At 33.3% G+C, this 87,178-nt stretch carries 74 protein-coding genes and 1 riboswitch (1 of these 75 only partly in view); of the genes, 40 read left to right on the forward strand and 34 right to left on the reverse strand.

Going from position 1 to position 87,178, the window contains the following annotated elements; genetic code table 11:
- The 3 genes from UMM65_RS07685 to UMM65_RS07695 all read left to right on the forward strand — a co-directional run.
- On the forward strand, positions 1–551 hold the 3' portion of the coding sequence (locus tag UMM65_RS07685; RefSeq protein WP_321975914.1) for a purine-nucleoside phosphorylase. 262 nt of this gene lie to the left of the window's left edge; 551 of the gene's 813 nt are visible here — the last part of the coding sequence; its start codon lies off the left edge, out of view; the stop codon is at positions 549–551.
- Complete coding sequence (gene arsM, locus UMM65_RS07690) at positions 551–1,519, forward strand: arsenosugar biosynthesis arsenite methyltransferase ArsM (RefSeq protein WP_321975915.1); 969 nt, start codon at positions 551–553, stop codon at positions 1,517–1,519. Before UMM65_RS07685 ends, arsM begins: the two co-directional genes overlap by 1 nt.
- 158 nt (positions 1,520–1,677) lie before the next feature.
- The gene (locus UMM65_RS07695; RefSeq protein ID WP_321975916.1) at positions 1,678–2,490 is read left to right on the forward strand and encodes a hypothetical protein; all 813 of its coding nucleotides are present in this window, start codon (positions 1,678–1,680) and stop codon (positions 2,488–2,490) included.
- A 40-nt stretch (positions 2,491–2,530) separates the two neighbouring features.
- On the opposite strand, the gene UMM65_RS07700 is transcribed toward UMM65_RS07695, so the two are convergent.
- Genes UMM65_RS07700 through UMM65_RS07720 form a run of 5 tightly spaced genes read right to left on the reverse strand, consistent with a single transcriptional unit; the run spans position 2,531 to position 7,279 of the window.
- Positions 2,531–3,796 (reverse strand): POTRA domain-containing protein, encoded by a 1,266-nt coding sequence (locus tag UMM65_RS07700; protein ID WP_321975917.1) that lies wholly within the window; start codon positions 3,794–3,796, stop codon positions 2,531–2,533.
- Positions 3,793–4,542 carry a hypothetical protein gene (locus tag UMM65_RS07705; protein ID WP_321975918.1) on the reverse strand — a complete coding sequence of 250 codons (750 nt, stop codon included), beginning with the start codon at positions 4,540–4,542 and terminating at the stop codon, positions 3,793–3,795. The genes UMM65_RS07700 and UMM65_RS07705 overlap by 4 nt, the downstream gene beginning before the upstream one ends.
- A complete protein-coding gene (locus UMM65_RS07710) occupies positions 4,532–5,554 on the reverse strand; it encodes a glycoside hydrolase family 113 (protein WP_321975919.1) in 1,023 nt (340 codons plus the stop codon). The genes UMM65_RS07705 and UMM65_RS07710 overlap by 11 nt, the downstream gene beginning before the upstream one ends.
- 50 nt (positions 5,555–5,604) lie before the next feature.
- Positions 5,605–6,537 (reverse strand): hypothetical protein, encoded by a 933-nt coding sequence (locus UMM65_RS07715; RefSeq protein WP_321975920.1) that lies wholly within the window; start codon positions 6,535–6,537, stop codon positions 5,605–5,607.
- A 28-nt stretch (positions 6,538–6,565) separates the two neighbouring features.
- Entirely contained in the window at positions 6,566–7,279 is a 714-nt protein-coding gene (locus tag UMM65_RS07720; protein ID WP_321975921.1) for a DUF547 domain-containing protein, read from the reverse strand.
- A 118-nt stretch (positions 7,280–7,397) separates the two neighbouring features.
- Here UMM65_RS07720 and UMM65_RS07725 point away from each other — a divergent pair, with 118 nt between their 5' ends.
- Genes UMM65_RS07725 through UMM65_RS07750 form a run of 6 tightly spaced genes read left to right on the forward strand, consistent with a single transcriptional unit; the run spans position 7,398 to position 14,428 of the window.
- Positions 7,398–8,744 carry an NAD(P)/FAD-dependent oxidoreductase gene (locus tag UMM65_RS07725; RefSeq protein WP_321975922.1) on the forward strand — a complete coding sequence of 449 codons (1,347 nt, stop codon included), beginning with the start codon at positions 7,398–7,400 and terminating at the stop codon, positions 8,742–8,744.
- A 9-nt stretch (positions 8,745–8,753) separates the two neighbouring features.
- Positions 8,754–10,385 carry a 4Fe-4S binding protein gene (locus UMM65_RS07730; protein ID WP_321975923.1) on the forward strand — a complete coding sequence of 544 codons (1,632 nt, stop codon included), beginning with the start codon at positions 8,754–8,756 and terminating at the stop codon, positions 10,383–10,385.
- Positions 10,375–10,851, forward strand: a complete 477-nt coding sequence (locus UMM65_RS07735) for a toxin-antitoxin system YwqK family antitoxin (protein ID WP_321975924.1) — start codon at positions 10,375–10,377, stop codon at positions 10,849–10,851. The genes UMM65_RS07730 and UMM65_RS07735 overlap by 11 nt, the downstream gene beginning before the upstream one ends.
- On the forward strand, positions 10,848–11,537 hold the full coding sequence (locus UMM65_RS07740; protein ID WP_321975925.1) for a glycosyltransferase family 2 protein: 690 nt from the start codon (positions 10,848–10,850) through the stop codon (positions 11,535–11,537). Before UMM65_RS07735 ends, UMM65_RS07740 begins: the two co-directional genes overlap by 4 nt.
- Positions 11,537–13,036: a cellulose synthase family protein gene (locus tag UMM65_RS07745; RefSeq protein WP_321975926.1), complete on the forward strand. Its 1,500-nt coding sequence runs from the start codon at positions 11,537–11,539 to the stop codon at positions 13,034–13,036. Before UMM65_RS07740 ends, UMM65_RS07745 begins: the two co-directional genes overlap by 1 nt.
- 6 nt (positions 13,037–13,042) lie before the next feature.
- A complete protein-coding gene (locus UMM65_RS07750; RefSeq protein ID WP_321975927.1) occupies positions 13,043–14,428 on the forward strand; it encodes a mannosyltransferase in 1,386 nt (461 codons plus the stop codon).
- Here the strand turns inward: UMM65_RS07750 and UMM65_RS07755 are convergent.
- The 5 genes from UMM65_RS07755 to UMM65_RS07775 form a co-directional block, all read right to left on the reverse strand.
- Positions 14,392–15,729: a Gfo/Idh/MocA family protein gene (locus UMM65_RS07755; protein WP_321975928.1), complete on the reverse strand. Its 1,338-nt coding sequence runs from the start codon at positions 15,727–15,729 to the stop codon at positions 14,392–14,394. The two genes, UMM65_RS07750 and UMM65_RS07755, sit on opposite strands and share 37 nt — an antisense overlap.
- Before the next feature lie 95 nt (positions 15,730–15,824).
- Positions 15,825–16,784, reverse strand: a complete 960-nt coding sequence (locus UMM65_RS07760; RefSeq protein ID WP_321975929.1) for an NAD(P)-dependent alcohol dehydrogenase — start codon at positions 16,782–16,784, stop codon at positions 15,825–15,827.
- 109 nt (positions 16,785–16,893) lie between these two features.
- Entirely contained in the window at positions 16,894–17,925 is a 1,032-nt protein-coding gene (locus UMM65_RS07765; RefSeq protein WP_321975930.1) for a YncE family protein, read from the reverse strand.
- A gap of 5 nt (positions 17,926–17,930) precedes the next feature.
- Positions 17,931–19,757 carry a TonB-dependent receptor plug domain-containing protein gene (locus tag UMM65_RS07770; protein WP_321975931.1) on the reverse strand — a complete coding sequence of 609 codons (1,827 nt, stop codon included), beginning with the start codon at positions 19,755–19,757 and terminating at the stop codon, positions 17,931–17,933.
- Between the two features lie 35 nt (positions 19,758–19,792).
- Positions 19,793–20,016: riboswitch (cobalamin riboswitch) on the reverse strand.
- 120 nt (positions 20,017–20,136) lie between these two features.
- Entirely contained in the window at positions 20,137–21,819 is a 1,683-nt protein-coding gene (locus UMM65_RS07775) for a PNGase F N-terminal domain-containing protein (protein WP_321975932.1), read from the reverse strand.
- A gap of 187 nt (positions 21,820–22,006) precedes the next feature.
- On the opposite strand from UMM65_RS07775, the gene purL reads away from it, so the two are divergent.
- Together purL and UMM65_RS07785 are read left to right on the forward strand one after the other, a co-directional pair.
- A complete protein-coding gene (gene purL / locus UMM65_RS07780) occupies positions 22,007–25,732 on the forward strand; it encodes a phosphoribosylformylglycinamidine synthase (protein WP_321975933.1) in 3,726 nt (1,241 codons plus the stop codon).
- Between the two features lie 385 nt (positions 25,733–26,117).
- The gene (locus UMM65_RS07785; protein WP_321975934.1) at positions 26,118–26,486 is read left to right on the forward strand and encodes an endonuclease domain-containing protein; all 369 of its coding nucleotides are present in this window, start codon (positions 26,118–26,120) and stop codon (positions 26,484–26,486) included.
- Positions 26,487–26,739: 253 nt separating this feature from the next.
- Here UMM65_RS07785 and UMM65_RS07790 read toward each other — a convergent pair whose 3' ends face one another.
- Positions 26,740–27,756 carry a quinone-dependent dihydroorotate dehydrogenase gene (locus tag UMM65_RS07790; RefSeq protein WP_321975935.1) on the reverse strand — a complete coding sequence of 339 codons (1,017 nt, stop codon included), beginning with the start codon at positions 27,754–27,756 and terminating at the stop codon, positions 26,740–26,742.
- Between the two features lie 113 nt (positions 27,757–27,869).
- Complete coding sequence (pheT, locus tag UMM65_RS07795) at positions 27,870–30,302, reverse strand: phenylalanine--tRNA ligase subunit beta (RefSeq protein ID WP_321975936.1); 2,433 nt, start codon at positions 30,300–30,302, stop codon at positions 27,870–27,872.
- A gap of 153 nt (positions 30,303–30,455) precedes the next feature.
- On the opposite strand from pheT, the gene UMM65_RS07800 reads away from it, so the two are divergent.
- The 3 genes from UMM65_RS07800 to UMM65_RS07810 all read left to right on the forward strand — a co-directional run bounded on the left by UMM65_RS07800 (position 30,456) and on the right by UMM65_RS07810 (position 34,636).
- The gene (locus tag UMM65_RS07800) at positions 30,456–32,231 is read left to right on the forward strand and encodes an AMP-dependent synthetase/ligase (RefSeq protein ID WP_321975937.1); all 1,776 of its coding nucleotides are present in this window, start codon (positions 30,456–30,458) and stop codon (positions 32,229–32,231) included.
- 96 nt (positions 32,232–32,327) lie between these two features.
- A complete protein-coding gene (locus UMM65_RS07805) occupies positions 32,328–34,052 on the forward strand; it encodes a DNA polymerase III subunit gamma/tau (RefSeq protein ID WP_321975938.1) in 1,725 nt (574 codons plus the stop codon).
- A gap of 2 nt (positions 34,053–34,054) precedes the next feature.
- Positions 34,055–34,636, forward strand: a complete 582-nt coding sequence (locus UMM65_RS07810; RefSeq protein WP_321975939.1) for a MiaE family protein — start codon at positions 34,055–34,057, stop codon at positions 34,634–34,636.
- Positions 34,637–35,164: 528 nt separating this feature from the next.
- Here the strand turns inward: UMM65_RS07810 and UMM65_RS07815 are convergent.
- Positions 35,165–35,500 (reverse strand): DUF4870 domain-containing protein, encoded by a 336-nt coding sequence (locus UMM65_RS07815; protein ID WP_321975940.1) that lies wholly within the window; start codon positions 35,498–35,500, stop codon positions 35,165–35,167.
- Positions 35,501–35,686: 186 nt separating this feature from the next.
- Here UMM65_RS07815 and mnmE point away from each other — a divergent pair, with 186 nt between their 5' ends.
- Positions 35,687–37,099 carry a tRNA uridine-5-carboxymethylaminomethyl(34) synthesis GTPase MnmE gene (gene mnmE / locus UMM65_RS07820; RefSeq protein ID WP_321975941.1) on the forward strand — a complete coding sequence of 471 codons (1,413 nt, stop codon included), beginning with the start codon at positions 35,687–35,689 and terminating at the stop codon, positions 37,097–37,099.
- A gap of 241 nt (positions 37,100–37,340) precedes the next feature.
- On the forward strand, positions 37,341–37,586 hold the full coding sequence (locus UMM65_RS07825) for a CBU_0592 family membrane protein (protein ID WP_321975942.1): 246 nt from the start codon (positions 37,341–37,343) through the stop codon (positions 37,584–37,586).
- 2 nt (positions 37,587–37,588) lie between these two features.
- Here UMM65_RS07825 and UMM65_RS07830 read toward each other — a convergent pair whose 3' ends face one another.
- The gene (locus UMM65_RS07830; RefSeq protein WP_321975943.1) at positions 37,589–38,200 is read right to left on the reverse strand and encodes a TetR family transcriptional regulator; all 612 of its coding nucleotides are present in this window, start codon (positions 38,198–38,200) and stop codon (positions 37,589–37,591) included.
- Positions 38,201–38,391: 191 nt separating this feature from the next.
- On the opposite strand from UMM65_RS07830, the gene UMM65_RS07835 reads away from it, so the two are divergent.
- The 5 genes from UMM65_RS07835 to UMM65_RS07855 all read left to right on the forward strand — a co-directional run bounded on the left by UMM65_RS07835 (position 38,392) and on the right by UMM65_RS07855 (position 46,509).
- Positions 38,392–41,637 carry a SusC/RagA family TonB-linked outer membrane protein gene (locus UMM65_RS07835; RefSeq protein WP_321975944.1) on the forward strand — a complete coding sequence of 1,082 codons (3,246 nt, stop codon included), beginning with the start codon at positions 38,392–38,394 and terminating at the stop codon, positions 41,635–41,637.
- 26 nt (positions 41,638–41,663) lie between these two features.
- A complete protein-coding gene (locus UMM65_RS07840) occupies positions 41,664–43,442 on the forward strand; it encodes a RagB/SusD family nutrient uptake outer membrane protein (RefSeq protein WP_321975945.1) in 1,779 nt (592 codons plus the stop codon).
- 30 nt (positions 43,443–43,472) lie between these two features.
- Entirely contained in the window at positions 43,473–44,321 is an 849-nt protein-coding gene (locus UMM65_RS07845; protein WP_321975946.1) for a Calx-beta domain-containing protein, read from the forward strand.
- Positions 44,322–44,475: 154 nt separating this feature from the next.
- Positions 44,476–45,558 carry an endonuclease/exonuclease/phosphatase family protein gene (locus UMM65_RS07850; protein WP_321975947.1) on the forward strand — a complete coding sequence of 361 codons (1,083 nt, stop codon included), beginning with the start codon at positions 44,476–44,478 and terminating at the stop codon, positions 45,556–45,558.
- A gap of 24 nt (positions 45,559–45,582) precedes the next feature.
- A complete protein-coding gene (locus tag UMM65_RS07855) occupies positions 45,583–46,509 on the forward strand; it encodes a metallophosphoesterase family protein (protein ID WP_321975948.1) in 927 nt (308 codons plus the stop codon).
- A 297-nt stretch (positions 46,510–46,806) separates the two neighbouring features.
- On the opposite strand, the gene UMM65_RS07860 is transcribed toward UMM65_RS07855, so the two are convergent.
- The 5 genes from UMM65_RS07860 to UMM65_RS07880 form a co-directional block, all read right to left on the reverse strand.
- Positions 46,807–47,760: an AAA family ATPase gene (locus UMM65_RS07860; protein WP_321975949.1), complete on the reverse strand. Its 954-nt coding sequence runs from the start codon at positions 47,758–47,760 to the stop codon at positions 46,807–46,809.
- A 50-nt stretch (positions 47,761–47,810) separates the two neighbouring features.
- A complete protein-coding gene (locus UMM65_RS07865) occupies positions 47,811–49,184 on the reverse strand; it encodes a peptidylprolyl isomerase (RefSeq protein ID WP_321975950.1) in 1,374 nt (457 codons plus the stop codon).
- Position 49,185: 1 nt separating this feature from the next.
- The gene (locus UMM65_RS07870) at positions 49,186–50,025 is read right to left on the reverse strand and encodes a peptidyl-prolyl cis-trans isomerase (RefSeq protein ID WP_321975951.1); all 840 of its coding nucleotides are present in this window, start codon (positions 50,023–50,025) and stop codon (positions 49,186–49,188) included.
- 1 nt (position 50,026) lies between these two features.
- A complete protein-coding gene (locus UMM65_RS07875) occupies positions 50,027–51,925 on the reverse strand; it encodes a peptidylprolyl isomerase (RefSeq protein WP_321975952.1) in 1,899 nt (632 codons plus the stop codon).
- Positions 51,926–52,006: 81 nt separating this feature from the next.
- Positions 52,007–52,288, reverse strand: a complete 282-nt coding sequence (locus UMM65_RS07880) for a DUF493 family protein (RefSeq protein WP_321975953.1) — start codon at positions 52,286–52,288, stop codon at positions 52,007–52,009.
- A gap of 93 nt (positions 52,289–52,381) precedes the next feature.
- Between UMM65_RS07880 and UMM65_RS07885 the strand changes: the two genes are divergently transcribed.
- The 9 genes from UMM65_RS07885 to UMM65_RS07925 all read left to right on the forward strand — a co-directional run bounded on the left by UMM65_RS07885 (position 52,382) and on the right by UMM65_RS07925 (position 59,716).
- Entirely contained in the window at positions 52,382–52,942 is a 561-nt protein-coding gene (locus UMM65_RS07885; RefSeq protein ID WP_321975954.1) for an AAA family ATPase, read from the forward strand.
- Positions 52,942–54,837, forward strand: a complete 1,896-nt coding sequence (locus UMM65_RS07890; RefSeq protein WP_321975955.1) for a RecQ family ATP-dependent DNA helicase — start codon at positions 52,942–52,944, stop codon at positions 54,835–54,837. The genes UMM65_RS07885 and UMM65_RS07890 overlap by 1 nt, the downstream gene beginning before the upstream one ends.
- On the forward strand, positions 54,834–55,790 hold the full coding sequence (gene fmt, locus UMM65_RS07895) for a methionyl-tRNA formyltransferase (protein ID WP_321975956.1): 957 nt from the start codon (positions 54,834–54,836) through the stop codon (positions 55,788–55,790). Before UMM65_RS07890 ends, fmt begins: the two co-directional genes overlap by 4 nt.
- A 381-nt stretch (positions 55,791–56,171) precedes the next feature.
- Entirely contained in the window at positions 56,172–56,444 is a 273-nt protein-coding gene (locus UMM65_RS07900) for an HU family DNA-binding protein (protein ID WP_321975957.1), read from the forward strand.
- A gap of 110 nt (positions 56,445–56,554) precedes the next feature.
- Positions 56,555–57,112 carry a YqgE/AlgH family protein gene (locus UMM65_RS07905; RefSeq protein ID WP_321975958.1) on the forward strand — a complete coding sequence of 186 codons (558 nt, stop codon included), beginning with the start codon at positions 56,555–56,557 and terminating at the stop codon, positions 57,110–57,112.
- A gap of 90 nt (positions 57,113–57,202) precedes the next feature.
- Positions 57,203–57,745 carry a hypothetical protein gene (locus UMM65_RS07910; protein ID WP_321975959.1) on the forward strand — a complete coding sequence of 181 codons (543 nt, stop codon included), beginning with the start codon at positions 57,203–57,205 and terminating at the stop codon, positions 57,743–57,745.
- 147 nt (positions 57,746–57,892) lie between these two features.
- On the forward strand, positions 57,893–58,624 hold the full coding sequence (locus UMM65_RS07915) for an alpha/beta hydrolase (RefSeq protein WP_321975960.1): 732 nt from the start codon (positions 57,893–57,895) through the stop codon (positions 58,622–58,624).
- A gap of 190 nt (positions 58,625–58,814) precedes the next feature.
- Positions 58,815–59,027, forward strand: coding sequence for a hypothetical protein (locus UMM65_RS07920; protein ID WP_321975961.1), 213 nt, complete (start codon positions 58,815–58,817; stop codon positions 59,025–59,027).
- A 329-nt stretch (positions 59,028–59,356) separates the two neighbouring features.
- Positions 59,357–59,716: a ribosomal protein L7/L12 gene (locus tag UMM65_RS07925; protein ID WP_321975962.1), complete on the forward strand. Its 360-nt coding sequence runs from the start codon at positions 59,357–59,359 to the stop codon at positions 59,714–59,716.
- Here UMM65_RS07925 and UMM65_RS07930 read toward each other — a convergent pair whose 3' ends face one another.
- The 3 genes from UMM65_RS07930 to UMM65_RS07940 all read right to left on the reverse strand — a co-directional run bounded on the left by UMM65_RS07930 (position 59,717) and on the right by UMM65_RS07940 (position 64,190).
- Positions 59,717–61,516: a M61 family metallopeptidase gene (locus tag UMM65_RS07930; RefSeq protein WP_321975963.1), complete on the reverse strand. Its 1,800-nt coding sequence runs from the start codon at positions 61,514–61,516 to the stop codon at positions 59,717–59,719.
- 225 nt (positions 61,517–61,741) lie between these two features.
- Positions 61,742–62,455 (reverse strand): gluconate 2-dehydrogenase subunit 3 family protein, encoded by a 714-nt coding sequence (locus tag UMM65_RS07935; RefSeq protein ID WP_321975964.1) that lies wholly within the window; start codon positions 62,453–62,455, stop codon positions 61,742–61,744.
- A gap of 1 nt (position 62,456) precedes the next feature.
- Complete coding sequence (locus UMM65_RS07940) at positions 62,457–64,190, reverse strand: GMC family oxidoreductase (protein WP_321975965.1); 1,734 nt, start codon at positions 64,188–64,190, stop codon at positions 62,457–62,459.
- Positions 64,191–64,301: 111 nt separating this feature from the next.
- Here UMM65_RS07940 and UMM65_RS07945 point away from each other — a divergent pair, with 111 nt between their 5' ends.
- Positions 64,302–65,477, forward strand: a complete 1,176-nt coding sequence (locus tag UMM65_RS07945; protein WP_321975966.1) for a GlmU family protein — start codon at positions 64,302–64,304, stop codon at positions 65,475–65,477.
- A gap of 759 nt (positions 65,478–66,236) precedes the next feature.
- Here the strand turns inward: UMM65_RS07945 and yidD are convergent.
- The 5 genes from yidD to UMM65_RS07970 form a co-directional block, all read right to left on the reverse strand.
- The gene (yidD, locus tag UMM65_RS07950; protein ID WP_321975989.1) at positions 66,237–66,479 is read right to left on the reverse strand and encodes a membrane protein insertion efficiency factor YidD; all 243 of its coding nucleotides are present in this window, start codon (positions 66,477–66,479) and stop codon (positions 66,237–66,239) included.
- Positions 66,480–67,955: a cysteine--tRNA ligase gene (gene cysS / locus UMM65_RS07955; protein ID WP_321975967.1), complete on the reverse strand. Its 1,476-nt coding sequence runs from the start codon at positions 67,953–67,955 to the stop codon at positions 66,480–66,482.
- Positions 67,956–68,229: 274 nt separating this feature from the next.
- Complete coding sequence (locus UMM65_RS07960; RefSeq protein WP_321975968.1) at positions 68,230–69,180, reverse strand: hypothetical protein; 951 nt, start codon at positions 69,178–69,180, stop codon at positions 68,230–68,232.
- Entirely contained in the window at positions 69,161–69,706 is a 546-nt protein-coding gene (locus UMM65_RS07965) for a hypothetical protein (protein ID WP_321975969.1), read from the reverse strand. Before UMM65_RS07965 ends, UMM65_RS07960 begins: the two co-directional genes overlap by 20 nt.
- On the reverse strand, positions 69,699–70,247 hold the full coding sequence (locus tag UMM65_RS07970; RefSeq protein WP_321975970.1) for an RNA polymerase sigma factor: 549 nt from the start codon (positions 70,245–70,247) through the stop codon (positions 69,699–69,701). Before UMM65_RS07970 ends, UMM65_RS07965 begins: the two co-directional genes overlap by 8 nt.
- Positions 70,248–70,400: 153 nt before the next feature.
- On the opposite strand from UMM65_RS07970, the gene meaB reads away from it, so the two are divergent.
- On the forward strand, positions 70,401–71,435 hold the full coding sequence (gene meaB / locus UMM65_RS07975; protein WP_321975971.1) for a methylmalonyl Co-A mutase-associated GTPase MeaB: 1,035 nt from the start codon (positions 70,401–70,403) through the stop codon (positions 71,433–71,435).
- Here the strand turns inward: meaB and UMM65_RS07980 are convergent.
- The 3 genes from UMM65_RS07980 to UMM65_RS07990 are packed head-to-tail and all read right to left on the reverse strand — an operon-like array spanning position 71,432 to position 74,124.
- Positions 71,432–72,532: a peptidylprolyl isomerase gene (locus UMM65_RS07980; RefSeq protein WP_321975972.1), complete on the reverse strand. Its 1,101-nt coding sequence runs from the start codon at positions 72,530–72,532 to the stop codon at positions 71,432–71,434. The genes meaB and UMM65_RS07980 overlap by 4 nt on opposite strands.
- Positions 72,533–72,542: 10 nt before the next feature.
- Positions 72,543–73,103 (reverse strand): gliding motility-associated peptidyl-prolyl isomerase GldI, encoded by a 561-nt coding sequence (gldI, locus tag UMM65_RS07985; RefSeq protein WP_321975973.1) that lies wholly within the window; start codon positions 73,101–73,103, stop codon positions 72,543–72,545.
- A complete protein-coding gene (locus UMM65_RS07990) occupies positions 73,093–74,124 on the reverse strand; it encodes a DHH family phosphoesterase (protein ID WP_321975974.1) in 1,032 nt (343 codons plus the stop codon). Before UMM65_RS07990 ends, gldI begins: the two co-directional genes overlap by 11 nt.
- A 148-nt stretch (positions 74,125–74,272) precedes the next feature.
- Here UMM65_RS07990 and UMM65_RS07995 point away from each other — a divergent pair, with 148 nt between their 5' ends.
- Positions 74,273–74,692: a nucleoside-diphosphate kinase gene (locus UMM65_RS07995; RefSeq protein ID WP_321975975.1), complete on the forward strand. Its 420-nt coding sequence runs from the start codon at positions 74,273–74,275 to the stop codon at positions 74,690–74,692.
- Between the two features lie 111 nt (positions 74,693–74,803).
- On the opposite strand, the gene UMM65_RS08000 is transcribed toward UMM65_RS07995, so the two are convergent.
- The 3 genes from UMM65_RS08000 to recF form a co-directional block, all read right to left on the reverse strand.
- A complete protein-coding gene (locus UMM65_RS08000) occupies positions 74,804–79,075 on the reverse strand; it encodes a beta strand repeat-containing protein (RefSeq protein WP_321975976.1) in 4,272 nt (1,423 codons plus the stop codon).
- Positions 79,076–79,144: 69 nt separating this feature from the next.
- Entirely contained in the window at positions 79,145–79,444 is a 300-nt protein-coding gene (locus UMM65_RS08005; RefSeq protein ID WP_321975977.1) for a DciA family protein, read from the reverse strand.
- Between the two features lie 3 nt (positions 79,445–79,447).
- Positions 79,448–80,530 carry a DNA replication/repair protein RecF gene (gene recF, locus UMM65_RS08010; RefSeq protein WP_321975978.1) on the reverse strand — a complete coding sequence of 361 codons (1,083 nt, stop codon included), beginning with the start codon at positions 80,528–80,530 and terminating at the stop codon, positions 79,448–79,450.
- A gap of 104 nt (positions 80,531–80,634) precedes the next feature.
- Between recF and UMM65_RS08015 the strand changes: the two genes are divergently transcribed.
- From UMM65_RS08015 to UMM65_RS08045, 7 genes are all read left to right on the forward strand, one after another.
- Positions 80,635–81,408, forward strand: coding sequence for a tetratricopeptide repeat protein (locus tag UMM65_RS08015; RefSeq protein WP_321975979.1), 774 nt, complete (start codon positions 80,635–80,637; stop codon positions 81,406–81,408).
- A 6-nt stretch (positions 81,409–81,414) separates the two neighbouring features.
- Positions 81,415–81,888, forward strand: coding sequence for a 6,7-dimethyl-8-ribityllumazine synthase (gene ribH / locus UMM65_RS08020; RefSeq protein ID WP_321975980.1), 474 nt, complete (start codon positions 81,415–81,417; stop codon positions 81,886–81,888).
- A gap of 114 nt (positions 81,889–82,002) precedes the next feature.
- Entirely contained in the window at positions 82,003–82,272 is a 270-nt protein-coding gene (locus UMM65_RS08025) for a riboflavin synthase subunit beta (RefSeq protein WP_321975981.1), read from the forward strand.
- Positions 82,273–84,099, forward strand: coding sequence for a DNA mismatch repair endonuclease MutL (gene mutL / locus UMM65_RS08030; protein WP_321975982.1), 1,827 nt, complete (start codon positions 82,273–82,275; stop codon positions 84,097–84,099). It begins immediately after the preceding gene.
- Positions 84,100–84,119: 20 nt separating this feature from the next.
- Positions 84,120–84,845 (forward strand): rhomboid family intramembrane serine protease, encoded by a 726-nt coding sequence (locus UMM65_RS08035; RefSeq protein ID WP_321975983.1) that lies wholly within the window; start codon positions 84,120–84,122, stop codon positions 84,843–84,845.
- A gap of 19 nt (positions 84,846–84,864) precedes the next feature.
- Complete coding sequence (locus tag UMM65_RS08040; RefSeq protein ID WP_321975984.1) at positions 84,865–85,719, forward strand: rhomboid family intramembrane serine protease; 855 nt, start codon at positions 84,865–84,867, stop codon at positions 85,717–85,719.
- A 17-nt stretch (positions 85,720–85,736) separates the two neighbouring features.
- Positions 85,737–86,783 (forward strand): endonuclease/exonuclease/phosphatase family protein, encoded by a 1,047-nt coding sequence (locus tag UMM65_RS08045; protein ID WP_321975985.1) that lies wholly within the window; start codon positions 85,737–85,739, stop codon positions 86,781–86,783.
- A gap of 1 nt (position 86,784) precedes the next feature.
- Here UMM65_RS08045 and UMM65_RS08050 read toward each other — a convergent pair whose 3' ends face one another.
- Positions 86,785–87,051 (reverse strand): antibiotic biosynthesis monooxygenase family protein, encoded by a 267-nt coding sequence (locus tag UMM65_RS08050; protein WP_415859559.1) that lies wholly within the window; start codon positions 87,049–87,051, stop codon positions 86,785–86,787.
- Positions 87,052–87,178: the final 127 nt, after the last annotated feature.

Consider the following 87,178-nt stretch of genomic DNA (forward strand, 5'->3'; position numbering starts at 1 on the left):
TACAAGAAATAACCTACCCAGTTCGTATACTAGAAAAACTGGGAATTAAAGTTTTATTGATTTCCAATGCTGCTGGGGCAATTAACATAAACTTTAAAAAAGGCGAGTTAATGCTCATAGAAGATCATATTAATTTACAGGGCAGTTCCCCATTGGCTTTTAAAGGGGTTGAAAAATTAGGTACCCGCTTTACGGATATGAGCATGCCTTATGATAAAACCATTAATCTGGCTTTTGAAAAAATAGCGAAAACAAATAAAGTACAACTCCACAAAGGAGTTTATGCAAGTGTAACAGGACCGCAATTGGAAACAAAAGCAGAATATAAAATGCTCAAAATACTTGGTGCCGATGCTGTGGGGATGAGTACCGTACCCGAAGTTATCGTTGCCAACCATTTAGACTTAAAAGTGGCGGCTATTTCGGTATTGACAGACGAATGCGACCCTAAGAGCCTTAAACCCGTTGATATTAACGAAATTATAGCTATGGCTTCCAAGGCTGAACCTAACATGATTATTCTATTTAAAGAATTGATAAAAACCATATAATGAGCTATTTAGAAACCACTCATAACGTATATAAAGAGGCGGCTTTAACGCCCGATATTGGTTTGTGCTGCACCACAAACCCTATTTGGGAGTTGCCCGGGCTTAAAATACCTAAAATTATGCAAGAAATGAACTATGGCTGCGGCAGTACAGTTCATTTTAGAGACCTGACCAATAACCCTAAAATATTATATGTTGGTGTTGGCGGCGGTATGGAATTACTTCAGTTTTCCTATTTCAATAGGCAAAAGGACGGGGTAATCGGTTTAGATGTAGTTGACGAAATGTTAGAAGCCACTCGAAAAAACTTTAGTGAAGCCGAAGCTCAAAACGATTGGTTTAAAAGTGAATTTGTTGATTTGAGAAAAGGGGATGCCCTTAACCTTCCAGTAGAAAGCAACAGCATTGATGTTGCTGCACAAAACTGCTTATTTAATATTTTTAAAGAAGATGATCTAAAAAAGGCCATTGCAGAAATGTATCGTGTTTTAAAACCTCATGGAAGATTGGTAATGAGCGACCCAACTTGTGAACAACCTATGAATGAAGGGCTTCGCAACGATGAACGACTTAGGGCCCTGTGCCTAAGTGGTAGTTTACCCATAAAAAAATATGTGAAAATGTTGACCGATGCAGGTTTTGGTACCATTGAAATAAGAGCGAGAAAACCGTATCGGATTCTAGACCCAAAAAATTACCCTACCGATGAGCTGATTTATATTGAATCTATTGAAGTAGCCGCAATAAAAGACTCTATGCCAAGTGATGGCCCTTGTATTTTCACGGGCAAGGCAGCAATTTATTACGGTGATGAAGATTTTTTTGATGATGAAGCCGGCCATGTGCTGGTAAAAAATCAACCTTTGGCAATTTGTGATAAAACCGCAAACGCCCTTAAATCTCTAAATAAAGAGAATATTTATATTTCAGAATCTACTTTCCACTATGATGGTGGGGGGTGTTGTTAAACTTTTAAAAAAAATAAGATGAAACGAGCATTAATAAATTTTAGACATTTTTTCACAAAAGATAATGTCTAAAATTTTTAATGCGAGAGCGTAGCGGTTGCATACGTTCTCATTTTTATAATTAATTTATTATCAAATAATTACTAAAATTTAAACGTATGAAAAAAATTATAGCAATAGTATTAGTTTGTTTGGGTATCCAATTTTTAAATGCTCAAAGTCCTTGGACACGAAATTCCGGAAAAACGTACCTACAACTCGGGTTTACCGGATTGTCTTATGATGCGGTGCAAGTTAATAATAAAAGAGTAGAAAATTTTGATAAGATTAACGATATAACCCTACAACTTTACGCAGAATACGGTATAACGAACAATTTGGAAGCACAGTTAATCATTCCTTATAAAATTGCCGATATTAAAACACCCAATGAATCAGAAAGTATTTCGGGTGTTGGTAATGTTTCTTTAGGTTTAAAATATAAATTGTTGGATAAAAATTGGAAAATAAGTTCGGGTATTCTGTTTTCTGCCAACTCCATAAAAATTGATGAGAATAAAGAATTATCTACAGGTTTTAATTCCTCTACTCTGCTTCCGTACATAACGGCGGGTTCCAGTTACAATAAGTGGTATTATTTTGCAACCATAGGTTATGGCTATATGACCAATGATTATTCGGACTTTTTTAAAGCTGGTTTGGAAGTGGGTTACAACATAATACCAAACGGACATATAAGCTTGGTTTTGGACACCAAAAATGTAGTATCAAAAGAATCTGCTTTTACTGATGATGAATCGCAATGGTTTTCCCATTTGGATAGGCAACAGTACAATGCCTATGGCGTAAAAGCAAATTATGAATTTACCAAAGATAAATTTGGGGCAAATTTTTCGTTTTTTGGAGCGTCTAATATTAATAATGCTCCGTTAGCACCCACTTTTAATGTGGGTATCTATTCCAAATTTTAAAGATTTAAATATATCATAATTTTATTGGCCGTTCAAAAGATTAGAAGTACTGCCCTACCCCAAAAACAAATCCTTTGGTACCATCACTTCTTAAACTATGGCCATAGTCAATTCTTAAAATAGCATTGTAAATTCTTTTATGCATTATCCGTAATCCAATGCCCGAAAAAAGTCTTATATTTTCATCATTGGTAAAATCATTTAATTTTCCTCCCGGATTTCTCCAAGATCCTGCATCTATAAAGGCATTTCCTTGAACGGAAAACCAATTCTTTTCAAATAAAGTATGACGATATTCACTATTTAAGACTATACTTCCCGTTCCTCTATCTACCAAAATGCCCACACCTCTTAAATTTATGTTATTGTCCAAAGAAAATGGTGCAAATGGGCTATCGTTATTGGTAGATAAACCCATTCGAAGTCTATTTGCCCAATTGCCTTTTGTGCCCATTCTTCTAAAATAAAAAAAATCGCTCCAGGCAATAAGAAAATTATCATTGTTCTTTTCTTCTGATTTAACCAGTTGGCCGTAAAACTGACTTTTGAAACCATCAGGATATTGGTAATTATATTTTAAATTATCGTAAGTATAAATAAATTTGTACAACAGCTTGTTCAGGTCTAAGTTTAGTGGAGTACTAGCATTGGTTGCTCCGCTTAAATAATCATATTTTTCTTTAAATATGTTAATACCCAATTCAAAATGATTCTTTGAATTCAATTGGTACAGCCCTAAAATTTCTAAAGATATATTGTTATACTTATAATTTGCAACATCATCATCAAAATAAAGAGGCTCTTGACTTTTCCAGTTTTGGTGGTTAACGGCTAGTCCGAGTTTTTTGGAAAACAATTGTGGAGCTCTAAAATTCACTGCATAAGTATCAAATCCATTGTTTTGGTAAAAACCACCAAAACCTATATTCCTACCAAACGTATTATAATCATAAACTCCTAATTTATAAGCGATTGAACTTCTATTGTTGGTCCAAAAGTTTACTACCGGTATGATAGTGAAATTTTCCTCAATAGTAATTATGATTTGATATTTATTATTTTCCTTGGGCGTAACTGTATATGAAGCATGTGAAAGTGCAGGCAGTCTCTTTAAACGATTTATATCATCATTTAATAAAGTACTGTCAAGTGGCTCTCCAACTTTACTATCTAAAATCCTTTTTAAATAACCAACTTTAGTTTTTTTAGCACCATTTATTTGTATTGAAGATACTTCGCCCTCTTGAGAAAATCCTTCAAAAGAAATTAAAAATAGTATTAAAAAAACTAACAACTTCAGTTTCATTGCTTTGTAATAAAAGGTTTTTGAATTACCAAATTAACCCAATTATCTTCACTCACACCCATTAAGGTAAAACCATATGAATTATCAATTATTAAATTAGGCGGAGTATTTCTAGTAATGTTCAGAACCACATTACTTAAATTGTAATACTGAAACCATTTATCATAGGTATATGTGCCCGACAACAATGTATTGTCTTTATCTGTTATTACTTGAAAATAGATAGCATTTTCTGCTATAGCACCATCGTTCCAACTAAATTTTGGCATAGTACTTTGTACAAAGTCAATACTAACATTATCCGTCCACTCCGTTGGTTTTGTTTGGTGTTTTAATCGAATAGGATTTGACTTGTGTAATTTCCCTTCGGTTTTATAGGTTACAATGCACCAAACTTCTTTAGTATTGTTTCTTACAAAACGCTCTAAATATCCATTAAATATGGCTTCACTTTTATAGATAGCTGGCTTATAAAGTGAAAAATCATCCTTATCTACAGCAATGTTGGCTGTCTCAAAATACTGAATTTCTTTAGCCCCGGGAACAGGGTAATAAAAAATATAAGAAATATCAGTATTTAATTCATCGCTTGCGGCACAGGCAATTACTTCGTCTAATTCTAGTTGAGAATTTATACTGATATACTCTTGTAGATTTTGATAGGTATCTTCTACCTCATTATCGGTACAAGAATTTACAAATACCAAAGAAAGTACTAACCATGTTAAAAATAACCTATTTTCCATACAATTGTTTTAACAAAGTTTCGGCCGGTTTGTTTTGAGGTGTAAATCTGTGGTTATTTTCCCCTCCAGCATTTTGATGATCAGTGTGCCATTTCCATAAAAATCCTCCGGCAAACCAATCTTCTTTCCAAAATTGATTATGTAATGCCTGTAATGCATTTTCTTGTCCCTCTAAATTTACACCATCGTTTTTATGACTTGAATTCCACGGCTCTTTTCCTGTATAATCAACACTTCTGTAACCAAATTCGGTAAATAATATTGGTTTTTGAAAAGTTGATTGCACATTTTTAATCTCTTCTTTATGTGGTTTCCAGCCCATTTCCAATTCATTTACAGATGGCGTCTTAACATCGCTCAAGGGAAAATAGGCATCAATTCCAATAAAATCTAAATCTCTCCAAAAAGTAATACGTTTGTATTCGTCCCAATTTGCCGCATAAGTCAACTTTCCTTTATATACTTCTTTAATGTTACTTATTAAATCGTTCCAATACTCTGGTCTATTTAATACAAACTTTTCCAGCTCGGTACCTATACAGAAAATTTCAGCATCCAGTTTTTGAGCCAAATTTGCAAATGCCAAAATATATACTCGGTAAGAATCTTCGAGAATTTTCCAATCTTCTTCTGTATGCATTTCAATTAAACCTGTATAAGTACCGCCCCAAACCCATAATTGTGGCTTGATCATGATTTTAATGTCGTCTCTAGGGAAATGTTTGGCATATTGTTCTATACCAATCAAAGTTTCGCCGTACCATTGTCTGTCTGATGAAAAATATACCTCAGGAATATTCAAATCCCTGATAAATGCAAAAGGCATTAAGGTAATATAGTTGCTGTTTACATTTAATACGGGATTTACATTACTACTATTTATGGAATCTTTGGAAGCCACAAAACTGATTCCATTTATTTTTTCGGTTGTGGCATTAACGCCAACTTCTTCTTGGGAACACCCAAAAAGAAGTTGTAAGAATAATATTATGGTAGTAAGTAAACGCTTCACGATTATTAAATCTAAATCATAATTAAGAATAGTAAATTTAAGGTTTTAAATTAAAGCAACCATCTTAAGCCTAAACTATAGGTTTGCCCAAGCCCCTGAAAACTATAACCTCTAACAATTTTAGAGAAAGAAACCTCAACATTTAAAGCATTGGTCAACTGATATTTACCCCCAAAACCTAAAGCAGTAGAATTTTGAGAAAAATTATTTCCTAAATCTACTAAAAAGGATTGTTGTGCATTTGCAAACACCGTAGTTTTATAGTTCGGAAAATAACTCAGATAAGCACTTAAAGGTACAAACAAGCTATTGTTTGCAAAATGCTCCCCAACATTTGAGGAGTTAAAATCTAAATCTTCTCCTTTCTTACCAAAATTAAATCCAAAATCGGCTTCAGTAAAAATTTGCCATTTACCAGCTCCAAATGTATTATCATAAAAGAATTTTGTTTCCCAATTAAAACTTTTCTTATCTAAATAAGGTGGGTCGTTAAATTGACCAGGTAGCCCTTCATCTTTAAAAACAGGAATATACAGAGAACTTGTAAAAGAAAAGTTGCCCACATTTGCAAAAGGTTGCACCCTAATAGATGGTGCAATGGTGGTTAAACCACTTCTAGCATTGGTAGTGTTATTTTTAAATTTAAATACTTCTAATGCACCTGCCCCTCCAAAGGTGTTGGATCTTACTTGAAGAATTACTCCAACATTTATTCTCGAATTTTCACTAACTCCAGTATAAATTTCGGTAGTATTTGTAAAAAAGGTTTGCCTATCAATTTTAACGGACTTACTGCCTTCGTCAGTAGATTTTGTTTGTGTGTAAATGCTATTAAAAAATTTAATGTCCCATTGCCCTTTTCTTAACAATTTTGACGGTGTATATTCTTGTATATTACTTGTTTGAACCGCATCGTCGTCTTCTTGAGCATTACTTGTAAATACTACTATCAAAAGAATTAGCAGACTGATAATTTTTTTCATTGTTTTCTTGTTTAGTTGTTTTTTGCTTTTATTGTTTATTTAATTTCCAGTTATAGGTAAAATAGCCCAACTTGAAATTACTTGGTATTTTTTCTGTTCTATACTTATTAAGAAAGTCTATTTCTTTTTTTCCGTCCATGGTAAAATCTTCTTTATACCATTTTAAAATTTCAGATCCCAGTACTTTCTTTTTCTTGGTATCTACTTTTATAAAACTACCATTAATGGACAATTTGGTTTGTTGCTCTAACTGGGCATCTAATGTATTGGGCATATACGCTTTACTGATTAAAGGTGGACAGCCAACAGCTCCGCAAACCAGTACAAAGTGAAAACGTGGATCTTTAAATTGTGCCCTAAGTAGTTTATGCTCAATATCGTTCAGCGTAATTTTCTTGCCGCCTACTTCGTGCTTTATTCTATCGAAAAAACCAGCTTTGTCCAAGGGTGATTTAATAGGATAATTGTCTATAATTCCTTTGATAACAGAAATATTATAAGCATTTATCCAAAAAGCCTGATATTTGTCGGCATCGGTCTTTTCAATTGAAATGGCTTTTGCGATTTTTAAAATTTCATTTAACTTGTCAGGATTCTTCTTTATAGCATCGTAATCTACTTTGCCGTCGGATACATAGGTTTTAAGAAAGGTATCGGTTTTGCTAAAAAAAGTATCTATACCTTGTGAAAATCCTAAATTAAAAGAAAATAATACGAGTAATAATTTAATTTTATGTTTCATGAATCATAGTTTTTGTAATGTAACATCAAAAATACAGTCTACTTAGTCAATAGAATGTTAGGTAGCTTACATTTTTGAAAAAAAAGTTATTTTAGTTTTGAACTAAATTATAATTATCATGGAGCACATAGTTATTATCGGCAACGGCATTTCTGGCATAACCGCCGCTAGGCACATCAGAAAACTGTCTGATAAAAAAATTACAATTGTATCTTCTGAAACCGATTACTTTTTTTCACGTACCGCTTTAATGTATGTTTATATGGGACATATGAAATTTGAGCATACCCAACCCTATGAAGATTGGTTTTGGAAAAAAAACAGGCTTAAACTAAAAAAAGGATATGTTGAGCAAATTAACACAGAAGCCAAAACACTTATTTTTTCCAATAATGATACTTTAATATATGACAAGCTGATTATAGCGACCGGTTCTAAACCCAATAAGTTTGGATGGCCAGGTCAAGACTTAGATGGCGTACAAGGGTTATATAGCAAACAAGATTTAGATGGCGTTGAAAAATATGCCCCCAATAATAAAATTTGTAAAAGGGCTGTAATTGTTGGTGGCGGACTTATTGGTATTGAACTCGTTGAAATGCTAAATTCCAGAGATATCCCCGTAACTTTTTTAGTTCGCGAAAACAGTTTTTGGAACGGTGTTTTACCTGAGGGCGAAAGCAATATGTTAAACAGACATATCAGGAATCATCATATAGATTTACGATTAGGCGTTAATTTAAAGGAGATAAAATCAGATGCTAACGGAAAAGCGAATGCCGTAGTTGTTGCTGAAACAGAAGAAGAAATTACCTGTGATTTTGTAGGTTTAACTGCTGGTGTTTCACCTAATATAGAATTTATAAAATCCTCAAAAATTGAAACGAACAGAGGTATTCTGGTAAATAAATATTTAGAAACAAATATAAAAGATGTTTATGCCATAGGTGATTGTGCAGAACAACAAGAACCAATGCCAAACCGAAGACCAATTGAAGCAGTTTGGTACACAGGGCGGATGATGGGAGAAACACTGGCACAAACTATTTGTGGTAATAAAATGGCCTACAAACCTGGACATTGGTTCAATTCAGCCAAGTTCTTAGATATTGAATATCAAACCTATGGTTGGGTTTTTGCCCAGCCCAAAGAAAACGAAGCTCATTTCCATTGGATTCATAAAGATGATATGAAATGTATTACGATTGCATTTGATAAAAATAGTCATGAATTTTTTGGGATCAATACTTTCGGAATTAGAATGCGTCATGATTATTTTGATCGTGTTTTAACGGAAAACCGTGATGTAAATTACGTTTTAGAACATTTAGCGGATGCCAATTTTGATCCGGAATTTTATAACCTTCACGAAAAAGAGATTGTTTCGAAATTCAATTCAGAAAACAATACGAACATCCAAATTAAAAAGAAAAGCTGGAAACGCATTTTTCAAACCGCCAACTAACCGATAGCAATGAAAACAATAAAAAATATAGGATTAGTTATTTTCCTGATTGGACTAGCTATTTTTACAGCGAGCATTTTTACAGGATCGTTTAATTTAAATGAGTCAGAATTTGAAGCTTTTATAGATGCAAAAGATTATAAAAGTACAATTATAAAAGACGAACTTAAAAAAGCAGTTGTTACCGATGAAGATTTAAACATTTTTGAATTTTCAACCCGAGTAAGAAAAGCCTATCAAGCCTCAAACGATTATTATGATGGTTTAATAGCAAAGTACGACACCGAAAAGAACTGGGATAAAAAAGGCGAACAATTTCAGTACAAAATTTACGGAAAACCACATACCTTAAGTTATGAAATTGCTAAAAAAGCAGGCTCGGGTTTTGTAAAAGAGAACGCTGGGCTTATGTGGTGGTTAACTTTCGGTCTGGCCATAATAGGTGCTCTACTTTTTATACTCCCAAATTTTATTCTATTGGGTAGCAAAGGCATCAAAAACAATGGTATCTATTTAGAAGCAAGCACAAACCGTGGTTGGATAGCTTGGTTAGTATTGGTATATCTGGTTTCCTTCTATTTATTGTTGTATTTCTTTCCTGACTATGTGGTTGTCTGGACTTATATTTTAGATCCCATAAGTAAATTTTTAAACGGCGGACCAGCCAGTCAGTGGTTTGTATATGGTTTTTTATACTGTACAATTATGCTCGTTATGGCAGTCCGTATGTATATTAAATACAGGCATAATAAATACCAAGTCATACGCACAACTTCCGTTTTATTCTTTCAAATTGTATTTGCATTTTTAATTCCTGAAATTATGACCAGCCTGAATATGCCGGGGTACGATTTTAAAAATGCTTTTCCTTTAGACTACGATTTTTTCTTTGAATGGAATTTAGAGAGTTTAAGAAACAGTGGTGCCATTGGCTTATTTATTCTGGTTTGGGGAATTGTACTCACTTTAATTATTGTTCCAGTGATGGTATATTTCTTTGGAAAACGTTGGTATTGTAGTTGGGTTTGTGGTTGTGGCGGATTAGCTGAAACCTTGGGAGACCCCTACAGACAACACTCCGACAAAAGCTTGAAAGCTTGGAAATTAGAACGTTGGCTGATTCATGGTGTTTTGGTATTCTCTCTATTAATGACAGTTGTAACCTTATATTGCTATTTCTCTGGAGCCGAATCGTTCTTAGGTATAAAATCACAATGGATTAAAGATACCTATAGCTTTTTAATTGGTGCTTGGTTTGCTGGTGTTATTGGCACAGGATTTTACCCTATTTTTGGAAATCGCGTTTGGTGTCGTTTTGGGTGTCCGTTAGCCGCTTATTTGGGACTTGTGCAACGTTTTAAATCTAGATTTAGAATTACAACCAATGGCGGACAATGTATCTCTTGCGGAAATTGTTCTACATATTGCGAACAAGGAATAGACGTTAGGGCGTACGCTCAAAAGGGAGAAAATATTATACGGTCCAGCTGTGTGGGTTGTGGAATTTGCTCAGCGGTTTGTCCGCGTGGTGTACTAAAATTAGAAAATGGCCCTGAAAAAGGACGTATTAATCCTACCGAAATTCTATTAGGTAACAATGTTGATTTAATGACATTGGTAAACAAAAAAAATGAAGCTTAAAATCCTATTTATTTTTCTATGCCTTTCTAGCTCCATAATTGCTCAAAAGCAATATCATAAAAGCTATTACGATAATGGTAATTTAAAAACCGAAGGTTGGTTAAACAATAAAATAAAAGTAAACTATTGGAAAACATATTACGAAAACGGTACTGTAAAAAGTGAAGGGCATTACACCAAAGGAAAGCCCTCAGACTACTGGCACTTTTATAAAGAAAACGGTTTAAAAGAAAAAGAAGGTCATTTCAAAAATGGTAAAAAATGTGATTGGTGGCTATTTTTTGATACTAAAGGAATTATTTCATTTAAAGTTCAATTAAAAGACAATATTAAAAATGGTTATTGTTTGAGGTATAAAAACGAAAAAATTGTGAAAATTGAAAAGTATTTAGATGATAAAAAAATCAACGAATGGACCGATTTAAAGTCCTTCAAAAAAGATAATAAGCTATCAGACCTTTTATGACGCTAATAAAAGTAATAATTCCTTGCCATAACGAGGCTGAACCAATAACCAATGTAATTAATGATATACCAAGTATTGTTGATGAAATTATTGTAGTAAGTAACAATTCGACAGATAAAACCGAAGAGAATGCCAAAAAAGCAGGGGCAACGGTTTTATCAGAAACTAAAAAAGGATACGGTTACGCCTGTCTTAAAGGCATAGATTATATCAAAAAATTACCTAACAAACCAGATGTCATTGTTTTTCTAGATGGTGATTATTCTGATTACCCGGAAGAATTGACCAAAATTGTCGCCCCGATCATAAAAAACAATATAGATTTTGTAATAGGTGCCAGAGTAAAACGACTACGAGAAAGTGGGTCAATGACGCCACAGCAAGTTTTTGGCAATTGGTTGGCCACTTTTTTGATGAAACTTTTTTTTGGTTCAAAATTTACCGATCTAGGCCCCTTTAGAGCTATTAAATATGAAAAATTACTCGAATTGAACATGGAAGATAAAACCTATGGCTGGACGGTAGAAATGCAATTGAAAGCACTAAAACGGAACTTTACCTATGTGGAAATTCCCGTTAATTATAGAAATAGAATTGGGGTTTCAAAAGTATCGGGCACTTTAAAAGGTTCTGTTATCGCAGGTGTAAAAATTTTAGGTTGGATTTTTAAATACAGTTTCAAATAATGATCTTAAAAATTATTGTTTTTATTACGGTTGCCATTTATTCTTTAGCATTGCTAATTATATTTATCTATGCCTTAGCTCAATTAAATCTGTTGTTTAATTACCTTTCTAAAAAGAAAAATAATCCAACAGATGCAGATTCAAACTTATTAACTTCAGATGAGCTTCCTTATGTAACAATTCAACTGCCCGTGTACAACGAAATGTACGTGATGGAGCGTTTATTGGACAATATTGCCAATATTGATTATCCCAATGAAAAATTAGAAATTCAAGTATTAGATGATTCTACTGATGAATCTTTTGAGCAAACTGCTAGTAAAATTAAAAAACTACAAAAGGGAGGAATTGATATTAAACATATCCATAGAAAAGTCAGAACGGACTTCAAATCGGGTGCTCTAAAAGAGGGTTTAGTTACGGCTAAAGGAGAATTTATAGCTATTTTCGATGCTGATTTTCTTCCTCAAAAAGATTGGATATTAAAAACGATTCCCTATTTCAACGATGATAAAATAGGTGTCGTCCAAACACGTTGGGGACACATCAACAGAAATTATTCCATTCTTACCAAAGTTCAAGCTTTTGCCCTTGACGCTCATTTTTCCTTAGAACAGGTTGGTCGAAATAGTAAAGGTCATTTTATAAATTTTAATGGTACCGCTGGAATATGGCGAAAAGAATGCATCATTGATGCTGGCAATTGGGAGGGCGATACCTTAACCGAAGATCTGGACCTCAGCTACCGGGCCCAATTAAAAGATTGGAAATTCAAATATCTTGAAAACGTAGAAACTCCGGCAGAACTCCCTGTAGTTATAAGTGCCGCCCGTTCTCAGCAATTCAGATGGAACAAAGGCGGTGCGGAAAATTTCAGAAAAATGTCCTTTAGTTTAATAAAAAGTAAAACTGTTAGCACAAAAACAAAAATTCATGGTCTTTTACATCTTCTAAACAGTACTATGTTCTTAAATATCTTTATTGTTGCTCTGCTAAGCATCCCTATGTTGTATATTAAAAACGAATATATGGATTTGAAAGCATATTTTTATGTAATGAGCTTTTTTGTTTTAAGTACTGTTATTTTTTTTATCTGTTACTGGTTTGTCTATAAAGATATTCATGGTAAAGGTTTTAAAAATTTTGCTAAATATACAGGTATGTTTTTTTTGTTTTTTTCAATCGTTATGGGTTTTTCCTTACATAATTCAATAGCGGTTTTAGAAGGTCACCTCGGCAAACGAAGCGATTTTATAAGAACCCCAAAGTTCAATATCAATTCGCTTAAAGATAGTTGGAAAGGCAACAAGTATTTAAATAAAAATATTTCTGCCAATATCATTTTTGAGGGTTTATTAATGTTGTATTTTGCATTTGGCATGTATAGTGCCTTTGTTGTTGGAAATCAAGGTGGAGATTTTGGACTCTTTCCATTTCACCTAATGTTATTTTTAGGTTTTGGCTATGTTTTTATCAACTCCGTTACATCAAAAATATAATTTAAAATGTTAAAGATAAAATCACCACAAGCACTAGTGTTTTTATCGTTTGTTTTAAGTGCATTATTCTATTTCTATTTTGCTTATTTTTTGGTAAGAACAGACATAGTTTTGCTTATAATATTATATGCCGCTCTGTTTTTATTTTTCTATAAACTTGTCAAAATTTCAAGGCTTAGCTTTAGAACGCTGACGATTATGGCTATTCTTTTAAGATTGGTTTTTCTATTTTCCATTCCTAATTTATCACAGGATTTTTACCGCTTTATCTGGGATGGCCGTATGATATTGGAAGGCTACAATCCTTATCTATATACGCCACAGTCATTTATTGACCAAGGAATATTTCCTGTTCAACAAGCACTAGAATTATTTAATGGCATGGGTGCATTAAGTGCAGGTCATTTTACAAACTACCCTCCTATTAATCAATTGTGTTTTGTAATTGCCGGTTTATTTTCAGATAACAGTATCTTAGGTTCTGCAATTGTATTGCGTATTATTATCATAGCCGCAGATTTGGGCTCTTTGTATTTTGGAAAAAAATTACTTAAAAAACTTAATATACCTGTCAAAAATATCTTTTGGTATATCCTAAATCCCTTCATCATTATTGAACTTACGGGCAATCTTCACTTTGAAGGAGTTATGATTTTCTTTTTGATTTGGAGTTTGCATTTGTTACATTCGGGGAAGTGGAAAACAGCAGCAGTGGTTTTTGCATTATCTGTATCTACAAAATTAATTCCGCTCATCTTTTTACCACTTTTTTATCAATATTTCACAACTAAAAATACCATATCTTACAAAACGGGAGTTCTAAAACTGCTCAGTTTTTATGGCATTGTACTGATTTCATCCCTGCTCTTGTTTTTGCCTTTCTTTTCAATGGAATTCGTTCAAAATTATACCAAAACCGTTGGCTTATGGTTTCAGAATTTTGAATTCAATGCTAGCCTTTATTATATAGCCAGAGAAATTGGCTACCTTTTTAGAGGCTGGAACGAAATTGCTATCATTGGTAAGATTATTCCGTTGGTTGTTATTCTTTTTGTTTTAGTAGCAACTTTTGTCAGAAAAAATAAAAGCATGGTGCAATTGATAACAGCCATGTTATTAGTGTTGAGTTTTTATTATTTTACTGCTACTACGGTACATCCTTGGTATATTGCAACGCTCCTTTTTTTATCAATTTTTACTAGGTATAAATTCCCGCTTGTTTGGAGTTTTGTTATAGTTTTTAGTTATTTGGCATATGCTAACAGTAATAACACAGAGAATCTATGGATTATAGCTTTGGAATATTTTGTTGTATATGTAGTGGTTATAAAAGAAGTATTGTTCAAAAATAAGGACTATCTGAAAGTAGGCTTTTCCCACCCATTATTATAGGATGCTATTATCAATTCGTTCGCTTTATCATTATCTTTAAAACTATTCTTATCAGCGTCCCAAAATAGTTTTTCTCCTGTTTTATAAGCTATGTTACCCATTTGTGCATTGATTGCCGCGATGCTACCAGATTTTATTGGTGTATTCAAAATGTCAGGATTCTTAGTTCTAATTGCTTCAACAAAATTTTGAGTATGTAAATCCAAATAACTTATGCCTTTTGTTCTCGACTTTGGCTCAATAAACTCCATAGTATCCTTTGCAGCTTTTTCAACAATTACTTCATAACCACCTCTGTTAACTATTAATGTTGCATTATTCCCAATAAAAGCTATGCCTTCTGTACGTCCATATGGCCCAGAGTCTATTCCAGTAGCGTGTTCCCAAAGCATATTAAAATCTTCGTATTCAAAAATTGTTTGTAATGTATCAGGTGTTTCAGAAGCATCATCTGGATAAGCCAACTTACCTCCACTTGCCATAACAGACTTTGGTGTGGTTGCACCCATTGCATACAAGGCAATATCAATTTCATGCACTCCCCAATCGGTCATTAACCCACCTGCATAATCCCAAAACCACCTAAAATTAAAGTGAAATCTATTAGGGTTGAAAGGTCTATTGGGTGCAGGTCCAAGCCACGAATTATAATCAACTCCATCAGGTACCTCTTGATCTGGTTTTATGGCTACAGGTTTCATCCAACCTTGATATGCCCACACTTTTACCAAACGGATATTACCTAATTTGCCTGACCTTACTATGTCTATTGCCTCTTTATAATGCGGCCCACTTCTTTGCCACTGCCCAACCTGAACTATAGTTTTATATTTATTGGCTGCGGCAATCATAATATTACATTCTTCAATGGTATTGGCAATTGGTTTTTCAACATAAACTTGTTTACCAGCTGCACAGGCATCGACCATCATTTTACAATGCCAATGATCTGGTGTACCAATAATAACGGCATCAATATTCTTATTTTTTAATAATTCTCTATAGTCGCCATAGGTTTTAATTTTTTTGGCTGCTTTTTCATCTTTCGTTCGGACTTCTTCTACTCGTTTCTTTATCACATTTTTATCTACATCGCAAATACCAATTAACTCAACTCCTTCAATTTTAAGCATGGAAACGGTATTGGACCACCCCATACCATTACAACCAATAACTCCAATATTTAAAGTTGCATTAGTTTTGAATATTGAGTTTGAAAAGGCAGCTCCATAAGAAGGAATACTTAATGCTGCAGTACCTAGTGCCACATCTTTAATAAATTTTCTACGTTGTTTTTGCATGGTTAGTAATTTTTACTAAAGGTATGGAAAAAAGTTTATGGGTTTACCAGTTTAGTTGTTTATGCGTTTGGTTGGTGTTAATTTTAACTCATCTTCTAATATTTAATAACAACATTCCCCGTTTTTTCGCCACTTTCAACATAAGTGTAGGCTTCTTTAATTTGATCAATTGAATATTTCTTGTCAATGACAGGTTTAAATTTATCTTCTTTGATCAGTTTGGTTAATAACAAAACACTTCTTTTACAATTTTTAGGGATGGGAAAAATTACTCTTTTATTTCCAAAAAGTTTTGTTGTTAACGGTAGATATATATTTTCGGCATTTGGACCTAATTCGGATGATATATAAACCCCTTTTGGCAATAGTAAATGTTTACATTCTCTGAAATTACTTTTACCAACTGCATCAAAAATAAAATGATATTTTTCATCATCTTTTGTAAAATCTTCTTTCTGATAGTCAAAAACCTTATCAGCTCCAAGCGATTTTATCAAATCTATATTTTTAGTATTACCAACGGCAGTTACATAAACTCCATAATATTTTAGCAATTGTACAGCCGATGAACCAATAGCCCCAGTTGCACCATTCACTAAAACTTTTGTGTCTTTTGTTAGGTTTACTTTGTTTATAAAATTATAGGCGTAATGTGCTCCTTCTCCACAAGAAACCATTGCATCGTAACTTACGCCTTTGGGAATTAAAGTTACAGCTTTGTCCTCTCTTATTGTTAAATATTCTGCTTGCGAGGACAGCCCTTCATCATTAAATCCCCAAACGTTGTCGCCTATTTTAAATGATGTGACTTTTTTTCCAACAGATTCTATTTTTCCTGCAAAATCAGTCCCTGGAATTTGTGAACTTGGTTTAAATAATCCTGTAAAAAATCGAATCAAAAAAGGTTTGCCTCTTAAAATACCACAATCCGTCCTATTTACGGTTGTGGCATATACCCTAACCAAAACTTCATCGTCTTTTGGAATGGGCTTAATAATTTCTCCTACACTTAAAACCTCTGGAGATCCATATTTTGAGCGTAAAACGGCTTTCATCTGTTTATTTAATTTAAGCTAAATTAAATAAAGTTTATGAGTTTAACTGTTTATTAGTTTAGTTGCGAGTCCATAAACCTTTTAAATATCTAAACTCATAAACCAATTTTTAATCATTATCATAAGCACCGTTTGCTCCCATTCCTGCAGTAAATGTTTTTAAAAGTTTACCATCTAGGTCATATACAGTTACTTCAGAATTTTCTGAAAAGCCGTTAGCATTGGTGTAAAATAACTTATCATCAACCACATCAAAACCATAACCAAAGGCCCAAGAAGCACCTATAGCTTTGGTATCTACAAACTCGGTATTAGCCAAAGAAGTTGCATCTTTATTGAATTTAAAAATTTTAGAACCGGAAATAAAATAGATATAATTATCTTCTACTTCTAATTTACTGGCGTTAGAGAGTCCATCTTCAAATGAGATTTCTCCAATAACTTCATTTGAGCTTGTATTTACCTTAGTTATACCTGTGCTATGCAAGGCATATAAAACACCATCTTCTATCTCAATTGAGTTAAGGCCGTCTCCAACAGTTATCGTTTTTATTACAGTATTGTTGCTAGCATTTATTACAGTAATTTCATTTCCAGAACTATAAGAAGCATTCATAATATACAAGTTGCCATTATCCTTTTTTATTTCTTCTACCGTTTTCTCAATTACTATAGAAGTTACAAACGCAAAACTGGTGGCGTCATAAACCAATACCGATTTATCGGTACTATTGGTTACAAATAATTTTCCATTTTCTACCACTGCGTATCTTGGTAGTTTTAAGTTTTCGGTAATGGTAGTTATGCTTTTAAAGGTGTATCTGTTCACCACTTCTATTTTATTACTATTGTTTACTACCAAAAAAGCATAATCACCATCAAAAGCAATGGACTGAAATACATCACCAAGAGGTTTATCATTTACTTTTTCAAAAACACCATTGGTCTCTTGCATCAGGTCGTTATCAATAAATGTTATAGAAGCATTAGATTTGGTAAAATTACCTTCATTGCTAATAAAATAACCGTTGTCAAAATCGCCTTTGGGTATTGGTTTGGGGTCGTCTGAATTATCACAAGAGGTGAAGCTAAATAGTATAGCTAAAAATAATACACTGATTTTTAGAAATTTTTTGTTCATTTTTATTATAGTTTTAAAGTTAAATTAATATGATAGTTAATACCGGGCATCGGCCTGTACGAAACGGTTTTATAATCGCTGTTAAATAGATTGTTGATACCACCACCTACAATCCAATTGTGTTTTTTTCCGAAAGTATAATTTGCCGATAGGTTGGTCAATATAAAATCGTTGAGTACCGTATCGGGATTGTTGTTTGTATGCGTAAAAACCTCACCGGTATAAATAGTGTTTATCCTCGTAGAAAAATTCTTGATTTTATAGAACACTCCGAAAGTTGCTTTATGATATGGCACATAGGTTAGCTGATAGCCTGTTTCGTTATTTTTAGAAATAGTATAACTGTAAAGGGCATTGAGTTTTAATTGATGGTTATTAATAGCAAAACCGTAGTTCACATTGCTTTCTATTCCATAAGTTTTAACACTATTTGTGTTCATAGGCCTCCATAAATTGCCTGAGTATGGTAACCAGCGTATCAAATCGTCAATATCATTATAATAACCAGTCAAAATAAATTTTAAATTATCGAAAATTAATTCGTTGGAAAGCTCATACTGTAACGATGATTCCGCTTTCAAATCAAGATTTCCTGCTCCAGGCCAGTACAGATCATTAAAGGTGGGGATTCTATAATTTTTGGATATAGCTATTTTAAGTGCGTATTCAGGAATAGGTTGCCAATTGGTACCAACAGAAAATAAAACGGGACTTTCATAATCTTCGTTCAATTCCCCTCGTAATGTGGTCTGATAGGTAAACTTTTTTGATAATTGATGCTTTAGATAAAGATTGGCACTTCCTGAATTTCGTTTTACATTATCATAGTTTGTTCCTTTTGCGGTAGCTAAATTGTATTCTCCTCCTATATTTAACAGCAGTTTTTTGAACTGTACTTTATAATTATAATTGGCAATATATGTCCAGCCATTGCCGTTATTAGAACCTTCTCTGGTATCAAGTTCAGGATAGAACCTATACTTTTCGTTTAGTAAGGCAACCTTAACCGTTGATTGGTTTTTGCCCGATTTGTGCTTATATTCACCTAACAATCGTAAATGCTCATCGGTATATTTATTTCTTGTTTGCGTGGTTTCTAAAATTGATAAATGCCTTTCACCAGAAAACCAATTGGAATATACCTTAAACGTAGTTGCAGCATTGAGTTTATAAATACCATTTATAGATGCGTTGATGTTATAAAACTGTCCGTTTTCGTTACGATTATCCGTATCCAAATATTTATAGTCGTTATCGGAATCTAAATAGCTTACACCGATTTGCAGATTCGTTTTTTTACCTGAGATACTGTGGTTTGTGTTTAGGTTTTTAGTATTAAAACTCCCGTAAGAAGCACTGATTTCGTGGGTGTTTTTTTGATAAACCTCTAACTTGTTATTCAAATACACTACCCCACCAATGGCTCCTGTTCCAAATTGTGTGCTTCCACCACCGGGACGCACCAATACTTCCGAGATATTTTGTGTATTAATAAGGTTGAAATCCGTTTGTCCTAAAAATGGAGAATTGATGTTAATACCATTCCAAACCACAGCAGTTTGCTGAGCAGTAGTACCTCTAAATGATGCCGAAGACACCATTCCAAATCCGTTTTCTTTAAAATGAATGGGAGTCTCAAATTGTAAAACTTCGGTTAGTTGTGGACGGTAATTTGATAATTGTGCCTTAGAAATAGAAATAATAGGTTGCCCAACGGATTTATCTTCCAATTTTTCTGCAAATAGATAAACCGTATCCAAAACAGTTCCTTTTCCTTGCGAATAGCCAAGAAAAGTACATAAAAATAAAATGTAGGCGATATAATATCTCATAATTTCTGTTTATCCCGAACAGGTAATTTTGTTTTAAAATGTGTTTGTAATTGGCAGGTCTCCTGGCTTGCGTCTTATTGTTAACCTTCCCATCTCGCCGTCGGCGGACAGTGGTAAGCAGTCTTTACAATAAGCATTCCGACGCGTCGGAACTAAGCGTACAGTTGCGGGAACAGCTTCTGATTTTAACAGAATTCCCTTTTAATTTCCACTTCTAGTTCTTAGTTAAAAGTGTAAAACCAATACGTGGCAAAGATAGATTAATTAGTATTAAGAACAAAGAATTATTTGGGATTATGATTGAGCTGGAATATCGAGGACAAAAGGTCAAAAAATGTACGTTGCATTAGGTAGAAATTTAAACAACTGATAAATTATGTTATTCATCCAAAGAAAGAGTTCCCGTCAATACGCCCGTCACGCTCCAATGGCTAAAACTACTCCCTTCATCTTCTCCTTGGTCAATTACAACTTGAATAGTATGCTTACCCGGTTTTAACGCTGTTAACGGAATATAATAAGGTGGTGTTGGTGTTCCCGGACACCAATTGGAACGGCTTAGATCACTGGAAGATAATCCATTTCCAAAATTACCTGAGGCAGGATTCGAAAAACGATAAGTAGCACAATCCGTACGCCATGGAACGATTTTGAAAACTTCTTTGCCATCGATAAAAATTTTATTCATTTTAGGAACAAACTCATCTCCCCTGCCCCATCCACCATGGCCTGTGGTAGTAAACAACAATTGTAAATCTTCAATGTTTTTTGGAATTTCAAAATGAACTGTTAGTGTGTCAGTTTTGAACAATCGTCCATAATTCTGACCTGACATTTCCAAAGTATTTACGGTAGAAAATAAAGGTTCAATATATTTAGAGGTTTTAGTTTCATCTACTCTAAACGAAGGGTAAAAGTCTAACTCAAGGCTTACCTTATGGCCACCTTTATCATAATTCCCTATAAAAACCCCAACCCAAATTTCATCAACATTGTTTGGAATTAATGGAGTGATTTCTTGTTTATAACGTACATCTTCTGCCCAATCGTAATTATTTATTACACGTTTATCATTAAAATAATCTGCACCAAATGAGGTAAAAAATCGCATAATCTCAACGGGTGGTTTATAATTTTCACTTTTAATTATGCCTTGATATTTTTCTCCTGTATTATCGGTATAAATCGGTAATTGATCCAATCCTTTTAGGTAAGCGTCCATCACCGAAATGTTTTCATCTACAGGAATTATAAACACCGAACCCGTTCTGTCATACGCATCACCATTGGAACGGCATTGTAATTTTACAAATATGTTACCGCTGTTTTTTAGCTCTGGTGTGAGTTTTATTTTTTTCATAATTACCGAACCCTTGCTCAAACGGTACATTTTATCAATCTCTAAGCTGTTAGCATCGGGAACCTCAATTGAAGGGTCAAAATTCACAATTTCATTATCAAAAATGGGCACTTTTATAAACCTAGAATTTATTTTGATTTCTTCAAATTCGGGCGTGGTAACCTCTTGTGCCTCATCGGCAAGATATTTGCGTGGGGCTGCTTTTTTATTTTTCTCGATAGAACTTGCTAACAAAATACGATTTCCATTTATTATTATTTTTAACACTAAGGCATTTTTACTCGGCAAAAAAGTAGGACTTGGCGAACCTTTTATAGTAGCTTTTTCCGTAAACCACATTTCAATCGTATTTGAAAAATAAGAATACTTTGCGTATTTGCATTTATAGCCTAAAATGGTTTCCGGCTTGTCTTCAAAAATAGGCTTGGGCAGACTATCAAACGGAGTAACTTCTTTAAACAATTTGTCATTATATTCTGTTGTACTTACAATTTCATTAGTCTTATAATCGGTAAATTGTTGAATTTTATCGTCGCTTTCGGATAAAAATACAATTTGATTTTGATAGGTAATCGTTGTTTTTCTATCACTCTTTTTTCCGTTGGAAATATTGTCGTATTTAATGTTATAGCTAACTGGGTTCTTTTGAGTGTAGGCTATGATCGGGATGATTAGGAGGAGAGTGTAAATTATTTTTTTCATGATTATACTAACTAAATTAATGGAGACGCAATTTACCTATTTTCAATAAACTAATTATAATGATGAGTACAAAATATAACCGTTAGATACTAACAATACTATGTTAAAAACAATTCATCTTTTAATCATTTTTTAATTATGTATAAAGGTCAAAATATGTATTTTTACTGCTCACAAAATCAAAGTAATGATCTATTTTTTTGGAGAGCCACAAAACAAAGTATTTGCAGTACAAACCCGCCTAACGGACGGGCAGGCCTCAACCAGTTTATCAAGTGAAACTATAACCAAACTCACTTGGTTGTTTGGCAATAAAACCTTATTACAACAAGCATCTGTAGATGCTTTTTTTGTTGGTCCTCGTGCCGCAATGATAACACCTTGGAGCACCAATGCCGTTGAAATCACCCAAAATATGGGTATTGAGGGTATTATTAGAATTGAGGAATTTGAGACTGTTAACGAAGATTTTTCTGATTTTGACCCTATGCTTTTTCAGAAATACAAGGTGTTAAATCAAGAAATTTTTGATGTTCATATTCAACCAGAAAAGGTAATTGAAATTGAAGACATTGCCGCTTATAACGAACAGGAAGGACTTTCTTTAAGCGATGATGAAGTTGAATATCTCGAAAATTTATCAGCAAAATTATTTAAGGAATCTGGAAGAAAATTAACGGATTCGGAGGTTTTTGGATTCTCACAAGTAAATAGCGAACATTGCCGTCATAAAATATTCAATGGCACTTTTAAAATTGATGGCAAAGAAAAACCAACTTCTCTGTTCAAACTAATTAAAAAAACATCGGAGACATATCCTAATTCTATTGTTTCGGCATATAAAGACAACGTTGCTTTTATAAAAGGCCCAAAAGTGGAGCAGTTTGCACCAAAAACTGCTGACAAACCTGATTTTTATGAGGTAAAAGATTTTAACTCGGTTATTTCATTAAAAGCGGAAACGCATAATTTTCCAACAACTGTTGAGCCTTTTAACGGAGCTGCGACAGGTTCTGGTGGTGAAATTCGTGATAGATTGGCAGGTGGAAAAGGTTCGTTACCACTAGCAGGAACAGCGGTCTATATGACTTCCTATTCTCGTTTAGAAGAAGAGCGTCCATGGGAACAAGCCATGCAGGCACGTCCTTGGTTGTATCAGACACCTATAGATATTTTAATAAAAGCATCCAATGGTGCTTCTGATTTTGGTAATAAATTTGGTCAACCATTAATTTGTGGCTCGGTATTGACTTTTGAACACGGAGAGCATAATAGAAAACTGGGCTACGACAAAGTAATTATGCAAGCGGGCGGCATCGGTTATGGAAAAGCGGAACAAGCCTTAAAAGACACACCAAAAACGGGCGATAAAATCGTATTGCTAGGTGGTGATAATTATAGAATCGGTATGGGTGGTGCCGCGGTTTCTTCAGCAGATACTGGCGAATTTGAAAGTGGCATTGAGCTTAATGCCGTACAACGATCTAATCCCGAAATGCAAAAAAGAGCGGCTAATGCCATTCGCGGAATGGTAGAGAGTGATGAAAATCATATCGTTTCCATTCACGATCATGGAGCAGGTGGACATCTTAATTGTTTGTCAGAATTGGTTGAAGATACCGGCGGTAAAATTGACTTAGATAAACTTCCTATTGGTGACCCAACTTTGTCTGCAAAAGAAATTATCGGAAATGAATCTCAAGAAAGAATGGGATTGGTAATAGGACAAAAACATTTGGAAAATTTACAGCGTATAGCAGAGCGTGAGCGTTCCCCCATTTATACTGTTGGTGATGTTACCGGAGACCATCGTTTTACTTTTGAGTCAAAAACTACCAAAGAAAAACCAATGGACTTAGCCTTGGCTGACATGTTCGGTAGCTCTCCAAAAACAATTATGAACGATATTACTGTTCAACGTAAATATAATGATTTAACTTATGATTCCGAAAAGTTTACAGATTATATAAAACAAGTTTTACAACTAGAAGCGGTTGCTTGCAAAGATTGGCTAACCAACAAAGTTGACCGATGTGTAGGCGGTAAGGTTGCTAAACAGCAATGTGTAGGTGCTTTACAATTACCGCTTAACAATGTTGCGGTAATGGCATTAGATTTTAAAGGCAAAGAAGGTATCGCCACAAGTATTGGCCACTCGCCTATTTCGGGATTGATTGACCCTGTTGCGGGCAGCAGAAATTCCATTGCGGAAGCATTGACCAATATTATTTGGGCTCCTTTAGAAGAAGGGTTAAAAAGTGTATCGTTGTCAGCTAACTGGATGTGGCCATGTAGAAACGAAGGTGAGGATGCTCGTTTATACGAAGCCGTTGAAGCCATTTCAGATTTTGCCATTGGACTGGGAATCAATGTTCCTACAGGAAAAGATTCTTTGTCCATGAAGCAGAAATATCCTAACGAAGAAGTGATTGCTCCTGGGACGGTAATTATTTCAGCAGCAGCTCATTGTAACAATATTACTAAAGTAGTTGAACCTGTTTTACAACTAAATAAAGGTAGTATTTACTATATCAATCTTTCACAAGATAATCATGAATTAGGCGGCAGTTCTTTTGCTCAAATTTTAAATAAAATAGGCAGCAACGCTCCCACAATCAAAAACTCAAAACGGTTCGCAACTATTTTTAACACAATCCAAGATTTAATTAAAAATGAAAAGATTGTTGCCGGACATGATGTCGCTTCTGGCGGATTGATAACTACATTATTGGAAATGTGTTTTGCCGATTCTAATTTGGGTGCGGAAATTGATTTATCTGAGATTGATGAAAAAGATACGACCAAGCTATTATTTTCTGAAAATGTGGGAATTGTTTTCCAAACCGCAGATAATTCAGTTGAAAAAACCTTAACCGATGCCAATATTGAGTTTTTTAATATAGGGAAAGTCAATTCTTCTGAAACCCTAACCATTTTTAATCACAACAATAAACAAACCTTAAGCATTCCTGAATTAAGAGATGTTTGGTATAAAACTTCGTATTTGTTGGATGACAAACAAACTGCAAATGATCTAGCAAAGGAGCGGTTTGATAATTATAAAAACCAGCCTTTAAAATATGTTTTCCCAAAACATTTTACTGGTAAACTAGATAATGTCACTTCGAGTGATTTTTTGAAGAAAAATAGTATTGAGAAGCCTAAAGCCGCCATACTCCGTGAAAAAGGAAGCAATTCCGAACGCGAAATGGCAAATGCTATGTATTTAGCAGGGTTTGATGTAAAAGATGTCCATATGACGGATTTGATTTCCGGTCGTGAAACCCTTGAAGACATTCAGTTTCTAGGTGCCGTAGGCGGATTTAGCAATTCGGATGTGTTGGGTTCTGCCAAAGGTTGGGCAGGGGCTATTAAGTACAACGAAAAAGCCAATAAAGTAATCAACGATTTTTTTAAACGTGAAGATACTTTGTCCGTTGGAATTTGTAATGGCTGTCAGTTATTTATGGAATTGGAACTTATCAATCCCGACCACGAAATTCACGGAAAAATGTTACATAACGATTCTCAAAAGCACGAAAGTTCGTTTAGTTCTGTAAAAATCCAAGAGAATAATTCGGTAATGTTATCAAATTTGGAAGGTTGTACTTTAGGGGTTTGGATAAGCCATGGCGAAGGAAAATTTAACTTACCACTGCCAGAAGAGAATTATGACATAGTAGCTAAATATGGTTATGCAGAATATCCTCACAACCCAAATGGTTCAGATTACAATACTGCCATGTTATGTGATAAAACTGGACGACATTTGGTAACTATGCCACATATTGAGCGTTCTACATTTCAATGGAATTGGGCAAACTATCCCAAGGGAAGAAAAGATGAAGTTTCCCCATGGTTAGAAGCTTTTGTGAATGCTAGGAAGTGGGTTGAGGAGAAAAGCCCATCCTAAATCCTTCACTCAGGGAATGACTTTTACAACTGGTGAAATAATTTTATTAACTGTTTTGAAAGTGTAAATTTTCAAACTTGATTTGCAACTTGTTACTATTTTCAATTTGAAAAATTCCAATTTGAACGGCTCCCCCCTTCAGACGAAGGGAGGTGGATTCCGTTTGCGGAAGACGGACACCGTCGGCAAAAGCCTATGGCGTCGGACGAGGGTTTGAAAATCCAAACCTCAATATATTAACACAAGTTTGAGATAAACACCAATAGTTCTGGATTTTCAAACTCCCCTTTCTTCGCTCAAATTATATATCTTTGAAAAAAATCATACCTCGTAACGAGCGAATTCATTCCCCTCTTCGTCTGAAGAGGGGAGCTAAAAAAATAAAATGACAGCTAAAAAAGTACATACAAAAATTGAACTAAAAGCCTACAGGAAAAAGCTAAGATCAAATTTAACGCCTGCAGAAGCATTTCTTTGGAAACATTTAAAATCCAAACAACTAGACGGAAAACGATTTACAAAACAACATAGTATAGGAAGTTACATTGTCGATTTCTATTGTGCTTCTCAAAAATTGATAATTGAACTAGATGGCGAGGCACATAACAACCCAGCCGCTCAAGAATATGATGCTAAACGAACTGATTATTTAAACAAGTTAAACTATACTGTAATTAGGTTTGAAAACAAACTCGTTTTTGACCAATTGCTAGCCGTACTCAAAGAAATTAAGAGTAATTTTAAATATGAATAAGAAATTGTGAATTTTGAAAATTTCAAAAAAATAATAATAGTAAGGCTCCTCCCTTCATCTGAAGGGAGGTGGATTCCGCTTGCGGAAGACGGAAGGTTTGAAAGCCTAAGTTCTAGCTTTCAAACTCCCCTTTCTTCGCTCAAGAAAACTCCCTCAAAGTGAAAATGATTCTCGAATTGAGAGAATTCATTCCCCTTACTGAATCAAGTTCAGCACAGGCTTTCGTCTGAAGAGGGGAGCTAAAAAAGTAAATTTATGTTTTTGCCAACAATCGATTAATCTGCTTTACCAATTTAGGGCCTTCGTAGATAAACCCTGTGTAAACTTGAACCAAATCTGCACCAGCCTTAATTTTTTCTAGAGCATCCTGTGCCGAATGGATGCCACCAACACCAATAATTGGAAAAGCTTTGTCAGATTTATCCGCCAAAAAACGAATAACTTCTGTAGAGCGATTGGTTAAAGGTTTTCCACTAAGTCCACCAACTTCAGTTTTGTTTTCAGATTGTAAACCATCTCTTGAAATTGTGGTATTTGTAGCGATTACACCGTCAATTTTCGTTGTTTTTACAATATCAATAATATCCAACAATTGAGTATCAGTTAAATCGGGAGCAATTTTTAGTAAAATAGGTTTTCTTTTGGATTTTTTGATGTTTTCTAATTGCAAGGTATTGAGCAACTTTGTCAAAGGTTCTTTTTCTTGTAAGTCTCTTAAATTAGGCGTGTTGGGTGAGCTTACATTCACTACAAAATAATCTACAACGTCAAATAATTTATTAAAACAGATGATATAATCATCAATGGCATTTTCATTGGGTGTTACCTTGTTTTTACCAATATTTCCACCAATAATTACATCTGTTTTCTTCTTTTTTAAGCGTTTTACTGCTGAATCAACACCTTCATTGTTAAATCCCATTCTGTTGATAATTGCACCATCTTCCTTTAATCGAAATAACCGTTTTTTAGGGTTTCCAGCTTGTGGTTTTGGAGTTACGGTTCCTATTTCTACAAATCCGAACCCGTAATAAGAAAATTCATCAAATAATAATGCATTCTTGTCCATTCCAGCGGCCAAACCAACGGGATTTTTAAAAGTAAGCCCAAACAACTCACGTTCTAATTTTTTATCTTCTACTTTAAAATTACTTTTAACGGTAGCTTTTACAAAGGGTAGTTTAAAGCTACTTTTTATAAAAGAAAATGTAAAATGGTGGACTTTTTCAGGATTGAATAAAAAAAGTACTTTTCGGATGAGTTTATACATAAAACTGGATAAATGTTAAGTGATTTATAGACACGAATTCACGAATTATAAAACTAACTACTAAAAAAATACCACAAATTCCCTTCCCTTTGGGAAGGGCTAGGGATGGGATATTAAGCTCTTAATTCCGCTTTTAGTTTATTTTCAAACGTCTGTTGCAATTTTTTCATAACTCCATCTATTTGTTTGTCTGTCAACGTCTGTTTATCATCTTGTAACATAAAACTTACGGCATAAGATTTTTTATTTTCAGGTAATTTATCACCCTCGTAAACATCAAACAAATCGACCGATTTTAATAGTTGTTTATCTGTTTGAAATGCCAAATGGTAAATTTCATTAAAAGTTATCTGTTTATCCAATAATAAAGAGAAGTCCCTTTTTACCGACGGAAATTTGGTTAAGTCCGTAACTTTTAATGTTTTATTTTTAATAAATTGAAGCATGGCATCCCAATTAAAATCTGCGTAAAGTACTTCTTGCTTAATCCCAAATTGTTTGGTAATGTTTGACTTCACTACTCCAAAATCAACCAGTGTTTTTTTGCCAACTTGCAACGAAATACCTTCAGAAAATAAAGCATTTTCAATTGGTCCTGATTTATATGAGTTGATACCAACACGTTCCAAAACACTTTGAACGATTCCTTTACCAAAAAAGAAATCTGATTTTTTAGTTTCAACCAACCAATTATTATCGTTTCTGTTACCAGAAATCAATATAGAAATATGCTTTTGTTCTTCATATTTACCATCAAATTTATGATAGGTATTACCAAATTCAAACAATTTTAAGTCGCTATTTTTCCTATTGATATTATAAGCCACAGCTTCCAATCCGCTAAAAAGCAACGTTTGCCTCATTACGGACAAATCAGTACTTAACGGATTTAGCATTTTTACATTTTGCTTACTGTTGATTTGATCAGAATAGTCTTCATAGTCAGGACTTGTCAACGAATTTGCCATCATTTCATAAAATCCTTGACTAGCCAATTGGTCAGCAATTAGATTTTGTAATTTATTGGCATCTGGTTTTGGAACATATGAAATTGAAGTATTTAACTTTGGTGAGGTTTTGATATTATTATAGCCATAAACCCTTAAAATTTCTTCAATAATGTCCGCTTCTCTCGTAACATCTGTACGATATGCTGGAATGGTCAATCCCAAACCAGAATCAGTTTGATTGTTGATTTTTATATCTAACGATGCCAAAATATTCTTAATGGTATCTGGTTTTAGCTCTTCGCCGATCAATTTTTCAGCTTTATCAAAAGAAAAACGAACTTGATGATCTTCAATTTTATTTGGGTAAATATCTACCAAGTCAGAAGAAATTTTACCTCCTGCAATTTCTTCAATTAATAGAGCAGCTCTTTTTAAGGCGTAATCTGTGATATTGGGATCAATTCCTCGTTCAAAACGAAAGGAAGCATCTGTGTTTAATCCAAATCTTTTGGCCGTCTTACGAATAGAAACCTGATCAAAATAAGCACTTTCTAAAAATATCGCAGTTGTATTTTCTGTAACACCAGAATCTAAACCACCATAAACACCACCTATACATAAAGGATTTGAGTCGCCATCGCAAATCATAATATCATCTTTATGCAATTTTTGTGTTTCACCATCTAACGTTACAAACTCTGTATCTTTCGGTAAATTTTTGACTTTAATTTTATTGCCTTTAATTTTTGCGGCATCAAAAGCATGTAGTGGTTGACCCAGTTCATGCAATACATAATTGGTTATATCAACTATATTGTTAATTGGATTTACGCCAATAGCTTTTAATTTATCTTGCATCCATTTTGGAGAATCCTCAACTTTAATTCCCGAAATAGTAACACCTGCATAACGTGGAACTTGCTTTTTATTTGCAACTTCTACCTGAATTTTTAGCGAACGTATATCAACATCAAAGCGACTTACAGAAGGGGTTATTAATTCCTTATTTATATTTTGATGTAATAGACCTGCTCTTAAATCTCGTGCTACTCCAAAATGGCTCATCGCATCAGAGCGATTCGGTGTTAACCCAATTTCAAAAACATAATCTGTAGAAATTTCAAAAAGTTCAGCGGCCGGAATGCCTATTTTAGTTTTCTTGTCGAGCACTAAAATTCCGTCGTGGCTATCACCCAAACCGAGTTCATCTTCGGCACAAATCATTCCATGACTTGCCTCTCCTCTAATATTTCCTTTTTTGATTTTGAATCCGTTACCCTCATTATCATACAATGTAGTCCCAACTGTTGCTACGGGTACTTTCTGTCCAGCGGCCACGTTGGGTGCACCACAAACAATTTGCAATGGCTCTCCATTACCCAAATCAACAGTAGTTATTTTTAATCTATCTGCGTTGGGATGCTTTTCACAAGTTAAAACCTTACCCACAATTATTCCTTCTAGGCTTCCCTTAACGGATTCCACCTTTTCAATACCCTCTACTTCCAAGCCCAAATCGGTCAATAATTCACCAACTTTTTCAGCATCTAAATCAATCTTTAAAAATTGTTGTAACCAACTGTAAGAAATCTTCATTTAATTGTTTTTTATGGTTTGCAAAGATAATCAATCCATTTTAGTAGTAGCAAAAGCCTATTCATAAATTTTAACATTTAAATCCAAAACAAACTAAGGCACTTGTATAATCTCGTTAATTTTTATACTTTGCAATACTCAAACTACAAAAATATGCCCATAGAAATTACCAGATTATTTGATTTTCCTTATTATCAATTGGAGAAATACAATTTAGATGCTGCTTTAGTAACTAAGTATGATGGAAAATGGGTAAAAACATCTACTAAGGAATATCTTGATAAAGCCAATGCAGTAAGTAGGGCTTTATTAAAAATGGGCATAAAAAAAGGCGATAAAATCGCTGTAATTTCTTCCACAAACAGAACGGAATGGAATATTACTGATATTGGCATTTTACAAACAGGTGCTCAAAGTATCCCTATTTATCCAACCATTTCTGCCGAAGATTATGAATATGTGCTGAACCATAGCGAATCTATCTATTGCTTTGTTTCTGATAGTGAGGTTTTGGAAAAAGTTAATAAAATTAGAGCGAATACTAAATTAAAAGAGGTTTATTGTTATGATCGAATCGAAGGTTGTAAACATTATTCAGAATTATTTGAACTAGGTAAAGATACGAGCAATCAACCTGAGTTAGAACAAAGAAAAAACGAGGTTTTAGAAACCGATTTGGCTACAATAATTTACACCTCTGGCACAACGGGAAAACCAAAAGGCGTAATGCTATCTCATAAAAATATTGTAAGCAATGCCCTTGATAGTGAACCTAGATTGCCTTTAATTGATGGAGAAACAAGAGTGCTTAGCTTTTTACCCATCTGTCATATTTTTGAAAGATTATTGATTTATCTATATCAATACAATGGATGCTCAATATATTTTGCAGAGAGTTTGGATAAAATTGGTGATAACGTAAAAGAAATACAACCCCACTTAATGAGTGTGGTACCTCGATTGTTGGAAAAGGTTTATGATAAAATCTATGCCAAAGGCGGTGAACTATCTGGAATTAAAAAGAGCTTGTTTTATTGGGCTGTTGAGTTAGGCGAAAAGTACGAACCTTATGGAGCTAATGGCTGGTGGTACGAATTTAAATTAAAAATTGCCCGAAAACTGATTTTTAGCAAATGGCAAGAAGCCTTAGGCGGTAATTTAGATACTATGGTATCTGGGAGTGCTGCGTTAAACCCTAAATTGGCACGTATATTTTGTTCAGCGGGTATGTATGTAATGGAAGGTTATGGACTTACTGAAACGTCGCCCGTGGTTACTGTTAACATGTATAAAGACAATATGTTTAGAATTGGAACTGTTGGTAAACCTATCAGAAATGTAGAAGTAAAAATTGCAGATGACGGTGAAATTTTGATAAAAGGCTCCAACGTAATGATGGGTTATTATAAAGACCCTGAAAAAACTGCAAGCGTAATGACTGGAGATTATTTCCATACAGGAGACAAAGGAGAAATTGACAATGATGGTTTCTTAAAAATAACGGGGCGTAAAAAAGAAATGTTCAAAACTTCTGGTGGTAAATACGTTATCCCTACGTTATTAGAGAACAAATTGAAGGAATCACAATTCATTGAACAAGTAATGGTTGTTGGTGAAGGTGAAAAAATGCCAGCGGCCCTAATACAACCAAACTTTGAATTTATTACGGAATGGTCCTTAAAAAAACATAAAGAAATTGGTACTAACAATTCGGAAATAATCACTAATGAAATGGTTATTGAGCGTATTAAAAAAGAAGTTGATAAATGCAATAAAGGTTTTGGCAAATGGGAACAAATAAAACGTTTTGAGCTTACACCTGACGTTTGGAGTATTGACAGCGGACACCTAACACCCACCATGAAAATGAAACGATCCGTTATTAAAGAAATATATAAAGATTTATACGATAAAATATATACTAATTAATACCTTTGTGTTTGCAAGTTCAGTGTTTTGAGTTCGGAGTTCAGAGTTCCAGATTCAATTGGAATTTGAATTTTGTATTTGAATTTTCTCGTTTTTATGGAACATTTTATAGTATCAGCACGGAAATACAGACCTCAGGTTTTTGATGATGTTGTGGGGCAAAAGGCCATTACCAACACGCTGGAAAACGCTATAAAAAACAATCATTTAGCACAAGCATTATTATTTACAGGGCCGCGAGGTGTAGGTAAAACCACCTGTGCCAGAATTTTAGCGAAAAGAATTAATCAGGCAAATGTAGATAAAATAGACCCGGACGAAGATTTTGCCTTTAATATTTTTGAGCTGGATGCCGCTTCTAATAATTCTGTGGATGACATTCGTAACTTAACCGATCAGGTTCGTATTCCACCACAAACAGGAAAGTACAAAGTATATATTATTGATGAGGTACACATGCTTTCACAAGCGGCTTTTAATGCTTTTTTGAAAACTTTGGAAGAACCACCTGCTCACGCTATTTTTATTTTGGCAACTACAGAAAAGCACAAAATTATACCAACCATCTTATCAAGATGTCAAATATTTGATTTTAAAAGAATTGGGGTTGTTGACATTAAAGATTACCTACATAAAATAGCCAAGGAAGAAAATATAAAAGCTGATGATGATGCTTTACATATTGTAGCCCAAAAGGCAGATGGGGCTTTACGTGATGCTCTTTCTATTTTCGATAGAGTGGTAAGTTTTTCCAATGACAATATTACCAGACAAGCAGTTGCAGAAAATCTAAATGTTTTAGATTACGATTCTTACTTTAAAATTACAGATCTAATCCTTGAAAATAATATTCCCCAAGTATTAATCTCGTTTAATGAAATTTTAGCAAAAGGTTTTGAAGGACACCATTTTATAGCAGGCTTGGCCTCACATTTTAGAGATCTACTAGTCGCTAAAGATAGTGTTACAATTCCGTTGCTAGAAGTGGGAGATGCTACCAAAAAACAATATGACGAACAAAGTAAAAAGTGCGAAGTTTCATTTTTATTAAAAGGGATAGATTTAGCCAATGATTGCGATTTAAAATATAAAAGTAGTAAAAACCAACGCTTATTGGTTGAATTGACTTTAATGCAATTGGCATCGATTACTTTTCCAAACACGGACGAAAAAAAAAAGCGTAAAAACTACATAATCCCTGCAATACATTTTATAAGTACCGCTAAAACAAAAGAAAAGAAAGTCGTTAAAAAACAAATACCTACAAGCCCAGCTCTTGAAACTACATCAAAAGAAATTAAAAAAACTAGGATAGAACAAAAACCGACTACTGAAAAACCTGTTTTAACAACTAGAACCAATAGAAGATCATCTGCACTTTCCTTAAATAGTGTTCATAAAAAGAAAAGCACTTCCAAAAAATTAAGTGACGAAGTTGAAGATAACACCAATAAGCCCAAAGATGATTTTACTGAAATTCAATTTTTAGAATTATGGCAAAATCAAATCAAAAAATTAGAGAAAAAAGGAGTTAAAAATTTAGTGGCTATTTTAAATGCCGACCTCCCTAAAGTTAAGGATAATAAGATATACCTTACTATGCCTAGCGGAATGATGAAAACAGAACTTTTAAAAGCAAAACCAAAATTGTTACGGCACTTTCGTGAAAAATTAAACAATTACAGTATAGATTTTGTTATAAAAGTAAATGAGGAAAATCAGAAAAAATACGTCTATACACCTCAGGAGAAATACAATAAACTGCTAGAAAAAAATAAAGCATTGGCAAAACTGAAAAGTAAATTTAAATTGGACTTATAGTTATGTTAGGACTCAAATTTGAAACCGAGACATCTTGGGCAGAAATTGCAAAAAACGATTTACAACAGATTTTAACAGATCATGCTTTTTTAGAGCAAAAAGCAGCATCTAACGCAGTCTCCATTATTATAAATTACTCCGAAGAAACCGAATTGGTATCCGCGATGAGCGAAATTGCCATTGAAGAAATGCAACATTTTAAAATGGTCCATGATTTAATGAAAGCCAGAGGGATGGTTTTAGGTAGAGCTCAACGAAATGATTATGCCAAAGATTTACAATCCTATTTTGTAAAAACAAAGGACCGAACTGAGGCCTTGATACAACGATTATTGGTTGCCGCCCTTATAGAAGCCAGAAGTTGCGAGCGTTTTAAAGTTTTTTCAGAAAATTTGGAAGATCAAGAATTATCAGATTTTTATAAAGACTTGATGATTTCTGAGGCGAATCACTATACCTTATTCTTAGGTTTTGCACGAAAATATCAAGACAAAAAAATTGTAAATAAAAAATGGAACAATTTATTGGCATTCGAAGCCGAGTTGATGAAAAAAAGTGGCAAAACAGCTAAAGTTCATGGTTAAGCCGATACACAATTTAGAATAACAATAGTAAAAATCTGTGAGAAATAGAAACTCTATAAAATAGTAAGGAGAAAAGTTACTTGTAGTGTTAAGCTCATACTTAACTTTTCACTTCTCTCCTTTCTCCCCTGAGTTGAACTCCTAAGAGTAATGCTTTTATTTTTAAATACCTTTTTAAGTTTTAATAGAAGGAGAAAAGCTACTTGTAGATTTTGAATCTTCATTCAATAGTTTCACTTCTCTCCTTTCTCCCCTAATTTTAGTATTATGATAGTATAACGTAGTATTTCTTATTCTATTATATCTTATAATATCATAATATTACAAAACAAATGTATGTACTAGAGCAATACCAGTCAATAGTGTAATTGGGTGTTTTTAAAAATCAAGGAAAATGGGTAGTTTTTTAACTTTTATATAAAATGCTGAATATCAGATATTTGAATTCTTCAAATTGATATAGAATTCTAATTTCATTAAAAATAAGTTAAAAATTCACTAAAAATAATTTTTAAAAATAGTTTCTAATTATACAATTTTTAAGGAAAATGGGTAGTTTGGTCGTTCTCCGTTACTTGCTTTTATTGCATTTATAATTGGAAAAATAAAATAAAAAATACCGATTATCAAGAATCCAAGCAGTCCTAATCCAAATAATAGTATCAACGGAACGCATATTATCATATAAATAATCATGCTCAATCTGAAGTTGATAATAGATTTACCGTGCTCGTCCATAGTATAAACTTTATCTCTATTTGTTAACCAAATAAATAAAGGTACTAAAAATCCGCCAACTAGTGTGACTAAATCTAATAATTGACTTAAATGTGTAATGACTAATAATTGATTATTTTGTTTCATGATGTTTTTTTTTTAGAGTGTTTAGCCTCACCCGCAACTTCTAAAAAGAAGTTACGACCTCTCCCGAGAAGATGTAAAAGAGGAGTGTTTCATAATTATATGACGATTATTTTAAAAGAATGTTACAAACATAGTCTAACTAAGCACCCATAAAACTAGAGAATTTGCTACTTTTGTGTAGAAGATATGAATACTCAAGACACTATTATTGCATTAGCTACCCCTTCGGGTTCCGGAGCTATTTCGGTTATAAAATTATCAGGTAATAATGCTATTTCAATTGTAAATCAGTTTTTCAATTCTATCCACGATAAAAAATTAATTAATCAAAAAACACATACTGTCCACTTGGGTCATGTTGTTGATGGAGAGCGTGTTATAGATGAAGTATTGGTTTCGCTATTTAAAAACCCACAGTCTTATACTGGTGAAGATGTTGTCGAAATTTCTTGCCATGGTTCTCTGTACATACAACAGGAAATTATTCAATTATTTTTACAAAATGGTTGTAGAATGGCAGATGCAGGTGAATTTACCTTACGAGCTTTTCTTAACGGAAAATTAGATTTAAGTCAGGCAGAAGCTGTTGCTGATTTAATCGCTTCAGATTCTAAAGCCTCACATCAAATTGCCATGCAGCAAATGCGAGGTGGTTTTTCTAATGAAATTGAAAGCTTACGACAAGACTTGCTGAATTTTGCTTCTTTAATAGAGTTGGAACTAGATTTTTCTGAAGAAGATGTTGAATTTGCCAACAGAGGTGATTTTCAGAAATTAATAACGAAAATTTCTACTGTTTTAAAAAGATTGATTGAGTCTTTTGCTTTCGGCAATGTATTAAAGAATGGTATACCTGTTGCTATAATCGGTGAACCAAATGTTGGAAAATCTACACTTTTAAATGCACTGCTAAATGAAGAAAAAGCTATAGTTAGTGCTATTGCTGGTACTACAAGAGATGCTATTGAAGACGAATTAATAATTGAAGGTGTGGCGTATCGTTTTATTGATACTGCAGGAATTAGAGATACAACTGATGAAATCGAAAATATAGGAATTAAAAAAACCTTTGAAAAAACAGCCCAGGCACAATTGATTATTTATTTATTCGATGCTTCTATAATAAGAAAGAAAACAGAACTAGAAAGTGCTCAACTATTACAAATGATAGTCAATGAAATTAAAAAAGTTTCTAATAAATTTCCAGATAAAAAAATGCTTATTCTGGCCAATAAATCTGATTTACTTTCAGAAAAGGAAATGAATCAAATTGAAAAGTTAATTAAAAATACCTTATTTATTTCTGCAAAAGAAAATGAAGGAATTAATGAACTTAAAAATCACTTAACTGATTTATCTAATATGGGAGCATTGAGTAACAATCAAACTATTGTTAGTAACAGTCGCCATTTTGAAGTATTGAACAAAGCATTAATCGAAATTAAAAATGTGCAAAAGGGTATTGACAACAATATAAGTTCTGATTTAATTGCTATTGACATCCGTCAAGCTCTTCAATATTTGGGTGAAATTACTGGTAAAGTGACCAATGAGGATTTACTTGGTAATATTTTTGCTAATTTTTGTATCGGGAAGTAGCCAAATTTTGCACCTATTAACTCTTAAGACGATGAGTGGTATATGAATATATAATTACAAATGAAAAATTATTTATTATTCGTAGTGAGAAGTTTAGTGAGATTGCCTTTGGCAATATCGACAGACTTAAAGATAAGTAAAAACTCTATTTAGAAAATTGATTCTTATAAGAATATTATTAAATCATACAATTTCTCAATTTTCTGAGTATCTTTCCAAGCAAATTACAAAACTATAAATTTTGAATATATTCGAAATCATTGGCTGGATAGGCTCTGCACTATTTATCATTTCTTATTTTCTCTTAAGTATTAAGAAACTGAAAGCTGATAAAATTTCCTATCAATTAATGAACGTGTTGGGTGGTTTATGTCTTGTAATTTCGGCGTACAGTACAAAAGACCGTCCTAATTTGTTTACAAATTTGGTTTGGATGTTTATAGGTGTCTTTGCTATTGTACAAATTGTAAGAAGCAGAGTTAAGTGAAGTTAGCTTAAAGCTGGTTTTTTTGTTAATTTTAGTAGGTCGAGAGCTGTATGTTTGTATTCGTTTAACTTCTCCATATAAACTTCATCAAGATCAAATAAAGACAAATAATAGTAGGCCCCTTCAACTATAATGAATATTAAATCTGCGGTTTTTTTAGAATCTTCTATATCAACTTCCCCATTATTTTTAGCTTCTTCTATAACTTCACTTAGTAAAAGCCTTAAATTCTCATGAAGTTCCCGATAAGCGGTTTTAATTTTATCATTTCTAAAAATCAATGCAAAAGAACTGTAAAAAACACTATCATCAATAAGCTCGTTCCATTCTCTTGAAAATAAATTATCAACCAAGCGTACAATATGAGATTCTCCTTCTAGTATAGAGCTGGCGGATAGGTAAATCTGACGGTAACGTTCCAAAATATAATTAATTAGTCCAAATATTAAATCATCTTTAGAATTAAAATAATGTAACACCAAACTTGTATTAACCCCCATTTCTTTAGCAACCTTTGCCAAAGAAGCATTTTCCAAACCCTCCTTTTGAGCTACTTTATAAAATGCTTCTATAATCTCTTTTTGTCTTATATTCTTTAAGCTTTTGCGTCCCATAGATATTACAAATTTAACATAAACTTTACAAAAATAATACTTTTTTTTAAAATTGATTGATTATTCAATCAAAATATTTTATTACTTTAGCCGAAAATTATTTTTGCTTATATAATTTATCATAGGTAATAGCCACTGTTAATCATGTAAAATTTAAAATTAATATTAATAAACAACCTTAATTATTTTTTATGAAAAGAGCAACAAAGGGTTACATCCTTTTAAAAGGTAGAAACAATTTTAAAGTATTGAGCTTTTTACTCCTTATACTTTTTGTTCACCAAGGATGGGCTCAATCAATTAAAATCAATGGTACCGTTAAAGATGCTGAGACTAATCAGCCTTTACCTGGAGCCAGTGTTTTAATCAAAGGAACTACCATTGGGGTAGAAACTGATTTTGATGGAAATTATACTATTGATGTCCCTTCAAAGGAAGCGGTACTCAAGTTTTCATTCGTAAGTTTTCAGACTCAAGAAATTGTAGTTGGCGATAAAACTACTATAAATGTTACTTTACAAGTAGATTCTCAATCTTTGGAAGAAGTAGTTGTAGTCGGCTATGGTACGCAGAAAAAGGTAAACTTGTCTGGTTCAGTTGAGGTAGTTGACATGAAAAAATTAGAAGACAGACCGACTGCAAACGTCTCGCAGGGACTTCAAGGTACTGTAGCTAACTTAAATATTACATTTGCAAATGGTGCCCCTGGTGGTACAGCAAGTATTAATATAAGGGGTTATACTTCTATAAATGGCGGAAGTCCATTGGTTTTGATTGATGGTGTACCCTCTTCTGAGGAAGACTTAACCCGTATGAATCCAGATGACATCGCCTCAATATCGGTATTAAAAGATGCTTCTTCAGCCGCTATTTATGGTGCAAGAGCTGCTTTTGGTGTTTTATTGGTAACCACTAAAGAAGGTGGTAAAAATAAAATTACATATTCTAATTCTTTAATATGGGGTAAACCAACCATAACTCCTGACCCTATTACCGATCCTTATATTTTTTCCAGATTACTGGATATTTCTACAAATAACACACCATGGGATTATGTTAATTATACAGATGAAACGTATGCTTGGGCAAGAGATAGATCTAACGACCCTACGGTGCCAAATGTACGATTAGATCCTCAAAACCCGGACAGATGGCAATATATGGGTGATACTAATTGGAACGATTATTTCTTTAATAAGTCTGCTTTTTCTCAAAATCACAACGTTTCCATGAGCGGAAAGAAAGTAATTGTAGATCCTGATACAAAAAAATCAGAATCAATAGGTTATTATTTATCTGCAAACCATACAGTTGAGAATGGATTGAATAGGTTAGCGGAAGATGTTTGGGAGCGTAACGCTATCCGAAGTAAAATTAATCTGGAACCGTATGAGTGGATGGATTTTGAAAACAATACTTTTTTATCATTAACAAAAAGGAATTTACCTACCTATGGTCTTACGAATGTTTACAATTTAAGGCCTACTGACGTTGTAAAAAACCCTGATGGAAGTTGGGCAAATACAAATGCAGGTCGTGCAGCTGCCAGAATGATTGACGGAGGAAAAACTGAAATTAATGATACCGGAATACAGACAACCAATAAATTAAATATATACTTATTTGACAGAGCGTTAAAATTGACGGCTGAACATACATACAAAAAAGATACTGACAGAAGACATTGGGATGGTACTAAATATAAAATAGGTTACGGACCAAATGATATAAGGGAACAAGTTAATGAAGACTATGCGTATGAGGCGATAGGAGAAAATATTTACAATGTCTTAAATTTATATGCCACCTATACAAAAGAGTTTAATAAACATAATTTTACGGGTCTGATAGGTTATAATAAGGAAGTAAATAAGTACGAGTGGTTTTCAGCCAATAGAGATGATTTAATTTCATCTGATTTACCTAATTTAGCCTTAGCAACAGGAGATCAAACTGTAGGTTGGTTCTACTCTGATTGGGCTATAAATGGAATTTTCGGTAGGTTAAACTACATTTTCAATGAAAGATACATTTTGGAACTAAATGGAAGATATGATGGTTCGTCAAGATTTCCAAAATCTAACCGCTATGGTTTTTCCCCTTCGTTATCAGCTGCTTGGATAGTAAGTAAAGATTTAGGAGAGTCAGTTACTGATGTAATGAACCATTTAAAATTAAGAGCCTCTAGAGGTTCGTTAGGAAATCAAAATGTCGGTAATTATGGCTATATAAACTCATTAGGAACTGGACAATCTGGCTATTTAATTGACGGTGATTACCCGAAAGCAGTATATGCTCCTGGGCTGGGAGTAAACCCAGACAATTATACCTGGGAAAAAGTAGTTACTACAAACTTCGGGGTAGATATGGGCTTTTTTAATAGTGCATTAAACCTTTCCTTTGATTATTACACTAGAAATACCATAGGTATGCTTACTGAAAGCCAAGAGCTACCTGGTGTTTTAGGTACCAATCCTCCAGATGCGAATGCAGCTGATTTGCAAACTAGAGGTTGGGAGCTTACCTTAGGCTATAAACACAGTACACAGTTGGGTGGAAGTCCTTTTAGTTTTGGTACATCTCTAATATTATCTGATAGTAAATCAAGAATTACAAGGTTTGATAATGATGGCCAATTATTTTCTCAATGGAGAGAAGGTCAAGATATCGGTGAAATTTGGGGCTTAGAAAATGATGGCCTCTTTGAAACACAAGATGAAATTGATCAATTAGATCAATCTGCAATTGTACCATGGGGTGCTTTAAGTATTGTACCGGGTTGGCCTAAATATGTAGATCAAGACGGTGATGGTAAGATTTTAAGAGGTCAATCTGCCACAGATCCGAAAGATTTAAAACTTATAGGAAATACGCAACCAAGATACCAAATAGGTTTCAACTTAAATGCATCATGGAAAGGATTTGACTTTAGTAGTTTCTTACAAGGTATTGGTAAAAGAGATTACTATCCGACAAATTATTTATTTTGGGGAGCCTACCAACAACCTTATGCAAATATGTATCCTCATTTACTTGATTTCTATAGAGCTACTTCAGATAGCGATGCTCTAAGAGCTCAGCATTCACAGTCATATATTGATGCTGGGTTAGCGGATGCTAATACTGATTCCGAATATCCAGTGTTACAGAGTTGGTTGGCAGATTCAAATTATGGTGCAGGGTTAGATATCCCTCAAACTAAATATTTAAAAAGTGCAGCATATTTAAGAGTTAAAAATATTACGTTGGGTTATACATTGCCAGAAACACTTTTAGAGAAAATAAAAGTTTCTCAATTGCGATTTTTTGTTACGGGCGAAAACATCTATGAATGGTCAAATATCAAAAAGTTTGTTGATCCTGAAGCTACGGGTAGCAGAGGTTATGCTTATCCATTTCACCGAAAGTTATCCGTAGGTATGAATATTACTTTTTAAAAAGTACAACTTAAAAAAACAAAACAATGAAAAATAAACAATTAATAATACTAATAACTTTAGGACTGTTCGTTGCAAGTTGTAATGATGATTTTTTAGACACGGCACCTGAGGCTCAAATTGCTAAAGAGAATTTCTTTAATTCTGAATCTGACTTGCAATTGTACATTAACGGAATACATTCTGTTCCCGGCGGAGGATCACTTTTTTTAGGAGATCAAGGAACTGATGATATGGCTACCACAGGAGCCGTTGAAATCAAAAATATAATGGTAGGTACTCCAAGTGCAGAAACTATTACCTCAGGATGGTCTTGGAGCAGATTGAGAAGTATCAACTTATTTTTAGAAAATTTTGGAAAAGCTGATGTAGAAGAGAATGTTAAAAATCACTTTGAAGGTTTAGCGAAGTACTATAGGGCTGAATTTTATTTTGACAAAGTAAAAAGATATTCAGATGTACCATGGTATTCAAAAACGTTGAATCCTGATGATGAGGATTTGTTCAAACCGAGAGACCCAAGGGCAATGGTTGTTGATAGTATTATGAGCGATATCCGTTTTGCCTCGGAGAACATTAAAGAAGATGTTGAATTGGGAAATATCCATAAATGGGCAGCCTTGTTGCTAGAGGCTAGAATTGCATTGTATGAAGGGACATTTAGAAAATATCATCCTGAATTAGGCCTAGAAGGTACTGCAAATAAATATTTAGAAATAGCTGTGAGTGCCGTTCAAGAATTAATGGATTCAGGTGAATTTCAAATTTATAATACTGGTAGTCCGACTACAGATTATCAAACGCTGTTTCAATCAGAAAACTTAGTAGGTAACTCAGAAGTTATTTTGATAAATGTTTATGATGTTGAAAAAAATAGAACTAGTGGTTGGGGTACGGCATTTGGTAATTACGAGCAAAGCCCTTCAAAAGCATTAATGAATACCTACTTAATGAAAGATGGAACACGTTTTAGTGACAAACCAGGATATAGTACACTCACCTTTGTTGAGGAGTTTGAAGACAGAGATCCAAGACTTGCACAGACTTTTGTTTATCCAGGATGGGTCAGGGCAGGAAGTACTAATGCATATGTTCAGGAGTTAAATAAAAATTTTACAGGTTATCACCAACATAAAGGCATTAATAATACCGTAGAAAGTGCTGGAGATGATGTAGCAGCATACAGGTATGCAGAGGCCTTACTAATTTATGCCGAAGCTAAAGCCGAGTTGGGTACGCTCACACAAGAAGATTTAGACATAACCGTAAACAAACTTAGACAAAGAGTAGGTTTGCCAAATTTAGATTTGGGTGCGGCAAATACTGATATAGATCCTATTTTAGAGAGTAATTATCCTAATGTAAGCGGAGCAAATAAAGGCGTAATTTTAGAAATTAGAAGAGAAAGAAGAGTGGAATTTGCAGCGGAAGGATTTAGGTTTGACGATGTAATGAGATGGCATGCAGGTAAAATTTTAGAAACCATACCTCAAGGAATGTACTTTCCAGGGTTAGGTAAATATGATATGACAGGAGATGGGGTTGATGATATTCATATTATACCGAGCAGTGATGACATTCCGGTGCCAAAAGAAACAAACTCATTAGGAGTTGATCTAATATATTATAAAGCTGGAGAATTTGGAGATCCGGCCGCAAGCCTTCTTTTAAGCAACGGAACATCTGGTTATATGGTAACTTCAACGACACCTCAAACTTTTGAAGAACCTAAGTATTATTACCGCCCAATACCGGCACATCAGGTAGCGTTAAATCCAGAATTAAAACAAATAATGGGCTGGTAATGTTTTTAAATAATTAAAAATTTTAAAAAAATGAAAACTTTTAAATTAGTAATATTTTTCTTTCTGTACATATTAGCAATAGGCTGTAACAACTCAGTTGAACTGTATGACTTTGAAAGATATAAGTTTGTATCATTTATAGATGCAGAAGTTACGGTTTCGGAGACCTATACCGCTGAAAACGGGTCTGATTACCCTATATATTTAAGATACGATGGTAGTGTTTTAGAAGAAGACTTTAGTGTTAACTTAAAAGTAACAGGAAATAATGCTAGTGAAGGTACAGATTATTCGGTAAATAGCACAGAAGTAATTTTTAAGGCAGGTGAAATAAAATCTGAACCTTTCAATCTCACACTTATTGACGATTTGTTGAATAGTGAAGAAGATAGAAGTCTAGAGATTACAATAGAAAGCGTTAGTTTACCAAACGTTGACATTGGTGTAGGTATTGTTAATCAGAGCAATAAATCAATAATTGTAAATATATTAGATAATGAGTGTAGTGAGACTGTTGATATTTTTAATTCATCAAATATTGTGAATTCTTCAGGTGGTCATATAGTTACAGGCACTGTAAATGGGTCAGTTGTTTCATTAACAGGCAATTTGATAAATTACGGTCCTTTTCCTAATGCTAATTTAGAGATAACGCTTACTCCTACAGTTGATGGAGGATCCTCTGGTGCAGCTACGTTCAGTGATTTTGACGCGGGTACTGACAATGGTGGATACGTCTATCAATTTAGGCAAAATGGAGAGGGTACTTATGATGTTTGCTCTGGTGAAATTTCTGTCAGTATCGACGTTTATTATGAGAGTGGAGGAAGCTGGGTATTTTGGTATACATCAACCAGTATATTTTCAATAGGGGAATAAAAAGTTTATTTGAGTTAGTTTATCTATAAGCAAAGAGGAAATCATTTTCTCTTTGCTTATTTTAAACTTATAGTTGTAGCAATTCATAAATTCTACCACGTCAGTCTAAACCTTTTGCCAAGATCAAGTCGAATAAAAAAATAAACAGTTACAGATGGAAAGAATAGCAATTATCTTAATTTTATGTATGGTTGGATTGGTAAGCTGCAATTCAAGCAATGCACAGAAAGAAATACCTGAAGAGGTTGAAGAAACCAAACTGCCGGACTTTAAGGGAGACATTAAGGTGCTGTCCCTGAACACTTGGCAAGAAGGATCAATCGTAGATGGGGGATTTCAGGCTGTTGCAGATGTAATAGTTCAGACCGATGCGGATATTGTAATGCTCAGTGAAATACGAAATTATAATAATACGATTTTTAGCAAACGTATTTTAGATGAATTAAAAAGTAGAGGAAGTGTTTATTATTCCTATAATTCTGGTAAATCACCACTATTGCTATCAAAATTCCAAATTGTTTCAAACCCATCATTAAATTCAACATCTCTAGCAAAGTGTATTATTAAATTAGATGAAAATACTCAGATTGCTGTGTACGCGGCACATCTTGATTATACACATTATGCATGTTATCTACCAAGAGGTTATAATGGAATAACCTGGGAAAAATTACCATCACCAATTTTAGATGTAGATAAAATATTAAAACAAAATATAGACTCTAAACGTGATGAAGCTATTGCAATATTTGTAGATGACGCTTTAAAAGAAAAAGACAAAGGAAATTTAGTGCTATTGGGAGGTGATTTTAACGAACCCTCGCATTTGGATTGGACAGAAGTTTCAAAGAATCTTTTTGACCATAACGGAACGGTAGTTCCTTGGCACAACAGCATAACGTTAAAAGAAAAAGGCTTTGTAGATTCTTATCGTGAAAAATATCCTAACCCTGTTACACATCCTGGTATTACTTGGCCTGCCAATAATACCAATGTGGAACTGTCTAAATTAATTTGGGCCGCCGAGGCCGATGAAAGAGATCGGATCGACTTTATTTATTACCATCCGGAAAATAATATAAGTCTTAAAAATGTTACCATTGTTGGCCCTATGGGTGCTATTGTTAAAAGTGAACGCGTTGCAACAAATCCGGGAGAAGATCAATTCATTGAACCTAAAGGAATTTGGCCTTCAGATCATAAAGGCGTACTCGCTGTTTTTGATATTAATAATTAGTATAATTTCAAGAAAAATATAATTATGTCTAAACCTAACAATACCAAGAGAAGACAATTTATAAAGAAAATGGGATTGGTTGCTGGTGTTTCGGCTTTCACTCCAATAACGTTATCCGCTCAGAATAGTACTGCTAAGAATAATGAAAAAAGGGTGCTGCGAGTTGCTCATATAACTGATATTCATATGTCAGCCGATAATGATGCCCCAAATCGATTTAAAAAATGCTTGACTGAAATAAAAGAGCATAAAGTTGACTTTTTTCTTAACGGAGGAGACACGATTATGGCGGCAGATTATAGTGACATTACTCGTGAAAGCGTATTAGAACAATGGAAACTTTGGGATGACTTAAAGCAGGAATTTAAAGGATACGAAATGTACAGTTGCCTTGGCAATCACGATATGTGGTGGGCGGCTCCCGATAAGACGGATGCCATGTACGGTAAAGACTATGTAATTAAAAGAATGGAAATGCAAAGTAGATATTATAGTGTTACCAAAAACGGTTGGCATTTTATAATATTAGATAGTAATAATGCCAATGCAGGTTCTTTAGACCAAGAGCAACGCAAATGGCTAGAAAATGAATTGAATACATTACCAAAAGGTGCTTCAGTAATGGTGATGACCCATTACCCAATTTTGGGTGTAACCACAATTCCTTATGGCGGAAATCATACCGATAGTAAATATATTACCAAATTATTCTACCAGCATCAAGATAAAAACATACATTGTATTAGTGGTCACATGCATTTGCTAGATACAGCTGTTTATAATAATGTCCATTATTATTGCAACGGCTCTATGAGCGGATTTTGGTGGGGAGAAGGCGATAAAGATTCTGCAGGCAAATGTTGGTACCACGAAACACCTCCCGGGTATTCTATTATCGATTTTTTCGAAGATGGCTCAATCAACAATACGTATTATCCTCATGCTTATTGATAATTGAGTACCGAATATCTAAATTTGGAAGATTGACAATAGCTTTTCCTGAAGTTTGGTATATAATTGAGGCATTTTAAGATGCTTTTAGGACAACTAGCCCTTCGTTCATTATAGATGTCTTTATTAATTTGCCCATTTTTGAAACAAATATTCGTGAAGAAAATTAATCGTTCATCGAAAGAGATCAACAAGAAAATTATAACAAAAAAACAAAAGGATATATTTTTTTTGACACCATTAACTCTATTACCCTATTGTTTTCTGGACTTTTAAGATAATGTATTGGAAAGTAATTTAAAACAACTCTTTTATTATACGCTCTTCTGTAATTCCTTCGGCCTCAGCTTTATAATTTTTTACAATTCTATGACGCAAAATCGCTTCGGCAACGGCTTGAACATCTTCAATATCTGGAGAAAATTTTCCATGAATTGCCGCATAACCTTTTGCTCCAATTATTAAATTTTGTGAGGCTCTAGGTCCAGCCCCCCAATCAATATAATCATTAACGATTTGAGCGGCTTTTGCGGAATTAGGTCTAGTTTTAGAAACTAAGTTTACTGCGTATTCAACCACGTTATCTGCTACTGGAATTCGTCTTATTAGATGCTGTAAACTTAAAATTTCTTGAGCAGAAAAAATAGAATTTATTTCTTTTACCTCATCGTTGGTAGTACTTTTAACAATATCAACTTCTTCTTGATAAGTGGGATAATCTAAAAAGATAGAAAACATAAATCTATCTAATTGAGCTTCCGGTAAAGGATAGGTACCCTCTTGTTCAATCGGGTTTTGAGTTGCTAATACAAAAAATGGAGCATCTAATTTATATTGATGTCCCGCTACGGTAACCGACTTTTCTTGCATGGCTTCTAATAAAGCCGCTTGCGTTTTAGGAGGGGTTCGGTTGATTTCATCAGCCAAAATAATATTAGAAAATATAGGTCCTTTTATGAATTTAAAATGCCTGCTTTCATCTAAAATTTCACTGCCAATAATGTCAGAGGGCATTAAATCTGGTGTAAACTGAATACGTTTAAAATCCAAACCCAAAGTTCGTGAAATAGTATTTACCAACAAAGTTTTAGCCAAACCGGGAACGCCAATTAGTAAAGAGTGCCCACCGCACAAAATTGATAGCAAAACATGGTCTATCGCTTCGTGTTGACCGATAATTATTTTTCCTACCTCTTTTTGAAGATCTTTATACTTTGTTACTAAATTTTCGACTGCTGCTACGTCAGACATTATTATTTAAGTTAATTATTACTTATTTCTACCTGAAAATATCACGTAATTTATTGAGAAACCTCTTTTTTCCAATTATTTTTAAAATCACAATCTTTATAATCTTTGTTAATTTTAATATAGGTATCCCCTATTTTTTCTTTGGTCCATTTTGCAATGGTTTCTTCTTTCTTTTTTTGCAATGCCAAAGTTTGAATTTTTATATAATCCTTAATTAAATCTGCAGTATGTGCATCGGTTTTAGATTTCATTAAGATGATCTTGTACATCTGCTCCCCTTCCCTGTTGGTATCATAAAAAACATCTGAGATTTCACCTTCTTTTAAAGTACTAACACGTGCATAAAAGGTAGGATCTAATCTTGTTAAATCAAATTTAGAATCATTTGTTTCGGGATTCATAATAAATCCTTTATTAGCCTTGGTCAGTTTTTCTTCAGAATATTTTTCAACTGCTTCATTAAAGTTAATTTTAAGTTTTAAAATATCCGTTCTAATACTTTCCAAAGAATCTTTTACCTTGGCTTTTTGCTCTTCGGTTACTTCGGGCTGCATTAATAAATGTCGTGCATCACGTTGTTTTCCCTTTATTTTTTCTACCTGCAGAATATGGTATCCAAAATCAGATTTAAAAGGTTCTGACATTTCGCCTTCGTCCAAACTAAAAGCGGCTTCCTTAAACTCTGTTACAAACTGGCTTTCTCTGGTAATTGTATATAAACCAATATTTTGTGTTACCCCAGGATCTTCAGAATACAATATAGTTTTCATTTTGAAGTTATCTCCATTTTCAACCTGTTGCTTTATTTCTTTAAGTTTATTAAGTACCCTCTCTGTTTCTTCTTCAGAAGGTTTAGCATATAATACTATCTGTTGTAGTTCAATTTCGGCACCAATTTCAGGTAGATTGTTTTCATCTTCCAAACTTTTATAATAATTTCTAACCTCTTCTGGAGTAACATCAACTTCTTCCGTTAGCTTTTGTTGCATCTTTTGCACCATTAAAGCTTCCTTTTCAACTTCGTTAAATTCCTTTCTAAGGTCGGCCATATCGCTAAAGCCGTAATAGGTATATACTTTTTCTTCCGAGCCTAATTGTTCTAAAAAATAGGCTATTTTTCTTTCTACATTAGTATTTACTTCCGCCTCGGTAACCGATATGCTATCTACCACAGCGTGGTGAGATAATAGTTTTCTTTCCATAATCTGTTCTAACATTTCACAATCGGAAATTTCTAACTTACCTTCACTCTGCTGCTCGAATTCTAGTTTATAAGCGGCTATTTCAGAATCGAGTACAATATTTTTACCCACCACGGTAGCCACACCATCTAATTTTACTCTTTTTCCGGTGTTTGTGGAATCTTGTGCGTGCATTGTAAATGCAAATACTAATAACAATAGTACTATTGATTTTTTTAACATATTAATATATTTGAAATTCTTTGTTTTTAATAGCATCTTCAGTCAATGTTTCTTCAATTTTCTTTAATAATTGAAGCTTTCGTTTGTGCAATATCATTTGTTTTATTGTGGGTAAAGCATAACTCATAGGAGCCGTATCGTTCCGCAATAATACATCTTTAATTTTAACTAGGTAAACGCCTGTTGAATCTTCTTTATGGATGAATTTACTTTTCTGTAAAAAATCGTTTTTATTTTCACTTTTTAAAAATGGAGCATTTTTTAAAACATCGTCATACTTTATCCAAATGGAATCGTTTAAATTATGCGATTTTAACTGTAATTCTTGCTTCATAATCTCCTTATCGGATGTGTAATCGTTTTCTCTGAACAAAGAAACAAATTCTTTAACATTATTGATCTCTTTATCAAAATAGATATATCTAAACTTAACTAGGGCTTCATTTAACTTAAAAATCTCTTTGTTCTCTTCATAAAATTTTTCTATATCGGCTGTTGTAACCAAAGTGTCCAAATCTTGTTTTACAACAGCTTCTTTGTATTTATTTATCAATAAATCTTGATGATATTGATTGACCAATGTATTTATCTGTTCTTTTTCCTCCTGTAAATTTATTTTTGCTTTTTGAACTAACAATTGTTGTTTAGCCCATTTATTAATGTAATTTTTAATAAAAATTAAACTGTCTTCTTTTGAAATGTTTTCAGGTAATATTTCTTTGATATCTTTTTCATAAAGAAAAGTATCATAAACTTTGGCTACTGGTTTGCCTTCATCTTCTTTTTGATGACAAGAGAAAATGACAAGAATTAAAAATATGTATGTGAATTGGGTACGCAAATTAATTTTGATTTTCTTTAATCACCTTCTTTAACAACTTTTTATTGACTTCTACCGGATATTGTTCTTTTAAATCTATAATCCAGTCTTTTTCTAATTGTTCTTGGAAATCATTGATAACCATACCACGTGCTTTTTCAAATTTCATAGGTTCGGGCGGTAAAATTTTTATGGTTTTAACAACTGCAAAGTTATTGGAACCTTCTTCAAATATATCAGAGACACCAACTTTATCTAAAACAAAGTCCTTAGGAAGTTTTTTATGATTTTCCTCTAAAATTCCTTTGGTGAAAATTACATGAATTATAGGGTCTTCATTTACAGCGGATTTTATTTCATCTATATTTTTATTTTCTTCCAGCATCTTTTTTACCATTGCGGCCTTATCTTTTTGTGTGCAAGAAGCCATAACAATATCCCCTCTTTTCTTCCAATAATACTTGTTGGCGTTTTTATTAAAAAATTCTTTTAAAGCTACTGTATCTGTTTCTGCTTTTTTCCAAACCTTATCTTGTAAAAGCTCAAATAACAATAAACCGTCTCTGTATTCTTGCATGGTAAAGGCAAAATCTTTATCTGTTTTTTCCAAATTGGCCTTAAAATAATCAAGCACTTTTGTTTCTAAAAAGTTATTGAAGATTTCTTTTTGATTGTTGTTTTTACCTTTGCTAAATTCCACTAAATCAGAAACCAATGCCTTTTCCCCGTTAATTGTAAAAATAGATTTTTCTAGGTTTTTATTGAGCTGAACGGTATCGTTTTTTAAAAATATATTTTTTAAATCATCGTCAGTATCAATTGTATAACTATTTATTAATTTTTTTACAACAGATTTTCCTGCTCTTTTAGAACGTTCGTTCTTTTCTATTTTTTCAACCAATTCTTCCCTTCTACTTTCTAAATCCGTTATGGGATGTTTCTTTAATAATTTTACAATATGCCAACCGTAATTGGTTTTAAAAGGTTGAGAAATATCGTTAACTTCTTTTAACGAAAAAGCCACATCAGAAAAAGGTTTTATCATTCTATTGGCATTAAATTTCGGCAAAGCACCGCCATTCAACGCCGAAGTTTTATCATCTGAATGTAAATTGGCTAAAAAATGAAAAGGACTACCTTGGTTTACTTTAGCATATATATCTTCTATTTTGGTTTTAGCGTAAAGTGAATCTGCTGGGTTTTCTTTTATCATTATATGTGCTACTTCAACCTCTCCTTTTGCTGCTCTTTTATCATTTACTTTTATAATATGATAACCAAAACGTGTTCTAAAAGGCATTGAAACTTTCCCAACCTCAGTATCGTAAGCGGCATTTTCAAAGTCATAAACCATATCAAAAACAGTAAAATAACCTAAATTACCTCCATTTTGTTGAGCGGATGGATCATTGGAGTATTCTTTTGCTATTGCTGCAAACGGTTGCCCATTTACTATTTTCATCCTAGCTTCAATAATTTTTTGATATGCTTTTAATGTATCAGTAGGTGACGCTTTTGCTGGAACGCCCACTAATATATGATTGGCGTTAATCTCCAATTTACTTCTTTCAAAAGCTTCTTGTACTAAGGCTTCCGTAATTTTACTATCGGTTAAATAGGGAACTATTAATTGCTCTCTGTATGAATTCAGTTCGTTTCTAAAAGAAGAAATTGTATCATATTTAAGGTCATAAGCCTGTTTTAGTTTTAGTTTATAGTTAATATATAACTCTAAATACTCTTCAATAGACTTTTTATTTTCCTCGGCAACTATATCTCTATTTTTATTGAATACCCTAACAAATTCATCCTTATAAACGGGTACGTTATCTACTGTAAATAGTATATCTTTTTTGGTTTGTGCACCAATGTAAATATAATTTACAAAGAAAAGACAAATCAATAGGTTCTTAAAATTCATAAAAAGTTAAATGTTGTATATTCCGGTAATTTTAGAACGCCCAAAAATATTTTATATTTCTCTATAATCCTGTTAAAAATATCACAAAGAAATAACACCTTCCACTTTTGAAACTTCTTTGTATTTCATAATAATCGCATCAGCATCAACCATTTGAACTAAAATGGTTAAACTTATGTATTTACCTGTTTTTGAAGATTTTTTATCAATTACCGCACCTGTGTGATTAAATATATTTTCTATTTCCAACACCTTATTATCATCAGCGGGAATTATAAATTTAAACATATATTTTGTGGGAAATTCAGTAGTTTCTTCTAGACTGAGTTTTAGTTTTTTATAAAATTCAATTTGTTTGCTCATTGTTTTTAACACTTCTAAAACAATAATAATACCATTTTGATAAAATATGTTTTGGCTGACAAAAATACAGATTATATTTAGTTTCTTTGTTATATGGCAAGTAATCTAAAACCGCAAACGAATAAAATAGTAATAACTGGCGGCCCTGGTACGGGTAAAACCACTTTAATAAACGAATTAGAGCGTAGAAATTTTGTCTGTATTCCAGAAATATCAAGACAAATTACGTTGCAGGCCAGAGCAAATGGCATTGAATATTTATTTTTGGAAAACCCTCTTTTATTTAGTGAATTGTTACTTGAAGGTAGGGAAAAACAGTATCTGGAATCTTTAAAATTAGATGCTGAAATCATCTTCTTTGACCGGGGAATCCCAGACATTCATGCATACATGAACCATACTGCTACCGAATACCCAAAAACCTATCTCGAAAAAAGTAAAACGTACCTGTATGATAAAATTTTTTTGTTGCCTCCTTGGAAAGAAATATACAAAACAGACAACGAACGCTATGAGAGTTTTGACTCGGCTATTGAACTACATCATCATCTAAAAAGTGCTTATTCAGAACTTGGCTATAAAGTCACAGAAATTCCTATTGGTAATGTTGATTTTAGAGTTGATTACATCCTTAAAAAATTAGAGAGAAACTAATGGATACTGCCAAAACTATTTTAAAAAAATATTGGGGTTATACTGAATTTAGAGCTTCTCAAGAGCAAATAATCAACAATATCCTAGAGGGCAAAAATGTCGTTGCCATATTGCCTACGGGAGGTGGAAAATCAATTTGTTATCAAGTTCCCGCTTTATTAAAAGAAGGGGTTTGTTTAGTGGTTTCGCCTTTGATCGCATTAATGAACGATCAAGTAAACAATTTAAAGGAAAAAGGGATAAAGGCAATTGCAATTACTTCAAATTTGAACCAAGAACAGGCCATACAGGCGTTTGACAACTTACAGTTTGGTAATTTTAAATTTTTATATCTATCCCCAGAAAAATTACAATCGGAATTTATACAGCAAAAATTAAAACAACTAAATATAAATTTGATTGCCGTTGATGAAGCACATTGTATATCAGAATGGGGGCACGATTTTAGACCCGCGTATTTAAAAATTCCCATTTTGAGGGAATTGGACATTAAAGCCCCAATACTTGCTCTAACCGCTACTGCAACAAACCGCGTTTTAGATGATTTAATGAAAAATCTTGAAATACAAAATGCTACTGTTTTCAAGCAATCTTTGGTTCGTAAAAATCTTTCTTTAAATATATCTCGACACGAGGATGTCTATTTTGAACTGAAAAAACGGTTAAGTTCAATTAAAAACAATGCCATTATTTATGTAAATAGCAGACGACGCGTACAAGATATAAGCAATTATTTAAACAGAAATAATTTTAAAAGCTCGTACTACCATGCGGGATTGTCAAATGAAGAAAAGCAACGTGCTTTTATGGATTGGATGGAGGAAAAAAAACCCATAATAGTTGCAACCAATGCTTTTGGAATGGGCATAGACAAAGATAATGTGGAACTTATTGTTCATATTGATTTGCCATTTAGTTTAGAAAATTATATGCAAGAAGCGGGTCGAGCGGGCAGGGATGGTAATAAAGCAAGTTCAATTGTTTTTGCTAATGACCACAACATCAATAACCTAAAAAATCAATTTGAAAAAGGGATTGTAACTGTCGATTTTGCCAAAGAGATTTATAAAAATTTGAATAAATATTTTTATATCGCCTATGGCGAAAAACCTGAACAAATATTTGAATTCGATCTCGCAACTTTTTGTAATACCTATAAAACCAATATTTTAAGAACGTACAATGCATTAAAATTGCTAGAACGCGAACAAATTCTATTATTTAGTGAGGGGTTTAACAAACAATCTACCCTAAAATTTATTATGCCCCCAGATAAAGTGTTGGATTATGCAGAAAGAACCAACAATAACCTCATCAAAATAATTCTGAGAACCCATGGTGGAATTTTTGATCATTTTATAAAAATCAATGAATCCGTATTGGCAAATAAATTAGAAACGGAGCCCTCAAAAATTAAAAGTTTGTTGCTTCAATTAGAAAAAGATGGTTTGTTGAGTTATTCAAGTAATAAAAGTACAAGTCAGCTACAATTTTTAATTATCAGAGAAGATGAAAGAACAATCAATAGCATTGCTAAAGACATTATACAATATAATGGTGTAAAACAAGAAAAAATCAATTCAATAGTAAATTATGCAACCAATGATTCCGTTTGCCGTAGCAAATTACTACTCCGTTATTTTGATGAAAAGCTAAAAGAAAATTGCGGAATTTGTGATGTTTGTTTGTCACAGATAAATAATTCAACAAATTATAAAAATTTACCCGACCAAATTTTAGAATTATTGAAAGCTAATGAGCAATTATCTAGTAAAGAGATTGCTTCACAATTAAATGTTCCATCCGCAACCCTTTTAAAGACACTACAAAACCTATTGGATACTGATAAAATAACTATAAATTCGCAAAATAAATTAGAAATAAAAAGAAAATGACCGAGTTACGAATCGTATTTATGGGTACGCCCGATTTTGCAGTGGGCGTATTAAAAACCCTGATTGACCATAACTATAACGTAGTGGGTGTTATTACCGCACCAGACAGACCTTCTGGTAGAGGCAGAAAACTAAATCAATCCGCTGTAAAAAAATATGCTTTAGAGCAAAACCTTAATATTTTACAACCTACCAACTTAAAAGACGAATTATTTTTAGCTGAATTAAATAAGCTCAACGCAAATTTACAGATTGTTGTTGCTTTTAGAATGTTACCAAAAGTAGTATGGCAAATGCCAGCACTTGGCACATTTAACTTACACGCATCCCTACTACCAAATTATAGAGGTGCGGCACCTATAAATTGGGTTATTATAAATGGCGAAACAAAAACCGGTGTTACCACTTTTTTTATTGATGATAAAATCGATACTGGTGCTATTATATTAAAGGAGGAAATTGCCATTGACAAAAATGATACCGCTGGCACTTTGCATGATAAATTAATGCAACTAGGCAGTAAATTGGTTATTGAAACGGTGAAATTAATTGAGAAAGGTGAAGTAAAACCTGTACAACAACGTTTATTGGAAGATAACCAATTAAAAGATGCTCCAAAAATTTTTAAAGATACCTGCCAGATTCATTGGAACAAATCTATAGATGAAATTTACGATAAGATTAGAGGATTAAATCCTTACCCTGGTGCGTGGACTGACTTTTATAATGATGAAGAAACATTAGAAATGAAAATCTATGATGTAAAAAAGGAAAAAGAAAAGCACCACCACTCTATTGGAAAATTAATAGCTGATAAAACGCAATTAAAAGTTGCCGTGAATAAGGGATTTATTATAATTGAAAAATTACAATTGCCCGGAAAACGTAAAATGAGAATTGGAGACTTGTTAAACGGATATAAAATTGGTGAAAAAGCTTACGTTAAAAGCTAGTGCTTTAATTCCTTAATTAAATTGAGAAGAAGTGAATTACAGATCCCGCCTTATGCTGAAACAAGTTCAGCACAAATAGCGGGATTAGTTCAACTAACAATTTTTTGTTCTTCAGCCACAAAACGGAATCCCAAAAAATCGAGTTTTACTAATATTGTGCTGAATGGTGTAGATTAACAAATATTTAACACGAACGCCTATATTCATTGACTTTTCTTGAAAAAAGAGGCTAAAAAAGCCATGGTTATTAACAATTGCATGTATTTTATTAACAAAAAGATAGATTTTAAGTGTTAAAACTTGCGTTAAGCCTTATAAAATCTATATTTGTTCAGCTTTAAACAAGCAAATAATTATTAATCAATTTTAAATTTAAAAATTATGAACAAATCAGAATTAGTAGAGTCTATGGCTGCAGACGCAGGAATCTCTAAAGCAGCTGCAAAAAAAGCATTGGACTCTGTTATGACCAATGTTGAAAAAACATTAAAAAAAGGTGGAAGAGTTTCTTTAGTAGGTTTTGGATCTTGGTCAGTTTCTAAAAGAGCTGCTAGAGACGGAAGAAATCCTCAAACTGGAAAAACTATCAAAATTGCTGCTAAAAACGTAGTGAAATTTAAGCCAGGTGCTGAATTAAAAAATTCAGTAAACTAATTTAAATTAGCTTAAAAAATTTTAAGAGCTCTCATTGAAAAATGAGAGCTTTTTTTGTTTAGGATATTTCTAAAAATAATTCCTATATTAGTTGGGTAATTAAATGACTTATGGAACCAACAGAATTAACCAAGGGCAAATTACTAATTGCGGAGCCCTCAATTTTAAATGACACTTCGTTTAACAGATCTGTAATATTATTATCCGAACACAATGACGAAGGTTCTATAGGTTTTATTATCAACAAGCCCTCAAAGTATGTTTTGGGCGATTTATTGCCCGAAATAGAATCAGACCTAACCATATACAAAGGCGGACCTGTTTCTGAAGAAAATTTATATTTTGTACACCGCGTTCCGCATTTAATTCCAGATAGTGTAGAAATAGCGGGTGGTATTTTTTGGGGAGGTGATTTTGATGCCGTACAAAAATTACTAATCAATAACGAACTTGAAAAAGACGATATTCGTTTCTTTTTGGGCTATTCTGGTTGGAGCAAAGACCAATTGCAAGATGAGCTTGACACTACTTCATGGATTGTTATAGAAAACCGATACCAAAATATTTTTGGTATTTCTGACCAATCTTTTTGGAAAGACCAGTTGATGAAATTTGGCGGCGAATACAAATTGTGGGCAAACGCTCCTGAAAACCCTAGTTTAAATTAAAAATTATTTAAAACCCGTAAATGATATAAACGCAATGCGTTTATACAATTTTTGGCTACAATTAAAACTAATCGTTTCCAATAAAAATAAATGAAAACTGAAAAGAAAAAAGAAATAGATGAAAATGTTGTCTATATGAGAATTGGAATGGCTATGGCATCTATTCAAAGAGTTGAATTCGTATCGAAAAAATTAGTTGAATACTTAATTGAGTTTGACAAAGAATTCTTCGGGTTCACTTCAAAAGAATTTGAAAAAAAATCACCAAATATTGACAAATTGGAAAAATATACTCTCGGGAATACCTTAAGGCTTTTAAAACTAAATCCAAAACTGTCGATTGATTCTGAATTTGACAAATATCGAGATTTACGAAATTCGTTCACACACAATTTTTGGACTCATTATTTGAATACCAAATCTGAGCAACAGAAAAAAGACGCAATTGACTTTTGCTTTAAAATTGGTATATTCTCACAGAAAATGGAAAGCTTTTTAAAAGGATTTACATATTTATTAGCGTTAAGATTTGTGAAAGATAAATATCATTTAGCACCTGAAATAAAGGAATTAGATAATGATTTTAATTTCTTTATGAACGCATTAGACCAAAAGACATTTGACATTAAATAACTTCAGCAAACTTAAGACGTGTATATTTTAATGCTCGCTTTTAGCCAACTTACGAAAATCCTCGTGGATTTTAAGTTTGGTGTGTACTTGCAAAGTTAAGTTTTAAACCACATAAATACTCTTAGCTAAAAAAACCAATAAACTTAAATGAAAAAAATCTTTAAAATATTTGGTGCAGTTTGGATATTTATAGGCATTGCCTTCTTTATTTATATGTATTCAACTTTTAAAGCTAAAGGTTTTGATAAGTCGATTTTAAAAAGTGACCGTGATATAGAAATAAATATTTCGGATGAATACATTTACTTTGTTCCAAAATCTATTTCGAAAAGTACAATCTTTTTCTATCCAGGAGCATTAGTTGACCCATTTGCATATTCGCCGTTATGTCGTAAACTATCTGAAAATGGTTATAAAACTATAATTGTTCGTATGCCTTGGCGAATGGCAACAAAAGGGTATAATTTAATAAAAGAACGGAATTTATTAACTGATAAAAATAGTTATACGCTAATCGGACATTCTCAGGGCGGTAAAGCGGCTGGACAATTCGTATATGAAAATACAAAATCTATAAAAAATCTTATACTACTCGGAACAACCCATCCAAGAGATATTGATCTTTCTAACTTAGAGGTTAATATACTAAAAATTTATGGATCGAATGATGGGGTTGCAAGTTCTGAAAAGATTGAGAAAAACAAATCAAAATTGCCATTGAATGCGGAATTTTATGAAATAAAAGGAGGAAATCATTCGCAATTTGGATATTATGGACATCAAATGGGCGATAATACTGCCAATATTACCAGAGAGGTGCAACTTAATTCTATAGTAAGTAAAATTTTGGGGTTTTTAAAATCAAAAGAAACGGATTAAAACCGGTTGATAACGCCTTTATAATTAATTACTTGGCTCTAGTCTACTTACGAATCTCGATAGCTATCCAGACTCACGGATTTTCTACCTGCCGGCCGGCAGGTTCGGTTTTTATTTGCTAAATTAGCTCTAATAATCTCAAACAAAAACATTGAAATTCATTGTGGAACGAACTCAAAATTTGAAAATTATGAATAAAAAAACAAAAGTTAGAATTCTATGGTATTTATCTTTTTTGGTTATTTTCTTGATAGTTTGGACAATCTTACATTTTGCATTTAAAAACTTAGAAAGCCCATATAAGGGTATGATTAGTGGTGGTATATCTGCTTTACTGGCACCAAGAATAAAGGAATATGAGACTCAATCAGGAAAACAAGTTCAATTGAAATGGTTTTTTTAAGAAAAGCTATTTCCTTATAAAATGTAAAAAAATAACAAAATAGCAAGATTACCTATTGTGCATTTTGATAAAATTCTGTCAGTTCGAGTGGATTTTACGATTGAAATGAGTAAAATTTATATCGAGAATAAGAATTTTAGCCTGTTAATTAGTTCTCGATACAATTTTTCGTACCTCAAAATCACTCGAACCGACAAATGGTTTGATAAAAGTTTCTAAATATTATTTTAAGAAACCAAAGTTGCGTGTTAATATTCTAAGTGCTGTTATTGGTGTTTATTAATTTAGAGCATAAATCAAAATATTACTTCAATAAAAAACAACATTAAATGAACAACCAAATTATCATAAATAACATCGTTTTAGATAAAGCAAAATTGCTACGTTTAATTGATAAGAATAAAAAAATACAAGCCGTAAAATATGTTAAAGATGAGACGAATTTAGGTTTAAAGTCCTGTAAAGATATTGTGGATAATCTTTCCGAAAATCCAAATTATTACGATGGAGAAGAAAATACTATTATGGCAGCACCTACCTTAAAAAAAAGGAATGTCATCCAAAAAAATATAGATCGTGAAACAAAACGAAGTCATATTATTAAAAATAGACCCTTCGATATAAAAAATGCTTTTATTGTATTTTTATTGATAGTGATATTTATATTGGTTTTTTTATTGACTAAATAATTACTCTACACCTAACCAACTTTTCCTGTTCTCCTTAACTTTCTTGTCTGGGTTTTCTAGTAAACGCGTACTGTAATCGTTATTCGTATCAAAAGTGAACATTGTTTCCTTTTGTTCACCAAATCGTTTAAATATCACTTTTACAGTTTGGTTGGGTGCAAATTGCCCAAAATAAGCAGACTGTTTTGTTTCTGAAGTAATCGGTTTATCATCCACAGATATAATTTCATCGCCATCCGCTAAGCCTGCTTTAAAAGCGGCTCTACCTTCACTTGGGTTGGACCTTACTTTAAAATTACTTAATCTTACCCCTAAATCTAATTCGTTTTGTTTAGACTGGTCAAAATTTACACCCACTGAAGCAAATAAGGTTTTATAATCGGGCATTTGGCTGTCAAAAATATATTTAGAGAAGAAATTTAAGGCAAATTCTTTACCAGCATAGTCACTTAATAGATTTTGCAAATCCCTTACAGTATATGGAATTTCAGCTTTACCATAAGTTTTCCATACCAATTTCATAAAATCGTCTAGGTTTTTGTCTCCATTTAAATTCCGTAGCGATAAATCTAGAGCCAAACCAAGCACACTTCCGTAAGTATAGTATGAAATAAATGTATTTTCCCTATTTACAGGATCAACAGATCTGGCTGCATCTACAAATGGAGCTTGGTAACTCATTTCAATGGGATTGAAATACTTCCTTGCAGGGGAATTCCAAACATAATTAAGCCCACCCGATAAACCTTCAACATATTGCTGTGGAGAAATCAGTCCTGCTCTGCATAAAATCAAGTTGGTATAGTAACTGGTAAAACCTTCGGCAAACCACAATTCACCGGACATATTGGCTTCAGTATAATCAAAAGGTTCTAAAGATTGAGGCCTAATACGTTCTACATTCCACGCATGGAAAAATTCGTGAGAAACCGTTCCTATATTTCCTTCCATGCCACCGTTGGCCAAGCTTCTTGTACTGGTTAAAATGGTGGAATTTCTGTGTTCCATACCATCACCCGAAGCATTCGGGATATAACATGCCAAAAAAGTATATTCACCAAAATCAAAATCAGGTAATTCACCATAAACTTCCTTTTGAGCCAATACAATTTTTTTTACTTTTTCGAAATATTCGTCCAATTCAGCTTCTGTTCCGTTATGATGTAAAACAAAGTTAATTTTTTGTTTTTTACCATCATTATTAGCAACTTCAAAATTCCTCACGGAATGATTACTTACTTCCGTAGGGCTATCCATAAAATAGTCTAAGTTAAGAGCATAAAAAGTGTTGTTGCCTAAACTTTTTAATTGTGTAGCCACTTTCCAGTTTAAATCTTTTCGGACATTAAACGTGACATTTATGGGTCTATGTTCATAATCCAAAGCATACATAAAAGTTGCGGGGATGTTCAAATGGGCATGTGTTTCGTCAATTTGACTATAGGTGCCATCTCCTCTATTTCCGAATAAGGTGTAAGTTACTTTTACCGTACCGTCATGACTGCCTATATTCCATTGATGCGGATCGTTACGAGTAACGTTTAACTCATTGCCTTTGCCATCCACAGCCTTAACATTATAAACGTTTTTAGCAAATTCGTGTACTGCATATCTCCCCGGAGAAGTTCTGCTCATACGTAATTGTAGTACTTTATTTTCTAGATTAGAAAATACCGCGGTTACTTCTGCTTCGTGATGTACTGCATTTTCAAATGATATGGAATAGTTGTTTGTGGTTTGGGTAAAACCAGTTAACGATAAAAATATTGCCAATAAAATTAGTAGAAGTTTATTTTTCATTGTTGTTGTTAATTAAAAATTATATGGTATATCCGTAATCAGTAATAATATCATGTAACCTCCTGCTGTCCCGAAAGCTTTCGGGACAGGGTGACGAATCAATTATGCCACATTCCGGACAATCAGAAAATTATTTTTAATTTGAAAATTTTGATGGAAAATGGAAAAAAAGAGATTCCTCGTCCCTCGTAATGATAAGATTGCAACCCAAATGCCATTGACAAGTTACGAAATCAAATTTCCGTCATCATCCCATTTAGCCAAATCTCCACGTTTAGATTGATCTACACATTTGGCCAACCATGCTGCATCGTATTCAAAACCATGGGCTTTTAATACGTCTTCGGGAACACCATCCCAAACATTGGGTGTGTTTCCTTTATACCCTAAATCTTGAATACCCATTTTAGAAGTAAAATAACCTGTTAAGGTTAAATTCCTCATTTTAGTAAAGAATTTTTCACCTTGTTTATGTTCGGGTAAGGTCTTTTTAGGATAAGCAATTAAATCGCAAACAGCCAGTTGTTCAGTATTTGAACACTTTTTAAATTCTTTATCGTAATTTTTATTGCAATAATTGTCCAACCACATAATGCCACCACGTATGGGCATTTGATGGTAAGGCATATCTTTTACTATAAACTCAATAAAATCAGGTACCTTAGCATCTGAAGCTGAACCAAATTCATCGTTTTTTGGTAAGATAATGTCGCACAATACCGCAATAGTTTCCAACTCATGGTCGTTGAAAAAAACTTCTTCTTGTAAACGTTTATCTCTGGCAGCCTCTTCGGGGGTACGTCCATAAAAATTTCCATCGTTTGCCTTAGGTTGTTCTTTTACAGAATTATCTTCTTTAGGAGCACACCCCTGTACTGTTAAACCAACGGCCACAGAGCCTAATAATAATGACTTAATAGTATCTCTTCTATTCATCATACTATATATTTTGTTTTTTTAATTCGTCTATAATATAATCACAAGTCCTCCAAGACAATGCTAAAATAGTCCAAGTAGGATTTTTGTCCGCCTGTGAGACAAACGGTCCGCCATCCACAACAAAAACATTATCAACATCATGCAACTGCATATATTTATTGGTTACCGATTTTTTAGGATCGTTACCCATACGCGTTGTACCCACTTCATGGATTATCTGACCTGGTTTTAACAAACCATAATCTCTATCTTCTCCAGGTCTTTCCCCACTAATCACTTTTCCGCCCATATTTTCAATTATGCCATCAAAAGTTTCAACCATGTGCTTGGCCTGTAATTTTTCGTGCTGTGACCAAGTGTAATTAAAACGCAACACGGGTATGCCCCACTCATCGACAACATCTGGGTCAATTTCGCAGTAATTATCTTCTCTGGCAATACACTCTCCCCTACCGGCCATACCAACGATAGAACCATAAAATCGTTTTACATCATCTCTAAGAGCATTGCCATAACCGCCAATTTCCCCACCAATATATTCATTAAGTCCGTTGGCATTGAAACCAAATCCGTAAGAGGGCATTCCTAGTCCACCCCATACTTCAATATGATATCCTCTAGGGAAATCTAATTTTTTATCGTTACCCCACCAAGGTGAATACAAGTGCATATTACCTACACCGTCTTCGTTATAAATTTTTCTGTTCATTAATTCTGGTACAAAACCAACACGATCGGCTCCTGTGGAATCGTGTAAATACTTACCTATCAACCCACTACTGTTGCCCAAACCATCTTTATGGTTTTTACTTTTTGAGTTTAACAGTATTCGAGCAGAACTACAGGCAGATGCCGCCAATACCACAACTTTTGCATTCAATTGATATTCTTTTCTGTCTTTTTTATTGATGTAAATTACGCCTTTAGCTTTACCATCGTTATCCGTAACCACTTCTCTTACCATGGCATCGGTAAACAGTGTAATTTGCCCTGTTGATTTTTCAGCTGATTTTTGAGCGGGGAAAATAAGACAAGAACCCGAAGAAAAATCGGCATATACACTACACGATCTAGCACATTGATTGCAATAAAAACAAACCCCTCTATCTTCGTTTATCTTTTTAGTAAGAATGGATAACCGTGAAGGTATAACGGGGATACCCATTTTTTCTGCACCTTTTTTATAATACATCTCGTGCAATCTGGGTTTCGGTGCTGGTAAAAAGAAACCGTCGGGTTCGTTTGCAATACCTTCTTTACTGCCAAAAACACCAATTAGTTTATCAACTTTGTCATAATAAGGTTTTACATCCTCATAAGATATTGGCCAATCATCACCCAAACCATCATGGCTTCTACGCTTAAAATCCAGTGGTCCAAAACGTAAAGATATTCGTCCCCAGTGATTTGTCCTTCCACCCAACATTCTAGAACGAAACCATTCGAATTCAGTACCGTTTTTTCGGGTATAAGGCTCACCATCAATCTCCCAGCCGCCATAAGCAGCATCAAATTCGCCAAAGGCTCTGGTAGTTCCGGCTCCTCTTCTGGGCGATTCGTAAGGCCATTTTAATTGATTTTTTTGTTCAGGGTCGGCAGGATCGTAATGTGGTCCAGCTTCCACAACAGCAATGTTAAGTCCTGCTTCTGAAAGTATCTTAGTTGCCATACCTCCACCGGCACCAGATCCTACTATAACAACATCAAAAACTTCGGGTGATTTTTTTATTTGCATAAATGAAAAATGTTTCTGTTCAAATATAAGAAAACTAACTTATATTTTATTTTTAACGTAACAATAATATATTTAATAATTAGTTTTAATATTGCAAAATAATTGAAATAGATGAACTATATATTATATGATGGTGCAGTTCGCAATAGTTTATTGCCTTTTACCTATACAAGACCCGTTGCGGATATAAGAATCGGTATTTTAACTATTAGGGAAAAATGGGAAAAATATTTGAGTCTTACTACCAGTACTTTAACAGAAGAATATTTAGAAAAAAAATATCCGATGGTTGAAATGGAAGCTAACATCATGTTGAACGCTTCTTTTTTACCCACTGAAAAACTGGTTGAAATGGTAATGGATTTGAAAGAAAATCAGGTTATTTATTATAGTGATGAAATTGTTGCTTTTTATACTACCGATACTCAAGAAGAAGTTGATTTTGAAAAATATACGGAAATAGTTTACGATGAAGAGTTACTACAACTAAAAAATACTTGGGATATTTTCTCTTTAAACGATAAGGCCATTGAAAACGATTTTAAATTACTGACTGATGGCAGAGAATCCGAACCCATACCCGATACCGTAAATTGTATCAATAAAGAAAATATTTTCTTTGAAGAAGGTGTTGATATTAGTTATGCCACATTAAACGCTTCTACTGGCCCTATTTATATTGGTAAAAACGCTATTATTATGGAAGGTGTTATGGTTAGAGGGCCACTGGCTGTATGCCATGATACGGTCTTAAAGATGGGGACAAAAATTTATGGAGCGACCACCTTGGGGCCCTTAAGCAAAGTTGGTGGCGAAGTAAATAATGTAGTAATTTTTGGCTATTCAAGTAAAGGTCACGAAGGTTATTTGGGCAATGCCGTTATTGGTGAATGGTGTAATTTAGGAGCTGATACCAACAACTCTAACTTAAAAAACAATTATGCGGAAGTTAAATTATGGGATTATGAAACCGAACGTTTTGAAAACACAGGTTTACAATTTTGTGGTTTAATGATGGGCGACCATTCCAAATGTGGCATCAATACCATGTTTAATACGGGGACGGTTGTAGGTGTTAGTGCTAATATTTATGGAAGCAATTTCCCCAGAAATTTTATTCCCTCGTTTTCTTGGGGAGGTGCCGCTGGTTTTACAACTTATAGAATGAATAAAGTTAACGAAGTTGTTAAAATGGTAATGCACAGAAAACATTTAGATTATACCGAGCAAGAACAAAATATTCTGCAACATGTTTTTAATATTACTGAAAAATATAGAAATTACTAGCTAATTATTTAGAGAATTCATTTAGATTTTTTTTAAAATTTATTTTTCCCCATACCCTATTTTTTTACCTGAGTCAACTTCAAAGAACTACCGTTTATACAAATATTTATTTATTTTATTAGTCTTTCCAATATTTCATTCTAGAATAATTTTTTACAAATATTTAATTAACTTATTGTATTTCAATATATTAAATTAATAATTATACTCTAACCTATATTTAGATGTGTTAAATATTCCTTAAAACAGTACTATTTATAACATAGTACTGTAACAAAATTATAACACCGTCGTCTATTAAGTATAAACCAATTAAAAAACATATAAAATGAGAACTTTAAAAAATCAAGTAAAATTAACTTTAGGAAACGCATCTAGTTGTATTTGGAATACTAAAAGACGTTACAACTAAGCAAAAAAATCAACAATTAATCATAAAAACAAAAGATATGAGAACTTTAAAAAATCAATTGAAATTAACGTTAGGAAATGCATCTAGTCGTGTTTGGAACACTAAAAGACGCTACAATTAGAACAAAACAACTAACCTATAAAACTTTAAATTATGAATACTATACTTAAAACAACCGAAACCTTTAGAAACTCGGTCTTTTCAACCACAAAAATCAGTAAAAGAATTTTATGGTCCAATTATAGACAATATAGTTTCTAACTTATAGAATATGAAAGGTATTCTAGAACACTGACAAAGGATAAGCTCAACACTGACTTATCCTTTTTTTATGGGTCTAATTTAGCTTAATGTTTTTCTTTCACATCAGGAACGGGGTCATAGCCACTTCTGCCCCATGGATGACAGCTGAAAATTCTTTTAATAGATAACCAGCCCCCTTTAAAAATTCCGTGTTTTTGTAAGGCTTCAACGGTGTAATGAGAGCATGTTGGCGTAAACCTACAACTTGCAGGAGTATAGGGTGAAATAGCTGTCTGGTAAAATCTGACCAACAATATAAATGGATATGTAAGTGCTTTTTTGATAATTTATAAGCTAAAAGTTGTTCCTTCTTTACCATCTTTTAGTTGAACTCCTGCATCCGCCAACTGATCTCTAATTTTATCCGATAACGCCCAGTCTTTATTTACCCTAGCTTCATTACGCATACTTATTAATAAATCAACAACTTTATTTAATTTTTCTGAATTATCTACTGATGTAACATTTTCTAAGCCTAATACTTCAAAAATAAAGGTATTAAAAGTCGATTTAAAATCTTCCAAATCGGTTGATGATAATGTCTCTTTTTTCTCAAGCAAAGCATTGATGTACTTAACACCATCAAATAATTGAGCAATAAGAATAGGACTGTTAAAATCATCGTTCATCGCATCATAACAACTTTGCTTCCAAGTTTTGATATCTAATGTTGATTTTTTAGTTGATTCAATACTATCTAATTGGTTAACCGCATTCATCAATCTAAAATATCCTTTTTCTGATGCTTCTAAAGCATCGTTAGAAAAATCTAAAATACTTCTATAATGAGCTTGCAACATAAAAAACCTAGCAATAGTGGCAGGAAAAGGTTTGCTTAAAATAGTATTATTTCCGGTAATTATTTCTTCCGGAAGAATAAAATTACCTGTTGATTTAGCCATTTTTTTGCCATTTAATATGAGCATATTTCCATGCATCCAATATTTAACAGGTGTCAAATTATTATGTGCCTGAGCTTGTGCTATTTCACATTCGTGATGTGGGAATTTTAAATCCATTCCACCTCCATGAATATCAAACTGTTCTCCTAAATATTTGGTACTCATGGCGGTACATTCTAAATGCCAGCCAGGAAAGCCATCGCTCCATGGTGAGGGCCAACGCATAATATGTTCGGGTTGGGCTTTTTTCCATAAGGCAAAATCTTGCGGGTTCCGCTTCTCAGATTGTCCATCCAAAACGCGGGTATTGTGAATCGCATCTTCTATATTTCTTCCACTTAAAATACCGTAATGTTCTTTCTCATTGTACTTTAACACATCAAAATACACAGAACCGTTAACTTCATACGCCAGTCCTTTGTCTATAATATTTTTTATGATTTCGATTTGCTCAATAATGTGTCCCGTTGCGGTAGGTTCAATATTTGGAGGCAGTAAATTAAATTTTCTTAATACATTATGGAAATCAACTGTATATTGTTGTACAACTTCCATGGGTTCAATTTCTTCTAAACGTGCTTTTTTGGCAATTCTATCTTCTCCAACATCTGCATCGTTTTCCAGATGCCCAGCATCCGTAATGTTTCTCACATAACGCACCTTATAGCCTAAATGTTTAAAATAACGGTACACCAGATCAAAAGACATAAATGTCCTTACATTGCCCAAATGCACATTGCTATATACCGTAGGCCCGCAAACGTACATACCAATATAACCTTCTGTTAATGGAATAAAATCTTCTTTCTGATTGGAAAGTGAATTGTAAACTTTTATTTTTTGTTGTTTGTACAACTCCATAAAATATCTTCTTTAAGAAGCCATAAAGGTAACAACATTTTGTTATAGTGACATATCGATAATAGACAAAAATTAAAACGAATTCTTTTGAGTCTATTTTCATTTTTTTCTTGTCGGCTGATACTAAAGCATCTCCTAAAGAAAAAAATAAAACTATCCTTCAAAATTTATTGAGTTTATAAAAATTCGTTTATTATCGACATCCCACTACACTAAAAAACCACTAAATTTTAGAAAATTTAGTGGTTATATTGAGTTAGATAATTTTAGAATATTAATTAGGAAAACTTAATGTACCGTATTTTACGTTCATTTTAAATTTGGCATCTTTTGGGGCTTTAATAATTATAGTTCTTTTTGCTTTTATTTTTTCTCTGTCTTCCAAAACTTTAAAAATAATATTGCGTTTTCTATCAACATCTTCTTTACGTTTTGCTAAATGCTTTTTTCTTAGCACAATTTGTTTTTCCCTTTGCTTAGCATGTTCTTTACTTTGTGCCAATTGCTTTTCCATTAATTCTTTACGCTGTTCTGCATGTTTTTTACGCTGTTCTGCCATTTTTTCCAGTTCAACTTTTAAGACCGCCTCGTTTTCTTTTACCTTTTCAGTATTCTTCTCCCATTTTATTTTATTTTTCTCTAAATTCTCCTCCATTTCTTTTTGCCATTTTTTTAAATAATCTTTGTCCTTTTTAAATTTCTCATAGTCAAATTTTGGAAAAGTGTTTTCAATATGAAACTCAACCATAGGGATATTTGGCATTTCTGGTGGTTCGGGAAAAACCATAATATCATTACTAAGCTCTATTAAATTATCCAACTCAATCTCAGGGAAATCAAAATGATAGTCTAAGTCATTATGGCCTTGCCCATTAATAATAACCCTGCCGCTATCATTGGATGAAAATAAATAATTAGAAGCACCACTGGATTTTGCAGAGATTTCTACTTCACTTTTATTTCCTACGGCTTTGAACTTCCAGTTGTCCAGCGTTCTTTCTGCTTGTACATCTTCAACTCCTTCCACTTCTATAATGGCCTCAACACTTACTTTGTTCTTGTTCCATGTTTCAATTTGAACATCTGTATTTCTGGTATTTACCTCAATAACAACGTCTTTGTTTGTGCTAAACTCTTCATTATAGGTTCTGCGATGGTTTTGAGCGATTAGATCAGTGCTGATAAATACGATTAATAGTGCTATTTTATATTGTATTCGTTTCATTTTGTAATGTTTTATTTGTTTTTAATTCTGTAAGTTTATCTTTCAATTCAAGTAGTAACTGCAAGCGTAATTGTAAATTATTTATTAAGGCATTTACCGTATTTTCATTAATTTCATCAGTAATCAATTTTTTACTTAACGCATTATATTCTTCTGATAATAAAGCCACTTTTTCTAAATAAGCATCTAATATTTCCTTATTATCTTCAGTTGCTTCAATACCCAACATTTCGTAGTTAATTGCCGTTATATAATTATTCTCAATCTGTTTTAATTCAGGGGAAATGGTGGCCAAATCAATTTTCTCATCAGGAATAGCGGTCTCAATACTATTATTTTGTATTAAAAAATATCCCACACTTATTAAAACCAAAATTGAAGCCGCTATTTTTAAAAAAATATAATTTTTTGCTTTTTTAGGCTCTAATTTTTGCAATCTGTTTTCAAAACGTTGCCTATGATTTAATGGTAATTCTAACTTTTCAGTTGAATTTTCTTTTAAAATATCTTTTATATCTTTAAGCATAATCTTTTTGTTTTAGCAATTCTTTCAATTTATTTTTAGCTCTAAATAATTGCGATCTAGAGGCTACTTCACTAATATTTAGTATCTGAGCAATTTCTTGATGATCGTAACCTTCCAATAAATATAACTTCAAAGTAATTTTATAATTTTCGGACAACTGTTCAATAGCATAATGAATTTGATCTATTGAAATAGAACTATGCACCTGCCAATTGTCCTCATCTGTTAATTGTAAATGGTTTTCATTAATTTCCACAATTTTCAGCTTCCTTCTTTTTAAATAATCCAAACATTGGTTAACCACTATTTTTTTTAACCATGCTCCAAAAGACACACTTTCATTAAATTGATTTAATTTTTGAAAAGCTTTAATAAACGATTCTTGCATCATATCTTCAGCTACAGCTTTATCTTTTGTAAAATTATATGCGGTTTTAAACATTGCATCACAATACAAATCATAAACTTGCATTTGAGCTTTTGAATTGTTGTTTTTGCATTTCTTAATTAAATCAGTATGCAAGTACTTGGTCTGGTTCATTCTAGCTAGCTATTTCTATTTTAAATACGACTAAAAAAATGTAGTGTTGCACTTTTCTTAAAATATTATTCTAAATTTACAATTATTCTTAATATTCAAATTTTCGTAGCTTAAAGGATGAATAAACCTCGAAAAGGAACAAAGAACTATCCAATGAAATCCAATAATCAAAAAGTTGTAAATAAAATCACATTGAAACGAGGAGAATTGCCTTCTACTGAGCTTTTTATCGAAAATATACTAAAAGGAAATATAAGTTACCTTAGTAGAGCCATCACCTTGGTGGAAAGCACAAAAAAAAGTCACCAAAAAATAGCTGCAGCTATTTTAAAAGGTTGTCTTTCCAATACTGATAACTCTATTAGAATTGGCATTACGGGAGTACCCGGAGTTGGTAAGAGTACTTTTATTGAAGCTTTTGGAACTTATGCCGCAGAGCAAGGTAAAAGAGTTGCCGTGTTAGCAGTTGACCCTAGCAGTTCTATAAGTAAGGGAAGTATTCTGGGTGATAAGACGAGAATGGAAAAATTGGTAAATAATCCTAATGTTTTTATAAGGCCTTCCCCTGCTGGGGAATCACTTGGCGGTGTGGCCAGAAAAACACGCGAAACTATTTTATTATGCGAAGCCGCAGGTTTTGATACTATAATTGTTGAGACTGTTGGTGTGGGACAATCAGAAACAGCGGTGCATTCCATGGTCGATTTTTTCTTATTGCTGAAATTGGCAGGGGCTGGTGATGAATTACAAGGTGTAAAACGGGGCATAATTGAAATGGCGGATGCTATTGTTATCAATAAAGCAGACGGTGATAATATTAAAAACGCTAAACTGGCAAAAACAGAATTTACCAGAGCCTTACATTTATACCCTCCAAAAGAGAGCAGTTGGCAACCTAAAGTTACCACTTGTAGTGCCTTAGAAAATAAGGGAATAAAAGAGGTTTGGGAACTTATTAGCAGCTATTTTGATTTAACTAAAACAAATAATCATTTTGAAACGTTGCGTAACGCACAGAATAAAAAGTGGGTTTTAGATACTATTGATGATGAGCTAAAAGAACAATTCTATAGCAGTCCTAACATTAAAAAATTACTAAAAGACGTTTTACTTAAAGTTGAAAACAACCAAATTACGGTTGTTGAAGCGGCTTCTAGGGTGCTCATCGCTTATAATAATAGAGATTAAGGTCTATCAACGATTTCCAATTCAAAAATTAAATCAGTATCAGGTGGTATTGGCCCACGGCCTTGTGTACCATACGCCAAATGCGAAGGGATAAAAAGCATCACTTTATCACCAACATTCATTTTTTGCAATCCTTCTTTAAACCCCGGTATTAATTCAGCATCCGGACTATAATCCATCTCTTTGGGACTATAACCTCCTCTGGCTTCTAATCTCGGATCGTACTTTAGAAAATGTTCAGCTATTTCTTTGTTATTTGTTGTAAATAATTCACCAGAAGTAAAATAGCCAGAATAATAAACATTTACTACGCCACCAGTTTTAGGTTTTTGACCTTCACCTTTTTTAATAAAATAAATTTTTAGGCCAGAATCTAAGCTATCCGCTTCTGATTCATATTTTTCTTTTAGACTTAAAAACTCAATTCTCGCTTTTTTGGCCATCTTATCATTTATTTCCGCTTCCTTCTCTAATTTTTTAAAATAATTACCAAATACTTTAGGAGCATTAAACTTTTTAGATTCGTTACCCACTCTGATAATCTCAATTTTATTTATTACATCTCCTTTCTCAATAGAATCAATTACTTGTAGCCCATCTATGGTATTTCCAAAAACCGTATGCACACCATCTAAATTGGGTGCTTCTCTCAGGGTGATAAAAAATTGGCTTCCATTGGTATCAAATCCACCATTGGCCATAGATAAAATCCCTTTTCTGTTGTGAGTTAATATCAAATCACCATTTTTATCAGTAGGAAATTCATCTTCAAATTGGTAACCTGGGCCACCTTCGCCAGTACCCTGAGGATCACCCCCCTGAATTACATAGTCTTTCTCCACCCTGTGGAATTTTAAACCATCATAAAAAGGTTTTTGTTTAAATCTCTTGGCCACATAGGGGTTGGTTCCTTCGGCCAATGAGACAAAATTGGCTACCGTAATTGGTGTGTTTTTATATTCTAGCTGTACTAAAATGTTACCTTTATCAGTTTGAATGTCAGCATATAATCCATCCTCTAAATCAGGGTAATTATTTGGTTTACATGAAGCAACTATAATTAGAACAATTAGAAATAGAACTTTAATTATTCTCATCTTAATAATTTTATGGATTGTTTTTGAGAACTTTATGTAAAGTAACCGTATAAATCAAAGGCTCGTTCGACTTGATTTTCTGATAGCCAGAATACCCGTAAGCTTTATGTGAGGGGAACAAAAAAGTAACTGTTTCTCCTTCCCTCATCAATTTTAATCCATCTTGCAAACCTGTAATTAGTTCCTGTTTATCGACTAGATAATTTTTTTCTCCTAACTCTTCTTTGGTATAAATAATCTCATTATTGATATCCTTTATTTGGTAGGTAAAAGTTACTTCATCTCCTGTTTTAGGTAATTGCGACCCCTCATCATTTTTAATATTGTAATAGTACCAAAAGCCACTTTCCGATGCAATATAATTATTTGTTGTATCGGATTTCATTAACTCCATAAAAGCATCTTCTTCTACTTTATTGATAATTTTGTTACGTTCAATGGATTCTTGTAAAAAAGAATAAGTTTTTTGAACTACGGGTTTTCTTGGTTGTGGGGTTGTACAGGCCAAGAAAAAGCACAAAAAACAAATTACTACTACCAAATTGGTGATGTTATTGATTTTAATATTCATAAGAATTTTCTAATTCGTTTTTATAATTTGGTAAAATCTCTAAAAATTGTTTAACGGTTTCTTGCAAAGAAACTTCGCTCCTGCCCCCAGCAGCGTTTACATGACCTCCACCGTTAAAGTGGTTGCGGGCAAAATCATTGACCGAGAAATTTCCTTTAGACCGTAAAGACATTTTAATAATATCTTGTTTTTGATCTTCAATAAATATAACGGCAAAAACAATACCCTCAACGGACAGACCATAATTTACAAACCCCTCGGTATCTCCTTTTTTAAAATCATAACTATTTAACTCCTGTTGTGAAATGGTAATATATGCCGTTCTATATTCTTGTAATACCTTTAAGTTACTTAATGCCGTACCTAATAATTGTAAACGGTTGAACGAGTTTGTATCGTATAATCGGTTATGTATTTTGGTATGGTCTATGCCAACATCCATTAATTTAGCGACAATCAAGTGCGTAATGCTTGAAGTTGCGGGATATTTAAAAGACCCCGTATCTGTTACAATACCTGTGTAAATACAAGATGCAATATTATTATCTATATTTTCTAAAACCTCCAATTTATCAAAAAAATGATAAATCATTTCGCTCGTAGATGCAATGGAAGGATCTGAAAACATATACTTTGCATAATCATCTGGTTGCTCATGGTGATCAATCATAATATATATCGGATTAATTTTCTCCAATACACTCTCCATTTGACTACCTACCCTATGCAAGGCATTAAAATCTAAGGTAAAAACAATTTCCGCGTCCTCTAATAACTTTGTAGCTTCATCAACATTTTCATCAAAAACAATTATTTTATCTTGATTAGGCAACCACTTTAAAAAATCAGGACAATCATTTGGAGAAACAACGGTAACTGTATGATTTCCCTTTATTAAGTAATGGTACAATGCCAAACTAGAGCCGTAAGCATCTCCGTCAGGATTTCTATGTGAAACAATAACTATGTTTTTGGGTTCAACTAAAAGCTGCTTTATTTCTTGTATTTCTTTACTATTCATCGATGGCGAATATACGATAATTTAGTATTTTGTTTAATCTATATACTGTATTTTCTGTCATTTTAGGTTTAAAACAAAAAGTATAAAGGAGTTTATTGTTTTTAATAAAACCACTACTTTTGCACTTCATTTAAAAGCAAAACTAAAAATGACAACAAACAGAACATTTACAATGCTTAAACCTGATTCCGTTGAAAAAGGGAATATAGGGGCAATTTTAGAAAAAATAAATGCTGCAGGTTTTAGGATAGTAGCAATGAAATTAACTCAAATGACAGATAACGATGCAAAAGCATTTTATGCCGTTCATAAAGAAAGACCATTTTATGGAGAATTGGTTGAGTATATGACCCGTGGTCCTATTGTAGCTGCCATTTTAGAGAAGTCTAATGCGGTGGAGGATTTTAGAGCTTTAATCGGAGCTACAAATCCTGAAGAAGCGGCAGAGGGCACAATTAGAAAATTATTTGCCACCTCTATAAGTGAAAACGCTGTGCACGGAAGTGATAGTGATGAAAATGCCGCCATAGAAGGAGCTTTTCATTTTTCTGGTAGAGAGATGTTTTAAACCTATCCCCAACCCCTTTCCTCGGGAAAGGGGCATAATATATCTTTAAAACAAAAAAATGCCTCGAAAATTCGAGGCATTATTAATTTCCACTTATTGCATTAAATACTATTAATATTTAATTGCTTTTTTACTGATTTCTGTTCCGTTTTCAAAAGTTGTATTTAAAATAAGTACTGTACCTTTTCTGATATTGTGGGTGTTAATTCTAAACTCACTCTCATTTGGCAGCATGTTTACTAATAGTCGACCCGTAATGTCATACATTTTAATTTGACTTACTACAGTATTTGATTTAACTAAAAGAGCATTTTCCTCGTTAACGACAACAAAGTTATTATTTAATTCTAAATCATCAACACCTAAGGTAGTTTTTGTAAATTGAAGGGTAAACCTATTATCGTAACTTCCTGTTGCAGCAGTAAAGTTATACGCACCTTGTTTTAAATCATGTATTACATTTAGTTCATTGTCAAATAAATAAATATCATTATTTCTTAAAGACTCCCCTTCAAAACGATGTATACTTATAGTGTAGGTTATCGAGGCATCTTCTATGTAGGTATTAAATGCCAAAGGTACTTTCTTATCTACACTAAAACTACTTAAACCTTGAATACCATATTTCAACGTATCAATTTTTGAATATAGGTTTATATGTCCTTCACTTATTTTAATACCATCATAAACTCTATCAAAACCATCCGTAGCATCTTCTACAAAACCAACTAAAATTTGACTAAAGGCTCCACCTTCACTGCTCTCTGCATTTAACCATATTCTATCTCTTTCTTCTGCTGAAGATTTTTTAGTATCTACACCTCTAAAAAATTGAGTATTTTGACCTTTAACACGCATACCATCGGTAAATGAAACTTTTTGTATTGTAGAATTTGTCTGTACCATAAAACCTTGTCCCGAACCTATAATTCCGTTAGGTATTGGACCTGATGGATCAGATGGTGCTGGTAAACCACCTGTAATTGGCCCACCAGATAAACCTCCTAATAAATTATAAGAAGCATAGTCGTCATTGGTGTATTGTTCTCCTGTTGGATTTTGATTATTTGGTGTTTTGTGTGTCCAAAACCAAAGTGTACCGTTAATCGAAATTGCATTATTACCATCATTAATAAATTCTATTGCGTCTATTGCCGACGGATATGGATTACCTACTAAATTCAAGTCATCATTTGGGTTACCATTATTATTGAAAATAACATCATTATCACTAGCATCTAAATCAACTGAACCATTATTAGGTGTACCTGAAAAAGAAACTGTAGCTTTAAAATTAGCTGGATAAGGATCACTCTGAGGTGATTGTGAAATATAGCCCTTTCCTGGTTTCATGGTAAGACCTGTTGCGGAAAGCCATTCGCCCAATGCTTCACTACCACCGTGATCGTTTACATTGGGTGCTAATTGATCCCAATAAAATAATCTTGTTTGCTGATAAGTAGGTGCTGCAAAAACTGTTGATATATTTGCATTTTCTACTGGAGAAGACCAAAAGGTGTAATCATCGCTATCATTCAAAGTGGTTGTGGTTTCCAATTTGGTTATTGATCCTGTAACCGAAACAGGATCAGTACCTGGATTTAAAACGTTTACAGAGTATAGTGATTCTTGATCCCCAATAGTGAACGTACCATTTATTATTAAGTTATCGTTTACCTCAACATAATTTGAAGTTCCACTGTTAAAATTGAGGTTTCCATTAATGGTTAGATTACATGCCCCAAAAGATCCGTCAGTAGCATTATAAGTACCATTGATAATTGCATTTCTAGTTCTGCCAGGTGTACCATTGCTCCAAGAAGTTGTCCAAACAGTTATACCTAAGAGCTGTGTACCTAAAGCTATATTACTATCAGGATCAGCAGCATTTACCTCATCCAAAAACAATTCAATAAAATCATTTTGATCAAAAACCAATGATGGTTGCTGTGTAGTACCACAGCCCTTAATCAAACTCTTATTAAGACCCCAGTTAGGTGGAAACCCTGATGGAGGAGGTACTACCCCCACAATATCAATTCTGTCATTATAAGAATTTGTACCTGTTGAAGTGGAAATCAAAATAACATCATTACCTGTAAAATTACACACCGTTGTGGGTATTGTATGTGCAGATCCTAAATTTCCAGCTGCAGGTAAAGCTGGAGCTCCACCACCTATATCATTATAAAAAAGAATGACTTCCCCTGGTAATATAGCACCCCCTGCACCACTTATACCTACACTCTGAGCAGGGGCAGTTGTGTTGATAACGCCTTGTCTAGTACCTGTATTAGTATATAAGCACAAATTATAAACACCAGCGGTAATTGTTTGAGTTGAAATATTTTTAACTTCAATCCATTGATCATTACCCTCACCCTCATAATATTGAGTTATCATTAAAGGACTACCCGTATTTCCATCTATAGCAGTACCTGAAATGGCAAAGGTATAAGGGTTTTCATCCGCATCGTCATTAGCAATCGTAACAAGTGCATTTCTTGTTGTTAAGGCAGCTCCAGTAGGATCGAATGTTATGTTAAATGTAGTACTACTACTTGCCACAATAGGGCTTGTAGGAACAGTTACCAACGTGAAATCAGCCGCGTCTATTCCCGTAATAGTAACGTAAGGACTCGGATCAGTTAAATTCAAATCTAAAGTCCCATTATTTTCGATAGTAAACGTATGGGTTACACTTCCTGTGGATACATCAACTGAACCAAAATCAGTGTCATTGGTTATACTAGTCGTAACATCTCCATCATTTATTGGATTTCCTAAACCTGTAACATCCATTTCTACACCAACGGCGGTACCAATACCTCCAATATTGAAAGTGTAGGGATTCTCATCCGGATCGTTACTTGTAATAGATATTTCAACCGTTTGAGCACCTGCAACACTTGGGTTAAAAGTAACATCAAATGTTGTTGTTCCTGCTGGAGGGACTGAAAATGCTGGATTGGTCGCTGAGAAATCTGAAGTGCCTGTTCCTAAATCATTTATACCTGGTGGCAAACTAACAAATAACGTTGAAGCTCCCGTATTATTAATAGTAAATTGTCGAGCAACAGGTGTACCAACTGGGGTTGAACCGAAATCAGTATCATCAGATGCACTTATCGCTGTTTGACCATCAACTATTATGGTACCATTGCCCGTTATTTCTATATCAGGATTTACAGGTGTTATACCTGTACCACCCACATTAAATGTATATGGGCTCTCATCGACATCACTACTAGTTACTGATATTTCTACGGATTGAGCACCTGCAACACTTGGGTTAAAAGTAACATCAAATGTAGTCGATCCAGCAGCTGGCACTGAAAATGCAGGATTAGTTGTTGAAAAATCTGATGTGCCAGTTCCTAAGTCATTTATATTTGGGGGGGTGCTGATAAATAATGCTGAAGTCCCAGTATTATTAATTGTAAATTGACGTGTAACTGGTATACCAACTGGGGTTGAACCGAAATCAGTATCATCAGATGCACTTATCGCTGTTTGACCATCAACTATTATGGTACCATTGCCCGTTATTTCAATATCTGGACCAATAGGTAAAGTTCCTGTTCCACCAATATTAAATGTGTATGGGCTTTCATCTGGATCATTACTGGTAATTGACATTTCAACCGTCTGGGCACCAGCAACAGTTGGATTAAACGTTACATCAAATGTTGTCGTTCCCGCTGCCGGAACAGAAAAAGCAGGATTTGTTGTTGAGAAATCTGAGGTGCCAGTTCCTAAATCATTTATACTAGGTGGTAAACTGATAAATAAAGTAGCAGTCCCAGTATTATTAATTGTATATTGCTTTGTTACTGGTGTACCAATAGTTGCTGTTCCGAAATTAGTATCATCAGTAGTACTAATGGCAGTTTGTCCATCAACAATTATGGTACCATTTCCGGTTATTTCTGCATCAGGAGCAATTGGTAACGTACCCGTACCGCCAATATTAAATGTGTAAGGACTTTCGTCAGGGTCACTACTGGTTACAGATATTTCAACACTCTGAACACCAGCCACACTTGGATCGAATGTAACATCGAATGTTGTTGATCCCGCTGCAGGCACAGAAAAAGAAGGGCTTGTAGTAGAAAAATCTGCTGTACCTGTACCTAAATCATTTATACTAGGTGGTAAGCTGATAAATAAGGTTGATGTACCAGTGTTGTTAATTGTAAATTGATTTGTGACTGGTGTACCTACAGTAGTAGTTCCATAATCCGTATCATCAGCGGTACTTATAGCAGTCTGTCCATCGACTATAACGGTACCATTTCCAACAATCTCAATATCTTCCTGTGCTTGAATTACTCCAAGAGCAAAAAACAGCAAAGTTAGTGTACATAGTAATTTTTTCATCATTTTTTTATTAGTGTTAGCGTCTTTAGAGACTTTTTCTTAATCCGCAAATATACAAATTATACATTAATGCTATATTAACTTAACGCTTTTTATTAACATTTTATTTAACTTTTCATTTAAAAGTTTAACTATTTTTTCTTTTCCGTAACTTAATTCCTCTCTCAGAACGGAAGAAGTGAGTTTTATGTATAAAACACCATTCTTAAACTGTATATCGTTAGTGTAACTGGCCACACCGCTACCCATTACCTCTGCCCAAGCTTCTTTTACCAAAACTAAATCTATGCCCTTTTGCAATTTATTTTCTTGCAAAACAGTTGACATTACGTCTTTTATCGATAAAAACTCGTTATTTCTTCTGTTACTCATAATCTAATTCAATTCAAACATTTTATAAGGCTGTTCGGTCTTTTTTATTACATTTTCTGTTCTTTCCGCATGGGTATCGGTTATAAATATCTGCCCGAAATTATCGTCGTTTACCAAATCTACAATTTTTGACACTCTATTTTCGTCTAATTTATCAAAAATATCGTCCAAAAGCAAAATTGGTGTCTTTTTTGAATGTATTTTTACAAAATCGAACTCTGCCAATTTTAAAGCAATTAAATACGTTTTCTGTTGTCCTTGCGAACCAAACTTCTTTATAGGGTAACCCTCTATCGAATATAACAAGTCATCACGGTGTATTCCTACCGAAGTATATTGCAAAACCCTATCTTTTTCTAAACTTTTTTTCAAAAGTGCATCAAAATCTTTTTTTTCTAGTTGACTTTTATATTCAAAACTTACCTTTTTATCCTCGTTACTGATGTGTGTGTATCTTTTTTTGAAGATAGGAGCAAAATTTTCTGAAAATATTTTTCTTTTTTGATAAATTTTATCACCAAAATCAATTAGCTGTTTGTTATAAACGTCAATGTTCAAGGCATCAAATGTGTGGTTGGAAGCGAAATATTTCAACAAGGCATTCCGTTGAGAAAGCACTTTATTGTAACTTATTAAATCTTGTAAATAGGCTTTATCTGACTGAGCTATGACGCTGTCCATAAATTTTCTTCTGACATCGCTACCTTCACTAATTAAATTAGTATCGTTAGGGGAAATAATAACCACTGGAATCAACCCAATATGCTCAGAAAGCTTTTCATATTCCTTTCCATTACGCTTTACAATCTTTTTCTGCCCTTTCTTAACACTACAGTTAATTAGTTCTTCTTTTTTATCAAGATCAAAAACGCCTTCAACAACAAAAAAATCTTTGTGGTGCTGAATATTTTGAACCGCAATACTATTAAAGTAACCTTTGGTAAAAGCTAAATGATAAATGGCATCCAACACATTGGTTTTACCCACACCGTTATTGCCCACAAAGCAATTTATTTTTGTGTTGAATTCAAAAGCTTCTGCCTCAAAATTTTTATAATTAACTAAGCTTATTTTTTTTAAATGCATGCTTTATTTACGGTTCAATGCAAAAAAACGAAATTTAGATCAATAAATAGGAATATTATATCATAAAAAATTATATTTTTGCACCCACAAATTTTGACATAGAAATGGCAACATATAAGAAAAGAGGAGGTAAAGCGAATAAAGACAAAATCTCTAAAATTGAAGAAGAAAGTACAACGGCAGAAGTATTTAATACTTTAGATGAAACTGCTTCAAAATCCGAAAAATGGGTCGAAAAAAACAGTAAGCCACTAATGATCGGCTTAGTAGCGGTTGCAGCTATTATTTTAGGATATTTGGCTTATAACAAGTTTGTTATTGAACCCAAAGGTATAGATGCCGCAAATGAATTGGCGTACCCAAAGAGCTTTTTTGACCAAGCAGAATCGGGATCGGCCACAGTTGCTGTTGATTCGTTATACAATTTAGCCCTTAACGGTGCCGATGGAAAATACGGATTAATAGATATTATTGATAACTATGGCAATACCGATGCTGGTAATTTAGCCAAATATATGGCTGGTATTTCATATTTAAAAACCAGCGAATACGAAAAAGCCATTAAGCTTTTAAGTGATTTTTCTACCGATGATGAAATTTTAGGAGCTATTGCAGAAGGTAATATTGGTGATGCCTTTTCTCAAGTAAACCAACCTGAAGATGCCATGGAGCATTACATAAAAGCCGCCAATTTTAAAAGCAACGAATTTACCACTCCTTTATATTTGTTCAAAGCTGGCAATATTGCGATGGATATGGGAAATTATAAAAAAGCAGAAGAATTATTTGCCAAAATAAAAAATGAATATCCCAATTCTGATGAAGGAGCTAAAATTGATATTTATTTAAACAGGGCAAGATTATCCGCTCAAAATTAAGCCTTTATGGCAACCACAAACTTATCAGATTACGATAAATCAACTATTCCTAATGCTGAAAATTTAAAATTTGGCATTGTTGTCTCTGAATGGAATTCTTCTATTACCGAAAATCTTTATCAAGGTGCGGTTGATACTTTATTGGATAATGGTGCGTCAAAAAATAACATTACACGATTAAACGTGCCTGGGAGCTTTGAGTTGGTTTACGGAAGTAAACACCTATTAAAACAAAGACAATTCGATGCTATAATTGCCATAGGATGTGTAATACAAGGTGAAACCAAACATTTTGATTTTGTTTGCGAAGCTGTTTCGCAGGGGATTAAAGATTTGAACATCCAGTTTGATATTCCCACTATTTTTTGTGTGCTAACTGACAATACCATGCAGCAGTCTATTGACAGATCAGGAGGAAAGCACGGAAATAAAGGTGTAGAATGTGCTGTTGCCGCTATTAAAATGGCGACCTTGGCATAGATTTAACAAGTAATTTCTAAAATATTTTTTGATTGCCCCTAATAATTTCTGTAAATTTGGTTTTGGTTTAGTTTTTGGTGTAATTAAACTAAATTTTAATTAAAATTATTAGTTATGGGATTTTTAAAACGCACAAATAAAAAATTTGAATACACCCCTAGATATTATAAAGGAGAGGGCAATCCTTATAAAATAGAGCATAAATTTGATGAATTTAGAACAACCGTTGGTAAAAAAAATCTGAAGGCAAAATTCAGTCACGCTTTTGAAGAAACAAAAAACTCAAAAGGTGTCAACAAAACAATTTTAATTATCATCGCTATTTTAGTATTTATTTTTCTATACATTATAGATTTTGATTTGTCCATTTTTCAACTGAAATAAATGTCAGATATTATTCAACTACTTCCAGATCATGTTGCCAATCAGATTGCTGCCGGCGAAGTGGTTCAACGTCCCGCATCCGTAGTCAAAGAATTGCTTGAAAATGCTATTGACGCTGGTGCTACGGAAATAAAATTACTCATTAAAGATGCTGGTAAAACCTTGGTACAGGTTATTGACAATGGTAAAGGGATGAGCACAACCGATGCCCGATTGTCCTTTGAACGTCACGCCACTTCAAAAATAAGAACGGCAGAAGATCTTTTTAATCTAAGTACCAAAGGTTTTAGGGGTGAAGCATTAGCCTCTATTGCCGCCATTGCCCATGTTGAAGTAAAAACAAAACAATCAGACCAAGAGTTGGGCACACATATAAAAATTGAAGGTAGTACCATTCAAAATCAAGATGTTATTGCCACCCCAACTGGTACTAGTATTGCTGTGAAAAATTTGTTTTTTAATATTCCCGCCCGTAGAAATTTTCTGAAGTCTAACTCCGTAGAATTGCGTCATATTAAGGATGAGTTTTATCGTGTAGCCCTTACACACCCTTCAATTGCATTTGACTTTTACAGTAATGAAAGTGAAATACTGAATTTAAACAGCAGTAATTTACGACAACGTATTGTTGCCGTTTTTGGAAAAAAAATAAACGAAAAATTAGTCCCTATCCAAGAACATACAGATATTATAACCATAGACGGATTTGTTTCAAAACCCGAATTTGCCAAGAAAAAAAGAGGGGAGCAATTTTTCTTTGTAAATAATAGATTTATAAAAAACGGTTATTTACATCATTCCGTTATCAATGCTTTTGATCAATTGTTGCCTACAGGTCACCATCCCTCCTATTTTTTATATTTGAGCGTACCTCCAAATACAATTGATATTAATATTCATCCCACAAAAACAGAAATTAAATTTGATAATGAACAAGCTCTATACCAAATTTTACGATCTACCATTAAGCATAGCTTAGGGCAATATAATGTAGCCCCAGTGTTAGATTTTAACAGAGATGAAACTTTGGATGTGCCGTATTCTTTTAAAGATAAAACATCGGTTGCTACACCAAAAATAAAAGTTAACCCCAGTTTTAATCCTTTTGAAAGTGAAGTTTCCACTAAATCTTTTCAAAAACCAAAAGCCGCTCAATGGGAGTCTTTATATACCGGTACGGAAACTGCCGTGGACGTTCAACAAATTGAAGTGGAAGCAGAAGTGGTCAATCAAGAGTTATTTGAGACTTCAGAAAATGAAGTGAAATCAAAAACACATCAGGTACATAAAAAATATATTTTAAGTGTAATTAAATCGGGCGTGGTATATATCAATCAAAACTTGGCACATCAGCGTATATTATATGAAGAATTGTTGACAAAAATGACTGTTGAGGATACTTCCAGCCAGCAATTATTATTTCCATTAACCTTGGTGTTTAATAAGGAAGATATTGCTCTTTGTAAAGAAATCAGATCAGATTTAGAAAGTGTTGGGTTTCAATTTTCCAGCATTGAAAATGATACGATTACTTTAGATGGCATTCCGGTAAATGTTAATCAAAATAACGTACAAGGGCTATTTGAAGAACTATTTGAAGACATAAAAAATGAAATACCCAATTCTAGTTTTAGCCAATTGGACACCATTGCCAAGAGTTTAGCAAGAAGCTTGGCCATTAAAAACGGAACAAAATTGAACAGTAAAGAACAAGAAGAGCTTTTAGAACAATTATTTTCTTGTAAGGAACCTAATCAATCGCCTTTTGGCAAAAAAACCTTCATTACCCTTTCTTCTGAAGAAATTCAACTTAAATTTGACAATTAAAATCCTAATAAATAATAGCAATGGGAAGAATTACGGATACCGTTAAGCACATCATTATTATTAATGTGCTACTTTATTTAGTGGCGAAATTTGCTTATCCACCATTACAGGATTTATTTGCTTTACATTTTCCTGAAAACCCAAATTTTGGTTTATGGCAGTACATAACACATATGTTTATGCACAGTCAGCAATCGTTAATGCATATTGCATTTAATATGCTTGGTGTTTATATGTTTGGCAGCCCCTTAGAACAACTTTGGGGCCGAAATAAATTTTTATTCTTTTATTTCTCAGCTGGTATTGGTGCCGCCCTTATCTATACTGGTGTAAATTATATTCAGTATAACATGGCAATTCAAGAATTACTTCAATTGGGAATAACTAATAGTCAAATTTCAGATTTGATGATAAACGGAAATCCTAATAAAAATAAAGCACTTTTCACTGCGATGAAAATATTTCATACCCCTGCCGTTGGTGCTTCTGGTGCACTTTACGGTATTTTAGTGGCATTTGGTATGAAATTCCCTAATGCAAAATTAGCATTAATATTTTTTCCTGTACCCATAGCTGCCAAATATTTTATTCCCGTATTGATTGGATTAGATCTATTCTCTGGTTTTACTGGATATTCAATTTTCGGGGCAGGTATTGCCCATTTTGCTCATGTTGGTGGTGCTATTGTAGGGTTAATAATTGTGTTGTTTTGGAAACAAAACCAGTTTAAACGATGGGATAAATAAAAGTTAAAAAATAAAAAAATTGAACAGCATAAAAGATAAAATAGTATATAAAATAAAAACTGCAACTATTGCGGAACAGATTATTTATGCCACTATAGTTGTATTTGTGATAACATTGCTTTTTAGGGTTTTTTCTACTTTTATGGAATGGAATGATAATTTGTTTGTAAATTGGTTTGCTTTGCCCGCTGGTTTCGAGCAATTTTTAACAAAACCCTGGACAATAGTCACTTATGGTTTTTTACATGCGGATTTTTTACACATTCTATTTAATCTTATACTATTATATTATATTGGTAATTTATTTTTAGATTTCTTTTCAAAACGCGATTTTCTGATTTATTATCTATCGGGAATTGTTGTTGGTGGCATCATTTATTTGACAAGCTATAATTTTTTTCCCGCTTTAAAAGGGAGTAATTCCGTTTTATTAGGTGCTTCCGCTGGCGTAACCGCTATTTTAGTCGGTTTAGCCACTAAGATACCCAATTATGCCATCCACTTAAGGTTTATCGGAGCTATAAAATTGTGGTATATTGCAGTAGGTATGATTTTGATAGATGTTATACAATTGCCCATAAGTAATACTGGTGGGCATTTGGCACATTTGGGCGGAGCACTGATCGGTTTCTTGTTGACCAATCAAACCAATCAAGGAAAAAGTTTTAGTAATCTGTTCGGTTTTATTTTTAAGTCTAAAAAAGAGAAACCACTTAAAACAGTTTATAAAAACCCCAATCCACAAAAAAAGACAAAAGCGTCATCAACTCAACAACAAAAAATAGATGCTATATTAGACAAAATAAGCAAATCGGGCTATGAAGCTCTAACACAAGAAGAGAAAGATTTTCTTTTTAAGATCGGTAAAAATTAATCTAGTAATTCAAAACCTTGAAAAAACTATCTTTTTTTAATAAAATAATATTTATTGTTAACACGCTGTTTGCAATAGGGCTGGTATTTTCATTTTTTTTGCCAAACCTTTCCCCAAATAGTTTTGGAATTATTTCATTGTTAAGCTTGTTGGTTCCCGTTCTAATTATTGGCAATGTTCTTTTTGTTCTGTACTGGATTTTAATAGGATTTAAAAAACAGTTGCTACAATCGTTCTTAATTTTAATATTAAGCTATTTTTTAATTCCGCAATTGTATAAATTTGATGATAACACTACTAAAGAAGCTGATTCTATAAGTATAATGAGTTTTAATGTCAGAAAGTTTAACATGTACAAATGGATAAATGTAAATAGTATCGAAACTAAAATAAAACAATTTATTACCGAAGAAAATCCTGATGTTTTGGCCTTACAAGAATTTAGAACAATAAAAAACTTTAAATTAGATTATCCATATTTTAGCAATCCGCCTACTTGGGACTATACCGACCCAATAAAACTAAAAAACAATCGGGTAGGTTTAGCTATGTATTCAAAATACCCCATTATAAACGAAGGTATAATTAGACACACCAAGACTTTATCATCATCTATGTTTATAGATATTGTTAAAAATAAAGACACTATTAGAGTTTACACTTTTCATCTGGCTTCTTTGGGGATAATTCCCGACGCAAACTATTTTGGGCATGATGATTCAGAAAAATTAGTAAAAAAAGTACGTCAGTCCTTTAAAGTTCAACAGCAGCAAATTGACACTTTGAACAAACACGTAAAATCTTGCAAGTACAAGGTTATATTGGCCGGTGATTTAAATAACACAGCCTATTCATGGGCTTATAAAAATGTTAGAAACGATTTTCAAGATTCTTTTTTAGTGGCCGGCAAAGGTTTTGGCACTACATATAAGTTTAAAAGATTTCCGTTTCGGATAGATTATATTTTTGCCGATAAAAATTTCAAAATCAATGCTCATAAAAATTATGATGTTAAACTTTCAGATCATTATCCTATCAAAGCAACGTTAGAACTTGTAAAATGAGCTATTTCATAAACTCATAATCCCTTTCCACTTTGCATATCCTTACTTTAAAATTTTTATACCAGATAGCTCTGCCTTTATTTCTGGCTTCTGTATGCTCAATGTGCATTTTCCAATTTTTAATAGCTTCTAAACTTTCCCAATAGGAAACTGTAATGCCCAATTCATTTCTGGCAGATTCAATTCCTAAAAACCCTTTTTGCTCGGCTGCCAGAGCTACCATTTTTTCTGACATGGCTGCATATCCGTTGTCCTTATGAGTTCTCAAGGAAGTAATACCATTTCTGATTTAAAAATACTCAAAAAATGTTTTAGTGTATAATTGATAACTGGTGATAGATTTTATAAGTTCAGGAGTTAGTTGGTTTACCATCTCAGTAATTTTATCTTGTAGC

Source organism: Aureibaculum koreense, assembly GCF_034296135.1.
Classification (GTDB): Bacteria; Bacteroidota; Bacteroidia; order Flavobacteriales; family Flavobacteriaceae; genus Aureibaculum.

What these genes read in the sequence shown, in the direction of transcription:
- arsM (WP_321975915.1), top strand. Translation starts at nt 551, where the DNA reads ATGAGCTATTTAGAAACCACTCATAACGTATATAAAGAGGCGGCTTTA.
- UMM65_RS07695 (WP_321975916.1), top strand. Translation starts at nt 1,678, where the DNA reads ATGAAAAAAATTATAGCAATAGTATTAGTTTGTTTGGGTATCCAATTT.
- UMM65_RS07700 (WP_321975917.1), bottom strand. Translation starts at nt 3,796, where the DNA reads ATGAAACTGAAGTTGTTAGTTTTTTTAATACTATTTTTAATTTCTTTT.
- UMM65_RS07705 (WP_321975918.1), bottom strand. Translation starts at nt 4,542, where the DNA reads ATGGAAAATAGGTTATTTTTAACATGGTTAGTACTTTCTTTGGTATTT.
- UMM65_RS07715 (WP_321975920.1), bottom strand. Translation starts at nt 6,537, where the DNA reads ATGAAAAAAATTATCAGTCTGCTAATTCTTTTGATAGTAGTATTTACA.
- UMM65_RS07720 (WP_321975921.1), bottom strand. Translation starts at nt 7,279, where the DNA reads ATGAAACATAAAATTAAATTATTACTCGTATTATTTTCTTTTAATTTA.
- UMM65_RS07725 (WP_321975922.1), top strand. Translation starts at nt 7,398, where the DNA reads ATGGAGCACATAGTTATTATCGGCAACGGCATTTCTGGCATAACCGCC.
- UMM65_RS07730 (WP_321975923.1), top strand. Translation starts at nt 8,754, where the DNA reads ATGAAAACAATAAAAAATATAGGATTAGTTATTTTCCTGATTGGACTA.
- UMM65_RS07735 (WP_321975924.1), top strand. Translation starts at nt 10,375, where the DNA reads ATGAAGCTTAAAATCCTATTTATTTTTCTATGCCTTTCTAGCTCCATA.
- UMM65_RS07740 (WP_321975925.1), top strand. Translation starts at nt 10,848, where the DNA reads ATGACGCTAATAAAAGTAATAATTCCTTGCCATAACGAGGCTGAACCA.
- UMM65_RS07745 (WP_321975926.1), top strand. Translation starts at nt 11,537, where the DNA reads ATGATCTTAAAAATTATTGTTTTTATTACGGTTGCCATTTATTCTTTA.
- UMM65_RS07750 (WP_321975927.1), top strand. Translation starts at nt 13,043, where the DNA reads ATGTTAAAGATAAAATCACCACAAGCACTAGTGTTTTTATCGTTTGTT.
- UMM65_RS07755 (WP_321975928.1), bottom strand. Translation starts at nt 15,729, where the DNA reads ATGCAAAAACAACGTAGAAAATTTATTAAAGATGTGGCACTAGGTACT.
- UMM65_RS07760 (WP_321975929.1), bottom strand. Translation starts at nt 16,784, where the DNA reads ATGAAAGCCGTTTTACGCTCAAAATATGGATCTCCAGAGGTTTTAAGT.
- UMM65_RS07765 (WP_321975930.1), bottom strand. Translation starts at nt 17,925, where the DNA reads ATGAACAAAAAATTTCTAAAAATCAGTGTATTATTTTTAGCTATACTA.
- UMM65_RS07770 (WP_321975931.1), bottom strand. Translation starts at nt 19,757, where the DNA reads ATGAGATATTATATCGCCTACATTTTATTTTTATGTACTTTTCTTGGC.
- UMM65_RS07775 (WP_321975932.1), bottom strand. Translation starts at nt 21,819, where the DNA reads ATGAAAAAAATAATTTACACTCTCCTCCTAATCATCCCGATCATAGCC.
- purL (WP_321975933.1), top strand. Translation starts at nt 22,007, where the DNA reads ATGATCTATTTTTTTGGAGAGCCACAAAACAAAGTATTTGCAGTACAA.
- UMM65_RS07785 (WP_321975934.1), top strand. Translation starts at nt 26,118, where the DNA reads ATGACAGCTAAAAAAGTACATACAAAAATTGAACTAAAAGCCTACAGG.
- UMM65_RS07790 (WP_321975935.1), bottom strand. Translation starts at nt 27,756, where the DNA reads ATGTATAAACTCATCCGAAAAGTACTTTTTTTATTCAATCCTGAAAAA.
- pheT (WP_321975936.1), bottom strand. Translation starts at nt 30,302, where the DNA reads ATGAAGATTTCTTACAGTTGGTTACAACAATTTTTAAAGATTGATTTA.
- UMM65_RS07800 (WP_321975937.1), top strand. Translation starts at nt 30,456, where the DNA reads ATGCCCATAGAAATTACCAGATTATTTGATTTTCCTTATTATCAATTG.
- UMM65_RS07805 (WP_321975938.1), top strand. Translation starts at nt 32,328, where the DNA reads ATGGAACATTTTATAGTATCAGCACGGAAATACAGACCTCAGGTTTTT.
- UMM65_RS07810 (WP_321975939.1), top strand. Translation starts at nt 34,055, where the DNA reads ATGTTAGGACTCAAATTTGAAACCGAGACATCTTGGGCAGAAATTGCA.
- UMM65_RS07815 (WP_321975940.1), bottom strand. Translation starts at nt 35,500, where the DNA reads ATGAAACAAAATAATCAATTATTAGTCATTACACATTTAAGTCAATTA.
- mnmE (WP_321975941.1), top strand. Translation starts at nt 35,687, where the DNA reads ATGAATACTCAAGACACTATTATTGCATTAGCTACCCCTTCGGGTTCC.
- UMM65_RS07830 (WP_321975943.1), bottom strand. Translation starts at nt 38,200, where the DNA reads ATGGGACGCAAAAGCTTAAAGAATATAAGACAAAAAGAGATTATAGAA.
- UMM65_RS07835 (WP_321975944.1), top strand. Translation starts at nt 38,392, where the DNA reads ATGAAAAGAGCAACAAAGGGTTACATCCTTTTAAAAGGTAGAAACAAT.
- UMM65_RS07840 (WP_321975945.1), top strand. Translation starts at nt 41,664, where the DNA reads ATGAAAAATAAACAATTAATAATACTAATAACTTTAGGACTGTTCGTT.
- UMM65_RS07845 (WP_321975946.1), top strand. Translation starts at nt 43,473, where the DNA reads ATGAAAACTTTTAAATTAGTAATATTTTTCTTTCTGTACATATTAGCA.
- UMM65_RS07850 (WP_321975947.1), top strand. Translation starts at nt 44,476, where the DNA reads ATGGAAAGAATAGCAATTATCTTAATTTTATGTATGGTTGGATTGGTA.
- UMM65_RS07855 (WP_321975948.1), top strand. Translation starts at nt 45,583, where the DNA reads ATGTCTAAACCTAACAATACCAAGAGAAGACAATTTATAAAGAAAATG.
- UMM65_RS07860 (WP_321975949.1), bottom strand. Translation starts at nt 47,760, where the DNA reads ATGTCTGACGTAGCAGCAGTCGAAAATTTAGTAACAAAGTATAAAGAT.
- UMM65_RS07865 (WP_321975950.1), bottom strand. Translation starts at nt 49,184, where the DNA reads ATGTTAAAAAAATCAATAGTACTATTGTTATTAGTATTTGCATTTACA.
- UMM65_RS07875 (WP_321975952.1), bottom strand. Translation starts at nt 51,925, where the DNA reads ATGAATTTTAAGAACCTATTGATTTGTCTTTTCTTTGTAAATTATATT.
- UMM65_RS07880 (WP_321975953.1), bottom strand. Translation starts at nt 52,288, where the DNA reads ATGAGCAAACAAATTGAATTTTATAAAAAACTAAAACTCAGTCTAGAA.
- UMM65_RS07885 (WP_321975954.1), top strand. Translation starts at nt 52,382, where the DNA reads ATGGCAAGTAATCTAAAACCGCAAACGAATAAAATAGTAATAACTGGC.
- UMM65_RS07890 (WP_321975955.1), top strand. Translation starts at nt 52,942, where the DNA reads ATGGATACTGCCAAAACTATTTTAAAAAAATATTGGGGTTATACTGAA.
- fmt (WP_321975956.1), top strand. Translation starts at nt 54,834, where the DNA reads ATGACCGAGTTACGAATCGTATTTATGGGTACGCCCGATTTTGCAGTG.
- UMM65_RS07900 (WP_321975957.1), top strand. Translation starts at nt 56,172, where the DNA reads ATGAACAAATCAGAATTAGTAGAGTCTATGGCTGCAGACGCAGGAATC.
- UMM65_RS07905 (WP_321975958.1), top strand. Translation starts at nt 56,555, where the DNA reads ATGGAACCAACAGAATTAACCAAGGGCAAATTACTAATTGCGGAGCCC.
- UMM65_RS07910 (WP_321975959.1), top strand. Translation starts at nt 57,203, where the DNA reads ATGAAAACTGAAAAGAAAAAAGAAATAGATGAAAATGTTGTCTATATG.
- UMM65_RS07915 (WP_321975960.1), top strand. Translation starts at nt 57,893, where the DNA reads ATGAAAAAAATCTTTAAAATATTTGGTGCAGTTTGGATATTTATAGGC.
- UMM65_RS07920 (WP_321975961.1), top strand. Translation starts at nt 58,815, where the DNA reads ATGAATAAAAAAACAAAAGTTAGAATTCTATGGTATTTATCTTTTTTG.
- UMM65_RS07925 (WP_321975962.1), top strand. Translation starts at nt 59,357, where the DNA reads ATGAACAACCAAATTATCATAAATAACATCGTTTTAGATAAAGCAAAA.
- UMM65_RS07930 (WP_321975963.1), bottom strand. Translation starts at nt 61,516, where the DNA reads ATGAAAAATAAACTTCTACTAATTTTATTGGCAATATTTTTATCGTTA.
- UMM65_RS07935 (WP_321975964.1), bottom strand. Translation starts at nt 62,455, where the DNA reads ATGATGAATAGAAGAGATACTATTAAGTCATTATTATTAGGCTCTGTG.
- UMM65_RS07940 (WP_321975965.1), bottom strand. Translation starts at nt 64,190, where the DNA reads ATGCAAATAAAAAAATCACCCGAAGTTTTTGATGTTGTTATAGTAGGA.
- UMM65_RS07945 (WP_321975966.1), top strand. Translation starts at nt 64,302, where the DNA reads ATGAACTATATATTATATGATGGTGCAGTTCGCAATAGTTTATTGCCT.
- cysS (WP_321975967.1), bottom strand. Translation starts at nt 67,955, where the DNA reads ATGGAGTTGTACAAACAACAAAAAATAAAAGTTTACAATTCACTTTCC.
- UMM65_RS07960 (WP_321975968.1), bottom strand. Translation starts at nt 69,180, where the DNA reads ATGAAACGAATACAATATAAAATAGCACTATTAATCGTATTTATCAGC.
- UMM65_RS07965 (WP_321975969.1), bottom strand. Translation starts at nt 69,706, where the DNA reads ATGCTTAAAGATATAAAAGATATTTTAAAAGAAAATTCAACTGAAAAG.
- UMM65_RS07970 (WP_321975970.1), bottom strand. Translation starts at nt 70,247, where the DNA reads ATGAACCAGACCAAGTACTTGCATACTGATTTAATTAAGAAATGCAAA.
- meaB (WP_321975971.1), top strand. Translation starts at nt 70,401, where the DNA reads ATGAAATCCAATAATCAAAAAGTTGTAAATAAAATCACATTGAAACGA.
- UMM65_RS07980 (WP_321975972.1), bottom strand. Translation starts at nt 72,532, where the DNA reads ATGAGAATAATTAAAGTTCTATTTCTAATTGTTCTAATTATAGTTGCT.
- gldI (WP_321975973.1), bottom strand. Translation starts at nt 73,103, where the DNA reads ATGAATATTAAAATCAATAACATCACCAATTTGGTAGTAGTAATTTGT.
- UMM65_RS07990 (WP_321975974.1), bottom strand. Translation starts at nt 74,124, where the DNA reads ATGAATAGTAAAGAAATACAAGAAATAAAGCAGCTTTTAGTTGAACCC.
- UMM65_RS07995 (WP_321975975.1), top strand. Translation starts at nt 74,273, where the DNA reads ATGACAACAAACAGAACATTTACAATGCTTAAACCTGATTCCGTTGAA.
- UMM65_RS08000 (WP_321975976.1), bottom strand. Translation starts at nt 79,075, where the DNA reads ATGATGAAAAAATTACTATGTACACTAACTTTGCTGTTTTTTGCTCTT.
- UMM65_RS08005 (WP_321975977.1), bottom strand. Translation starts at nt 79,444, where the DNA reads ATGAGTAACAGAAGAAATAACGAGTTTTTATCGATAAAAGACGTAATG.
- recF (WP_321975978.1), bottom strand. Translation starts at nt 80,530, where the DNA reads ATGCATTTAAAAAAAATAAGCTTAGTTAATTATAAAAATTTTGAGGCA.
- UMM65_RS08015 (WP_321975979.1), top strand. Translation starts at nt 80,635, where the DNA reads ATGGCAACATATAAGAAAAGAGGAGGTAAAGCGAATAAAGACAAAATC.
- ribH (WP_321975980.1), top strand. Translation starts at nt 81,415, where the DNA reads ATGGCAACCACAAACTTATCAGATTACGATAAATCAACTATTCCTAAT.
- UMM65_RS08025 (WP_321975981.1), top strand. Translation starts at nt 82,003, where the DNA reads ATGGGATTTTTAAAACGCACAAATAAAAAATTTGAATACACCCCTAGA.
- mutL (WP_321975982.1), top strand. Translation starts at nt 82,273, where the DNA reads ATGTCAGATATTATTCAACTACTTCCAGATCATGTTGCCAATCAGATT.
- UMM65_RS08035 (WP_321975983.1), top strand. Translation starts at nt 84,120, where the DNA reads ATGGGAAGAATTACGGATACCGTTAAGCACATCATTATTATTAATGTG.